Annotated in this window: 94 protein-coding genes and 1 tRNA gene (2 of these 95 running past the window's edge); 48 read left to right on the forward strand and 47 right to left on the reverse strand. The window is 34.3% G+C overall.

Features of this window, described 5'->3' with window-relative positions; genetic code table 11:
• A protein-coding gene (locus ITJ86_RS04240; protein ID WP_195870366.1) for a DUF4861 family protein crosses the window boundary here: on the forward strand, window positions 1-879 show its 3' portion. Its footprint begins 297 nt before the window's first position; only the last 879 of its 1,176 coding nucleotides appear in the window; its start codon lies beyond the left edge, outside the window; it ends in the stop codon at window positions 877-879.
• A gap of 118 nt (window positions 880-997) precedes the next feature.
• Here the strand turns inward: ITJ86_RS04240 and ITJ86_RS04245 are convergent, their stop codons facing one another.
• Complete coding sequence (locus tag ITJ86_RS04245; RefSeq protein WP_195870367.1) at window positions 998-1,864, reverse strand: AraC family transcriptional regulator; 867 nt, start codon at window positions 1,862-1,864, stop codon at window positions 998-1,000.
• A gap of 213 nt (window positions 1,865-2,077) precedes the next feature.
• On the opposite strand from ITJ86_RS04245, the gene nqrF reads away from it, so the two are divergent.
• The 3 genes from nqrF to ITJ86_RS04260 are packed head-to-tail and all read left to right on the forward strand — an operon-like array spanning window position 2,078 to window position 6,113.
• Entirely contained in the window at window positions 2,078-4,411 is a 2,334-nt protein-coding gene (nqrF, locus tag ITJ86_RS04250; protein ID WP_230080215.1) for an NADH:ubiquinone reductase (Na(+)-transporting) subunit F, read from the forward strand.
• 11 nt (window positions 4,412-4,422) lie between these two features.
• A complete protein-coding gene (locus ITJ86_RS04255; RefSeq protein ID WP_195870368.1) occupies window positions 4,423-5,154 on the forward strand; it encodes a creatininase family protein in 732 nt (243 codons plus the stop codon).
• Window positions 5,151-6,113 (forward strand): aldo/keto reductase, encoded by a 963-nt coding sequence (locus ITJ86_RS04260; RefSeq protein WP_195870369.1) that lies wholly within the window; start codon window positions 5,151-5,153, stop codon window positions 6,111-6,113. The genes ITJ86_RS04255 and ITJ86_RS04260 overlap by 4 nt, the downstream gene beginning before the upstream one ends.
• A gap of 155 nt (window positions 6,114-6,268) precedes the next feature.
• Here ITJ86_RS04260 and ITJ86_RS04265 read toward each other — a convergent pair whose 3' ends face one another.
• The 19 genes from ITJ86_RS04265 to ITJ86_RS04355 form a co-directional block, all read right to left on the reverse strand.
• Window positions 6,269-7,996 carry a hypothetical protein gene (locus ITJ86_RS04265; protein ID WP_195870370.1) on the reverse strand — a complete coding sequence of 576 codons (1,728 nt, stop codon included), beginning with the start codon at window positions 7,994-7,996 and terminating at the stop codon, window positions 6,269-6,271.
• A gap of 11 nt (window positions 7,997-8,007) precedes the next feature.
• Window positions 8,008-9,672: a SusD/RagB family nutrient-binding outer membrane lipoprotein gene (locus ITJ86_RS04270; RefSeq protein WP_195870371.1), complete on the reverse strand. Its 1,665-nt coding sequence runs from the start codon at window positions 9,670-9,672 to the stop codon at window positions 8,008-8,010.
• 3 nt (window positions 9,673-9,675) lie between these two features.
• Window positions 9,676-12,861, reverse strand: coding sequence for a SusC/RagA family TonB-linked outer membrane protein (locus ITJ86_RS04275; protein WP_195870372.1), 3,186 nt, complete (start codon window positions 12,859-12,861; stop codon window positions 9,676-9,678).
• A gap of 219 nt (window positions 12,862-13,080) precedes the next feature.
• Window positions 13,081-14,307: a glycoside hydrolase family protein gene (locus ITJ86_RS04280; protein ID WP_195870373.1), complete on the reverse strand. Its 1,227-nt coding sequence runs from the start codon at window positions 14,305-14,307 to the stop codon at window positions 13,081-13,083.
• Between the two features lie 23 nt (window positions 14,308-14,330).
• Window positions 14,331-15,989 (reverse strand): MFS transporter, encoded by a 1,659-nt coding sequence (locus ITJ86_RS04285; protein ID WP_195870374.1) that lies wholly within the window; start codon window positions 15,987-15,989, stop codon window positions 14,331-14,333.
• Entirely contained in the window at window positions 15,990-18,296 is a 2,307-nt protein-coding gene (locus tag ITJ86_RS04290) for a GH36-type glycosyl hydrolase domain-containing protein (RefSeq protein ID WP_195870375.1), read from the reverse strand.
• A 19-nt stretch (window positions 18,297-18,315) separates the two neighbouring features.
• The gene (locus ITJ86_RS04295; protein WP_195870376.1) at window positions 18,316-20,694 is read right to left on the reverse strand and encodes an alpha-L-rhamnosidase-related protein; all 2,379 of its coding nucleotides are present in this window, start codon (window positions 20,692-20,694) and stop codon (window positions 18,316-18,318) included.
• A 50-nt stretch (window positions 20,695-20,744) separates the two neighbouring features.
• Window positions 20,745-22,166, reverse strand: coding sequence for a sialate O-acetylesterase (locus ITJ86_RS04300; protein ID WP_195870377.1), 1,422 nt, complete (start codon window positions 22,164-22,166; stop codon window positions 20,745-20,747).
• Between the two features lie 100 nt (window positions 22,167-22,266).
• Window positions 22,267-23,118, reverse strand: a complete 852-nt coding sequence (locus ITJ86_RS04305) for a polysaccharide lyase (RefSeq protein ID WP_195870378.1) — start codon at window positions 23,116-23,118, stop codon at window positions 22,267-22,269.
• A gap of 7 nt (window positions 23,119-23,125) precedes the next feature.
• Entirely contained in the window at window positions 23,126-24,160 is a 1,035-nt protein-coding gene (locus ITJ86_RS04310; RefSeq protein WP_195870379.1) for an alpha/beta hydrolase, read from the reverse strand.
• Between the two features lie 19 nt (window positions 24,161-24,179).
• Entirely contained in the window at window positions 24,180-30,356 is a 6,177-nt protein-coding gene (locus ITJ86_RS04315) for a choice-of-anchor Q domain-containing protein (RefSeq protein ID WP_195870380.1), read from the reverse strand.
• Between the two features lie 327 nt (window positions 30,357-30,683).
• Window positions 30,684-32,324: a T9SS type A sorting domain-containing protein gene (locus ITJ86_RS04320; RefSeq protein WP_195870381.1), complete on the reverse strand. Its 1,641-nt coding sequence runs from the start codon at window positions 32,322-32,324 to the stop codon at window positions 30,684-30,686.
• A 33-nt stretch (window positions 32,325-32,357) separates the two neighbouring features.
• Complete coding sequence (locus tag ITJ86_RS04325; protein ID WP_195870382.1) at window positions 32,358-34,646, reverse strand: T9SS type A sorting domain-containing protein; 2,289 nt, start codon at window positions 34,644-34,646, stop codon at window positions 32,358-32,360.
• Window positions 34,647-35,001: 355 nt separating this feature from the next.
• Window positions 35,002-37,125 (reverse strand): right-handed parallel beta-helix repeat-containing protein, encoded by a 2,124-nt coding sequence (locus tag ITJ86_RS04330; protein WP_195870383.1) that lies wholly within the window; start codon window positions 37,123-37,125, stop codon window positions 35,002-35,004.
• A 12-nt stretch (window positions 37,126-37,137) separates the two neighbouring features.
• Window positions 37,138-38,289 carry an alpha-hydroxy acid oxidase gene (locus tag ITJ86_RS04335; protein ID WP_195870384.1) on the reverse strand — a complete coding sequence of 384 codons (1,152 nt, stop codon included), beginning with the start codon at window positions 38,287-38,289 and terminating at the stop codon, window positions 37,138-37,140.
• A gap of 6 nt (window positions 38,290-38,295) precedes the next feature.
• Window positions 38,296-39,675: an FGGY-family carbohydrate kinase gene (locus tag ITJ86_RS04340; protein WP_230080216.1), complete on the reverse strand. Its 1,380-nt coding sequence runs from the start codon at window positions 39,673-39,675 to the stop codon at window positions 38,296-38,298.
• 7 nt (window positions 39,676-39,682) lie between these two features.
• Window positions 39,683-40,954, reverse strand: a complete 1,272-nt coding sequence (locus ITJ86_RS04345) for a sugar isomerase (RefSeq protein ID WP_195870385.1) — start codon at window positions 40,952-40,954, stop codon at window positions 39,683-39,685.
• A gap of 21 nt (window positions 40,955-40,975) precedes the next feature.
• Window positions 40,976-43,075 carry a bifunctional aldolase/short-chain dehydrogenase gene (locus ITJ86_RS04350; protein WP_195870386.1) on the reverse strand — a complete coding sequence of 700 codons (2,100 nt, stop codon included), beginning with the start codon at window positions 43,073-43,075 and terminating at the stop codon, window positions 40,976-40,978.
• A gap of 296 nt (window positions 43,076-43,371) precedes the next feature.
• Window positions 43,372-44,694, reverse strand: a complete 1,323-nt coding sequence (locus ITJ86_RS04355; protein WP_195870387.1) for a sugar MFS transporter — start codon at window positions 44,692-44,694, stop codon at window positions 43,372-43,374.
• Between the two features lie 212 nt (window positions 44,695-44,906).
• Between ITJ86_RS04355 and ITJ86_RS04360 the strand changes: the two genes are divergently transcribed.
• From ITJ86_RS04360 to ITJ86_RS04375, 4 genes are all read left to right on the forward strand, one after another.
• Window positions 44,907-45,077, forward strand: coding sequence for a hypothetical protein (locus tag ITJ86_RS04360; RefSeq protein WP_195870388.1), 171 nt, complete (start codon window positions 44,907-44,909; stop codon window positions 45,075-45,077).
• Window positions 45,078-45,109: 32 nt separating this feature from the next.
• Window positions 45,110-46,255: an AbiH family protein gene (locus ITJ86_RS04365; RefSeq protein WP_195870389.1), complete on the forward strand. Its 1,146-nt coding sequence runs from the start codon at window positions 45,110-45,112 to the stop codon at window positions 46,253-46,255.
• A gap of 297 nt (window positions 46,256-46,552) precedes the next feature.
• A complete protein-coding gene (locus tag ITJ86_RS04370) occupies window positions 46,553-47,932 on the forward strand; it encodes a DUF2130 domain-containing protein (RefSeq protein WP_195870390.1) in 1,380 nt (459 codons plus the stop codon).
• A 189-nt stretch (window positions 47,933-48,121) separates the two neighbouring features.
• Entirely contained in the window at window positions 48,122-48,472 is a 351-nt protein-coding gene (locus tag ITJ86_RS04375) for a hypothetical protein (protein WP_195870391.1), read from the forward strand.
• A 43-nt stretch (window positions 48,473-48,515) separates the two neighbouring features.
• On the opposite strand, the gene ITJ86_RS04380 is transcribed toward ITJ86_RS04375, so the two are convergent.
• Window positions 48,516-49,262 (reverse strand): hypothetical protein, encoded by a 747-nt coding sequence (locus tag ITJ86_RS04380; RefSeq protein ID WP_195870392.1) that lies wholly within the window; start codon window positions 49,260-49,262, stop codon window positions 48,516-48,518.
• A gap of 515 nt (window positions 49,263-49,777) precedes the next feature.
• On the opposite strand from ITJ86_RS04380, the gene ITJ86_RS04385 reads away from it, so the two are divergent.
• From ITJ86_RS04385 to ITJ86_RS04410, 6 genes are all read left to right on the forward strand, one after another.
• Window positions 49,778-50,443 (forward strand): succinate dehydrogenase cytochrome b subunit, encoded by a 666-nt coding sequence (locus tag ITJ86_RS04385; RefSeq protein ID WP_195870393.1) that lies wholly within the window; start codon window positions 49,778-49,780, stop codon window positions 50,441-50,443.
• Between the two features lie 3 nt (window positions 50,444-50,446).
• Window positions 50,447-52,369 (forward strand): fumarate reductase/succinate dehydrogenase flavoprotein subunit, encoded by a 1,923-nt coding sequence (locus tag ITJ86_RS04390; protein WP_195870394.1) that lies wholly within the window; start codon window positions 50,447-50,449, stop codon window positions 52,367-52,369.
• A gap of 6 nt (window positions 52,370-52,375) precedes the next feature.
• Window positions 52,376-53,122, forward strand: coding sequence for a succinate dehydrogenase/fumarate reductase iron-sulfur subunit (locus ITJ86_RS04395; RefSeq protein WP_195870395.1), 747 nt, complete (start codon window positions 52,376-52,378; stop codon window positions 53,120-53,122).
• A gap of 493 nt (window positions 53,123-53,615) precedes the next feature.
• Window positions 53,616-54,125 carry an outer membrane protein gene (locus ITJ86_RS04400; protein WP_195870396.1) on the forward strand — a complete coding sequence of 170 codons (510 nt, stop codon included), beginning with the start codon at window positions 53,616-53,618 and terminating at the stop codon, window positions 54,123-54,125.
• A gap of 13 nt (window positions 54,126-54,138) precedes the next feature.
• Window positions 54,139-54,762 carry a hypothetical protein gene (locus ITJ86_RS04405; protein WP_195870397.1) on the forward strand — a complete coding sequence of 208 codons (624 nt, stop codon included), beginning with the start codon at window positions 54,139-54,141 and terminating at the stop codon, window positions 54,760-54,762.
• Between the two features lie 313 nt (window positions 54,763-55,075).
• Complete coding sequence (locus ITJ86_RS04410; RefSeq protein ID WP_195870398.1) at window positions 55,076-55,972, forward strand: 3-hydroxyacyl-CoA dehydrogenase; 897 nt, start codon at window positions 55,076-55,078, stop codon at window positions 55,970-55,972.
• 149 nt (window positions 55,973-56,121) lie between these two features.
• Here the strand turns inward: ITJ86_RS04410 and ITJ86_RS04415 are convergent, their stop codons facing one another.
• The 6 genes from ITJ86_RS04415 to ITJ86_RS04440 all read right to left on the reverse strand — a co-directional run bounded on the left by ITJ86_RS04415 (window position 56,122) and on the right by ITJ86_RS04440 (window position 60,617).
• Window positions 56,122-56,889, reverse strand: coding sequence for a patatin-like phospholipase family protein (locus ITJ86_RS04415; RefSeq protein ID WP_195870399.1), 768 nt, complete (start codon window positions 56,887-56,889; stop codon window positions 56,122-56,124).
• A gap of 345 nt (window positions 56,890-57,234) precedes the next feature.
• Entirely contained in the window at window positions 57,235-57,936 is a 702-nt protein-coding gene (locus tag ITJ86_RS04420) for a fibronectin type III domain-containing protein (protein WP_195870400.1), read from the reverse strand.
• 176 nt (window positions 57,937-58,112) lie between these two features.
• Window positions 58,113-59,327 (reverse strand): hypothetical protein, encoded by a 1,215-nt coding sequence (locus ITJ86_RS04425; RefSeq protein WP_195870401.1) that lies wholly within the window; start codon window positions 59,325-59,327, stop codon window positions 58,113-58,115.
• Window positions 59,328-59,421: 94 nt separating this feature from the next.
• Window positions 59,422-59,949: an outer membrane protein gene (locus tag ITJ86_RS04430; protein WP_195870402.1), complete on the reverse strand. Its 528-nt coding sequence runs from the start codon at window positions 59,947-59,949 to the stop codon at window positions 59,422-59,424.
• Window positions 59,950-60,005: 56 nt separating this feature from the next.
• Entirely contained in the window at window positions 60,006-60,209 is a 204-nt protein-coding gene (locus ITJ86_RS04435) for a T9SS type A sorting domain-containing protein (RefSeq protein WP_195870403.1), read from the reverse strand.
• A 24-nt stretch (window positions 60,210-60,233) separates the two neighbouring features.
• Window positions 60,234-60,617, reverse strand: coding sequence for a DUF4870 domain-containing protein (locus ITJ86_RS04440; protein WP_230080217.1), 384 nt, complete (start codon window positions 60,615-60,617; stop codon window positions 60,234-60,236).
• Between the two features lie 256 nt (window positions 60,618-60,873).
• On the opposite strand from ITJ86_RS04440, the gene ITJ86_RS04445 reads away from it, so the two are divergent.
• From ITJ86_RS04445 to ITJ86_RS17515, 3 genes are all read left to right on the forward strand, one after another.
• A complete protein-coding gene (locus tag ITJ86_RS04445) occupies window positions 60,874-61,596 on the forward strand; it encodes a LytR/AlgR family response regulator transcription factor (protein ID WP_195870404.1) in 723 nt (240 codons plus the stop codon).
• A gap of 5 nt (window positions 61,597-61,601) precedes the next feature.
• A complete protein-coding gene (locus tag ITJ86_RS04450; RefSeq protein ID WP_394370110.1) occupies window positions 61,602-63,074 on the forward strand; it encodes a sensor histidine kinase in 1,473 nt (490 codons plus the stop codon).
• A 339-nt stretch (window positions 63,075-63,413) separates the two neighbouring features.
• Entirely contained in the window at window positions 63,414-65,378 is a 1,965-nt protein-coding gene (locus ITJ86_RS17515) for a histidine kinase (protein WP_195870406.1), read from the forward strand.
• 175 nt (window positions 65,379-65,553) lie between these two features.
• On the opposite strand, the gene ITJ86_RS04460 is transcribed toward ITJ86_RS17515, so the two are convergent.
• Window positions 65,554-67,515, reverse strand: coding sequence for a thiol-activated cytolysin family protein (locus ITJ86_RS04460; RefSeq protein ID WP_195870407.1), 1,962 nt, complete (start codon window positions 67,513-67,515; stop codon window positions 65,554-65,556).
• A gap of 419 nt (window positions 67,516-67,934) precedes the next feature.
• Window positions 67,935-68,426: a hypothetical protein gene (locus ITJ86_RS04465; RefSeq protein WP_195870408.1), complete on the reverse strand. Its 492-nt coding sequence runs from the start codon at window positions 68,424-68,426 to the stop codon at window positions 67,935-67,937.
• Window positions 68,427-68,790: 364 nt separating this feature from the next.
• Between ITJ86_RS04465 and ITJ86_RS04470 the strand changes: the two genes are divergently transcribed.
• A complete protein-coding gene (locus ITJ86_RS04470; RefSeq protein WP_195870409.1) occupies window positions 68,791-69,645 on the forward strand; it encodes an EcsC family protein in 855 nt (284 codons plus the stop codon).
• Window positions 69,646-69,759: 114 nt separating this feature from the next.
• Here the strand turns inward: ITJ86_RS04470 and ITJ86_RS04475 are convergent, their stop codons facing one another.
• The 3 genes from ITJ86_RS04475 to ITJ86_RS04485 form a co-directional block, all read right to left on the reverse strand.
• A complete protein-coding gene (locus ITJ86_RS04475) occupies window positions 69,760-70,233 on the reverse strand; it encodes a hypothetical protein (RefSeq protein ID WP_195870410.1) in 474 nt (157 codons plus the stop codon).
• 25 nt (window positions 70,234-70,258) lie between these two features.
• A complete protein-coding gene (locus tag ITJ86_RS04480; RefSeq protein WP_195870411.1) occupies window positions 70,259-71,335 on the reverse strand; it encodes a hypothetical protein in 1,077 nt (358 codons plus the stop codon).
• Between the two features lie 110 nt (window positions 71,336-71,445).
• Entirely contained in the window at window positions 71,446-71,682 is a 237-nt protein-coding gene (locus tag ITJ86_RS04485) for a hypothetical protein (RefSeq protein ID WP_195870412.1), read from the reverse strand.
• Window positions 71,683-71,909: 227 nt separating this feature from the next.
• On the opposite strand from ITJ86_RS04485, the gene ITJ86_RS04490 reads away from it, so the two are divergent.
• The 4 genes from ITJ86_RS04490 (at window position 71,910) to ITJ86_RS04505 (ending at window position 76,283) form a co-directional block, all read left to right on the forward strand.
• A complete protein-coding gene (locus tag ITJ86_RS04490; protein ID WP_317190617.1) occupies window positions 71,910-72,392 on the forward strand; it encodes an RNA polymerase sigma factor in 483 nt (160 codons plus the stop codon).
• 55 nt (window positions 72,393-72,447) lie between these two features.
• The gene (locus tag ITJ86_RS04495) at window positions 72,448-73,353 is read left to right on the forward strand and encodes a FecR family protein (protein ID WP_195870414.1); all 906 of its coding nucleotides are present in this window, start codon (window positions 72,448-72,450) and stop codon (window positions 73,351-73,353) included.
• Window positions 73,340-75,841 carry a TonB-dependent receptor gene (locus ITJ86_RS04500; RefSeq protein WP_195870415.1) on the forward strand — a complete coding sequence of 834 codons (2,502 nt, stop codon included), beginning with the start codon at window positions 73,340-73,342 and terminating at the stop codon, window positions 75,839-75,841. The genes ITJ86_RS04495 and ITJ86_RS04500 overlap by 14 nt, the downstream gene beginning before the upstream one ends.
• Before the next feature lie 232 nt (window positions 75,842-76,073).
• Window positions 76,074-76,283, forward strand: coding sequence for a hypothetical protein (locus ITJ86_RS04505; protein WP_230080218.1), 210 nt, complete (start codon window positions 76,074-76,076; stop codon window positions 76,281-76,283).
• On the opposite strand, the gene ITJ86_RS04510 is transcribed toward ITJ86_RS04505, so the two are convergent.
• On the reverse strand, window positions 76,280-76,870 hold the full coding sequence (locus tag ITJ86_RS04510; RefSeq protein WP_195870416.1) for a riboflavin synthase: 591 nt from the start codon (window positions 76,868-76,870) through the stop codon (window positions 76,280-76,282). The two genes, ITJ86_RS04505 and ITJ86_RS04510, sit on opposite strands and share 4 nt — an antisense overlap.
• A 51-nt stretch (window positions 76,871-76,921) precedes the next feature.
• Between ITJ86_RS04510 and pdxA the strand changes: the two genes are divergently transcribed.
• The 10 genes from pdxA to ITJ86_RS04560 all read left to right on the forward strand — a co-directional run bounded on the left by pdxA (window position 76,922) and on the right by ITJ86_RS04560 (window position 87,050).
• Window positions 76,922-77,962, forward strand: coding sequence for a 4-hydroxythreonine-4-phosphate dehydrogenase PdxA (pdxA, locus tag ITJ86_RS04515; RefSeq protein ID WP_195870417.1), 1,041 nt, complete (start codon window positions 76,922-76,924; stop codon window positions 77,960-77,962).
• 79 nt (window positions 77,963-78,041) lie between these two features.
• Window positions 78,042-78,581 (forward strand): YceD family protein, encoded by a 540-nt coding sequence (locus ITJ86_RS04520; protein WP_195870418.1) that lies wholly within the window; start codon window positions 78,042-78,044, stop codon window positions 78,579-78,581.
• Between the two features lie 8 nt (window positions 78,582-78,589).
• On the forward strand, window positions 78,590-78,793 hold the full coding sequence (rpmF, locus tag ITJ86_RS04525; RefSeq protein WP_115815437.1) for a 50S ribosomal protein L32: 204 nt from the start codon (window positions 78,590-78,592) through the stop codon (window positions 78,791-78,793).
• A 179-nt stretch (window positions 78,794-78,972) separates the two neighbouring features.
• Window positions 78,973-79,968 carry a beta-ketoacyl-ACP synthase III gene (locus tag ITJ86_RS04530; RefSeq protein WP_195870419.1) on the forward strand — a complete coding sequence of 332 codons (996 nt, stop codon included), beginning with the start codon at window positions 78,973-78,975 and terminating at the stop codon, window positions 79,966-79,968.
• Window positions 79,969-80,002: 34 nt separating this feature from the next.
• Window positions 80,003-80,488 carry an acetyl-CoA carboxylase biotin carboxyl carrier protein gene (gene accB / locus ITJ86_RS04535; protein ID WP_195870420.1) on the forward strand — a complete coding sequence of 162 codons (486 nt, stop codon included), beginning with the start codon at window positions 80,003-80,005 and terminating at the stop codon, window positions 80,486-80,488.
• Window positions 80,489-80,564: 76 nt separating this feature from the next.
• On the forward strand, window positions 80,565-81,917 hold the full coding sequence (gene accC, locus ITJ86_RS04540; RefSeq protein WP_195870421.1) for an acetyl-CoA carboxylase biotin carboxylase subunit: 1,353 nt from the start codon (window positions 80,565-80,567) through the stop codon (window positions 81,915-81,917).
• A gap of 128 nt (window positions 81,918-82,045) precedes the next feature.
• Window positions 82,046-84,751, forward strand: coding sequence for a zinc-dependent metalloprotease (locus tag ITJ86_RS04545; RefSeq protein ID WP_195870422.1), 2,706 nt, complete (start codon window positions 82,046-82,048; stop codon window positions 84,749-84,751).
• Window positions 84,752-84,801: 50 nt separating this feature from the next.
• Window positions 84,802-85,917: an NAD(P)/FAD-dependent oxidoreductase gene (locus ITJ86_RS04550; RefSeq protein ID WP_195870423.1), complete on the forward strand. Its 1,116-nt coding sequence runs from the start codon at window positions 84,802-84,804 to the stop codon at window positions 85,915-85,917.
• Window positions 85,918-85,920: 3 nt separating this feature from the next.
• A complete protein-coding gene (gene mtgA / locus ITJ86_RS04555) occupies window positions 85,921-86,604 on the forward strand; it encodes a monofunctional biosynthetic peptidoglycan transglycosylase (RefSeq protein WP_195870424.1) in 684 nt (227 codons plus the stop codon).
• Complete coding sequence (locus ITJ86_RS04560) at window positions 86,601-87,050, forward strand: GreA/GreB family elongation factor (RefSeq protein WP_195870425.1); 450 nt, start codon at window positions 86,601-86,603, stop codon at window positions 87,048-87,050. Before mtgA ends, ITJ86_RS04560 begins: the two co-directional genes overlap by 4 nt.
• Window positions 87,051-87,130: 80 nt before the next feature.
• Here the strand turns inward: ITJ86_RS04560 and ITJ86_RS04565 are convergent, their stop codons facing one another.
• The gene (locus ITJ86_RS04565) at window positions 87,131-87,739 is read right to left on the reverse strand and encodes a superoxide dismutase (protein ID WP_195870426.1); all 609 of its coding nucleotides are present in this window, start codon (window positions 87,737-87,739) and stop codon (window positions 87,131-87,133) included.
• 115 nt (window positions 87,740-87,854) lie between these two features.
• On the opposite strand from ITJ86_RS04565, the gene ITJ86_RS04570 reads away from it, so the two are divergent.
• The 5 genes from ITJ86_RS04570 (at window position 87,855) to ITJ86_RS04590 (ending at window position 97,641) form a co-directional block, all read left to right on the forward strand.
• Complete coding sequence (locus tag ITJ86_RS04570; RefSeq protein WP_195870427.1) at window positions 87,855-90,986, forward strand: UvrD-helicase domain-containing protein; 3,132 nt, start codon at window positions 87,855-87,857, stop codon at window positions 90,984-90,986.
• A 270-nt stretch (window positions 90,987-91,256) separates the two neighbouring features.
• Window positions 91,257-92,450, forward strand: a complete 1,194-nt coding sequence (kbl, locus tag ITJ86_RS04575; protein ID WP_195870428.1) for a glycine C-acetyltransferase — start codon at window positions 91,257-91,259, stop codon at window positions 92,448-92,450.
• Window positions 92,451-92,583: 133 nt separating this feature from the next.
• Complete coding sequence (locus ITJ86_RS04580; RefSeq protein WP_195870429.1) at window positions 92,584-93,981, forward strand: OmpA family protein; 1,398 nt, start codon at window positions 92,584-92,586, stop codon at window positions 93,979-93,981.
• Between the two features lie 61 nt (window positions 93,982-94,042).
• On the forward strand, window positions 94,043-96,805 hold the full coding sequence (locus tag ITJ86_RS04585; RefSeq protein ID WP_195870430.1) for a PD-(D/E)XK nuclease family protein: 2,763 nt from the start codon (window positions 94,043-94,045) through the stop codon (window positions 96,803-96,805).
• Window positions 96,802-97,641 (forward strand): alpha/beta hydrolase family protein, encoded by an 840-nt coding sequence (locus ITJ86_RS04590; protein WP_195870431.1) that lies wholly within the window; start codon window positions 96,802-96,804, stop codon window positions 97,639-97,641. Before ITJ86_RS04585 ends, ITJ86_RS04590 begins: the two co-directional genes overlap by 4 nt.
• 27 nt (window positions 97,642-97,668) lie before the next feature.
• On the opposite strand, the gene ITJ86_RS04595 is transcribed toward ITJ86_RS04590, so the two are convergent.
• Window positions 97,669-97,742, reverse strand: a tRNA-Ala gene (locus tag ITJ86_RS04595).
• Window positions 97,743-97,805: 63 nt separating this feature from the next.
• Between ITJ86_RS04595 and ITJ86_RS04600 the strand changes: the two genes are divergently transcribed.
• The 3 genes from ITJ86_RS04600 to ITJ86_RS04610 are packed head-to-tail and all read left to right on the forward strand — an operon-like array spanning window position 97,806 to window position 99,841.
• A complete protein-coding gene (locus tag ITJ86_RS04600) occupies window positions 97,806-98,306 on the forward strand; it encodes a GNAT family N-acetyltransferase (protein ID WP_195870432.1) in 501 nt (166 codons plus the stop codon).
• Complete coding sequence (locus ITJ86_RS04605) at window positions 98,303-99,637, forward strand: MATE family efflux transporter (protein WP_195870433.1); 1,335 nt, start codon at window positions 98,303-98,305, stop codon at window positions 99,635-99,637. The genes ITJ86_RS04600 and ITJ86_RS04605 overlap by 4 nt, the downstream gene beginning before the upstream one ends.
• 27 nt (window positions 99,638-99,664) lie before the next feature.
• On the forward strand, window positions 99,665-99,841 hold the full coding sequence (locus tag ITJ86_RS04610; RefSeq protein WP_195870434.1) for a hypothetical protein: 177 nt from the start codon (window positions 99,665-99,667) through the stop codon (window positions 99,839-99,841).
• Window positions 99,842-99,925: 84 nt separating this feature from the next.
• Here ITJ86_RS04610 and ITJ86_RS04615 read toward each other — a convergent pair whose 3' ends face one another.
• Window positions 99,926-100,312 (reverse strand): 2OG-Fe(II) oxygenase, encoded by a 387-nt coding sequence (locus ITJ86_RS04615; protein ID WP_195870435.1) that lies wholly within the window; start codon window positions 100,310-100,312, stop codon window positions 99,926-99,928.
• Window positions 100,313-100,437: 125 nt separating this feature from the next.
• Here ITJ86_RS04615 and ITJ86_RS04620 point away from each other — a divergent pair, with 125 nt between their 5' ends.
• Entirely contained in the window at window positions 100,438-100,890 is a 453-nt protein-coding gene (locus tag ITJ86_RS04620) for a 6-pyruvoyl trahydropterin synthase family protein (RefSeq protein ID WP_195870436.1), read from the forward strand.
• Between the two features lie 10 nt (window positions 100,891-100,900).
• Window positions 100,901-101,653 carry a UDP-2,3-diacylglucosamine diphosphatase gene (locus ITJ86_RS04625; RefSeq protein ID WP_195870531.1) on the forward strand — a complete coding sequence of 251 codons (753 nt, stop codon included), beginning with the start codon at window positions 100,901-100,903 and terminating at the stop codon, window positions 101,651-101,653.
• On the opposite strand, the gene nrtS is transcribed toward ITJ86_RS04625, so the two are convergent.
• The 5 genes from nrtS to ITJ86_RS04650 all read right to left on the reverse strand — a co-directional run bounded on the left by nrtS (window position 101,650) and on the right by ITJ86_RS04650 (window position 106,787).
• Window positions 101,650-101,874 (reverse strand): nitrate/nitrite transporter NrtS, encoded by a 225-nt coding sequence (gene nrtS, locus ITJ86_RS04630; RefSeq protein WP_195870437.1) that lies wholly within the window; start codon window positions 101,872-101,874, stop codon window positions 101,650-101,652. The two genes, ITJ86_RS04625 and nrtS, sit on opposite strands and share 4 nt — an antisense overlap.
• Window positions 101,875-101,940: 66 nt before the next feature.
• On the reverse strand, window positions 101,941-103,212 hold the full coding sequence (locus ITJ86_RS04635; RefSeq protein ID WP_195870438.1) for an MFS transporter: 1,272 nt from the start codon (window positions 103,210-103,212) through the stop codon (window positions 101,941-101,943).
• 190 nt (window positions 103,213-103,402) lie between these two features.
• On the reverse strand, window positions 103,403-104,506 hold the full coding sequence (locus ITJ86_RS04640) for an OmpA family protein (RefSeq protein WP_195870439.1): 1,104 nt from the start codon (window positions 104,504-104,506) through the stop codon (window positions 103,403-103,405).
• A 79-nt stretch (window positions 104,507-104,585) separates the two neighbouring features.
• The gene (gene recJ, locus ITJ86_RS04645; RefSeq protein ID WP_195870440.1) at window positions 104,586-106,277 is read right to left on the reverse strand and encodes a single-stranded-DNA-specific exonuclease RecJ; all 1,692 of its coding nucleotides are present in this window, start codon (window positions 106,275-106,277) and stop codon (window positions 104,586-104,588) included.
• A gap of 87 nt (window positions 106,278-106,364) precedes the next feature.
• A complete protein-coding gene (locus tag ITJ86_RS04650; protein WP_195870441.1) occupies window positions 106,365-106,787 on the reverse strand; it encodes an OsmC family protein in 423 nt (140 codons plus the stop codon).
• A gap of 62 nt (window positions 106,788-106,849) precedes the next feature.
• Here ITJ86_RS04650 and ITJ86_RS04655 point away from each other — a divergent pair, with 62 nt between their 5' ends.
• Both ITJ86_RS04655 and ITJ86_RS04660 read left to right on the forward strand, forming a co-directional pair.
• Window positions 106,850-107,452 carry a carboxymuconolactone decarboxylase family protein gene (locus tag ITJ86_RS04655; protein ID WP_195870442.1) on the forward strand — a complete coding sequence of 201 codons (603 nt, stop codon included), beginning with the start codon at window positions 106,850-106,852 and terminating at the stop codon, window positions 107,450-107,452.
• Window positions 107,453-107,470: 18 nt separating this feature from the next.
• Window positions 107,471-108,241 (forward strand): toxin-antitoxin system YwqK family antitoxin, encoded by a 771-nt coding sequence (locus ITJ86_RS04660; RefSeq protein ID WP_195870443.1) that lies wholly within the window; start codon window positions 107,471-107,473, stop codon window positions 108,239-108,241.
• Window positions 108,242-108,268: 27 nt separating this feature from the next.
• Here the strand turns inward: ITJ86_RS04660 and ITJ86_RS04665 are convergent, their stop codons facing one another.
• Genes ITJ86_RS04665 through ITJ86_RS04690 form a run of 6 tightly spaced genes read right to left on the reverse strand, consistent with a single transcriptional unit; the run spans window position 108,269 to window position 112,488 of the window.
• Entirely contained in the window at window positions 108,269-108,838 is a 570-nt protein-coding gene (locus ITJ86_RS04665) for a uracil-DNA glycosylase family protein (protein WP_195870444.1), read from the reverse strand.
• Window positions 108,839-108,841: 3 nt separating this feature from the next.
• Complete coding sequence (locus ITJ86_RS04670) at window positions 108,842-110,257, reverse strand: dihydrolipoyl dehydrogenase family protein (protein WP_262897285.1); 1,416 nt, start codon at window positions 110,255-110,257, stop codon at window positions 108,842-108,844.
• 35 nt (window positions 110,258-110,292) lie between these two features.
• Window positions 110,293-110,637, reverse strand: a complete 345-nt coding sequence (locus ITJ86_RS04675) for a HopJ type III effector protein (RefSeq protein WP_195870446.1) — start codon at window positions 110,635-110,637, stop codon at window positions 110,293-110,295.
• Window positions 110,638-110,641: 4 nt separating this feature from the next.
• Window positions 110,642-111,316, reverse strand: coding sequence for a 16S rRNA (cytidine(1402)-2'-O)-methyltransferase (gene rsmI / locus ITJ86_RS04680; RefSeq protein ID WP_195870447.1), 675 nt, complete (start codon window positions 111,314-111,316; stop codon window positions 110,642-110,644).
• A gap of 42 nt (window positions 111,317-111,358) precedes the next feature.
• Entirely contained in the window at window positions 111,359-111,715 is a 357-nt protein-coding gene (locus ITJ86_RS04685) for a DoxX family protein (protein ID WP_195870448.1), read from the reverse strand.
• Window positions 111,715-112,488, reverse strand: coding sequence for a hypothetical protein (locus tag ITJ86_RS04690; protein ID WP_195870449.1), 774 nt, complete (start codon window positions 112,486-112,488; stop codon window positions 111,715-111,717). The genes ITJ86_RS04685 and ITJ86_RS04690 overlap by 1 nt, the downstream gene beginning before the upstream one ends.
• 188 nt (window positions 112,489-112,676) lie before the next feature.
• On the opposite strand from ITJ86_RS04690, the gene ITJ86_RS04695 reads away from it, so the two are divergent.
• The 4 genes from ITJ86_RS04695 to ITJ86_RS04710 form a co-directional block, all read left to right on the forward strand.
• A complete protein-coding gene (locus ITJ86_RS04695) occupies window positions 112,677-113,324 on the forward strand; it encodes a thymidine kinase (protein ID WP_195870450.1) in 648 nt (215 codons plus the stop codon).
• Window positions 113,317-114,423: an alanine racemase gene (gene alr / locus ITJ86_RS04700; protein WP_195870451.1), complete on the forward strand. Its 1,107-nt coding sequence runs from the start codon at window positions 113,317-113,319 to the stop codon at window positions 114,421-114,423. The genes ITJ86_RS04695 and alr overlap by 8 nt, the downstream gene beginning before the upstream one ends.
• A 78-nt stretch (window positions 114,424-114,501) precedes the next feature.
• Complete coding sequence (mscL, locus tag ITJ86_RS04705; protein WP_195870452.1) at window positions 114,502-114,903, forward strand: large conductance mechanosensitive channel protein MscL; 402 nt, start codon at window positions 114,502-114,504, stop codon at window positions 114,901-114,903.
• Between the two features lie 182 nt (window positions 114,904-115,085).
• Window positions 115,086-115,343 carry the start of an aspartate-semialdehyde dehydrogenase gene (locus ITJ86_RS04710; protein ID WP_195870453.1) on the forward strand. Its footprint extends 732 nt past the window's final position, so 258 of the gene's 990 nt are visible here — the first part of the coding sequence; it begins with the start codon at window positions 115,086-115,088; the stop codon falls past the right edge of the window.

The raw sequence follows: 115,343 nt of genomic DNA on the forward strand, positions 1-115,343 counted from the left end.
GAGGTGGTGACAATTACCGAAGCAGAACAACCTAAAGCAGCAGATTTGTGTTATTCGCGTTTTGTACCAGAACGTACAGATGACTATACGTGGGAAAATGATAAAGTTGCGTTTCGGGTATATGGGCCAACGGCACAAAAAATGATTGAAGATAGTATTCCTGGTGGTACACTTTCTAGTGGTGTTGACGCTTGGTTAAAACGTGTAGAATATCCAATTATTAATAAATGGTACAAAAAGGAAACTGAAACAGACGGAAGTTATCATATCGATACAGGAGAAGGATTAGATGATTTTCATGTTGGTGCTAGTCGTGGAGTAGGAGGTATTGCTGTAAAAGTGGATGCGACGTATTATACCGCTAAAAACTTTACCAATTGGCGTACAATAACAACGGGCCCTCTTAGAACTAGTTTTTATTTGGAATATGAAAATTGGGATGCAGGCGGAAACACCATTATAGAATCAAAAGTAATCAGTTTAGATTTAGGTCAGAATTTTTCGAAATTTAATGTGTCATTAGAAGGTGTCAAAAACATTTCTGCTGGTTTAACATTGCATGAAAAAGATGGTGAGGTTTCTGGTCATAAAGAAGAAGGCTGGGTGAGTTATTGGCAGCCTCATGCCGATTCAGAATTAGGAACTGCTATTATTGCGTCTAAAGATTATTTTAATGATTTTGAGACTTATAATAGTGACATAAAAGACCTGAGTAATGCCTATGCACATCTTAATGTCATCGACAATATGGTTGTTTATTACGCTGGTTTTGGGTGGAAAAAAAGTGGTCATTTTGCTTCTGAGAAAGCATGGGAAGACTATATAGTTACATTTTCAAAATGTGTAAACAACCCTTTAGAAATTAGCTTGAATAAGTAGACTGTAAATCAGATGTCATTAGGAGTTTAAACTTGTTTCAATAAAGATAATTTCTTGAAGTATGGTTTAATTTCAGAACATTAAAATAACTTAAAGCCATAGTTTCACGACGTTAAAGCTATGGCTTTCTTCTAATTTGCCCTGGAGAATACCCCATTTTATTTTTAAATACTTTTGAAAAATAGAATAGCGAATTAAACCCTGTTTTAGCTGAAATTTCCTTTAAAGAAAGCGTGGTATTCACCATAAGTCGTTTCGCATGTTCTAGCCGTTCTTGAATAAGATATTGCTGTAAGGAAATACCAGTATTATTTTTAAAAACCGTTCTAAACCTGTTGTAACTTAAGTGATGCTCACTAGCCAGTTTTTTGAAGTCTACATCTGTATTAAGATTCTCTCTAATAAAATCAATAATTTTTTTGCAAAGCTCTTCTTCTCGATTACCTGTTTCTTGGTTTTCATAAGAAATAACATAGGCAACCAACTGTAAAACGATGCCTGCTAAAATTTTTCTAAATCCTGGGCTATTTCTTTTAACTAATTTTATAGATTGATTAAATAAAAATATCAGCTCATCCTGATATCCCATTTGTTTCACATAGGACGTATTATTAGGAAACAAATCTTTAAGTATTTTATTAGATAAAACCTCACCTCGTATGCCCATCCAATACTCTTCCCATCCTGTGTCTTCATCTGGTTTGTACTTATGCCATTCTCCTGGGTATAATAACATAATATCTCCTGAGTTCACTTCCCATTTACCAGATTTTGTCTCTAACGTACCCTTTCCTGTAGGTACATACACAAGATAGCATCCAGGTAACGTTCTGCCCATGACTTGTTGAAAGTCATGGGTGTCTGGGTGACCTTCTAATGGGTATTGAGCTCCAGGGTAAATATGCTGATAGCCACATGTAGGTACATAAACACCCCAAACCTCGGCTTCAGGGTCGTCAGCTAAATAGTGAAAAAAACTGTCCATATCTAATCAAATGTAGACATTTTGAACAACAAAACCAACAAAACGTCTATTGTTTGGAATAGGTGATTCCGCTAAGTTTGTAAATCACCCATATTGAATAAAGTGTTTCTCATGGCGCTATAATCAATTTTCATCACGTCAATTTATAAGAGCAAAAATTAACCGTTTGCAAATTTGACATAACACAGGGTATGAAAACAGTAAAAAATTAAAATGATAGATCTAGAACCAAAGGTTGTAATACAAAAAACACATAAAGAAAAGACTTTGGCTCATGAAACGTCTATGCCGAACTCTCAAATTGAATTAGACTATGCACTAACAGGAAAAAACGCTGCTAGAGCTATAGAATTAGGACTTGCTGAGGCAGATTGGTATCAAACTCCTGTGCCTCGCAAAACAATGCGAAAATTACTGGTAAGAAAAGATGGACCAGCCATTGTAGATACTTTGCTTTTGGTTGCTATTTTAGTCAGTACAGCAGTAGCTACCATTTTACTTTGGGGAACTTGGTGGGTTGTCATTCCTTATCTTATTTATGCTGTCTTTTATAGTACAAGTTCAGACTCTAGATGGCATGAATGTAGCCATGGAACAGCATTTAAAACTGATTGGATGAATAATGTTGTTTATGAAGTAGCATCGTTTATGGTGATGAGAGAATCTGTAGTTTGGCGCTGGAGTCATACACGTCATCATAGTGATACTATTATTGTAGGACGCGATCCAGAAATTCAAATACCACGTCCACCAAACATCAAGAATCTTATTTTATCTCTATTTAATTGGGGAGGTTACAAAACATTCTTTCCAAGTTTAATTCGGCATGCATTTGGAAAAATTACGGATTCGGAAAAAACGTATATTCCAGAAACTGAATTTGGTAAAATTTTTACAATAGCACGTATTTACCTAGCAATTTATATTGCTGTTATTAGTTTGTCTATTATTTTGAGTAGTTGGATTCCCATATTTCTATTTGTATTACCTCAATTTTTTGGGACTTGGCTGATGATTGTGCATAACACTACACAACATGCTGGTTTAGCAGAAAATGTTTTAGATCACCGTTTAAATTGCCGTACCGTTTATATGAATCCAATAAGCAGGTTTATATATTGGAATATGAACTACCACACAGAACATCATATGTTTCCACTTGTGCCTTACCATGCACTTCCTAAATTACACGAACTTATAAAAGACGATTGTCCTCCAGTTTACACGTCTATTTACAGTGCTTGGAGTGAAATACTACCTGCCATAAAAAGACAAGTTAAAGAACCTGGTTATTACGTTAAACGTAAATTACCAGAAGGAAAAAACGTAGCACCAGAAGGTTTAGTAAAGTCTAATGTATTACCTGATTCTGAAGGCTGGTTAGAAGTTTGTGCTGACAAAGATTTAGAGGTTGAAGATATTATTAGATTTGATCATGTAAAGAAAACCTTTGCCCTTTTTCGTGATAGTCAAGGCTGTCTTCATGCTACAGATGGTATTTGCACACATGGAAATACACACTTAAGTGAAGGTTTAATAAAAGGTAAAATCATAGAATGCCCAAAACATAATGGACGTTTTAATATTGAAGATGGTTCTCCTGCTCGTGCTCCTATTTGTCAAGGATTGGCAACTTATCCTATTGAAAACCGAAACAATAAAATCTGGCTAAATATTGAAAAGGCAGGTGGAGCAGGTTCTCGAAAGAAAAAGCGCTATGATTTAAAAGTAATTAGTAACCAAAATGTTTCAACATTTATAAAGGAACTTATTCTTGAACCTATAAATACGAATGAAAAAATAGAATTTGTGCCTGGAGATTATATGCAAATTAACATTCCAGAGTATAATGAAATACCATTCAATCAATTTGATATTCCAGAGCCTTATGCTGCCGTTTGGAATCATCAAAGAATTTTTGATTTAAGTAGTAGTAATACAGAAGTTGGTCGCGTTAATAATTATTCATTAGCCAGTAACGGACTTAAAGAACACACACTTAAATTTAATGTTCGTATAGCGACTCCACCACCTGGTCAAGATTGTCCTCCAGGCATTGGTTCTAGTTATATTTTTAATCTAAAACCAGGTGATCGTGTAACTGCTATTGGTAGTTTTGGAGATTTTCATATAAAACCGACACAGAGAGAAATGGTTTATATTGGAGGTGGAGCTGGTATGGCGCCAATACGTTCTCATATTGCGCATCTATTCGAAAATGAGTCTACCCATAGAAAAGTGAGTTACTGGTATGGAGCACGCTCTAAACAAGAAATATTTTATGATGATTATTTTGAAAGTATTGAAGATGCACATGCTAATTTCAATTTTCAAATAGCACTTTCTGAACCGTTAGAAGATGATAAATGGGAAGGTCAAACGGGTTTTATTCATCAAGTCGTTTTTGACAATTATTTAAAAACGCATCCCAACCCTAAAGCCATAGAATTTTATCTATGCGGTCCACCAAAGATGATTAAGGCCTGTACCAAAATGTTGACTCAACTGGGAGTAACAAGTCCTCAAATTGCTTTTGATGAGTTTTAATGCAGAATGATATGAATATTGTTAATGACACTACAAACACAGCTTCTACTTGGGGACTATACGACCAAATGCGACCTCAGGAAATTGAAGCAATTCAAAAAAAAACACCTATTGCATATTTGCCTTGGGGAGCCATTGAATATCATGGAAGTCATAATCCTACTGGTCTTGATAGTATAAAAGCGTTTAGCTTGTGTAAAGACTTAGCAGAAAAAAATGGAGGTCTTGTTTTTCCTGTAATTAGTTTGGCGGCTAACTTAATTAAGTCTTATCCAGGTGTCAACTTCCCTAAGCATTCTATTGAATTCTCAGAGAAGCTCATTAGGCTTGCTTGTGAAGAGTATTTGGAACAACTAGTTGTGCAAGGTTTTAAAATTATTGTTTTATTATCTGGTCATGCCGGAGAACCTCATCTCACCATTTTAAAAACTGTAGCCGAAGCGTTTAATAGTAAATATCCGGATAGGAGATTTTGGGCATTAGCAGAATTTGATATACTACCTGATGATTTATTGGTCGCTAACCATTCTGCTATAGGTGAAACGTCCTTACAATTATACTACGCACCTGAAACGGTAGATTTAGAGACCTTACCAAAGGACAGATCAATTACGCTAGAACTAGATGCTGTTTCTGGTGACGATCCAAGATTAGCGACCAAAGCATTAGGTGAAAAGATTGTAAAATTATTTCTAAGAAATGCATCATTAATTATAGAAGAGTTAAAACAAAAATTTTTATGAAGTATAGAAAATTAGGAAGAACAGGTATAGAAATTAGCGAAATTAGTCTAGGTACTTGGGCTTTTGGTAATAAAGTTTATGGAGGTGTTGATGAGAAGGATGGGATAAATACCATTCATGCCGGTATTGATATGGGTGTAAATATTTTTGATACAGCACCACAATACGGAACTCCAGAACAAGATGGTGTTGCCGAAATAGTTTTAGGAAAGGCACTAAAAGGCAAACGTGATAAGGTACATATCTCTACAAAATTTGGACGAAATCCGACGATTAAAAATGGAGCGTCTCAATTCTATAAGTCGCGAGTAATTGACTCTGTAGAAGAGAGTTTAAAACGGTTACAAACCGATTATATAGATGTATTGTTCTTTCATTCCCCTTTTTCACCTGAAGAAATCGATGATGATGTCTGGGAAGGAATTGAACAAGTAAAAAGACAAGGTAAAGTACGCTTTATTGGGCATTCTATTTCCATGTTTCAACAGACCGAAAATATGGCACGTCAATGGGCAAAAGAAGGTAAAATAGACGTTATTCAAGTGGTGTTGAGTTTAATGAATAAAGAATCTCAGGAATTAATCGAAGAATTACAAGAATATCCAATAGGTGTCTTTGGACGAGAGTGTTTGGCAAACGGGTTTTTATCAGGAGCTATTACAAAAGATACAAATTTTGTAGCAGGCACATTGAATGCACGTTATTCGCGTGAAGACATTGCAGAGCGTGTTGACCAAGTAGAAGCTTTTAAGTTTTTACTGAGGGATGACGTTAAAAATATGCCACAAGCAGCCTTACGTTGGGTATTGGATCAGAAAGGGGTTTCAACGGTTTTATCAGGAGCTAAAAATATCAGCGAGTTAAAGGGAGCGGTCTCTGCTTCAGAAGCAAGGTCTTTTACTGAATCAGAATTAAAATTGGCTAAGCAACTATTAAAAAAAGATTTTGAGCCGGCTTAAACCTTATATGAGATTTGTTGCGTAACATAATTATAAGGTAATACGATAGTATTAAATATAAAAAACCTCCAGTACAACTTTATACATTGTACTGGAGGTTTCTATTTTTAGTAAGTTTTAAATACTATATTATTTTGAGCTTAGATACCCACTTTTTACTCATCTTCCAAAGTTACTGTTAAGATAGGAGCTGTAGCCGCTGATTCTGCACTATCAAACTGTAAATGTGCCCAAAGTGGCATGTCATTTCGGTTAGCACCAATTCTAAGAAACATAAATTCTCCGGCACTTGCTCCATTATCATATTGGTCATTCATAAAAGTCGCCAAGTCTATACTAGATGGGTCATCCATAACAAATTCTCCAAGAGCACCTCCATCTGTAATAAAACCTTGTTGAATTGCAGTAGCATTGGCATCGGTATCATAGTCTCCAGTGAAATAGTCTGTAGATAGGACCTCTGAAGTTGATCTGGAAGCTATAGCGTACACATCAAACTCTACAGGAACCCAAGAGTTGTTATTAACGACATTGACCTTTAAAACGGCTGATTTCACCCTTTTACCTTCAGGAATTTCTGGTAAAGCAAATGGCATCACACTAACGACTTGATCATCACCTCCAACACCTGTGGCTACATGCCCACCAAATAGTTGAGTCCATGTTGCATCCACAGAGCCTCCACTCCAAATAGTAGCATCTCCTGCATCCGCAGTTACATCGAAGGCCGCGTTTGGATCAACAATATCAATAGTAAAAGTTAACTCAGAGGACTCTACACCATTGGTAGCAACGATGGTAATATCATAGGTACCTAAATCGCATCCTCCACAATCGGAATATGGGTCAAAAGTTATGGCTCCAGATCCAAAGCCGTTATCTACAAAATTTGCGAATTGCGGTAAATCATTTGCTTCCATAGTAATATTGCCACCTAAAGGATCTACGGCTTCAATTTCTACTTCTAAAACAGCTCCTTCCGCTAATACAACATCATCTACAGGTAGAAAAACAGGCGCTTGATTTTGTGTTAGTGTCGTGATTTCCATATTTAACACTCTATGCGTTCCAGGATCATCCAAATTAAAATTACCAGCGACCATAGACCAATAATCTTGGTGTGTAATTTTACGTCTAAATTTATAATTTTCTCCAATTTGAACAACGTCTCCACCTTGCTCATTGGCGTATATGTCATAAGTCATAGTAACAGCATCGATATCCATTCTTACATGATACGTTAAACCAGCATGATATTCTAGCTCGTTATCTGCTGCATACCCAGTATCATCATAAGCATCTATTTTTCCTGAAGGATTTAATCTTACAATGCATGAGTTATCAGAATACGTTGTTGCGATACCATCTAAAATACCAACAACACCATCCATGATGTCTTTACTAGGAATCATATCAAACTCAACAGTAAATGTACCTGTTTGAGTGCCTTGCGGAATTGGAATAGATTGCCATTCGTTAATTCTACTCGTGTAACCATCGAGATTACCTCTAAAATTAAAGACCACTGTTTTTTCATATCCAGAAGGTCGGGTCGCAATAAAATTAACTCTTTTGGTCTCTTCTTCGGTTGGAGCGTAAGTATAGTTTAAGTCGTTACTTAATATTTCACCAGTTTCATCGTCTACCCATTGTACTGTGGTGTCTTCACTTGGTGATACTTGTAGGTTTAGGTCTAATGTTTCTCCTATTAAAACATCATAACCTTCCCATGCAATGCCGGTTATATTATCTCCTTCACCCCAAAAATAAACGGTTAAATCCGTGTCAGATAGTGTTGGATTTTTTACATCGTCTTGACTGCAAGATGACGTAAGAAGTAATAAAAGACTAAAAATATAGGCACTATAATTCTTTATTTTCATAATGTGTTTTTTTATAAATCAACTCCTCTTGTTAAACTATTATCCCACCAAACAGGTGCTCCCCAAAAATTAACTCCGTTATCTAAATGGGGCTCTAAATTGTCTCTGTTAAAATTCATTTCACTATTAGGATATGGTAATTTTCTAGGAATTAAACCATTTAGTGTTTGGTCCGTATAAGGGTTGTCAGTTGTTGGTTTAAGTACAGGGAAACCTGATCTTCTCCAATTTGCAAAGCCTTCTATACCATTGTAAAAATTATTAACATAATGTTGCATGTTTATAGCCTCCATTTTATCTACAGTATTATTCCATAAATTTTCAGCGTAAACATCTGAATTAATATCTAAATTAGGTTCAGCACCTAATATTATAACCAGTTCATCAATGTTAGCAAAAATGGCATTTTTATAATGGGTTTTAGCATCACCACCAAAATTACTCCAACCTCTTAGAGCTGCCTCCGCTAACCAAAGTTCTACCTCAGAATAAGATTGATATATTGAAGGTAAGTCAATCCGTGTTAAATGTCTTCTTATCTGAAGGGGTTTAAAATATTTATCAATTTGAACGGTTCTTCCATTTTTTTCAACGAAACGTGGTGACCAAATATCAGCTGGTGCATCTTCTGGTGATTCAAATAAAAAGTATCCTGGTGCATAGCCTTCAAGAACTCCATAGGTAGCTAAATATTCATTTGTAATTTCCACACTGGTTTCGGTAGAAGATTTTGAGTTGTATCGCGATGTTGCATCTTCTTGGTAAGCGGCATACATTCCAAACATCATTAAGAGTCTTGGGTCATCGTTGTCTCGTAAATAAGATACATACGTTTCACAGGCCACCATTATTTCTTCTGAAAAATTTTGAACTTGTGAGAAACCATTTCCTCTAATTTCTGAGGCTCCACTTGTGCTTACTGTAAAATCACCATGTTCTACTTTGGCAGCGTCATCAATACTTTCCATCACACCATCTTCAATAGCCAATACAGCTTCTGTTTCGGCTTTAGACAAATTAACATTGACTAATCTCATCGCATATCTTAACCTTAAAGAATTTGCAAATTTTCTCCATCTTTCTACATCTCCATTATACATTAAATCACCTTCTAAAGCTTTAGAGTCATCTAATTGAGCGGCAGCTTCTTTTAATTCCTTAAAGAAATCATTATAAATGTCTTCCTGATTGTCGTAAGCCGGATGTAAATTATCGTCCTCTGCTTGTGCACCTGCTTCAAAATATGGTAAATCTCCATAAGTGTCTGTAAGTTGAGCAAAGATCATAACTTTTAATATCCTGGCTACAGCTTCGTAATTTACAAGTTCTGGATTTTGTTCAGCTTCTTGAATAGCGTAAGTTAAATCACTGATTTCACGATAAGAACTTTTCCACATATACTCCATATAACTTATATCGAGTTTATAGGCTTGCCCATGCGATACAGTCCACCCATCTGAAATCATTTGCGTAATTGACATGTGATACGCAGCTAAAGACCTCCATTGTGTTTCTCTATCTCCAGAGTAGCTTGTTTGTACTTTAGAAATTAAGGTTTTAGGGTTGGCAATTGTTGAGGTTGTGGGATCAACATTTAAGTCGTTAAAATCCTCACAACTTGTAGTTAGTGTTAGAGTAGACACTAGTAATATCAATATCTTTATACTTGTCTTCATTTTTTAAAATTTTGCAGTTAAGTTAAATCCGTAACTTCGTCTTTGTGGTAAAGAACCATATTCATAGCCTTGTCCGTTACTAATATTGTAAGTTGATTCTGGATCGACATTAGGTACATTTGAATGAATTAACCATAAATTTCTACCGATAATAGAAAAGGTTAAACCATTCAGGAATTTAATGTTTTTCAATTGTTCTGGGCCTAAAGAATAAGACAAAGAAACTTCTCTTAATTTTACGTACGAAGCATCGTAAATGAAAGGTTTTATAATGTGCGAATTTGCAATACTACCCCAATAATCTTTAGGATTTACATAAACGTCATTAGCTCTATAATTTGGATTTCCGTCTACTCCAACACCATCTTCAATAACCCCTTGTGCTAGGTAACCACCTGTGGCAACCCAACTGCTTGGAAGTTCGCCTGCACTTTCCCTTTCTGATTCGGATAGTGCCCATCCTTCACGTCCTTCTAGGGTTCCGATATGTGCTCCTTGTTGATATAATTTTTGATTGGTCATAGATAATATATCTGCTCCAGATTTAATTTGAATTAAAGCTCTTAACCTAAATCCTTTATATTGGATACCATTGGTAATACCCCCAGTAAATTTATATTGTCCATTACCTAAAGAGACTTGTTCATCAGATCTTAAAGGTAGTCCATTAGCACCTAATATAGGGGTACCGTCTTCAGTACGTTTAAAGTCGTAACCGACAATATCTCCATAAGAACCACCTTCTTCTGCAGTAATTAATGAGCTAATCCAATCTGCTCTTGCAATGGTTTGAGTCTTTGCTTCCTCATGTAATTTTACAATTTCGTTCTCATTATTGGCAAAATTGAATGTTAAATCCCAACGAAGATCATCTGTTTTGATAGGTACAAAATTTACCATCACTTCCCATCCTTTATTATTGATTTCACCTGCATTAATACTAGCCGATTCAAAGCCGTTTGAATTAGAAATAGGAATATTCATTATTTCATCATAGGTGGTTTGATTGTAATATGTGACGTCTAAACCAACTCTCCAGTTAAAAAGTTTGGCGTCTAAACCAAATTCATATCCTTTGGTTCTTGAAGGGTTAATATTGGTAAAATATGTAATATCATTTACGGTTGAAAAATTTGCTCCGTTTGAAGAATATGGGTAATCGAAAAAGGTATTATAAGCATAAGGATCTGTATCGCCACCAACTTCAGCATAAGAAGCTCTTAATTTTGCATAAGGTATCGTTTTAGATTTTAGATTTTCGATAGCCTTGGTTAAGACTAAGGCACCTGTAAATGATGGATAAAAATAGCCGTTATTTCCTTTTTTTAATGTAGATGACCAATCTTGTCTTCCTGTGACATCTAAAAAGGCATAATCTTTAAAACTAACATTTGCAAATCCGTAAAACGACCTGACTGATTTTCTAGGATTTTGTCGTCCTACAATGAATTCATTATAGTTATTTATAGAGATGACATCTTCTGACCCTTGGTTTTTACCAAGTATAGTATTTGTTGAACTTTCATAATTCATAATGTTTCCACCAAGACTTGCTCCAACGGTCCAATTATCGTTAAGCTGTTTATTCGCAGAAAGTAGAAATTCAGTATTAATTTCAGTAGTTCTTGAGTCTATTTTTGTTAGTTCTCCCCATTCAGCTAAAGGGGTTGTTCTTGGTGAGTAATTATAATAATCATATGTAAATGTATCTATACCAGATTTGAATTTGAAATCTAACCAATCTGTGATATTATAGTTTAAAGAGGCATATCCTAAAACTCTATTCTTATTAGATTCATTTTTCATGTTATATAATGAATAGTAAGGGTTGATAATTCGTGTTGCAGAATTCCAAAACACATAATCACCGTTAGCATCCGTTGCACTATCTTGTAACCATTGCTGATCAATATTTCCTGGTAACCCCAGAAGTGCTAATGCCGTATTTGCTCCTGAATAACCCAAATATGGTCTATTATCTACATCTTCTAGAGTAAAATTAACTTTTGCATCTAAAGTTAACTTCTCCCACATTTTCAAGTGCCCTTTTAAAGTGAAGTTATTTCTATGTAAACCGCTATTTGGAACAATATCTTCCATTTTTACATCTGATGCAGAAAATAATAGGTTGGCAGATTCATTACCACCTGATAAAGAGATTGTATTTTGAATGGTATAGCCTGTTCTAAAAAAAGACTCAATATTATCTTTTTTTACACCATAATCTCTATACTCTCCATCGAAAGAGATGAATTGTAAATTAGGATCCATTTTACCTCCCCAACTCCACATACCTGTAGCGTCACCGATATCTCTTGGAGGTGTTCCAATACCTTGACCATACACATGTTGAACATCTTCATATCCACTTATGACTTCATCAAACGTAGAGTTTGTTGAAAAATTAATATTAAATTTAGATTTCGAGTTCTTTTTAAAGGATTTTGTAGTAATTAAAATAACACCGTTACCACCTCTAGAACCATATAATGCTGCTGCTGCAGGACCTTTTAAAACAGATATGGTTTCTATGTCATCTGAGTTTACAGAAGAAATACCATCTCCTAAATCTTGGCCACCGTATTGTCCGGCTTGTCCGAAAGAGTTGTTATCCATTGGAACCCCATCAACAACGTATAGCGGTTGATTAGAACCATTAAATTTTGTGTTTCCACGAATAATAATTTTAGATGAACCACCTGACCCTGTATTTGGTTGTGCAATATCTACTCCGGCAACCTTACCAGCTAATGAGTTGACAGCATTAATACTCTTTATTTCAGCGAGTTCTTCACCATCAACTTTAGATATAGCATAGCCTAAAGCTTGTTCCTTACGTGAAATTCCTAGGGCAGTAACCACGACTTCGTTAAGTACTTCAACCGACTCAACCAATTGAATATTAATAACGGTGTTATCTCCTATAGTTACTTTCTGTTCAGAGAAACCAATATAACTAAAGCGAAGTACGTCTCCTTTTTCTGCGTCAATTGAATAAACGCCATTAAAATCGGTATTCGTCCCCTTGTTCTTTCCTACAACAATAATCGACACACCTGGCATAGGCATCTCATCTTCTAATGAAGTGATTTTTCCCGTTATTTGAATTTCTTGAGCATGTAAAATTGAAAATGATGAAATTATAAAAACACAGAGAAACGTAGAGAGTTTAAAATGTTTAATTCCCATAAAAAATTGAATTTAGAATTATAAGGCTTTTAAAGAAACGTCAAAAAAGTGCCCTAAAAAGTTAGTTGTTAGTAATACAATAGCTTATTATTATAGTATTCTCAAATATATATATAAAAACTTCTAAATTCATAATATTATACGGCTCAGCAATGAATAAAAGACAAAACTTATAAAGGTTTGAGCAGTATGTATAAATTTCCGTTTTAAATGATACCGTTATATATTAGACCATCGAATTAAAGCCTCTAAATAGTAGTAATCTGCATAATTTAGTGGAGCATCGGTTTCATTATTTTCATGAAAATTGCCCACAGAATGTTTTAAGATAAAGCCTCCGTTTTCATTTTTTTGAGCTAAATAGTCATCAGATGAAAGTGTTCTTAAGATGGTTTCGGTGTAGTCTAAATATTCTTTTTTATTTGCTACATCAAATGCTTGTAATTCCAATAATGCCGATGCTACAATAGCTGCCGCTGAAGCATCTCTGGGAATCTCTTCAGTACTTTCGGCATCATAATCCCAATAAGGAATATTATCACCAGGAATTTTATTGTTATTCATAATATAATCGGCTATCTTCTTAGCTTGCTCTAGAAATATTTTATGTCCCGATTCTTTGTAAGCTTCTGTATAACCATATAATCCCCACGCCTGTCCACGCGCCCAAGCAGACTCGTCAGCGAAGCCTTGAAAATTTACTTTTTTACGTACGTCACCTGTAATATGGTCGTAGTCTATGATATGATAACAACTATAATCAGGTCTATACTGGTATTTAATCGTAGTGGTGGCGTGCGCATTTGCGATATTAGAGAAGGTTGAATCTGCCGTATGCTTGGTGGCTTGATATAGTAAATTCAGGTTCATCATATTATCAATAATAATAGGCATATCTAACCCTTTCCCTTGTATCCATGGTGCATCTGTATCCCAAGATTGGATGACTTTTGCAACAGGTCGGTAACGTGTACTTAATGATTTTGCAGCATCAACAACGGCTTGTTTATAAGTTTCATTTCCGGTAAGACGATAGCCTTGTCCAAACGAGTTTTGTATCATAAATCCAACATCGTGGTTCCATTTTACAAATTGAGCAGAGTCTAAGGCTTCTGTAAATTTTTCGGCCTCTATTTTCCACTTATTATCATTTGTTTGTTCGTATAAATACCATAGTGAACCTGGAAAAAATCCACAAGTCCAATCTTGTTTGTAGGCCATTCTAAGCGACCCATCCTTGTTTAAACTTCTAGGGTTCAATAATGGTGAAATGGTATCTATTTTATTTATTAAATAATTATATTGATATTCTGCTAATGAAAAAACCCGTTTCACGAGTTCTTGTTTAGTTTCCTCAGTGTGTTCTTTAACTTCAACCTTATTTTTACACGATGTTAAAACTAAAATCGAAATTGTGATCGCTATAAATCTTATTGACAATGTCATAGTCTTTTAATTTTTTACAAAATTTATTGTTTTTCTGCTAGGGCTCTTCTCGATTCCAATTCACCCTCAATTTTATCCATGGTTTTATTATCAAGCGGATAGAAACTCATAATACCAGCTACTAGAAAACTACCTGCAGCAGGAATTAAACTTACCATTAAAAGAATACCAAAAGCAGATTCCGTTGTTTGTACTGTATTAGCTTTAAATCCATAAAAAGCTAATATCCAACCGGCTAGCGCTGCTCCAATAGTAAGTCCAAATTTTTGAGCCATGGTAGAAGCCGACATAATTAGGCCCGTAGCACGTCTGTTATTTTTCCATTCAGAATAACTTGCCGTATCTGTATACATCGCAAATAAGATTGGTGCTGGTGGACCTGAAGCTAAACTGACAATGATATTAAGAGCGAATATCATCGTAATATTAGATTTATCGACAAAGAAGAATAGGGCTGTAAACGTACCAGCAATGAGTTGGCAGGCAATGACAACTTTCTTTTTACCAAATCGGTTACAGAGTTTCTCAGTAAAAGAAATGGCAATGATGGTGACTATAGTTCCTGAAACTAAAAATGAACTCACTAGCGATTCATCTTCGATGTAGTATTTAAAATAATACATAACCGATCCATATCTAATGGCAACATACGCCAAACTTATCACTCCAATAACTAAAAGCACCAACCAAGGCTTATTGCTAAACAAGTCTTTAAAATCATTTTTGATGTTTGTTTTCTGTTCTTTAGGAGGCGAAACACGCTCTTTGGTGGTATAAAATGTGGTTAGAAACATGATGATGGACATAATTCCAAATACAATCATGACCCCTTGAAACCCTTTAGCTTCATTAACCACCTGAACTGATAGTTTCTTCGATGAAATAGTTTCGTCAAAATAGGTTGAAGGATTTAAAGTATGTGTTCCAAAGCCTTCTTCGAGATATAAAATATCTGTTGTATCATCTATTTCATTTTTTAAATCATTTTTATAAACGATTACGGTAACGTTTTTAGTTAACAGGTTGTCTTCACCTAAATCTGCATTTAAAACTAATTTTGAAGCTCCAACACCATGTTCAGTAATCACAATTTGATTGGTATTTAATTCTGCTGAAAACACACTGGTATTATCTCCACCGATACTATTAACTAATGGAAGCGTTAAGGCTTGCACAAGCAATCCGCCTGTAAACGCAAACATAAATCTGTATTGTGAAAAACTAGCGCGCTGAGAAGGACTTGCAGAAACAACTCCCATCAATGAAGAATAAGGAATATTTATAGCCGTATATACCATCATCATTAGGGTATAGGTAACATAGGCGTATATAATTTTGCCTGTTAGGCTAAAATCTGGAGTTGTAAAAGTGAGTACACCTACCAGTGCAAATGGTAAGGCCAACCACAAAAGAAAAGGACGGAATTTTCCCCATTTTGTATTGGTACGATCTGCAATAAGTCCCATTACCGGATCGTTGATGGAATCCCATATTTTTGTGATTAAAAACATGGTTCCTACGACAGCTGCTGGTAAGCCAAAAATATCGGTATAAAAATACAGTTGAAAAATCATTAAGGTCTGCCACACCAGATTTGAAGCTGTATCTCCTAAACTAAAACCTATTTTTTCTTTTATCGATATATTTTCCTCTACACCAATATTTTGTTTGTCTAACTCCATTTAATTTGTTTTAGTTTTTCCTATTTGAAAATCTATAGAGATTTCCTTTTTGTTTAGTCCAAATTCAGGTACTTCAATAAAATTGTCTTTTTGTTCTTTTCCCTCAACCAACATTATTTGAACCTCACCTCGTTTTATGGTGATATTGAATGTAGTCCCTCTGAAAATGCGTGTATAGGATACATTATTCCAAAATGAAGGAATTTGCGGATTAATTGTAACCCCTTTTAGAGTTCGTTTAAAGCCTAAAAGATTATCAAAACAGTTGAGCATATTCCAAGCTACAGTACCTGTTCGCCATGGGTCGTCAGAAACGTGTCTATCTTTTCGTAATGCCGAAGGCCCTACATAACTATTGGGTTGTGCATAAGGTTCTGATTTCTCCTCAGAAGGTAGAATTCTTTTAAAGGTTTCAAAGGCTTTATCGTTTCTTCCTGCAGCATAATCTGCGGCAATCTTAAAGGATGCGGCATGACAATAGACGTTTCCGTTGGTAAAATTACCCTGTGGAATCCCAGTTATAGAGCCAATGTCTTTATTGTATTTTGTAAATGGTGGCCAATTATGAACAGGACCAACAGGTGTATCTACCATAGGTTCCACTTTTTTCATGATATCCTCATATTTTTCAGCATCAATAATGCCTGCAAGTACAGCCCATGACTGCGGATTTATAAAAACTTGCCCTTCTTCTGAAGCATTATCACCTACTTTATTTCCGGCATCTGTGTAAGCGTAAATAAAGTGATCTTCGTCCCAACCGTATTTTAAGATATTCGCTTTAATTTCATGATATCTTTCGGCACATTGTGCTTCTATTTTGGTATCACCTTTCCAGGCTGCAATTTCTTCAACCACTTTAAGCGCTTTAGCAAGAGCTATACTCATCCAAACTCCTTCTCCTTTTCCTTCAGCACCAACGCGATCCATTAGGTCATTCCAGTCACCATGTCTTATTAATGCTAAGCCATGTTCTCCTCTGTCATTCCAAAGAAAATCTAAAGCTTTTAAGTTGTGATTCCAGATGGTGTCTTCTCCGTTATCAGAATAGGAGACAACTTTATCTAACATGCTAAGATCTCCGGTTTCCCGAAGTATGGAATATGTGGCATGGCTAATCCAACTTGGTGAGTCAGAATAATGTTTATCTGCAGCTGCCACCTCCATAGAAGAGACTCTAAATGCTCTAGGACAAAATCCATTACTCTTTTGATTTTCTAACGCTTTTTCTAACATTTTTAAAGCACGGTCAGGATCTATAATGGCAACACCTGCGGCATCTTGAAGTGTATCGCGATAGCCCTTAAAATAAAACCTAGCCCAATCTGCCATAAGATGTAACTGATGTTTCATCCAAACGTTAAACAGATTATTAAAATCGGCATCTGGCGTATTTAATTCTGAAAGGCCTAATCTGGCTATATTTTGTTTTTTTATAGTTTCAAGTTCGGCATCAATACGAGTACTATTGGCATATAAAGCCGTAAAGTCATCGGCTTCAGCTTCATCAAATACAATACCCATAACAATATTGATACGTTGTTCCGATCCTTCATCTAGATTCAAATTATGCTGTAAAGCAGATACCATATATTCTGTTGAAGCATCACTATCACTTAATTGTCCTTTAACGATACAGTCTGGCATTTCAAAACTAAGGTTGTGACCTAAGAATACATCTTTACTAATATCAAAATGATCAAAAGGTACATCCGTATAGGTAAATGCGCGATACTTTTCCGTCATAACACTTACCGATCGGTTTCTAAAAAACAAGCGTTGTTTTTCTCTATCGTGATAACCATCAACGGCAGAATTATAACCATAGGTGAGATTTACTCCATCTAAAATCACTTTTGCTACGCTAAATACAGATATGTTTCGTGGTCTACCTGACTCATTAAATACCTTTACAGACCAAATTTCTCCGGCTTCCTTACGAGGTACAAATATTTGAAATGATACTTTGATGCCATTTTTTTTACTCTCTAAAACAGTGTATCCTAATCCGTGAGTACAACTATAGTCATCTAATTCAACACCAGTTGTATTTGGTGCAACGGACCATACGTCGTTCGTCTCATTATCTCTTAAGTAAATATGTCGTGGCGCACTTCTATCATCTTGCTTTCCAAATAGATTAGTTAGGACACCAGCTTCATTTTGATATAGCGAAAAGCCATTAAGGTTTTGTCCTACACTGGCTAAGTATTTTGGGTTCCACAACATGTTAAACCAATCGCGAGGCGGTTGTGAATTTGTTATTTTATATTCAAGTCCGTTATTTATATAACTACCGTATTTCATATTACTGTTTTCTAAATTTTTATAATGCTATGTTTTGTTTTCCCCCAACAAGCGAAACTGATTGTCCTTGCCATTTAAATTCACCTGTAAGATCTTCTGGCATTGAAATCTCTGCATTTATATTATTGTCATTTTTTGAATAGCGAATTGTGATCATACCTTGAGGATGCGGAAATTCGACATTAAGTGTTTTTAATTGTCCCAAATTTGGTTCTATTACAACCGACTTAAATGAGTGTTCTCCAGGATAAATTCCGGCAACAGTATGAAGAAAATCGAAGTTGGGACTCGAGCTCCACGCATGACATTCTGAACGCGGATTAATATCCGTTTCTCCATAGGTCGTCATGCCATCATCAATCATACCTCTCCAAGATCCTAATAAATCGAAATATAAATCTCCTAAACCTACCTTTTGAAGCGCTCTAAAGAGGTAAAATTTAAAATATATTGTAGCTTGAAAAAGCGTCTCGTCTTCAAGTACTTTTTTCATTATGTCAGATTGAACATCTTGTTTAAATGTATCGGTTAATATCCCTAAGATGTTCGTGTGCTGCGAGAATTCTTTTTTATCTGGTGTTTCGGCAATAAGTCCCTTTTTTGTATCAAAACAGTGTTCTAAAACGGACTTTTTAATACGTTTAGACAGTTTTTGATACGAATCGACTTCATGTTCTAAATTAAAATAACGGAATACGGCTTGCGCATGATCTAAGGTTTTTACAAACTGCAAGGCAATATTTGCTGAATAACCATCGTCTGCACCTTGCGGAATGCCACTTGGAAAATCAATTGTCCAATCGGTAAAATTCCACCATTTTAAATTGGTAAGCATACCTGTTTCATCAACACGAGAGGCAAACCAATCGATTACCGATTTAATTCCAGGTATGAATGGACGTAAAAATTCAGGATCATTTCTATACATGAAATAATCATAAATCATATCGACCCAAATCAATGAAAAAGGTGGTATAATTTGAATTATGTTTGATGGATATCGACTTTGGGTTAACCCTTCTGAAGTGCGCGAGTCGTCAAATTGTTGTATGGCTTTTCGCATTAACCGATCATCACCAGATACATAAATTGAGATGAGCGATGCAATTTTGGTGTCGCCTATATATTGTAAATTCTCATAATAAGAATCGTAATACATCTCGTCTGCAGAGTTTCGTAAGGTTCTCCAAGCCGCATCCCAAATCTTACTGAGTACTAGATCTCCTGTCTCCACTTTTGCTTTTTCTTCAAATGGATATCCTGTATAAACACCATAGTAATCTTCTAAAATTAAAGCCTCTTCTTTTGTGGTTATTTCTAGTTCTACAAAACGATACGTGCGTCGTGAAAGCGGTTTATAAAATCTATTTTTACCTCCATCGGGACAAATGATATCATAATACCCAAATATGGATTTGCCTTCAAACTCATTCCGATTCCCTTTTAAATCTACTAGATTTAAATTACCATCAGAAACTTTTTTATCTGGATTGACATCTTTTATTAATGCTTCAGCATAGGTTATTTTTAGTTCACTGTCCTTTCCATGGCTATAGGTTAATTCTGGATATCCTGTAGTGTGATATTTTTGATCGATTAGAATTTTTACTTTTGAATTTTCAGGGATTATAGTGGCTTTACCATTTAAAAACCCGTCGTTTTTTTCAATGCCATTCACCCGAATAATTTCAGGAAATCGTTCTACTTTTTCTTCCATAAAAGGAATGGTTCTCGGTACTAAATGCCAAGCTCCTCCATATAAAAAACCTCTACCAACCGCGAACTCCGTTGTTGTACTTTTAGGGTTTAGCCAATGGTTGTCATTAAACTGTAATTGGTTCCAACCCCAAGGATATTTTGAGTCATCAACATGGTCACGTGGTCCAGCTGCATAATAAGCATTCATCATCTCGCTCGTAATCTTAACTGGTGAAAACGCATGATTTTTAATCACTTTCCAATCGGCACTTCCAGTATTAATATCTAAGTTGAGGTTTCGGTCTGCTTGTAAAATAAAAGCCGTTTGGTAAGTCACTTGCGATACACTTCTGTACTCTCCAAAATTCACGACTTCAGCGGCAATAACATTTTTGCCAACGTTTAATTGATCGGCTATATTTAGTGTTTCATAACGTTGGTGTGCTGTATCTCCAATGGATGGTCCGTAACAAACCCGTTCTCCATTAACAAAAAGTCTATAACGGTTATCGGCAGATACAAAAATGATGAACTCACTTATTTTCTCTTTGAGAGTAAATACATGTCGAAAAAGAAAAATACCATAGTCTAGCGTTGATGCACTTGGGTGTGTAATCCATTGTGCTTTCCATGTATGTTTAAGCAAGTTAATATCTTTTCCGGACCCATTAACCGTTACTGTTGACTCTGGTCTACTCATATTTATATTAAAAATTATCTTTTATTAAAGTTCCTGACTGATGATTGTAATTAATCTATTTTCGTTCGAAAAGTTGATACAGGCAATCCATTATTTGAGGTTAAATTAGCTTCTGTATAGGGCTTCCAAGCGTATCTTATATACAATGGTTTTTTGTGTTTATTTGGTAAGCTAAACGTTATTGTTTTGCCTTCAATATGAGGTTCTAATTTTTCAAAATGAATGTTATCTGTACTTATTTCAAAACCAATTATAGCTTCTGATGATTTTGTTTTTAAACTACTAAACTCCCCATTAAAATGAATCGTATAAGTGTTGTTAGAATAGGTGATTTTATCAAACACAGGACTTTCATAATCCTTAACTGCTTTATAGGTGTCACCGAGTGCTAAGAATGCCAATCTGTCTCCAACAGGTTGTTTGTTTTTTGCATGTGTGTCTTGCCGATCTCCAACATCAGTTATAACGACCATTTTAGAATTAGGCACTTCATTTAATAATTCGCTTTGCGCAAATCTAAACTCTGGCCATGCATGTCTATCTTCTCTACTCGTTAATTGCGTAGAATAAAAAGGGAGATCGTCATTAAAATCTGAACGCCATAAAGCCACCATTTTTTTAAACATAGTTTTGTACAAAATAGGAGCTTCTGCATTGGACTCTCCTTGGTACCAAATAACACCTTTGATTGGTACGTTTTTTATTGGTAATATGCCATTCTCATAATTATAACTCGGCATCCAAGGGTGTTTCTGGTTGGGATTTTTACTTAATGATATTTGATGTTTTGCTACTGAAATCATCGCGTCCTTTTCTTCCGCTTTAGCTTTCCAGCGTTGTTTTACAAAACTGGCTATAGCAGAATCTTGTTCAATATCGTTTTTAGTCAACCAAGATTCAATGGGAGAACCCGGAACGGCATTGTGAATAATACCGATAGGAATATTCAATTCACTTTGTAGTTTTTCTGCAAAATAATACCCAACAGCAGAAAAATACAAAACCTCTTCAGGCGTTGCTTTTACCCAACCTTTAGTATTAAAATAGTGATTGTTTTGAATTTTTTTTAATTCTTCCAAGGTATGAACACCATCTTTACCCGTTGGGTAAGTGGGTTTCATATTGTAAATTCTTAAGTTAGGATTGTTAGCTTTTTTAGCAACACTATCTCCATTTAAAGTGCGTTTTAAATCAAGATGCATGTTTGACTGCCCTGAAGCCAACCAAACGTCACCGATTAAAATGTCTGTGAGTTGAATTGATTCATTTTTAGATTTAATATTTAATTGATATGGACCGCCTGCTTCTAATGGATTAAAATTAACGTTCCAGTGACCTTCACTATTAGCTATAGTATGAATTGTGGTGTCTTTTAAAGTTGCAACTACTTTGGTATCTGGCTTGGCTGTTCCCCAAACAGGGATGTTATGATGCCTTTGCAACACCATGTGACTAGAAAAAACAGGATCCACTTTCAAGTTGCTCTGCGCACTTAAAAAAATGGAGTAAAACGTTAGAAAAATGAAAAAAGAAACATTTTTAATTTTCATAAAATAGGGGAATATGTCTTACTTAAAATTCGGGTTTTAATTTTGTCACTTTTATCTTATCAAACAACGCAAAGGAATCGTTTTGTGGAGCCCAATCTTCTGTAGCGCCTCCGTGAAATGTTGAAAAGTAAAAAGAATCAATATCACCTTGATCCCATAAACGATAGCGGACTTCTGTATCATCAATTACTTTTACACCATCGATCCAAACCTGCATAATGCCGTTTGGTAAGTTGTTTTGATTTAATTTTATTCTTTGGGTTAAGCGGTACCATTTTCCGGTTTCAAAATATATTCCAGAATCGACAGAATCTCCATATTCTGAAGTCATATCCATATAATAAAAATAGACTATGGCTTCAACGCCAGCATTTCTATTGACCCACATGTATCGTGCGCTCCAGCCTTCACCATTGTCGGGATGATTTCCACCCGTATACGTAGAGCCACCACTGGTTAAACCTGGTAGTTTACCGCCTTCTTTAAAATCGAACCCTTCTTTGAAATATACATAATAGTCCAAATAATATTCATTTGAAGCCGGTAAGGTTTTTATAAATTGAACACCATTAGTTTCTGGTCCAACGGTGCCTTCAGGATAATCTACTTTTAAAACCTGTCCTTTTTCTCCTTCAGGATCATCAACAATATTGGCGTTATCACCAAGTAAAGACCAACGGATATCTCCACCTTCGCTTATTAAATTTTGTGTTGTATAGGTTCCTTGCGCTGCGGTTTCAAAATCTAATTCAAAAATTATATTTTCAGCAATAGGTGTTTGTGGGTCTTCATTACTATCCTCAACGCTTTCCTGAGCACAAGCATTCAGCATAATGCCATTAAAGAATACTATAAATAAGATTGTATTTTTCATAATTCTACTATTTGGTAATCCCTAAGTGTTTATAGATAAAGTTTTTTGTGTTTTTAACTGCTATTTTTGATTCTGGAATATCATAATGACCTTGCCAAACATGCCACATCCCTTCATAAATATCTAACTCTACATCTTTATTGTTTTCTTTTAGTTGTCGATACATTCTGAGGGAATTGCTTAAAAATATTTCTTTACTTCCCACTTGAATTAGAGTAGGGGGAAAGGCTTTTGAATAATCTCCATACACTGGTGAAACATACGGATTTTTCCATTCTTTTCTTGGTGCGTAAGCTTCAGCACAATTTTCTAAAAATCCTTTATAAATTAACGTAGGGTCTGTGTCTTTTAATGTATGATAGGAGTCTCCGATTTCATCTAAATCTAACCAAGCAGACCATAATACAACGGAACTTGGTAAATTTATTTTTAAATCTCGCATTTTTAAAATTGAAGCGACAGTAATTGTGCCTCCAGCGGAATCACCATATATGGCAATATGTTCTGCTTTATAAGTTTTTAATAATGCTTTATAAGCCGTAATGACTTCTTCTAATATTTGACTAAACTTGGCTTGTGGTGCTAAGGTATAATCAATGGCTATGATTCTTAAGTTGCTTGTTTCTGCTAACGGAACACTAGATAATAACGTGACATCGGCAGGATAGAAAACGAAACCTCCACCATGGATGTAAATAATGACTTTGTTAGATTCTTGATAATTCTTCGGCTTAATATCGATGGCTCTAATGCCATCTAGAAATATGGTTTCTACACTAGGTTGATATACTTCTAATAACTTAGCTAAAGGTTGTTCTGCTTCAATTTGAAACTCCCGTTGTCTCTCTTCCCACACCGAAATTGGAGCATCATGTTTTGGTAAATTTGCTCCAGCATTTCTACCTTCAATTGTCCAATTGCTTAACATCGTTTTAGCTTCTTCTGAAATTGTAGAAGGTATAGCTAATTCGTTTTCAGTCTTGTGGTTAATATTTCTCTCTTCTTGAGATGAAATTAAAGCGTTATTAGGGGTTTGTTTCATTTTTAAATATACTTCTTAATCAATTAACGATTAATTTTTGAGTAAATATTTTTGATGTATTTCTTAATTTTAGAATGTATACTCCAGAATTCAATTGTATATCGGCATGCATTGTATTAGATTGTGTTGGCTGCACATGCTGTTTAAATACTAAACGACCTGTTAATGAGTAAATTTCAAGAGTAGATTTCTGATTTAACATACGACTAGAAATAGTAACTTTACCTTCATTAATAGGGTTTGGGTAAACACTTACAGTTGAATTTTCTATTTCAAGTATTTCTTTTGTGTTATTGTTATAAGCTTTTCCTAGAGTTAAGGCTGTATCAAAATTTAAAACAGGTCTATAACTTGATGTTGTATGATCTTGAGATGCGATATCCCAATAGTTATAATTCCCTGATCCATTATAGTCTAAACTAAATCTGAAAAATATGAAGTCTCCTGTAACAGCTCCGTTATCTAATTGATTATTGATATAGTTAACAATATTTTGAGACGATGAACTTTGAAGATTCCCTTGTGGTGAATTTAAATCTAAAATATCATCTTCTATTGCCGTAGCTGTTAGGTCTGTATCGTAAACTCCTGCATAAAAATCGGTACTTAAAATAGTACTACTACTTCTATACGGCAACCCATAAAGATCGACTTTATGCGCTAGGTTTCCACCATTTTGTAATAGGTGAAAATTTAAGGTAGCAGAGGTAAGCCTTTCGTCTTGTGCTAACGTTGGAATCTGAAAAGGTATTATAGCGGATGTTTTATTGTTTGATCCTATTCTATGCGTATGATATCCTACCCATTGCATTCCTCCATTCTCATAAACCGTTTGGTCATCCATAACCGCCTCTACGATATAGTTATTTTGTTGAGGTAAAGCATTAACTTGGATATTTAAGATAGCGCTATCATTTAATTCCCCATCGTAAACTGTAACAGTTATGTTTGAAGTACCTTCATCTCCTGAAATAGGAGATAGTGTTATTGTTGCTGTTCTGTCTCCATTGTCAACAAAAGTAGCATAACTAGGTGCATTGTTGATTGCAAAAGTTAATGCATCAGCATCCGCATCTGTTGCAGATATATTTATGATTTTAACTTCATCAACATTTAGAGTTTGACTTACTAAAGTTGACAATACAGGTGCATTATTAGCCGTGGTTGAGTCATTATTAACTACAATATTTAAGGTTTCAGTATCAATTGTAGTACCATCGTTTACAGAAATAGAAATACTATTTGTTGAAGCATCTCCAATAGCTGGAGCAATAGTTAATGTAGCCGTATTATCGTTATTATCCATAAAGGTTACAAATGAAGGTAAATTGTTTGCTGTAAAACTTAATGTATCTCCATCGGTATCTGTAGCAGAAACAATTATATTTAAAGTGTCACCTTCAGTGATGGTTTGATTTCCAATTGGTACTAAAACAGGAGCGGTATTTGTTGGCGGTGTATACCCTGATGTATTAATAACAATTTCAGAATAATTATTCCACCCATTAACATCACTTCCTGAACCTACTATTCTAAAATATTTTGCTGAGACATCTACAAAATCAAAATGTTCCGCAGCTGTTGTAGTTCCGGTACTCGTATCTGAATGTACTTGAGTGAAATTACGTCCATCTGTTGAAACTTCAATTACAAAACTATAAGCTCTTTCATCACCTAAACCAAAGCTAATATCTACCGATTGAACCGTAACAATTTCGCAAAAGCTTTTTTGTATCCACTGATTACCCTCAGCAGCCCATTTTGTTTGGTTATCTCCATCAAAAGCATTTGATGGAGGGTTATATCCCCATTGGTCATCTTGATAAGTACTTGCCCAATTGGTATCGCATTCATAAATAAAAGTGGCAGAAGAATTAGAAGCTGTATTTCCAGCATAGTCTTCTACATTGTTGGCCGTAATTGTATAGGATGTATTCCCATTTAAAGCAGAACAGGTTAATGTTACCGTTTTATTATCTGCTGATAAAGAGGCTGAACTTATAGTTGCACCTCCGCTTAAAGTATAATTTCCTGGCAACTCTGAAGAAATGTTAGTCACACTTTCGCTAAAAACAATAACAAATTCATCATTAAAAAACGTATTATTTGCACTTACAATAACTGGCGAAGTTATATCTGCACTTGCTTGAAGTTCAAATGCGCCACAGTCCACTGCTGCACCAACAGATCTTGGGTCTCCGTTAATATCTAAAGTAGTAAGACTTGTATTTACACCAGCATCAATTGCGGAACTTCCGGCTTTTAGATTAAAGTCCCAATTATTAAAATCTTCATAAGTATTGATAGCGTCAATTGCAGATACTACAATATTATATTCTACTGTATTAGTTGTTTCATCATAAGTCCATGGTGTATATTTTGCGGCTATATTATTTCTTATAATATTCCCTGTACTTCCGTTACCTTGCTTATCATTTTTTATTTGTATCCAAGGAATGGCATCAGTTACAGGATTGTAGGACGTAGGGGTTTTAGAAACTGTGTTATTTTGAATTTTACAATTAATAGCTCCTGTAAGGGTAATGCCATGATAGTGATCGGAAACGACTAAATTATTTTCTACAATGACATTTTCGGTATGACCGTCGGTAATAATAATACCTTGCATGGAATACCCTATTAAATTATCATCAACCATCGCCTGAGTTATAGGGTCTGCAAAGTTGAATATTTTATTATTCCTAATAACGACATCGTCTATAATCCCTGCTGCAACATTATCCTTGTCGTACATCTGTATACCATCATCATGATTTATATTGTAATCTTCGATATAAGCATCTCTAATAATATTATTTTCGTAAATAGCGTGCGAACCTAATGCCCTAATAGCATCTGCGCCAAAATTATCAATTAAGTTATTTCTAATTTCAGCATAATCACCTTCTATTTGTAATGCAAAATACACATTTTTGATGGTGTTGTTATTAAAGATTATATTATCCCCACGAATAATAACAGCATCTTCAGAATTTGCATACCAATCGTTTTTAGACCAAGTTGAAGAATCATTTGCACTAGAGAACGTACAGTTTTCAATTTTTAAATAGGTGGCATCGTCTTTTGTTAAGAACATGTAATCTCTTACGAAATTACCGCCAGATCCATCAGTTGAAAATGTTAATCCATCAAATGCCCAATAAGATCCATTTTCAACTTGGACAGAGGCTAAAACTGGATGCTCTCCACTTAATGGCTTTATAGTTACATAATCTGAATGCGTACCTGTCATATAAGGGCTTCCGTGAGCCCCTGAGAGTAAGTAAATTACATCACCAGAATTAAACGTTTTTTGAGCAGTAAATACGTCTTGTAAGCTTTTCCATGGGCTAGCTAGTGTTCCAGGATTACTCATAGATCCATTAATTGGATCACAATAATAGGCTGTTCCGGTAACATTAGTTATTTCAGAAACACTAACAACAAAGTTCAATGTGGTAGTATCTATAGTGTCTGATGCTTGAACATCAATGTTGTAAGTCCCTGCATCACCTTCAGAAGGTGTAAATTCAAATAAAGCCGTACCATCACCATGATCTGTAAATGTTGCAAAATTTGGCAAGCTTGTAGATGTTATTGTTAAGGTATCATTATCGCTGTCGGTTACCGAAATATTTACATTAAGTATGTTATCTTCTTCGACAGTTTGGTTTGTTACATTAGCAATTATAGGAGCATTATTTAAGGGAGTCGTTCCCTCTGGGTTTATAGTTACTAGAATAATTTCTTCATTTGAATCTGTTCCATCGGTTACAGAAACGGTGATATTATAAGAATTAGCATCTCCTATTTGTGGAGATAAAGTTAATGAAGCAGTACCATCTCCATTATCAACAAACGTTGTAAAATTTGGTGCGTTTGTTATTGAGAAAGTTAAGGTGTCATTATCTAAATCAGTAGCAGAAATTGAGACTTCTAAGGTTTCAAGTTCGTTCATTGTTTTGCCTCCAATTGAAGCTAAAATAGGGGCATTATTTGCTGGTGGATTTACTGTGCCTGTATACTCGTAAGCTCCAGCATCTACATTGGTTCCCATAGATCTAGGATTGCCCTCTAAATCAGTTACAGCTAGGTCTGTATCAACACCTGCATCTATAGCAGGGCTCGTAGCTGATAAATGAAAATCATTAGTTACATAATCAACAAAATAATTACTATAGTTAGCATAATTACTACCATCTATGGTTATATTATGTTCTACTGTTGAGGTTGTGTCATACGTCCATGTTGTATATTTTGCTGAAATATTATTTCTAATGACATTATTAAAATTAGTCTGACCTGTTTTGGTTTGATCTGTTAACATGATCCACGGGACATGATCAGCATCAGAATATAGAGGTGATTGAACCACAGTATTATTCTGTACTTTACAATTACGCGCGCCGTATAATGATATACCATGATCTTGATTATTACTAACGATGTTATTCTCTACAATCCAACCATCAGCGTAACCATCGGTAATTATTATTCCTTGCATTAAATCTCCAATTAAGTTATTTGATTGAACAAAAGGAGTTACTGGATCTGCAAATAACATAAACACGTTGTTACGAAGTGTGACGTTTGAAATTTTCGGATCACTTTGTAAGTTATAAGCTTGAAAACCATCATCATGCTGAATAGCGTAATCGTTAATATAACAATCTCTAACAGTATTGTTTTCATATGTAGAATTACTACCTAAACCACGTATAGCGTCTCCAGCGAAATTATCAATTAAATTATTATGTACTTCTGTAAACTCACCTCTCACTTCTAAAGCGTGGTACGTATTTTTTATTACATTATTTTCTAGAAAAGCGTAGTCACTTCTTATTTGAATACCACTGGTCACATTATTGTACCAATCCGTTTTGGTCCAGGTTTCTATATTTTCTGCGGATGATATTGTTGAGTTTATGATTTTAGTATGATGCGAATTTACATCCGAAGAAAATAAAACTTGTTCTTTAGTTTTAGTATTGTTTGTACCATCAATCTTAATACCATCAAAAGCCCAATACGAGGAATTTACCAATTGAATTGACTTAATTATTGGAGCATTTCCGCTTAAAGCTTTTACCGTAACGTAGTCGTTAAAAGACATACTGTTAATATATGGATCTCCATGATCACCAGACATTAAGTAAATTATATCACCAGAATTAAGGGGCTTATTTGTATACACTACTGCAGCTAGCGTGCTCCATGGGTTTGCTTGTGAACCGTCATTGTTGATATTTCCGTTTATAGGGTCACAATAATAAACTCCAGCCACAGGTGTTTGGTATGTTGATACGACAATAGAAATAGTTTCAGTAACCATTTCAATACCATCACTAACAGTAATGGTTACTGAATATGTTGATGCGTCTCCAAGTTGTGGATTTAAAGACATGACAGCTGTACCGTCACCATTGTCGATTAAAGTTGCAAAACTTGGTAAGGTGCTAGACGTTATGGAAAGTGCATCACCATCCATATCACTTGCGCTAATGTTTACATTTAAAGTTGATTGTTCTTGAACATTTTGATTGCCAATAAAAGTAAGTGTGGGTGTTGTATTCGAGGTATTGGAAATAGCGATATCCAAAATAGGCCTATTACTAGTAGTTCCATTGTCTTGCGAAGCTAAATTCCATGTTTCTGAACTATTAGCGTCTGCACTAAAACGAATAAAAACAAAATCCCCTCCTACAGCACCAGCTGAGTATTGAGCATTTAAATATGAAACTAAATTTTGCTGAGTATTGGAGTCTAAATTTACCAATCCAGTGACATTATCTTCGAATATATTGTCTTGAATTAATGTTGCTGAAGTATCTAATACTCCCACAAAATAATCAGTATTTAAATCTACGGTAGATGTTGTTCTAAAGGGTAGACCGTACAAATCGATATTTGTATTACTTGGTTGGTTACTATATGAAATAACTTGAACTGCTAAATCTGCAGTTGTGATAGATTCTCCAGGTTGTAAAACAGGTAATTGAAATGGAATAATATAGGCTTGTGCATTATTATGGCCTAACCTTGCGGTTGTTTGACCAACCCATCCCCAAGAGGTGTTATCGTTTTTAATGGTAATATCGTCTGAATGCGCTGGAATAATTTGAGAATTTTGTGCCTCTGCAGATATAATTCCTATTAATATCATTATAAATGCATATTGAAATTTTATGATGTTCATAATAAACTATTTTTAGTTAGACAATCGATTGTATTATTGTGAAAATGTTTTTAAAAATTTGATAACACTTTGCTTGAGGCTACACTAAATTATCAATAGTAATATTTCTTAATCCCTTTTGTATTTTATGCCAATACTTCACTTAATTATAAGGTTAGATAAGTTTAATTAAGTCAATTTGTTTGCTCCATTTACTTTTTAATCCTTAAACGGTTATTTGAGAAGTTCCTATTTTAGAACATGGAAGTACTAGATTACTTAAATAATAATTATTAAATAGAAAACGAGGGCATATATTAATCCCTCGTTTTCAAAAATTGCTATTAATTACTGAATGATTAATTTTTGTGTTTTAGAACGCGTTCCATCTTGAAGTTTAACGATATACACACCTGATTTTAAATTTAATGTTGTGTTAAAAGAGTTTGCTGAATTTGCTTCAACTTTTTCAGAGTGGACTAACTGACCTGTTATTGAGAAAATAGTCAATTTGGAATCATTACTAAATCCGTTTGATGTAATTGTTAACTTACCATCAGTTACAGGGTTTGGATATAATTTTAAAGTTGATTTTTCTACACTATCTACAGATAATTCACCATCTATAGAAATTGATAACGTTGGCGCATTGGCAGTTGAACCATCGTCAACTCCAAAATAATGAGCACCAGTAGTTGCTGGGTCATCTACATTTAATCTTAAAAACACATAATCACCTTCAACTGCACCAGCATCATATTGCGCATTTAAATAGTCTACTAAAGCATTATCTCCATTAGCATTTGTTTCTTCAAAACGTGCAGTATCTAAAGATCCAGCATCTACATTTTTTGAAAAGTAATCATCCTGAATTGCTGTAACATCAGCTGTAGCATCTGGATACGCGCCATCATAATGGTCTGCAGGATAAATAGTGCTAGCCGCATTATAAGGAAGTCCATATAAATCGACATTAGAAGAGATCCATTCGCGACCATAATTGACATGTACTTTTAAATTCGCAGAAACTACCAACTGACCTGATGGACGCGCAGGTAATTTAAATGGAATAATACCACTTGTTGTAACTGGGCTTCCGTCTGCAGCACTTGCTCCTATTTTTAACGAATTTATTCCGCCTACATTATTTCCATTCAAATAAGGATTGTTAGCAGGCAAAGCAGTTATATCAGAAACAATACCATCAACGTGGAAAGCTTGATCTAATACCATCTCTGGCACTAAGTCATAATCTGTTGTTGGACTTGCCTCAGCATCTTCCACTTCTATAGTTAATGTTGGTGCGTTTGCAGTTGAACCATCATCAACTCCAAAATAATGAGCTCCAGTAGTCGCTGGGTCATCTACATTTAGTCTTAAAAACACATAATCGCCTGCAACAGCTCCAGCATCATATTGTGCATTTAAGTAGTCTACTAAAGCGGTATCTCCACCAGAATTTGTCTCTTCAAAACGTGCTGTATCTAAAGATCCAGGATCAACATTTTTTGAAAAGTAATCATCTTGAATTCCTGTAACATCAGGTGTAGCATCCGGGTAGGCATCATCAAAATGGTCTGCAGGATAAATAGTACTAGCCGCATTATAAGGAAGTCCATATAAATCGACATTGGAAGATATCCATTCGCGACCATAATTGACATGTACTTTTAAATTCGCATTAACTACTAATTTTCCTTCTGGGCGTACAGGCAGTTTAAAAGGTATGATGGCACTTGTTGTATTTGGGCTTCCGTCTGCAGCACTTGCTCCTATTTTTAACGAATTTATTCCGCCTACATTATTTCCATTTAAATAAGGGTTATTTGCAGGCATAGCAGTTATATCAGAAACAATACCATCGACATGATAGGATTGATCTGTAACAATTTCTGGTGTAACATCATAAGATGTTGTTTGGGCTTGTAATGCAAATGGTGTCACACCTAATGCAATTCCCAATAAAGAATTTAGTAGCGTTGTTTTCATATTTTATTGTTTTAAAGAATTAGTTTATTTAGTTTATTGTACGATTAGTTTTTGTGTTTTTAAGGTTATCCCATCCGATATCTTAAGAAGATATAGCCCAGCATTTAAATTCAAATTTGTTTCAAAATTTGAACTTGAATTGGTTGTAATCATTTCACTATGAACTAAACTACCTGTTAGAGAATAGATATTTAGTTTCGTGTTTTCTGATTTAAATCCTTTTAATACGATGGTTAATTTGCCTTCTGTTACTGGATTTGGATAAAGACTTACATTTGATTGATCGAAAGCATCAACGCTTAAAACATTTTCAATTTCTAACGTTAAAGTTGGTGCTTCTTCTGTAGATTCGTCACTTATACCGTAATAATGGGCACTTGTAGAACCTGTTGTAGCATCTACACTTAACCTTAAAAAAATGTAATCTCCTGCAACGGCACCTGCATCATATTGTGCATTTATGTATGCTGCTAGGTTAGTGTCACCTTCTGAATCCGTATCTACTTGTCGGTCTGTTAAAATCAAAGTGCCTACAGGTTCATTACCATCTACATCTCTAACAACAAATCCATCTTGTAGTCCTGTTGCTGTACCTTGAACGTTAGCAAAAGCGCCATCATAAAAATCATTTGGAGATATAGCGTTTGAGGCATTATATGGTAATCCGTATAAATCGATATCAGAAGAAATCCAGTGTCTTATATAGGCAATGTTCACATTTAAATTTGCAGCCGTCACTAATTTACCTGGTGGACGTACTGGTAATTGAAAAGGAATAATTGCATTAGTTGTAAATCCACCACCAGTTGATGCACTAGCTCCAACTTTTAAGACTTTGGTGCCATCGATATCATTACCATTTAACCAAGGATTTGTACTACCCTCTTCTAAATTAAGAACATCAGATATGATACCATCTCCTGTAGGAGTAATTATATATTCTGTCGTTGGTTCTCCACCAGAATCAGGACTAACCGTTAAGTTAAAAGACTGTGATGTGATACTTCTTCCATTATCTGCAATAACTGTAATATTTTGATAATCGCCAGCATTTAAAAGTGAAGGTGAAAATACAATGTTTCCTGTATTGTCTCCATTGTCAGTTAAGACTCCAAAATTAGGCAGGTTAGATGTTGTAAAAGAAATGGCATCATTACCAATAGTAGCTGCTGAAAAATCTATTTGTAACGTAGTTTCTTCAACCATAGATTGATTTGCTAAGGATGGAGAAATTATTGCTGGGTCAGAATCTGCAACACCTGCTATTGTAACTTGACCTGCGTCTGGTACAGTTTTTACTAGCGTATATTTTTTACCATTATGTGTTATTATTTCAGAATCTACAGGCTCTCCATTCTGAATGGCGGTAACACTTACCCAACTATTGTCAATTCTTATTTTAACGGTTAGGGGAAAATAGAAAGCGGAGTCTAACATGTCATCTGTTAGTGTGTATTTTATTTCACTTTCTGAAACATTATCTATGGTTAAATTATGCGTTGCAAAGGATTGAGAGTATTGAGTGACCTCTGTGAATCCGGCTACCCACAATTCTGGTTTGTCTGCTAAGTATTGTAAAAATTCGTTAGTGGTAGTTTCACCCGCTTCATCTAAGCCGTGAAAATGTGTACTTCCCCAACCACGATAGTAATTGGTGCCATATAATGTATTGACATTGTCTAATAGTGGTAAAATATATTGATCCCTGTCCGTATCATTACCATAAATATGAACATTGGAAACGCTATTAACATCTAAATAATTGACGGTGTTGGATTGATTTAGAATTCCTTGGGTGCCTCTAATTCCTATAAATTGTGTTCTAGCAATGGTTTCGTTACCTTCACCATAAGGATAGGCATAGGTTAAACATTTATTAGATCCAGAGGTTACTTCTGTGTCAATAGTTGTAACTGTGGCTTGCAATCTTGCGAGATAATCCGCATCAGAAAGGTTGGTTTCACCTTCTGCTGGGTTAGTATACCAATTTCTATCATCGTGCCCATCTATTTGACTACCTAAAGCCGCAAGATTATTATAAAGGCTCCAATCCTGAACATTATATGCCGGATCTGCCTCAGTAATTACAAACCACGAAAAATGGAAACCATATTCAGCAATCATCGATGTCCAAAAAGGGATATCCTGTTCGTTATTATCATCAATGGTTATTGTGAATGCGGCTAATTTGTCATCATTCCATAAGCAGACATCTCCTTCTCCTACGACTTCTGGCCAAACTTTATCTGTTACTGTAAACCTTGTTCCGACAGCCGGATCAAGATTAAAAGTGTTTTGTCCAATCGATTGTATGAAAATCATTAAGAAGACGAAAAGGGTAGTACTTTTTTTAAACATTTGATTTTTATTGGGATTTGTTATTTGTTTCTGTATTTGATACAGATAAGGCTGAAAAATAGAAAGCGCTATTCTCAAATATAAATACAAATAGCTGACTAATCCTAGTGTTTTCAGTGCTTAGCTCAATAAAACAGACAAAACTAACAAACAATTAAACAGATAGTATAAACTTCAATTGCGCTTTTTGAGAATAATGGGTAAAATTAAGGTGATTATTGTGAGAAATTTAAATTTTATGAATTCAGTTATCAATTTAATAACTTTAAAGTGTGATTAACTGTAATTTGTTAAAAACTGATGGTGTAAAATAATCCAATTACCAAACGAAGAAAATTTGCTTTTTTGTTTCACCTTCAGTAGTATATTCTAATAAATATTTCCCAGTAGGTAGTTTTGAATTTTCACTTCGAAAAACATGATCTGATAAGTCAGAAGGATTTATAGTCTGTTCAAAAACCTGCTCACCTGAAAAATTCAGTAATTTAAGTTGTACAGTTTTACCTTGTTTAAAACCTAAGAAGTACACGTTAAATTCTCCATTATGCATAGAGTTTGGTGCAATAATAATATTGTTTTTAATAGATTCTATGTTACTAATATTACCTTCATTAAGTTCAGGATATCCAACAGTAATTTCAAGCGTTGGTTGGTTTTCTTTTTTCTTACCATTGGCACTTACAAAGTTCCATCTATTATAATCTGAAACATCTTTAGAGTTTGGGTTCATTCTTAAAAAGATATAATTCGCAGAGTTTGTTTCTGTTTCAAAAATGGTGTTCAAGTAATCTTTGAGTCCTTTTTGTCCAATGTTATTTGTTTTAATGTCTCCGGAATACATATTAGGGTCTACAAAATTATTCTGAATGGGTCTTGCCGAAACATCTTGTCCAAAAGTTCCTTGATAATAAAGGTCTTCAGTGACCCAAAAGTTCGATTTTGGAGGCAACGCATATAAATCAATGCCTCCTTCGGGTTGATTATCTACTTTAGATAAATACACTTTAAAATTAGCAGATAGAATTTTTTTGCCTCCAGGGATTTCTGGAAGCTTAAATGGAAAGACTCCAGCACCGTCAATATTTTCGCCAACACCTCCAATACGAATTTGTGGTTGACCATCCCAGTCTCCTTTACCTTTGGAGTGAATCTGTCTATCTGAAGCTTCCGAAGGTATTTCAAAAACCTGATTAGCCTCGTCAATTTTAGTATATTCAAAGGCTCCAATATTAACAAAGTTACCTAAGGACCGTTTGTTTTGACTTGCGTCTAAATTTGGTGCCATATCCGATGTTCCACTGTTCAGAGCTTTTGAGTTAGGGCCTAAAGAGAAATCAAACAGAGCCCAATTATTAAAGCATTTGTCATAATCATGTACGGAGACAGGAAGCGTTAGATTATAATCTGCAATCCCTTTTATGTTCTTAAATAGGACATCATTAGACAGGTTATTTCTTATAAACAGATTTGAAGAATCATTTTCGCCAATGATCTGTATGGCAAGTGGTGCATTTGTTTCGCTTTTATCGGTGAAATTTAAACCAAAATAGGGATTTACAACTGTATTATTAACAATTTTTAGATTGTTCAATTGACCAGTAAGAGATATCCCTTTTTTACCATTTGTAATAACAATATTGTTTTCAAAAATACTCTCAGAAATAATGGTTTTCAACCCGTAAATACCATTTAATACTCCTATTTGCGCTCTATTTGATTTGGTGAAATTGATAATTGTATTACCTCTAAAAATGTTACCTTTTGTTTCTTTCTCGGTAAAATATATACCAGAATTTACTTCAGCATCTGTGGCTATACTTTCTTTAATTAAGTTGTATTCTAATAAATTAGAATCTGCTAAAATAGTAATGGCATTATGGCTAAAAAAATTGATACGATTATTCCTGATTTGAGTTTTTTCACCAGAAACTATAATACCGTTTTTGTAATGAGAAATGACATTACTTTCTATTTTACATTGCGTTCCTTTGACATCGATTGCAGTATCATCCTTAGTATTTGAAATAAAATTATTTTCCGTTAATCTGATTTTAGAACTATTTTGATGTATAAAAACAGTATTTGAATTGAAGGCTCCATTAAAAGTAATATTACTGAATATCCACTTGGATGCAGGCGATTCTTCAGTTCCAAATATTATAGAGTTTATCGTAGGATTTTGGTCTGTAAGTCCAGAAATAGTAATGTATTTTTCGTTTTGGCCTATAACTTTGACGTTTCCATGATTTCCGGAAAGTAAGAATATCACATCACCTGCTTTAAATTCTATTCCTTTTTCAAAAACACTTTCTAAGCTTCCCCATGGATTAGCTTTACTTCCGTCGTTATTTGTATTCCCGTTTATTGGGTCACAATAGAAATCAGTTGCGTAGATCGCTTGTGCGAATAAGAAAAAGAGAAAGAAGTAGCCGTAAGTTTTCATAGTAATTAAACGTTATTGGTTGATTAAAAAATTCGGAAAATCTTCTGTTTTTTCACAGTTCAATTGTTCCATGACTTGTTGTAATTCCGTTTTTAATAAAGATATAGTATGGTCTCCTCCCTTTTTTCCTAATGCCGAAACACCATACATAAATGAACGTCCTAAAAACGTAAATTTGGCTCCCGATGCTAAAGACCTAGCCACATCTGGACCAGAACGAAGTCCACTGTCCATCATAACCTCAATCTTATCTCCATATTTTTGAGCAATGGTTTTTAGCGGTTTTATAGTGGATTGTCCTGCGTCTAATTGGCGTCCACCATGATTGGAGACTATAATGCCATCTAAGCCTAAGCGTATGGCCTCTTCAGTGTCATGCTCAGAGGCGACACCTTTTAAAACGAGTTTTCCTTTCCACATATCTCTAATAGGCTTGATTTTTTCTTCATTTAATCGTCCACTAAAGGTTTGATCCATAAACTTGCCAAGTTGCCTTAAATCTAAGCCTTTTGGCATGTAAGGTTTTAACGTTTCAAAATTGGGTTGTCCATATTTTAAAGTTTCTAATGCCCAATGCGGTTTACCTAAAATTTGCAAAATATTTTTAACAGACATTTTCGGTGGCATAGCTAAGCCATTTCTGATATCACGAGGTCTAAAACCAAAGGTTGGAACATCACATAAAATAACAAGCACTGGGCAATGTGCAGCTTCCGCGCGTTTAATAATATCATCTCGCAATCGATCTTCTGTTGGGTGATACAATTGAAACCATGCTTTGCCTTCCGTAAGTTCACTTGCACGCTCAATACTTGTTGTGGTAACTGTACTGAGAATAAACGGGATGTTGTGGTTAAATGCCGCTTTTGCTAATATTTCAGGGGAATTTGGCCACATTAAGCCTTGAAGGCCAACAGGTGCAATGCCGAAAGGAGCGCTATATTCTATTCCAAAGAGATTTGTTTTTAAAGACGCGCCAGAATGATTTTTTAAATAATTAGGTTTTAATTGTACGTCTCTAAGCTCAGCGGTATTCCGATGTAAGTTAACATCTTCATTGCAGCCACCATCTAAATACTCAAAAGCAAATTTTGGTATTTTTTTTTGCGCCCTTGATCTTAAATCAGTAACCGACGGATATTTTGTGTTTATCTTCAAAGTCATTAGGTTTTACTTTAGAATAAAGGGTATATGTTTTTTCAAGCCATAATTCTTTTTTAAAAAATTAGAAGCCAATTTTCCATCCATAATTACTATAGCAGCTCCTAACGCCGAACCTAATGAAGAACTGGTCGACCTCACTTTCAGGTTACGTAAACGATGAGTCAATAATTTTATAAAGACGTCATTATCGCTAAACCCTCCATCAATATACAATCGTTTTATTGAACTGTTAGTGCCTAATGTGGTTTTTATACTTTGTAGTTGTACATCAATAAGCTCTATCATTAATTGATGATAAGCGTCTTGATAATTGTTAAGTTTGAGGTTCGTTTTCTCTGGTGTTTCTGTGTTGGCCAAATATTTCCACCTAAAACATGGACTGAAATTGTATGATAATCTGTTGAAAATTTGACTATTAAATGTTACTGATTTGTGTCGGTCTAATGGCACGTCAAAATATTGACTTAATTGTGTAATTTGATGTATGTATTCTTTTCCTAGTAATAATTTTGCCGATTTCACAGGCTTGCCATTAACTTTCATGTAATTAATGGTGTCATTTTGAAGATCTTCGTTAGTTAAGGATACGTCGGAATACGGATTTAGTGACACACTCCAAGTGCCTGTTGAAACCAACACAAAAGGTTTTTTAGAACCCTTTAAATAGGGTATGAGTGCTGAAGAACTATCATGAATACCTACTCCAATTTTTATGCGTTTTCCATTATAATATTTAGAAATACATGTTTCTGTTGAAACAATCGGAGGAAGTATTTGGTCAATGTCTTCGTTATAAACCCAACTGTGATAATCTTTTTTACCATAATCCCAAAGTGATGTGTGGCAACCTATACTGGTAAATTCACTAAGCGGAACACCTGTAAACATATAACTAAGATATTGTGGCAGGTGCAAGGAATACGAAATGTTTTTGAATACGTCTGGTTGCTTATATTTTAACCAATATAACTGCATTCCAGAATTTAGCATACCAGATTGCGGTGATCCCGTTTCAGTAGAAATATCTCCATGCGTGTTATTAAACTGTTCTAAAATATCTGATGGAATAGGCTTTAAATAATTATAAAGCGGTGTTAGTAGATCTCCGTTTTTATCTAAATGAACAAGACTTGCTCCATATGTAGAAAAATTAACAGCTGTAATAGTGTAGGTGTTGGAATCTAAAATATTTTTAAATACTAATTGTATCCATTTTTGAAGCGCATGAATATCTTCCGTTGGAAACCCATCTTCATCAACAATTTCTTCTAAGGTCGTGTACTCTTTATAGACTTCGTTATAGTTAGTATCGAATAGGAAAAACTTTTTATTAGTCTTTCCTATATCGAATATTGCTATAACCTCTTGTTTTATTGGAGTACTCATAGTGTTTTTACAAACCTGTTGCTTTAGAATTCATTCCCCTTTCTTTAATCAATACATTTCTAACATCAAGCGACCTATATGCTGAAATAGGATCGATGGCTCCGTCATTTCTTAATCGGGCTTCGGCTAAAATTGTTTTTACATCCGTGTTAAAAGCGTCTTGTAAAATGCGTTGTGCCGTTACTACATCATTTTTCAATTGTGCTTCTTCAAGTGCTTTTTGGTCAATTAATAAAGCTTTTGCATAAGCTGTTTCAATGGCTTCAATAGACTGAATTAAATCCTCTAAAGGATCTTTTAAATTATGACTTGCATCAATCATCCACGCAGGAATTGGGTTATTTGCAGGATTGTTTTCCATTCCAAAAACCAATTCATTGAATATTAGAAATAATTGATAGGGTTTCATGACGCCAACACTTAAATCATCATCGCCATATTTACTATCATTAAAATGAAAACCACCTAACATGCCTCTTGTCATTAATGTGGCAACAATATGCTCAATATTTGTGTTTGGTAAATGATGTCCTAAGTCCACTAAAGTATAGGCTTGTTCACCTAAATCTTTAGCCAACATATGAGACGTTCCCCAGTCTTGAATCACCATAGAATAGAAATTTGGCTCGTAAGGCTTGTATTCTATAAACAGTTTCCAATCTGCTGGTAAATGGGCATAAATTTCTTTTAAACTTGCTAAGGTATTTTCAAAAGCACGTCTAAAATTGAGCTGACCAGGAAAATTAGATCCATCTGCCAACCATACCGTCAAAGATTTTGACCCTAAGGCAATTCCATAATCTATAACGGCTTTATTGTGTGCCACAGCTTGATCTCTCACGTTTTTGTCTGTATGACATAAAGATCCAAACTTATAACTATATTCTTGGTTGTCTTGATCTTGAAACGTGTTGGAATTCATGGCGTCAAAATGAAGCCCTAAATGTGTTGCTTTTTCTTTAATGGCATTAGTATTTTTAGGAATATCCCAAGGAATATGTAAAGACACTGCATTTGCAGATTTGGTTAAAGCATTAATAACACTAATGTCTTCAAGTTTTTGTTCTAAAGTACTGGGTTCTCCGCCAAATCCGAATTTTCCAAATCGTGTGCCTCCAGCTCCTAATGCCCAACTTGGTATGGCAATATTATAGTTTGAAATGGTATCTATAATATCTTCTAAGTTGCTATGTTTTCTAGATAATTGGGTTAGCTTTTCCTTATGTTCAACTAATAAATCTTTATTTAAGGCTACTATTTCTTCTTGATGTATTTGCATAGTTATAGTTTCAAAGATTGATTATCGTACAAAGGCATTTGCCATGCCTCCGTCAACATTAATAATGTTTCCTGTGCTTTTATCTAAAATAGCAACTAAAGAAAATACGCCATTTGCAATATCAGCAGGATAAATTATTTCGTTTAACAAATTTCTTTTGGCATAATGTGCAGGCAATTCTTCAACTGTAATGCCATAGGCTTCAGCGCGTCCTTTTGCCCATTCGCCTTCCCATATTTTACTACCCACAATAACACCATCTGGGTTCACAACATTCACCCTTATTTTATCGGTTCCTAATTCAGCAGCTAATAATCTAGACATGTGTTGTTGTGCCGCTTTTGCTGTACCATAACCTACATTGTTAGGCCCTGAAACGAGACCGTTTTTGCTCGCTATATTTACAATATCGCCACCTAATTTTTGTTTTTTGAAAATTGTAACGGCTTGTTTTGCTAATTCAAATTGACCTTTAACCAATACATTTTGCAGAATATCCCAATCTTTATCCGTGGTTTCTTCTAATGGTTTTGAAATCGCTAAACCAGCACTGTGCACTACGATATCTACACCACCAAAGGCTAAACAAGCCTGCTTATAGGTGTTGGCGATAGATTTGCTGTCTGTGACATCTCCTTGAACATAAATTGCGGTATCGTTTTTATAGGTTGTGATGGCTTCTTTTAGTCGGTCTTCTGATAAATCTGTAAGTACAACATTGGCACCTTCTGCTGCTAACCTATCGGCAATAGCTTTACCAATACCTCCACCAGCACCTGTAATTAAGGCTACTTTTCTAGACAATGATTGCTCTTTTGGCATGCGTTGTAGTTTAGCTTCTTCCAATAACCAATATTCAATATCAAAGGCTTCTTGTCTAGGCAATGATGTGTATTCTGAAATGGCTTCAGCACCACGCATTACGTTAATGGCGTTTATATAAAATTCACTTGCGACACGAGCTGTTTGTTTATTTTTTGCAAAACTGAACATGCCAATGCCTGGATACAAAATAATGACTGGGTTTGCATCTCGTATTGCAGGACTTGTGTCGTTTTTACAAGTCTCGTAATAAGCTTCATATTCCTTCCTGTAGTTATCAAATGCCGGCTCTAATTTTTCAAAAATGAGTTCGGTGTTATTTACATCTTCAGAAGGACTTAAATTGAGTACTAATGGTTGAATTTTGGTTCTTAAGAAGTGGTCTGGACACGATGTGCCCATTGGAGCCAAACGCTGTAGGTCTTTACTATTTATAAAATCTAAAACTTTGTCGTCATCTGTGAAATGGCCAATCATTCTGTTTTCTGAGGCACATAAGCCTCTCAGTATTGGTGCCAATACAGCTGCTTTTTCTAGGCGTTCTTCTTTGGGAAGACTTTCAACTGTTTGGCCGCCAAAAACCTCTCCATTTTCAGAAATTTTGTTTTCGATATAAGCAGATGCCATCTCTATGACTTCTAAACTGTTGATATAGCATTCGTATGAGGTATCTCCCCAAGTGAATAAACCATGGGAACCTAAAACAATACCTCGAATGCCTGGGTTGTCTGCTAAACATTTTTCGAGCATTAAACCCAATTCAAAACCTGGTTTTTTCCAAGGCACCCAACCCATGGTGTCTCCCCAAATTTCTTTGGTTACTTTTTCACTGTCTTTTGCAGCAGCTACGGCAATTAAAGCATCAGGATGTAAATGATCAATATGTTTAAAGGGTAACAATCCATGAAGCGGAGTGTCAATTGATGGTGCTTTGCTATCCAAATCAAAAATACAGTGATTGAAAAGCGCCACCATTTCGTCTTCATAGGCAACACCTCTGTATACTTTTTTTAAATCTCTTAAGCGATCGGTGTACAAGCCTGCGATTCCGCTTCTTGTCAGAGTGCCAATATCTCCTCCAGATCCTTTTACCCACATAACTTCAACATCTTTATTTGTTAAAGGGTCTTTCTCAATAGTTTTGCAGCTTGTATTTCCTCCTCCGTAATTGGTAATTCTTAGATCACGACCTAAGATGTTAGAGCGATATAAGAATAGTGCGACTTCATCATTTTTTATCTTTTCTACTTTAGTGTCGTCCCATAGATAATCTACATAACGGTAATTTTTTATTGACATGTTAGTGGGTTTTATATGTTAAAAAAGTGTCGATTTATACGTGTATAATAAACTTCGACTCCTCTCAAAAATACATAAATAGCCCACTAAACCTAAGGTAAACAGACGCTGTCATATCATAAAAGACAAATAAAACAAGTAATTAATCAGATTGTATAAAATTTGATATCTTATAAAAAAGGGTAATGAGGAAGGGCTTATTATTCCTAAGTCAGATTAAATTCTCCTGCACCTTTAAAAAGTAGATAACCAAAGCTAAGCAATCACAGTTCTAAAACAAGCACACCAAACCAATCCTATTTCTTCTTCAGACCAAGCTTATGCCCATAAAAAGCATAATATAGAATAACGACATAACAAGGTAATAAGACCCAATAGCCAAAAGATGAAGCTTCAGCTAAAGCAGATGTTTCCAAAATTCCATTGGTTATAAGTTCCTCTTTTTTATGATCGACAATAGCGCCATATAAAGGAGGCAGAATAGCACCACCTGAAATAGCCATAATCAACAAGGCAGAAGCCGTTTCTGTAAACTTTCCTAAGCCTGTTAATGCTAACGGCCAAATGGCAGGCCAAACTAAAGCGTTGGCGATTCCAAGTGCCGAAACAAAAAGAACAGATGTAAATCCAGTGGTAAATACAATACAAAACGATAATACAATGCCTAATACAGCACTTAGTTTTAGTGCCAACGCCTGACTTATATATTTTGGGATTAAAAAGACACCCAGGGCGTATGTGCCTACCATAGCCATTAAGGTAAACAAGGTGAAAAATTTAGCAGTTTCAGCAGGAATATCTAAGGCTATCCCATAAGCTATAATAGTATCTCCAGCGATAACCTCAACACCAACATAAAGAAATAACGCTAATACCCCCAACCATAAATGCGGGAATTGAAAAATAGAGGTTTTAGATTTTTCACCATCTTTTGGAATCGCAATAGGTTCGGGTTCTACATTTGGTAACGGAGCTTTTCGTATTAAAATACCAAGTATAAATAACACAACAGCCATAATAATGTATGGTGTGATAACACTATCTGCCATGGTGTTTAAGATACTTGCTTTTTCGGCGACATCTACAGTGCTTAATTGGGCTTTCATATCGTCGATTCCCGACAATAAAATGGCACCAAAAATAACCGAACCAAGGGCGCCTGCGACTTTATTCGCAATACCCATAATAGCAATACGCTTTGCGGCACTTTCTATTGGGCCAAGTATCGTAATGTATGGGTTAGAGGCTGTTTGTAATAAGGTCATTCCCATCCCTTGAATAAAAATTCCAGCTAAAAACATCCAATAAGTTCTGGCATTTGCCGCAGGAATAAAAACCAAAGCACCAATAGCCATAATGGCTAAGCCTAAAGACATACCTTTTTTAAATCCTATTTTATTTATAATATAAGATGCTGGCAAGGCCATCACTACAAACGATATATAAGATGCCGATGCCACCAAATAAGACTGTGCATCTGTTAACTCGTTTATGGTTTTCATAAAAGGGATTAAAGCACCATTAATCCATGTGACAAAACCAAAAATAAAGAATAAGCCAGCAATAATTAGTATAGGAACTAAGGTGCTGTGTTTAGGTTGTGAAATAGTCGCTTTCATGTGTAGCTAGTGTTAATGTCATTTGTTTCTACTGCCAAGATATTATATTTTCTATCAAAACCTTTAAAACACAAAAAAACTCTTACACTAAAAAAGTGTAAAAGGCCTTTTTTCCATAAAAATAAAGTACCCCAAAAAGTAATTACGGAAATCAGTAATCAAATAACAATAGTTATTCCTATTTTTAAGATTTCAATAAACCAAAGTTACTAATGGCACTATATCAGGTATCTGTATTAAAACAGCAACTTAAACTGATAGTGAAACAATTTGCAGAAGCTGTCACTTCGAGCGCAGTCGAGAAGTCTCAACCAGTAGAAGTGCCAACCTTAACCAAATCGATGCAGCAATTGACCAAATGGTGTATGGGTTGTATGGGTTAACTGAGGATGAAATTGCAGAGAACAGTTAAAATATGGCAAGTATAAAAACTATAAATAAGTTATTTCTAGTAGGTAATGGTTTTGATAGAGCATTAGGTTTAAAAACTACATATGAAGATTTTTTATTTTGGTATTTCACAAACTTTATCGTTAAAGCTTTAGAAGTTCAAAATACTATAATAAATGATTCTGGCAATCATGAATATTATTATAACACCGATTTACTAATCACTTATTCTCACAGTGTAAAATCAATCGATAATAATAATCTTATTGAGAATTTTAAAAAGAACAATATCACTTATGAAAAAATAAGAAAGTTTATAAATAATAGCTCAAGCCAGTATAAATTGACAATTAAATCTGATTTACTTAAAGCAGTTTTAGAAGAATCCATAAAGGGTTGGGTTGACATAGAAGGAGTTTATTTTAAATTATTAAAAAAGGCGTTTAAAAGTAAAGACAAAGTATCGATAGATAGTCTTAATAAAGATATAGTTTGCTTAACTAAATTATTAAAAGACTATTTAAGTCAATTAGATATATCTAAAACAACAGAGAAAACTGTAAGTCAGAAATATATTGACCAATTTATAAGTCCAATTGTTCCTGGTGATGTTATTTATCCAATAAAAGAACACACAATTAAATCAAATAGATATTATTTTTTAAATTTTAATTATACCAAAACACTTTCAAATATTCTTTTAACCTTACCAGATGATTACTTTAAAAAATATGGTCATGAGATAGACGCTTTCATATCTCACATTCATGGCGATATAGATAGAGAAGAAATTGTATTCGGTTATGGTGATGAAATGGATAAAGATTACAAAGGCATTGAAGAATTAAATGATAATCGTTTTTTTGAAAATATAAAATCGTTTAAGTATAATAAAGCATACGAGTACCGTGACCTTTTAAGGTTTTTAAATACTGAAGAATATCAAGTTATTATTTATGGTCACTCATGTGGTTTGTCAGATAGATTATTACTTAACGAGGTTTTTGAGCATGACAACTGTAAATCAATAAAAATATATTATTATAATGAAGCAGAGTTTACCACTAAAACTATGGATATCTCTAGACATTTTAATAGCAATCAAGTAATGCGGCAAAAAATTGTTGAGTTTGATGAAGAAAATAGAATACCGCAAACAATGATATCATAAAATAAGAGGGTTAAGATATATTACTTTACACATCACGCTAGTCATATTCACAAATGTCCAAAGTGTACCCTTAACTTTACTATAATCTTTATGTTTTTCTCTATTATGTAAGAGCAGATTAATAATTATTGATATGTTAGTATACTATGTTTTGGCTGCAAAAGGCAAAGTATGAGCATCAAAAATAATACCAGAAGAAATGTAAAATAGAGGTATTAAATTGAATAAAATTTATTAATATGCAAAAGCATCACAAACCTAATACCCCCTTCAATAAGGAATTATAAAATAAACATTATGAGTAAAAACGCTGAGGTAAAATGTCCCAACTGTAAAGAAGTTTTCAAAGTAGACGATTCGGTGTATACAGACATTGTAAAACAAGTGCGCGACCAACAATTTCAAGAGGAGGTTAACAACCGTTTAGAAGTCGCTCAAAGAGAAAAGCAAGCAGCCATTCAATTAAAAGCTGCAGAACTAAAAAATGAGTTCCAAGGGCAATTAGCTCAAAAACAACGCGAAATAGAAGAGTTAACCCACAAAAGTAAGGCGCAATTAGTCGATGAGGTCTCTAAAAAAGAGAAATTCATTCAAGACTTACAATCTAAAATCCAAAATTCAGAAACTCAAAAATCATTAGAATTATCTAATGCAGTTAAGGATGCGGCCGAAGCATTATCTAAAAAAGAAGCCGAAATAAAAGCCTTAGAAGCTAAAATAGAAAACACCAACATCCAAAAAACATTAGAACTGTCTACAGCCGTTAGAGAGGTAGAAAAAGAAAGAGACCAGCTCAAAAACGATTTAAAGAGTAAAGACACCGAAAAAGAACTTTTAGAAAAGTCTTTAGTAGAACAGTTCAAAAATAAATTAGAACACAAAGACGAAGCCTTAAAACTAAAAGAAGAGGAAATAGAGCGCCTTAAAGATTACAAGCAGAAGCTATCCACCAAAATGATTGGCGAAACGCTAGAGCAGCACTGCGAAACCGAATTCAATAAATTACGAGCAACCGCCTTTCAAAATGCCTATTTCGAAAAAGATAACGATGCCTCTGGCGGTACCAAAGGCGATTATATTTACAAAGAACAAGATGTTAATGGCAACGAAGTCATTTCTATTATGTTCGAAATGAAAAACGAAAACGACCAAACCGCGACTAAAAAGAAAAACGAAGACTTCTTTGCCAAACTAGACAAAGACCGAAAAGCAAAAGGCTGCGAATATGCCGTATTGGTATCCTTATTAGAAGCCGATAACGAATTTTACAACACAGGGATTGTAGACGTCTCTTACAAATACGACAAAATGTACGTGGTACGTCCGCAGTTTTTTATCCCTATTATATCCTTGCTGCGTAATGCAGGCATGAAATCCTTACAGTACAAAGCCGAACTAACACTCATGCGGAATCAAAATGTGGACATCACTAATTTTGAAGAAAAAATAAACGATTTTAAAACCGGTTTTGCAAGAAACTACGATTTAGCCAGTCGTCAATTTGGGGAAGCTATCAAAGAGATTGATAAAACCATGAACCACCTGCAAAAAACCAAAGATAATTTACTATCCTCAGTAAATAACCTGCGTTTAGCAAACAACAAAGCCGAAGATTTAACTATTAAAAAATTGACGCGTGGCAACCCAACCATGAAACAAAAATTTGAAGACTTATAAATATCTCTAATTGTACTTCCCTTAAGGTAAATGTTTATGTACGCTTTTATGATTATTATTAGTGCCAATTAGTATCTATTTTTCTCTCTGCGAAACTCTATGTAATTTTGCAAGAAACTACGATTTGGCCAGTCGTCAATTTGTGGAAGCCATCAAAGAGATAGATAAAACCATGAAACACCTAAATAAATGAACACATTTCCAAACCTTAACAGAACAATAGTTTTAATTGAAGGAAAGCAACCATTTTACGATTGGATAAACTCAGTATTTCCATCCGACGAGCCACTAAAGCCAGAAGACACAGTAGAGCACAATAGCTACCTCTTAGAGTCAGAATTATATTTCGAAGAACCAAAAGAAGCATTACAAGACTACTGGAAAGACATTTTCGAAAACGAACTATTCGATATGTGTACAGATCCTAATGATTGGCCAAAAATCAGCTGGTCACTTTTCAATAAATATTTCCAATGTCATTTTAGCAGCATCGTTCATGATTTGGGCAAAGATTCCCTAAAACAAGAAACCTTTATATAACTTATCCCTAATCCCTAATTCCTAATTCCTAATTCCTAATCCCTCATACCTCACACCCCAAAACACAACATCCAATCCCACCATTCAACCCATAAACCTCACCATCCACCACCTCACAAAAACGGAGTCCCAAAATCGCAATCCCAGTATACTCCGTTGAGATCATGGTATCAGGGACAAGTGTAAATGAAGCAGAAGCCGTTCCAACCTCCAATAATTGAGTAGGTGAAACCGAAAGGGTTGACGATAAACCATCAAAATCAAAGTCCAAAACTCCTAACGTAACACCAATATGTGTTGCTGATTTAGGAGACTTAAAGACACCAAAATTAAAATCACTAACAGTGAATTGCTGTGAACTCCAGTCAAAAGTAGCACGATCAGACAACGCATCTAAGAGTTGATGCCGAGGTGTAAACACAAACCGCGACAATAAACGCTTGCCCTTTGCAGTCTGTAAACCATGTGTTACCCGACGTTGACCACGTTCAGAAACACCATCTAAAGCTTTAATACCTAAAAATAATTGCATCAATCTAGTGTGCAATGCCCGACCTTTAATGTCTGATAAAAATGGAGATAAAGCCAATCGAAATGCTTTTTTCACCTGACTGCAATGTCCAAATTCACTAGCATTCTCGCGTACACGTTGCATATTGGGCTGCGTTCGTATCGCGTTGCCATTAAAGCCACCACCAGCTTTACGAGCATAGCCAACACCCTTAACAACATAAAAATTAACAGCACCCAAAGTACCTGTTATTTTAAATAAACCTTTCTGCCGCGCCATAATACTACTAAAGTAGTCATTATTAGTCAAGTACGCAATAGGTATAGCGTATCTATAGCGTATTAAACCCGTGTTATATCCGTATATAGTTCGTGTATGCCCTATGGAATCCCCAACTCAAATAGGAGTCATCAAAGTAGCATTCCATTATTAGTTGGGTAAAAACGAAGCTTGTACCGCTAGGCCCAAAATATGGGTAATGAAAAGATGGTAACAGTTGGTCTTGTGCCGTGAGGTACAATATATAGGTAGATCTGTGCCGTTAGGTACAATATACGGGTAGCATAATAGGGGTAGCAAATCGGGTTATTCCAGCGTGCCTTTAGGTACGCCATGTGAAACGCTAAAGCCACAATATAGGCCTTAGGCTTTAAGGTGAATTCAGAATCTCTTTAAGGAAATATTATAACAGCCAAACAAGGAATTAAAAGGCATAATTCCCCCATTATTACCCTCGTTTTTATTATCTTAGACGTCCAGAGCAAAGCCATAGAAACATCATCAAAAATCGAAACATGTGGTACCTTAAAAATGCATTAACCCGAAAGAATTTAATGGCATTAACAGGCCTGTTTCTTTCTTTTTTCCTCATCATTCATTTAGTAGGGAACCTTCAACTCTTACTCCCTGAAGCCGAAGCACAATTACAATACAATTGGTACAGCCGTTTATTGGCAGATAATATCTTTATTAAGATCATCGCGATGGTGCTTTACCTCTGTATATTGTTACATACCATAGATGCCATTTACCTCACCATAAAAAGCAAAAAAGCCCAAGGTGCTGGCTATGCTAAAGATAAAAGAGGACGCGCCAGCAAATGGTATGCACGAAATATGATGTTCTTAGGAAGCATTGTCTTCCTCTTTTTAGTGATTCACTTTAAAGACTTTTGGTACCAATTTAAATTCGGGGAAATGCCCTTAGATGCCAACGGCAACAAAGACTTATACACGTTGGTGGTGGAAGCCTTTGACCAATTATGGTATGTAATATTGTATGTTATTGCCATCATTGCACTGGGTTACCATCTGTTGCATGGTGTCTTTAGTGCACACAGAACCTTAGGACTTTACCATCCTTTATATTCCAAAATTGTAAAGTACTTAGGAATCATTTACACGGTGATTATGACCATAGGTTACATTATCATTCCCATTTTTATTTATTTAAATCGCTAAACCATGGAACACGTTTTAAAATCCGAAATACCAGAAGGACCACTTAGCGAAAAGTGGAGTAACTATAAGAAATACGCCAAATTGGTAAGTCCAAATAACCGAAAAAAGCTCGAAGTTATTGTCGTTGGCACAGGTTTAGCAGGCGCTTCTGCAGCGGCTTCACTTGCAGAAATGGGATATAATGTGAAGAGCTTCTGCTTTCAAGATTCCCCTAGACGAGCACATTCCGTTGCAGCACAAGGTGGCGTTAATGCTGCAAAAAATTATAAAAACGATGGTGACAGTGTATATCGTATGTTTTATGATACGTTGAAAGGCGGTGATTTTCGCTCTCGCGAAGCTAATACCTATCGACTAGCAGAGTGTTCAGCTAATTTAATAGACCAAGCTACAGCACAAGGCGTCCCTTTTGCAAGGGAATACGGAGGCTATCTCAGAAACCGTTCTTTTGGTGGTGTACAAGTATCCCGAACATTTTACGCACGTGGGCAAACCGGACAACAATTATTATTAGGCTCTTATCAGGCTTTAATGCGGCAAGTCAACACCGGAAAAGTAAACTTATACGCCAGACACGAAATGCTAGATTTAGTACTTATTGATGGTAAAGCAAAAGGCATCATCGCCAGAAATTTAGATACTGGAAAGATAGAACGTCATGGAGCGCATGCCGTAGTGTTGGCTACAGGTGGTTTTGGAAAAATATATTACTTATCCACGTTAGCCATGGGTTGTAATGCTTCTGCTATTTGGCGCGCCCATAAAAAAGGAGCCTTTATGGCGAATCCAAGCTGGACACAAATTCACCCAACATGCCTACCACAAAGTGGTGCTTACCAATCGAAATTAACCTTAATGTCAGAATCCCTTCGGAATGATGGTAGAATCTGGGTACCAAAAGATAAAACCGACACTCGAAAAGCAAACGACATTCCTGAAGCGGATCGCGACTATTATTTAGAACGCAAATATCCTGCCTTTGGAAACCTCGCACCGCGTGATATCGCTTCGCGTTCTGCTAAAGAACAAATTGATTTAGGTAAAGGCGTTGGACCTTTAAAAAACGCCGTATATCTCGATTTTTCTAGAGCGATAAAAGAATATGGAAAGGATATTATTGCCGAACGTTACGGCAACTTATTCAAAATGTATAAAAAAATAACAGGAATTGATGCCTATTTAGAACCGATGAAAATTTCACCAGCAGCCCACTTTTCTATGGGTGGCCTCTGGGTCGATTATGAATTGATGACCACCATTCCCGGACTCTTTGCCATAGGCGAAGCTAATTTTTCAGACCATGGAGCCAATCGATTAGGCGCGAATTCCTTATTACAAGCCTGTGTGGATGGCTATTTTGTGCTGCCTTATACATTACAAAATTTCTTAGCAGACGAAATTAAAAATCCAAAAACAGACATCAATCATCCTGAGTTTGAAAAAGCTGAAGCAGCAGTAATAAAACAGATGGAAGGGTTTCTAAGCACCAAAGGTACTAGAACAGCGGAAGAATTCAATAAGTTATTAGGAGCTGAATTGTATGATAAATGTGGTTTGTCTCGGTCTAAAGCGGGCTTAGAACAAGCCATAAAAAATATTCAGAAATTACGAGAAGCATTTAAAACCGATTTAATTGTGCCAGGTAAGACTTCGGAAGTGAATAGTGAATTAGAAAAATCAGGACGTGTAGCAGATTATTTAGAATTAGCCGAACTCATGTGTGTGGATGCTTTACAACGCGAAGAATCCTGTGGTGCACATTTTAGAACAGAACACCAAACGGAAGAAGGTGAAGCCAAACGAGACGATACTAATTTTTGTTATTCCTCGGCTTGGGAGTGGAACCAGAATCCTTCAACCCCAATACTGAATAAAGAAAAGTTGACTTTTGAAACAGTTCAACCTTCCGTTAGAAGCTATAAATAAAAGAGAATGAAACTACACTTAAAAATATGGCGGCAAAAAGATAGCCAAAGCAAAGGGGAATTTAAGGCATATACCTTAGAGGATGTAGACCAAGAATTGTCTTTTTTAGAAATGTTAGATACCTTAAACTTAAAATTGGTTAAAAAGGGAGACTACCCTGTAGAATTTGACCATGATTGTCGCGAAGGTATTTGTGGACAATGCGGTATGATGATTAACGGAATTGCCCATGGTCCTATAAAAAACCTGACTACTTGCCAACTTCATATGCGTTCCTTTAAGGATGGTGATACCATTTATATTGAACCGTTTAGAGCTGCTGCCTTTCCTATTGTAAGAGATTTAAAAGTAAACCGTTCGTCTTTAGATCATATTATCACTTCAGGGGGTTATGTGTCCGTAGATACAGGTCAGGCACCAGAAGCAAACAGCATTCCTATAGCTCATGAAGTCGCTGAAGCAGCCTTTGATGCTGCCGCTTGTATTGGTTGTGGCGCTTGTGTGGCAAGTTGTAAAAATGCAAGTGCAGCCTTGTTTACCAGTGCTAAAATTACCCAATTAGAATTGTTACCACAAGGACAAACAGAAACTAGTAAGCGTGTGGTTGCCATAGTAAATCAAATGGAAGAAGAAGGCTTTGGACATTGTACCAATACTGAAGCTTGCCAAGTGGAATGCCCCGAAGATATTTCGGTTTTAAATATCCCACGTATGAATTATGAATACAATAAGGCGAAAATTTTAAATAAATAGTAAAGGAAATTAGAATGAATCTTAATTTTAGACAAGGAAGCCCTTTGCCTTTTTTATATCTAAAAAATCATCACTCACCAAATTATATTACCGGTAGGCATTAACGTTTTACGTTTGTATACACTGTGTAGAAACCAAAACATCTTCACTAAAGTTGGTAATATTCTATTCTAAACCGATAATGGACTTAGGGTTGTTGTCTGTAACAATCACATTCAATATAGGTGTTTATATTTTAATTGCTTAGGCATTGTATTGAGAGGTGTATTCCATTCGAATTGTAGAAAAATACATAGTATATCCAAAATACGACTATTAGTACACTATTTTAAGTCATTTATACAAAGGTTCTTTATAGGTACAGTTATAAATTAGATATTTGAACGTAAAACAAATATTAATTGGCGTTTATTATGAGTCTAAAAATTAGTTGTTTAACTGTATGTTAGTTCATGTTTATCGCTGTAAATCTTTTTAATTAAACTTTAAAATTATGACTTTAAAATCACTTTGTTTAGGAGTGTTTATTGCGGTTCTCGCTCCATTCGTTTCTAATGCACAAGACCAAACAAAACTCGGCGGATACTTAGCTTATGGTACTGAGATAGAGAATATTGGTATAGGTGTCAATGCAGAATTTCCTATTGCCGACCAATTAACTATAGCACCAAGCTTTACCTATTTTTTACCTAAAGATGAATTTGGAGTAAAAGTTAATTGGTTTGAACTAAACGGAAATGTCAATTATTACTTTGTAGACTCATCAAACATTAGTGTTTATGGTCTAGGCGGACTTAACTACTCAAGTGTTAAGGTGTCTTACGATGACGCTGTTGGATTTGGTGGTGATTTTTCGGCTTCTGATGGTCGCTTTGGGCTTAATTTAGGAGGAGGTGCTAACTTCGAAATTGGTAGTAATATCTTGCCATTTGCAGAGCTAAAGTATGTTATAATTGATGGCGGTCAACTAGTTATTGCTGCTGGTGTAAAATTTAATATTTAAAAAAAAAAAACCTATGATGAAAGTAAAAAATAATGTATTAAAAGTCCTATTTATAAGCCTAATGTTTTCGTTTGCAGCTTGTAGTAGTGATGATGATAATCCAAATGATGATAATGGTGGAACAATTGGAGGCAACCACACCTATGATATAGAGTTGGTGGGTGCTTCTGAAACTATTGAGCTTTCGGCATCTATACCTAACCCTCCTCAAGAAGGTGAAGAGGACGCTTTTAGTGTGTCGGCAGTATATGGATCAAATCCTGATGATAGTGATGGTGATGATAATATGGTGATATCGATGTCGATATTTAATAATGCCTCATCGGAAATGATTTATGGTTTGTTTAATTTAGGTGATAACCGACAGGCATTGTATCCTTTTGCTCACCCTGATGATAACGACGACGATAATGAGACAGGATTAGCTATAAGACCTGCCGGGTTGTCAACAGTATATGAATCTATTTCTGGTACTTTAAATTTTTCAAATGTTAAATTGTCAGGCACTACAATTGCTACTGGTGTATCTAGTTTTACACTCAATTTTTCAGGTGATTTTATAGATGAAGATGATAATATCTATCAAGGCTCTGGTACAATTGTTATCAGTCCTTTAGAAGGTCTTAATTATAATTAATCGTTTAAAGATTTGAAATAAGTAATTATAATACTAAAAGTTTCAAACCAATATAAAATCAATTAAAAATACTGAGTTAGTAATATTTTTTTTTTGAAAACTAAATATGAAATGGATACGTTCATTTCTTGTATAAAATTGCCCTTATCTAACCTATTAGATTAGGGCATTTTTTTTTGGGTAACTGACTTAAGTCATAACGCAACATTGTTGAGAGTCCTATTTTTGTGTCATCTATTGATATAATAACTCAAGAAATAGACATCGAAATCTATTTTCCGTAGAATCGAAATACACTAAAAACGATAAAAAAATGACCTATAAAAATGTAACCATAGCAGGAAGTGGGGTTTTAGGATATCAAATTGCATTTCAAACTGCATTTCATGGATTTAACGTCACCGTTTATGATATTAATGATGCTGTTTTAGGTAAAGCAAAAGCAAAATTCAGTAGCCTTGGTGAAGCATTTAAAAGAGACCTAAATGCAACTCAGCAACAATTAGATAAAACATTTCAAAACTTAAGTTACACATCAAATTTGCTAGAGGCAGTTAAAGATGCCGATTTACTTATCGAAGCTGTACCAGAAAATCCAGAAATTAAAATAGATTTTTATACCAAGCTAGCAAAAGTAGCACCTGATAAAACGGTTTTTGTAACCAATTCTTCAACACTATTGCCAAGTCATTTTGCAGAAGCCACAGGGAGACCTTCTAAATTTCTAGCGTTACACTTCGCGAATTCAATTTGGATTCATAATACAGCAGAAATTATGGGACACAACGGAACGGACCCTAAAGTTTTTGATGCTGTAGTTGACTTTGCAAAAGCGATTGGTATGCTCGCATTACCTTTACATAAAGAGCAACCTGGCTATATTCTAAACTCTTTATTGGTGCCATTGTTAAGTGCTGCTACAAGTTTATTGGTAAATGAAGTTGCTAAGCCAGAAACCATTGACAAAACTTGGATGAAAGCTACAGGAGCACCCGTTGGCCCATTTGGTATACTAGACATTGTAGGTATAACCACAGCATATAATATTGATAAAATAGCGGCAGAAAAAACGAAGGACGACTTAAAAATAAAAACCGTAGCCTACTTAAAAGAAAATTTTATTGATAAAAATAAATTAGGAGTTGCAACCAATGAGGGCTTTTATAACTATCCAAACCCAGCGTATAAGGATGTTGATTTTTTAAAATAATTTAAACTTGAGTTCAACTTATGATTTAATGTTTAGACCCCTAAAAAAAAAAGGCTATAATTCAGTTGAAATTATGAGGACATAAACCGTTTTAATACAGGAAATGTTCAAAGGTTTACTTTGAAAATAATAAGAGTGATTATCCTATTTTACGATATGAATAATTCTTTGTTTTTCTCAAGGGCAGATTGTGTTGCTGTATAGCCCAAGTTAAAAATGGCGTCCATATTATTCATTCCAAAAGTGCTGTAATTTACCAATTCTTGAGGATTGATAACTAAATCACAATTTGGAAATTTAGTTGAGGATTCTGCCGCCACTTTTATTTTATATGCACGTTCTATTACTGAGTAAGAATGTTTCAAATCTTTCATACTCACCGTTTTTAATGGGTTTACACAGACACCAATAATTTTATCGCATGTGTTTAATAATGGTTCTACCGGAAAATTATTTAGGGTACCTCCATCTACGTAAAACTTCCCGTTTATTTCAGTAGGTGTAAAAACACCAGGAAAAGAAGCGGATGCTATAATAGGTTTAATGAGTTGCCCTTTGCTAAAAATTTTTGATGTGCCATCAACGATATTTGCAGCAGTAATAAATAAGGGTTTTTTTAAAGCATCAAAACTATCCTCTGGCAAATAGGATTTAAGATCGTTATAGAAGTTGTCGGAATTTAAAAATCCGGGTTTTTTTCGAGCAAATCGTTTGGTATGAAAAAGCGGTGTTGTTTTAAAGAACGTCAATATTTCCGGCCATGGTACACCAGCGGCGTATAAAGCACCTACAATAGCCCCTGCACTTGCTCCAGCAATATGAGTGGGAAAAATACCGTGTTCTTCTAAAGCTTTAATCACTCCAATATGAGCGGCTCCTCGTGCACCACCACCCGAAAGTACTAATCCTATATTCATGTTACAAAGGTACAAGCTTACTAATAAATGTATAATGATTTTTATAATTATTAGTGTCCGACTAAAAATAATTAAGCTACTAAAGCCTTATTTAAATTTCTGGTTTCAAGAGTTTTGAGGCATAAGGCCAAACTACTGGAAAATTCAATTTAAAGCAGAAAAATTTTAATTTTAATAAAGCTTGCCACCAGTGTGTTAGAATTAGGTCTTGGTTCTTTTGTCTAACAGCAAAGCGGTCTTATGTCATTTATGTTTACAGAAAACGAGTTAGCATAAATAGAAATAAAGACTGTTGAATTAAAAAAGGCCATCCCAAATTTATAATTGAAACGGCCTCATTTTTTATTATGCCTTAATAAATGTTAATATTGTTCCATCAATATTTACTACCAGTTCGGTAGATGAAATGGACTGAATATCCCAAATGGTCGTAGTGCCATTTAGTGTCACTTCAAACTGAAACCTATCAATTACTTGGTAGGTACCATTTTCACTATTCATTAGCACACAATTTCCATTAGTATCTTCGTCATAGTTAGTTACTTGAAAGAATAGGTCTTCTGTGAAATTGATAAAGGCATTTTTTTTACATTCTGAGAATGGCGGTGCTCCAGCCTGACTTTCAAAATACCATTCTCCTATTAAGATCTCTCCAGTAGTCAGCTCTCTAGTTGTAAATGAATCGATGTTACTTTGGGTTGTATTTCCATTAGCATCTTTTGCTATAACGGTCCAGTAATATGTGGTTTCTGGTTGTAAATCCGTTTGTATGTTATAAGTAGTTGTATTCAAGTTATTAGCAATTTCCATTTGGGGTGGATTTTGAGTATCCAAATAAACTTGGTAACTAATTGCATCGCCTTCTGGATCTGTTGAGGCTTCCCAAGATAATTGAAGTTGTAAATCGGCAGCATTAGCCACATCCACAACATTAAAGTTGTTTGGGGCCTTGTTAGTTATGTTATCATCATCGCTGCTGCAGCTTGAAACTAACCCTATAAGCATTAATATAAGTAGGGTTCTTGATATATTTTGATATGTTTTCATTTTATATAATTTATTTATTGAATATTTTTAATTTTAAAAGTGAGCTAGAAGAACACCTTTATGATTTATGCACTCGTATTTTTTTGTATCAAAAAGGTGTTTTAAGCATGGTTTATTACCTGTTTTTGACTATTTTCATTAGGTATAAAACAAACCACTTTAAATGTGCTATTTAATTAGTTGGAGCACATATAATCACCACTTACATTTTCTAGCGTGTTGTTGTTTTCGGTAAGGTTTGGATTTGTAGGGTCATAGCGGTTATATAGAGCACAAGCACCAATATCCTTGAATGTTGTGTTTGTAACTGTTAAAACGGGATCTACCCACATTTCAATGGCACCGCCAGCTCCTGCACCACCTGCATATTCAATTAAAACGTTATCAAATTTATTTAAAACAGATGAAGAACGTTGAATAGAAAGTGTTTTCCAAGCACCTGGTGCTTTTGTTACACCTGTAAAGGTGATTGGGTTCGTTGGAGTTCCTACTGCAATTAATGCGCTACCCTCATTAAAAAGTTTATCTAATTCAAGTCCTTTGCTGTCTTCAAATTCCAAAATAACACCTGGCTCTAAAGTTAATTGTGCGCCATTTTTTATTACTATATCATCAGCAGTTCGGTATGGTACGCTTAATGTTTTCCATGTTTGAGTGGTTGTTATTGATCCATCTTGACCTGCACTTAAACGAATGACATCAATTGTATTTCCTGTAAAATCGCCTCCAGAAATATCACTAACAATATTGGTATCCGCATATAAGGGTATATTACAGTTGTTTATTATTGTATTATTAATTTCTACATCATAGTCAAATGCTGTGGCAGCAATACCATTATTTGAACTATTTTTAATGGTTACATTATTTAGTCTGAAATACGTGTCTCTAGTTAATATTAGGCTCGCCGGTTCACTATTACTGGTTAAGCCACCATCGCCAGCGTACTCCATAGTCACATAATCAAAACGGTTGCTTAAACTTTCACTAGAAACCATGATACCTTTCCATGCCCCTTTTGCTTTTGATCTACCCGAAAAAGAAATAGGATTGCTTTGAGAGCCTATCGCATTTATAGAACCACTTTCCGTAACTTTCATACCAGCGGCATCAGAAAACTCTATCACCACACCTGGTTCAATTTTTAAGTCTATTGAGACGGACATAACGCAATCTATAATGTAATCCACATCGTTATTTATATTTTCTAATACCAGAATAGCATCTGCATTATTGGTTTGAAAAGAATTACACTCTAATAAAACAGTAGGATTATTACCTTGAGGCGGCTCTTCAGTTAAGGGGCCATCGTCACTGCTACAACTGGTAAAAGCGAAGCCAATTAATAGTAAAAGCATTAAAGGTTTTAATGTATTTTTTAGATTTTTCATTTTTATTGTTTTTGATTAAATGTTTAATTGATATTGAAAGTTTTTTATTTTTTAGAATTCATTGTTATTCCAATAAAAAACATGCTGTGTTATTTTAAAGATTAAACCTTACTCCAGCTGCGAGCACAAGCTGTCCTCCGTCTATAATGACGTATTTGAGCTCTGCAAACGGCGTAATATTTCCATTGAGTTTAAGGTTGGCTCCACCACCAAGGTTGAGGCCAATTCTGCCATCGCTTCCGCTGGCGTTGCCACCAAATCCGCCGAAGGCATTAGTGTCAAATTTTACGTTGACATTGGTATAGTTTAAACCACCAAGACCATAGACATCAAACTGTTCATCTTGAATAAAATAGTAATTGACATTGGCATTAAACTCAAACCATGTCACCTTTACCGGACCTTCTTCTTTAGGCAGGTAATAAATAAAACTTGGTGAAATACTGATTTTATCGGCAATACCAAATTCTGCATTGGCACCAATACCAATGTTTTCAATTTCGGTACCATAAGCAAGCATACCTCCAATATTGGTATCTATGTCTTGGGCATTTGTGGTATTTGAAAAGAGGCAGGTCAGCACTAGGCTTAACGTGATAATAAATAGTTTTTGAGTTTTCATATTATTAATTTTAAGATTTGGTTAAGTATGTTGATTTTTAATTAGCGAAAAGAATGTTAATATAGGTGGCATGAATTCTTAACTACCCGTTTGATCATAGTTTGGTTATCACCTGTAGTGATTTTTACAAAATATATTTCGGCTGCAAATTGAGATAGATTGATTTCGGATTGTGCACCCCAACGTTTTAAAGATTGACCAGTGATAGAAAAGAGATTGATTTTTTGAATGTGTTTTGTTGTATCGTAGTTCTTTAACATGATTTTTTAAGGATTGCGTTGTTATTAATTATTCTTAAACCATTCTTCATATTTCGCTCCGAGAAAAGGTACTGGTTTTTGTTTTCCATTAATAGCATTGAGAAGCCCTACAACCCATAAATAAAGCATTATAAACATTCCCAAGAAGCTGACGATCCATCCTAAAATGGGGATCATTCCAACCACACCTAAGGCTAATCCGGTAAGGCCTAAACCCAAAGATTGTTTGATGTGATAACTAGGAAAAGCGTGCTTTTTATCATTGTTCATTACAAAAGCGATAATCAGACCTATTAAAGTGATGTAGGAGATGACTGCAATATTTTTTTCTTCACTGCTAAGGGATTCATTCATATCATTTGAAGTTTCTACAGAATGTGTTTGGGGTGTGTCTATGTTTGTGTCCATAATTGTTTTAAAAGCAAATGTTCATATATATGGCTGATATTCAAAGATGAATTGTGTCAATGGGGCTAAGAACTTTATAACCTACATGATTTTGAATGTAATTGGAAATACCGACTATTGGTCTAATTTGTACGATTACCAAACATCCGCGGATTTAAGCTAAATACAGTGTGTTTTATGCAAGCCATACAATTATATTTAGGTTCCTCTATTTTTTTAGTAACTTAGAAAACCATCCATTAAAAAATTCATCGAAATGATAAAAATAATTCTTGTTGACGACGAACCTAAGGCTATAAAAAGTTTAGAATGGGAGATTGCTAATTTTTGCCAAGGCGTGGAGGTTATGGCGACCTTTACAAAACCAAACGAAGCTATTGCTTATTTACAGAAGAATAATCCAGATTGTGTTTTTCTAGATGTAGAAATGCCAGAAATGGATGGATTTAAATTTTTAGATTACTTTAAAAATAGAACCTTTCGTGTGGTTTTTATAACGGCTTATAACCAGTATGCCATTAAGGCTATTAAAGAGAATGCTATGGATTATTTATTGAAGCCCATAGACTCTGATGATTTGGTATTAACGATTGAAAAGATCAAGGCTGATAAATTAAATACGCGTACTTATGACGCTCTGGAAGAACGCTTGAGTGCAAACACCAAAAAAAGAATTGCCATTCCTACAGAAGGCAAGTTAATTTTTGTAAATACAGAAAATATTCTTTATTGCAATAGTGATGGCAACTACTGCAAAATCCATATGGTAGATAAAAAACCTTTGTTTGTTTCCAAAAAATTAAAAGAAATTGTGTCCATTTTACCTGATGATGATTTTTTTCGGGTCCACAATAGCTATGTTATTAATCTAAAAAAGGTTAATGAATACTTAAAAACAGATGGCTATGTTATTTTAGACAATCATAAAAAAATTCCGGTTTCACGAAGTAGAAAATTAGCTTTTTTGGATAAAATATAATACGAATGGAGTTTGTACCCTCACTTTTCTTTTGGCAATTTACGGTATCCGCCTTAGCCATCCTTGGTGTAATGAGTCTAATTATTGGCTATAACTCAAAGGAGAAAAGTTTTTTGTTATATACAATCTACACATTTTTCTTATTATTTTATTTTATACTCATAAGTCCTTATGATATTGAATGGCGAGATCAACTTCTCGCTACACGCTTCAAATCGCTACGTTGGTACACCCAAGTGATTTATAATTGTTCTTATTTTCTGTTTTTCCTTTACTTTTTAGATGTTAAAAAGTACCTCTACGCATTTTACATATTTATCAGAAAAGTTGTTGGTATCGCCTTCTTAGCAGGTACCTCTATTTTTGTTTACGCTATGGTTACCAATAACTCTAGTTTATTTGATAATTTTTATATCTATGTGTTTGTGCCCATTCTGTTTTTATTTGCGATTTATGCGCTGTTTAGAGCCTGTTCTATTCCAGGTAAATTGAAATATTTTTTTATTATGGGCGGAGGATTTTTTATCGTTTTAGCAATGATCGCGCTTTTCTTCCCAATTATGGGATGGGAGCTTTTTGCTATTAATCCCTTTACGTTTTTCTATATAGGCATTTTTGTTGAGCAATTTGTGTTCGCTCTTGGTTTGGCCTATAAGGTTAAGGAAATCAATTTTACATTACTCCAAAAATCCATAGAAAACGAACAAATCAAAGAAGAGCAAAATAAAATTCTCGAAGAAAAATTAAAAGAAAAAGAAATTGAAAATATTAGCGTGATGGCTAAAGCGGAAGAAGAACGCGTTTCACGTTTAAAGTCTAAATTTGAAAATGAGATTCATCATCTGCATCTCACCTCTCTACAGAACCAAATGAATCCCCACTTTATTTTTAATGCACTTAACTCCATTAAGGTGTTTTTGATTGATAATGAAAAACAAAAAGCGGTTTATTTCCTTAACAAATTTTCAAAGCTTATTCGGAGTATTTTAGAAAGCAGTAACGTGGAAAAAATCAGTTTAGAAGAAGAATTGAGCATTCTGGCACTTTATGTCAGTATTGAGAATATTCGCTTTGAAGAAGACATAAATTTTACAATCAAAAATCCAGAAAATATAGACCTCCAAAGTATATGGCTTCCGTCAATGATTTTACAACCATTTGTAGAGAACGCTATATGGCACGGACTAATGTTGCGAAAAGGTAAAAAGCACATAGATCTAATTTTATCGCAATCAGAAAACGCCGTTATTTTACTAATTCGAGACAATGGTATTGGTCGTGAAGAATCAAAGCAAAACATTGTAAGAAAATCATTTGAAAAGAAGTCAATCGGGTTGAAGATAACCCAAGATCGACTTAATCATTTCAATCAAAAATATGGATGTAATTATTTCTTTAAAATCAATGACTTAGAAAATGAAAAAAACCTTGCCATTGGTACTGAAATTGAATTCGTATTCTGCTTTAAACAGCCATAAAACCAACTATTTAAATGAGATTTACCTATTGCTAAATACGTGATTTTTTATTGTTTCTTTTATTCTTTCCTAAAGAAGCGTTAATTTTAAAGATAATTTGGCTAAATTGAGAATTAGGCACTTTCAATTTAACTATAAAAACATAAGCTATTAAATGTTCTGCCTTTATTTATAAGAGATAAAACGAAGTATCAATTATTTCTTTATGCGTCCTAAACCTAAAACCATTTAATTTCCGAATTAATTTTGAACCTTTCCTCTTTTCTACATCTTGTTGAGCGTAAACAGTTAGAACTTATGTTAAGTACTCTGGTAGGTTTATTGCTACTAACATCTACTGTGAGTACAGCACAATCAATATCGAAACTCGATAGTATTAAATCATTGTACAATGAAACAACTAATGATTCGCTAAAAATAACCCTCGAAATTGAACTCTCAAGAGCACTCCATAAAAACCAGCATGACGAAGAGCAAGAATATGCTTATGCTAAAAGTGCTGTTGAACGCGCACTCCAATATAAAGACACGCTTTTATATGCTAGAGCTTTAGATAATCATGGACTTCTTTATCGGTTTCATCAACATTATGAAGAGGGATTGGGTTTGCACATTAAAGCTTTTGATCTTATAAAAAATAAAAATGTAAAACCTTATTATAAAATGAGGTTTTCAAATAATGCAGGAGTGGCTGCTAGATACCTTCAAAAGTATGCAATGTCTGTTTTGTATTTTATGAAGGCTCTAAAGATTGCGGATAAGGAGAACGACCTTAGGAATATTTCGATTTCTTGTAATGGCATAGGAAATGCGTTAATTAATATTTCTGGCCGTGAAGATGAAGCCTTACTTTATTTTGAACGTGCCTTGGAGACTGAAAAAACACGGGATAATTCTTTGGGAATGGCAATTAATTACCTTTCCATAAGTGATTACTACATTAGCAAGGAAAAATACAATACGGCTCGTAATTACTTAGATAAATTAGTCGTGCTCAATAAAAAAAGCGGGAATGATTTTGGTTTGGCCCTTACCTATCAATCAATGGGGTTAGCGTACCTAAAAGAATGTGAAGATTTAGGGAAATCAAAATCTTATTTTAATAATGCTCTTGGTCGTTTTAAAATCTTAAATGACAGGCATAGGCAATCAGATATATTGCTAAATCTAGCGAACATTGAGCTAAAATTAAACAATACTAAGCAAGCAGAAGGTTATTTTTTAGAATCACTAGCACTGGCCAAAGAACTTGGACAGAATGACCTTGCTAGTGCCAACTCTATGAGTCTATCTCAAATTTTTGAAAACAGGAACAATTACAAAAAATCGCTGTATTACTACAAACAATCTAAAGCCTTCGAAGATAGTATTAAGATTACTGATCAAAATATTAAAATTGAAGCACTTACAAGACAATACAACCTAGAGAAGAAAGAAAACCAAATCCAATTATTGGAAAAGGATAAAGCGCTGCGAATAACGGCAATGGAAAATCAAAAACAATTATCAGAACGGCGAAAGGTAACGTTGTTATTATTGATAGTTGCCTTTGTAATGTTGCTTATTGTTTTTTTACTGCAATATCGAAATTATCGTACCAAGAAAAAAACGACTGCACAAATTCAAAAAACCGAAAAGGAAATAATGAATGCTATTTACGAGCGTAATTTGGCCCAAGCGGAAATTTTGGTAACACGATTGCAAGTCAACCCTCATTTTTTATTTAATAGTCTTAATGCCATTATGTACCTCATTCAGAGTAAACAAAACCTGAGTGCTATAAAATACCTCAAGATTTTTAGCCGTTACACACGGATGGTGTTAGAAACCTCTACACAACATGTTATTTCGCTACAAGAAGAACTTAAATTATCTAGCTATTACTTAATGTTGGAAGAAAACCGTTTTGAAGAAGGGTTTATGTATGAAATAAAAGGTGACGACTGCCTAGAGGTTCAAGATGCGGTGATACCTCCCTTATTGTTGCAACCTTTTATAGAAAATGCGATTTGGCATGGTTTACTGCCTAGTACCTCAGATAACAAACTACTTCTTATAGAGATAGTTCCCGATTCAGAAAATTTACAAATAATTATTGAAGACAATGGGGTAGGAAGAAATAATAATGTAAAAAAGAGTATAAAAAAACCTCATAAAAGCATGGGTATGCAGATTATACAAGAGCGGGTAGAACTGTATAACCAAAGTTCCTCGGATAAAATAAATATTGAAATTGTTGATAAAACAGATAAAGACGGGCAGCCAGCAGGAACAAAAGTGATTATAAATTTATTGAGACATTAGATCTACTTTATTCTTTTAATTCAAAGTTAAAGGTCTTATCAATTTTGAATAAGACTTCACACCGTGTGATTTGACTTTTCGTAATTTTCTAATAAAAAAACAGCCATCAGGTTTTAAAATCTGATGGCTGTTTTAAGAAATAATTTATTGTTTTATTTATAGAAGTCTTATGACTTTAGTCTATGATTTCAAAACGCATCCAAACAAAGGCTTTTTGATTTAAATCTCCACCCTTGTTTCTAGCTCTAATAGCTCCTTCAAGAATATTATTACCAACTTTTCTCAGTGGCAGAGATACACCATCAAAATTGTAAAACTTCAAAGATTGATTTACTCCTCCATCAAAAAAAGAAGAAGTATTTGTATTATTTATATCTTTAATACCTTTCAGAATAGCGATGACATCATGGATGGCCACTGTGGTTTTTCTTGGGTCATAATTCATTACAACGTCTGAATTTGAATATTCCTTAACCCATGTATCAATTACAAACTCCGCTTGTTTATCATTGGCTTCTTCAGGAGTAATCTCAAACACAATAGAATTATTGATATTTGGATTTCGTCTCTTCGGTTTTTTTGATTCATTGACGTGAATTTGATTCCTAGAATTACCGCAGATTAACGCTGTTGAGCCTTCCCAATCTTTATTCATATCACCTGGGCGACAATTATTATTAAATTTATTAATAGTTGTTTGAATAGGAGCTTTCCAGTGACCACCATTAGCCCTATACCTTACGTGTTGCGTAATTCCAAAATCTCCTATTTTATCACTATCCCCTGAGGTGTCGCATTGAAGCTCTAAAAGAGTTACTTTTAGTTTCGTGTTTTTACTACTTGTGATACAGGTCTCAATCTCTTGTCGGTTTGTGCTGCTCATTCCTACAGGATCATTATTGAGGTTCTTCAACTTATAACTAATTGGGTAAGCCTCAGCTTCTGAAAACTTATGGCCTTCCATATACTTTTTTAAGGGTTTCCAATTCGCACTAGATCTATCAGCTGTTAAATCAGATATAGCGCTGTCTACTCTACCACCATAATAAAATGCTTTTACTTCAACATTTTCTGTTTGCGATATCTGATTGAGATTTGCTTCAATCTCAGCATTATGACCAAGATAGCTTGCAGAGGCGCTTGCGCTTACCCCTAATTCATTAAGACTAGTGTCGGTTATAAACATAAAATAGCCTTTCCTTCCATAACTAACCTGAGAAATATATACATAGTTACTAAGGTTAATGTCTGGGTTGTTTGGAAAAATATTTGTTGGATTCAATCCATCTACCTCAAGAGTAAAAAGTGTTTGCTGAAATTCAACGAGATAATAATGGTGCTCTTTTTCAGAGTTACTGGTCATTCCTAGTTGAACTGAAATATCAGCGAAAGAATTCGAATATCTTCCGTTAATCTTATAGTTAAGTTCATCTTTAGAACGAATTTCAGAATATGAGTACGTAATATTTGCAGCATGGAGTTGATCCCTGTCTGTGGATAGCAGATCAGAAATTGCCTGTGTAATTTGCGACTTACCTCTTGGATTTTCAACCACTGTGGATACCTTCTTAGCTGATGCTGCATTCGTTGCTATTGTAATTGGGCCACGATTATAGCGTTCCTCAATTTTTGCCGCACCATCGATAAAGGAAGGCACGTCTAAAATAATCCCTGGTTTCATCCAGTCTGGTGGTCCATTTGTTGTAAAATCTGAAAAATTTTGAGTATTTAATTTGGTATTTAAAGTAGTTGTAGAACAAAACTTACCATCTTTTTTAGTTTCTTTAGTTGTTGAAATGGTAGAATGATCACCTGTGTCAAAACCAGTTAAAGTAGTACGAAGTTTAAATCTTTTGGCTTGTTTAGCAAGACTTGCTGTATTAAAAACTTTACTAGGGTCTAGTTTACGTATTACAACCTTTGGTTTTTGCGAAATCTGGGTCATTACTTTGGGCGTGCTTGCGTTATTAACTTTTTTAGCCTTTTTTACCACAACGTTTCGGTTCTTTTGACTGCTTTTCTTTTCTACATTCTCATTCTTACTTATTTTCTGTTTTTTAGAAGTTTTTTGTGCATAAGACGGCATTGCCATAAGCAACAAGAATAGTGTTCCAACAAATAAAATTGCTTTTTTCATGTTAAATTGTTTTTTAGGTTCAAATTATATTTAGATGTTTTGTATCACTATTTAATTTTGCTTTGGGAGACTAGTATGGTTTTTTACTTTTTTCGGTATTTAAAAGACACACAGTGACAACAATTTTCTTTTAAACATGCTTATACATAGGTGTTTTTTAATGCAAGTCAAACCTATACTATTGGATTAGGTTTAACAAGAACTCTTTTATAAGTCGCAGATAGCATTGTATAATTGGTGTTTTTAAATGAGTTCTTGGTAATTCTCATTACTAAATAAACGAGTTCGTCTAGAATAATCAGAGCTAACGTTGTACCTAAGTCTTTTTATAGGTGTGTAAGAGACGCGTATATATCTGTTTAGGAGCTATATGTGATAATTAGTTGTTTACATTAATAGTACATATAGCTTCAATCTACTCATTCAAGCTTCTTAAAAATATAAGCCAACGCTTCATAACCAGATTTTGTATTATCCTTATTGCGCCAATCGGCATTAGGAATTTCTTCTAACTTTAAAGTAGTGGCATTAATTTGAATAATTCGGTATTCCGTGATAAGTGGAAATGGACTATCTTGATAAGGGTGACTATCTTCCAATTTAATCTTTAAGGTATTTTGCTCCACGTGGTATCTTCCAATTAGATATTCGTTTATAGTACAGGCTTCATCATACCAACGTAAATTCATTTTATGATCTGACGAAAAGCGCAATTGATCACTTTGACTACTACAAACATTGATATAGTCATAAAGACGTTGGTTAGAACCATTAATTATTGTTCCAGTTTGTTCAAAAGCCCAGCTTCCCCAAAGACTTTTAGGGAGTGGCTGCTGAAACGAGGCACAACTCATCAGTAAAGTACAAACAAGTAATAATAAAATGGCATTCTTTATTTTGAAGCTTTTCATGTGTTTAGATTTATTGTTTTTTTAATTGTCATTCCTATAGCTATCAGAACTGTTCGCTATTAATTAGCCCTTAAAAGGATAAATTGACTGAAATATCACTACATAAACAAGAACTATTTTATAATCAGTAGATGTCAATGTTTTGTTAGGGTTTTTTAATGGGTGAATGGTATTTTATTTGAGTGAAGGTCTGATTGTGAAAAAATTAAATTCAAATTCAGTTTTTTAAACATAGAACTTGTTTTGAAACACAGGGTTTAAACCATTAAGTTTTTCGCACTAAACATTTGGGATTCATCTTAAGTGTTTCTAAATTTTGTAACAATTATTAAATTTTCACGACACATCTTAATAAATAACACTATTGAATATCACAACAAACACCATAACATCAGACGATAAAGAAGCCTTAAAGCAAGCTAAATATAGCATGCATAATTTAGGTTGGGCTATTCGTAATGTCAATAAAATTGGAAGTACGGTAGAAACAGGTGTGAGTTATGTCCCAGAAAAAGTGTTAGTTAAAGTACAGAAGATTACAGAATCTGTATTATTAAAAATTATAAAGGCTAATTTATTAACGATTAAAAAGAATCAGTCGTTTAAGAAGCCTTCAAAAAACACCTATAAAAGCATTGTGACTGGCACCGGAGCGTTAAGTGGTTTTTTTGGAGCCTCAACAGGTTTGGGAACGGCTATTTTTGCGTCTGAAGTCACAATTACAACTAAATTCATTATGCGAACCATAATGGATATTGCACGCAGTGAAGGTGAGGATATCTATTCTTTGGAAGGCCAAATGGCATGCTTGCAAGTTTTTGCGCTTGGTGGAGATTCAGTAGATGATGATGGTATGGAAATGAGTTACTACACTACAAGGATGGCTCTAAATTCAGCATTAAATAATGTATCATCAGCTGGTATAAAGATGGGATTAGAAAGCCTAGTTAAAGGAGCAAGTGTTTTAGGTTCTAATGCGGTTAGTAATTTCTTATCTAAAATTGCAGCTAGATTAAGTCTTTTAATTAGTGAAAAATTTCTAGCACAAGCCGTAACTGTTGCAGGAGCGATTGGAGGAGGTGGCTTAAACTATGTATTTGTAGATCATTTTCAGAATATGGCAACGGCACATTTTACAATTAGACGACTAGAACGAAAGTATGGCGAAGCAGCGGTTAAATTGGCTTATGAGGCTATAAAAACAAACATTAAAAGGTAGTGATCTATGGTGTGACAACTAATTTCATACAAAAAAACCAACCATAAATGTCTTCATGGTTGGTTCAGCTATTAATCAAGTAAGATAGGTGATTTACTTAGGGATAACTCAAATTTAAAAGTCACAATTTTCGTTTTCAAACTCTAAATCATCATCACCAATTTCAAAGTCCACTTCAAACGCATCATCATCATCGTCGTCATCGTCATTATCGATGTCATCTAATCTCCAAGTGTCGTTTATGTCATCAAATCCTGGAATATCGAAAGTGACATAAATGCTATTGCCTGATTCCTCAACAGACCACGTGCCAGTCTCTGTATTGTTTCCCCAAGTAACTGTAACTCCATTGTCTATAGAGAAATTAAACCGGTAACCGATATAGTTGTTATCTAAGTTGTTGTTATTGCGTTCTAAGTCGTCAATATACCAATCTGAACACGCTGACAAAACAGTTTCTAAACGTTCTATTGAACAATTACCGCAATCATCATCAAAATCAAAGTCATCGTCGTCACTAGAACAAGTAGCAGACATCAGTGAGAAACCTAACATTAGCAATAAGCCGAAATACATTCCTTTTTTCATAATATTTATATTTTAAGTTTATTTTTTAATTACAATTATCGTTTTGAAATTCTAGCTCGTCATCGTCTCCAATTGCAAAATCAATTTCTACGTCATCATTATCATTATCGATTTCATCGAGATGCCAAGTTGTATTGATATCATCAAATCCTGGAATATCAAATGTTACTGTGATGTCGTTGCCTGTTCCGTTAATAATCCAAGTACCGCTTGCGCTGTTACCACTCCAAGCCACTGTTACGGTTTCATCTGCGAAGAAGTTAAAAAGGTAGCCATTATAGTTGTTTTCCAAATCATTATCATTGCGTTCTAGCTCGTCAATGTGCCAATCAGAACATGCCGTTAATACAGACTGTAATTGGCTTGGTGTACAATTATTACAATCGTCATCACCATAATCGAAATCATCATCTTCATCGCAATCATCATCAAACTCATCAATAGCATCATCTAGCTCATTAAAATTGTTAATTACAATTTCGGTACCATCAGCAATGACAATACTTATAGGGAATTCAAAACCTATTAAATCATCTTCATCTATATCGTCTATAAATTCGTAAAGGTCATAATCGTTAGTAAAGGTTAGTGTCTCAATGACTTCATTATTGGTGTTAAAAACTGAAGCTGAAATAGGATATACAAAATCTAAACATTCTATATCATCATCAAACTCATTTTCATCATTACAATCGTCTGCATAATCTTCTAGTTGGTCTAAACTATTGACTTGCGTTTCTGTATAGTCTGCAAAAATGATGGTGATAGGAAATTCAATATCTATAGTATCATCATCGTCATCGAATTCATCTAAAATGTCTTCAAGATCGTCATAATCATCAATATTGGTAATGGTTAATTCTACTCCATTAATCGTTACTGAGATAGGAAGTTGAATCGTAAAACAGTTGGCATTATAAACGATATTGTCTATAGAGCCATCGTTCATAGTGACTTGTTGAATTTGGCTTGCTAAAACCGAATTGGCTTGTAAGGTAGATTCTGTTGGTGGATCAATACTTAAATCGTCTTCAGTTCTACAAGACGTCATGGTTAGGAACAATCCAACTAAGGCAAAAAGTAAAGGTTTAATTGTTTTCATTTTGATTTTTATTATTATGGTTAAGTTTTTAATTTAAAAGGCTTTTTAATTACTGCCTTTATACTTAGAACAACTCAGTAATTAAATGTCCCAAGAAATTCTTATTTTTTTTATTTATGCAATTGTAACTCGAGTTGTTTTAGGCTTTTTATTGTGGTTTTTAGTTTCATAAGACGAGACTGAATAAGTTGATATTTATAGGAGTTAAGTTTATGGTTTGCGTTTGTTTCAATTTGTTTTTCTAATTCTAAAACCTTGTGATTATAATCTCGTAACTCCCTTTTTTTGATGATTGCTATAGTAGCAAGTAAACGGCTAGTTTTTTTACTTTCAATAGATGGATTCATATCTTTTTGAGGTTTTAAATTTGGGTTATAGTTTTAAAACAACTAAATAATAGAATCTCCCAAATTATATTATGGTAATTGTCATTTCTAACCTAAAATTTGAACTTGATGATTTAGTAACATTTACTTTTTTATGGTTTTTAAAAAAAAAGTATACTTTTGAAGATTCAATTTCAAACCTCACTTTTTAATTGCCTAAGTCGCTTCATAAAGATGTCTGTAATAAATTGCGCTTTTCTAAACTCTATGAAAAGTATGCACAGAGTATGAGTAACATTTTGTATTACAAATATGGCGACTTATTAAATCCATCAGATAAAGTACAAGATGCTTTTATTAAATTATGGGAAAATTGTGCAAAAGTAGCACCTGAAGCCGCAAAATCTTACTTATATACAGTTGCTAATAATATGATGTTAAATGAAGTGAAGCACCAAAAGGTAGTTTTTAAACATCAGGAAGTAAAACCACAAGATTATACCAACGAGACGCCAGAATTCATGATGCGTAAAAAGGAATTTTTAAAACGCTATGAAACCGCCTTGTCTACATTAAAGGAAGAAGAACGTGCGGCTTTTCTTTTATGTAAGGTTGATGGAAAAACTCACAAAGAAATTGCAGAGCTATTAAATGTGACCAAAAAAGTTGCTGAACATAGAATTTATGCCGCTTTAAATAAATTGAAAGACCAATTAGAAGAGCTTAATTGAAAATATTTTCGGGACAATTGAAAGTTAAGTTGTTTTATAAGTATAGCATCAAGTTATGGACAAAGAATATGTACTAAAAAAATGGTTGGAAAACGACTTGTCTGAAGCAGAGGCGGAAGCCTTTAAGGCTTTAGATGATGCCAAGCTGTATGAAGAAATAGCAGAAGAGGCACATCGCTTTAGTGGCAATCACCAAGCAAAAGTGCCAACGTTTGAAACCATAAATAATAAATTAAAGGAAAAGAATGTGGCATCTTATAACTGGATGCGTATTGCGACGCGTATCTCAGCTGTTATTGTTATTGCATTAACCGTGTTTTTATATTGGAATAGAGATGTTACTACTACAGTTTCAACCGAAATAGCACAAAAGGAAACCATTACACTTCCAGATCATTCTAGAGTAGAGCTTAATGAATTATCGCAATTGGATTATAGTGTTTCTAACTGGAACGAAGAAAGAACCCTAAGTTTAAAAGGGGAAGCATTCTTTGATGTCGAAAAAGGAAAACGCTTTGATGTGACCACTAAACTCGGAAAAGTAAGTGTTTTGGGGACTGAATTTAATGTCCTCTCTAAAGGTGATCTTTTTAAAGTCACTTGTTACGAAGGTTTGGTGCAAGTGCGTTATAATGATGAGGTCATTGAACTTCCAGCAGGTTCAGAATTTAGTTTAGATTCAGGAAATGCTCAAAAGTCTAACATTGTTATAGCGGAACCTCATTGGTTGAAAGACATGAGTGTATTTAAAAACACGCCAATAAAAGCGGTTCTTACAGAACTTGAACTTCAGTACAGTATCACCATTTCAGATTCTATTAGTACAAAGAACTTAAGATTTACAGGTGCGTTTGAGCATAATAACCTTAACAATGCTTTAAAATCCATAACACAGCCATTAGATTTGACCTATGAGATTATAAATAATAAAGAGGTCACCATACAGAATGCCAAAAATTAATTATATAATTTTTTTTATAAGTTTCCTATGTGGCTTTTCTAGTATTGGCGCACAAACTCATAACGAAAAAGTGTTAATGCTGCAGGCGCTAAATGAAATTTCTAAAGCGCATAATATTACGTTTAATTACAAAAGTGACCTTCTTAAAGGTGTTTATGTAGTTCCTGTTACCGAGAATCTCAGTGTTAATGCTAAAATTAAAAATTTAGAGCAACAAACGGATTTTGTATTTACAAGAATTAGCGATGTCGTAATTACCATATCTAAGCCCTTAAGCATTTGTGGTTATATACAAGATCCATTAGAAAACCCGCTTTATGGTGCAACAATCCATACAAAAGGTGACTATGCAGTTACCAATGAGGATGGTTATTTTGAAATTGAAGTTCCATCTTCTGATGCTGTTTTAACGATTCGGTTTATCGGTTTTAAAACCATAGAACGCCAAGCCAGGTATTTTAACTTAAATAGTTGCGAACCTATACTATTACTTGAAGAAATAGAAGTCTTTAGTTCTGTATTACTCAACGCTTATATTATTAAAGGTATCGATAAACGCCAAAATGGAAGCATCGCCATAGATTATAGTAAGTTCACACTGTTACCAGGACTTATTGAGTCTGATGTGCTCCACACGGTTCAAGCATTGCCAAGTGTACAAAGTGTTGACGAAACAGTTTCTAATATTAATATACGAGGCGGTTCTAACGATCAAAATCTATTACTTTGGGATGGGATTAAAATGTATCAATCTAGTCATTTTTTCGGACTGATTTCAAGTTTTAATCCGCAAATGACGCAAACCGCAACGGTCATTAATAATGGAACAGATGCGTCCTTCACAGACGGTGTGTCTGGAACTATTGATATGCATTCAAATACAACGATTGAAACTAATTTTAAAGGCTCTTTCGGTCTCAATCTTTTAAATGCTGATGTGTTTTTAAATGTTCCAGTGGGAAAAAAGTCTTCAGTTCAACTTGCAGGACGGAAATCTATTGATGAGTTAGTGCGCACACCAACCTACGACACCTATTTTGAACGCGTAACACAGCACACAGAAGTACAAGAAAACGAATCTAATGTCAATAACTCCAACCAATCTTTTGATTTTTATGACACCTCCATACGATGGCTTTACAACCCGACTGATAAGGATTTTATTCGCTTAAACGTTCTACTAGTTCATAACGATTTAACTTTTGATGAGTCTGCACTTTATAATGGAATACAAGAATCGCGAGAAAGCAGTATTTCCCAAAACAGTTTATCTGCTGGTTTCAATTACCGACGCCAGTGGAATGATAAATGGAGTACAGTTCTTAATGTATATAACACAGATTATAAGTTACAAGCCGTAAATGCGAATATTATGGCAGAGCAACGGTTTTTACAAGAAAATATAGTGTCTGAAACTTCAGCAAAACTAGAAGGCTTCTATACCCAAAACCAATGGCAGTTTAATTTAGGTTATAATTTTACTGAATCTAAGGTCACTAACTTAAATGATATTGATGTGCCACGATTTGTAAGACGAGATGAAGAAATTGTAAGAGAACAGGCTGTATTTGCACAAACTCAGTTTCAAAATGAAAATAAAGATGTCAATGTAAACATAGGAGCAAGAATTAATTATATCGAGAAGTTTGATGAACTAATTTTAGAACCGCGATTAAGTATTAGAAAAGCCTTAGGAAACCATTTTGAATTGGAAGCTTTGGGGGAATTTAAACATCAAAACACCTCGCAAATAGTCAACTTTCAAAATGATTTTTTAGGAGTTGAAAAGCGACGATGGCAACTTTCAGATAACGACAGTATTCCTATTCTTAAAAGTAAACAAGGGTCTATTGGGTTGCTTTATAGAAATAAAGGATGGTTGTTGGATGCCAAAGCATACTATAAAACCGTAGATGGTATTACAACGCAAAGTCAAAGTTTTACCACTAAGTATGAATTTGAAAAAGAAAAAGGCAGCTATGATGTTTTCGGTGCTGAAATATTAGTCCGAAAGAACTTTAACAATCTAAACACTTGGTTAAGTTATGCCTATATCAAAAACGATTATACCTTTCATACGCTCGAAGAAGTAGAATTTCCCAGTAATTTTGATATTACTCATGCCTTTACGTTAGGAACCACCTATAGTGATGACTCATGGAAAATATCTGCCGGACTTAATTACCGATTGGGTAAACCAACCTCCATACCAATACAGGGAAATGAAGTTGTAGAAAATACTATTAATTTCGATAGTGCAAATAACGAAAGATTACAAGATTATTTAAGAATAGACGCTTCTGCACTGTATAAATTTAAAATCAGTAAAGGGTTACGATCAGAAGTAGGTATTTCGGCATGGAACATTTCCGATGTTGAAAACCCAATAAATAATTATTATAGAATCGATGCAGAAAATCATGCGGTAAAATTCACCAGATATTCATTAGGTATTACAACTAATGCTGTTTTACGAGTTTATTTTTAGAAACCGTTGGTAGTTAAACGCTTATTTTGTGATTTGAGCGCGTTCATTATGGTGGTTATTTAATTTTAATATTATATTTGCATACATATTTAATTAGAAATGTAGGTAACTTCCCTAATTTAACCTTGTTTTGTACATTTTGTCGATGATATTTACCGTTTGAAGATGTTTTTTAGTGAATTTAATTTTGTTAACTCGTTTTTTTTTATACTTTTACACCATAATCAATAGAATGCACAAGAAGAATATGTTTGCCTCAATCTTAGTTTTTTTCGTTGGCTTTGCATCTATGGCTCAGAGTACTACTGGAGCACCACCACCACCACCACCAGGACCACCACCACCAGGTCTTCCGATTGATAATGGACTAATTGCTTTATTTATACTTGCGTTAGGCTATGGTGTTTATAAATCGTATAAATTGTCTCAAAAAAAAGCTTAATGTCTTAGTTCATTAAGACGTTTTACATACTTTCCGATAACATCAAATTCTAAGTTTATAGTATCTCCAACTTTTATAGTTTTAAAAGTAGTGTGATTATAGGTATATGGTATAATAGCGACTGAAAAACGATTGAATTTAGAATTTACAACCGTTAAACTCACTCCATTTACGGTAATGGACCCTTTTTCAATAGTAATGTTGTTAAGACTTTTGTCATATTCAAAAGTAAATATCCAACTACCGTCTTCTTCTTGAATGTTAACGCAGTTTGCAACCTGGTCTACATGACCTTGCACAATATGGCCATCTAAGCGATCACCAAGTTTCATAGCACGTTCAATATTTACGAGTTGGTTTTCTTTAAGCAGTCCTAAATTAGTTTTGTCTAGAGTTTCTTGTATGGCTGTAACCGTATATGAATCTCCCTTTATTCTAACCACAGTTAAACACACACCATTATGAGCAACACTTTGATCTATTTTTAGTTCATTAGTTATAGAGGTATGCACTGTTATGTGAAGGTTTCCTCCGTCTCTATTTAATTTTTTAATGGTGCCGAGATCTTCTATAATGCCTGTGAACATAATTTGTACTTTATTTAGTTAAATTTGCAGTTACAAAGTTAAAGACAAAAAATGAAAAAAGACGAAAAGATAATTGTAGGGATTTCTATAGGAGACTTAAATGGTATTGGTGCAGAAATAGTCATTAAATCTTATGAAGACCCAAGATCTTTAGAGTTAAATACTCCTGTAATTTTTGCTTCGGCTAAAACAATGCAATTCTTTAAGAATCACTTTAACAGTAAAATTAATTTTTTTAGCATTGATTCACCCGATAAAGTGGTTCATGGAAAAGTTAATGTAGTTAATGTATGGGATGAAGCTGTTAAAATTGATTTTGGTTCAGAAGATAAAAAAATAGGTGAATATGCTATTAAATCTCTCGAGGCGGCTACCAAAGCTTTAAAAGAAGGAGCCATTGATGTTTTGGTAACAGCACCAATTAACAAACATAATATTCAGTCTGAGAAGTTTAACTTCCCAGGTCATACAGATTATTTAGCCAAAGCTTTAAATGGAAAAAGTTTAATGTTTATGGTCTCAGATGATTTGCGTGTAGGGCTTTTAACAGACCATGTGCCGCTTAAGGATGCGAGTAATACCATTACAAAAGACCTTATTAAAGAGAAGATAGCAACGGTTACTAAATCTTTAAAACATGACTTTGGAATTAGAAAACCAAAAATTGCTGTTTTAGCCATTAATCCACATGCAGGTGATAATGGAGTTATAGGCAATGAAGATGATACAGTTTTAAAACCCACCTTAGAAAAAATAAAATCTGAAGGCACTTTAGTTTACGGACCATATTCTGCAGATAGCTTTTTTGGTTCGAGTACATATAAAAACTTTGACGCTATAATTGCTTCTTATCACGACCAAGGCTTAATTCCCTTTAAAACTATTGCCTTTGGAAAAGGTGTCAATTATACAGCAGGTTTAGACAAAGTGAGAACGTCTCCAGATCATGGAACAGCCTATGAAATAGCAGGAAAAGGTATTGCAGATGAAAGCTCAATGAAACAAGCCATTGTTACAGCAATCGAAATTTTTAGGCATAGAGAAGAGCATAATTACTATAGTAAAAACCCTTTAAAAAAAGCATCTCGTTAGTTATAAACAAAATTTGTTGATATCTACGCATTAAATTAGGAAAAAGTTATATATTTGCACGCTCAAAATGAATGTGATAATGAAGGCATTAAAATCTTATACTATCCCTTTTGTAGGTTTAAAGGTAGGAGATCATCATTTTGATTATCAAATAGATAATACGTTCTTTGAGCATTTTGAATACGATGAATTCAATGCAGTTGATGTTAAAATCGACCTGAAATTAGAGAAAAAAACAACCCTTTTAGAGTTGCTATTTTCTGCAGAAGGGTGTGTAAATGTAAACTGTGATATATCAAACGAACCTTATAACCAGGACATTAAAGACGAGTTTAAACTCGTAGTTAAATTTGGAAATGAGTTTAATGATGATAATGAAGATATATTAATTATACCACATGGCGAATACGAAATTAATGTGGCACAATATATATATGAACTTATTATTTTAGCAGTTCCTATTAAAAGAGTTCATCCTGGTATTGAAGATGGCACGTTGCAATCGGATATACTTTCAAAATTAGAAGAATTAAGTCCACAACAGGACGATAAAGAAAAATCATCTGAGGATATTGATCCTCGTTGGAATAATTTAAAAAAACTATTAACGGATAAATAACATTTAAAATGGCACATCCAAAGCGTAAAATATCGAAAACAAGAAGAGATAAAAGAAGAACACATTACAAAGCTTCTGTACCTCAAATAGCAACTTGCCCAACAACTGGTGAGCCACACTTATACCATAGAGCTCATTGGCACGAAGGTAAATTATATTATAGAGGTCAAGTGCTTATTGACAACTCTGTTGAAGAAGAAAACGCAGCATAAGTATTATGCATGCATACAAGAAAACGCTCCTATGTGAGCGTTTTTTTTGTTATTATTTTTTGAATAGAGCAAAAACCACTTACTTTGCGTTACTATTTGCCAAAAAACGCGGAAAATTGAATAAAACACACTGTTTTTCTATCTATTTTTCATACTTTTAATTAATCTAAAAGCTAATAATGAGTAAAATCACAGCGGCAATTACAGCTGTCGGAGGCTATGTTCCTGAATATGTTTTAACGAACAAAATCCTCGAAACAATGGTTGAAACCAATGACGAGTGGATCACCTCAAGAACAGGTATAAAAGAACGTCGAATTCTTAAAGAGGAAGGAAAAGGTACCTCGTTTTTAGCCATTAAAGCGGCAGAGGATTTAATCCAAAAAAAGGGATTAGACCCTAAAGAAATTGACCTAGTTATTGTTTGTACGGCATCACCAGATATGAAAGCCGCATCAACCGCAGCGTATACAGCAACAGAAATTGGAGCCGTGAATGCATTTTCATACGATTTGGAAGCAGCATGTTCTAGTTTTCTTTTCGGAATGTCTACGGCAACAGCTTATATAGAAGCCGGTCGCTATAAAAAAATTCTTTTAATAGGAGCCGATAAAAATTCATCATTTATAAACTATAAAGACAGAGCAACGTGTATTATCTTTGGAGATGGTGCAGGTGCTGTACTTTTTGAACCTAATGAAGAAGGTTTAGGTTTGCAAGATGAATTACTTCGAAGTAATGGTGAAGGAAGAGAGTTTTTACAAGCCACTTACGGAGGGTCGTCTTATCCTATAACCAAAGATACTTTTAACGAAGGAAAACATTATGTCTTTCAAGACGGAAAAACAGTATTCAAAAATGCTGTTTTTAATATGGCAGATGTATCAGAAAGGATTATGAAAAGAAATAATCTTACAAACGATGATATTGCATGGTTAGCAGCGCACCAAGCCAATAAACGTATTATTGATGCTACAGCTAATAGAATTGAATTAGAAGAAGATAAAGTAATGATAAATATTCAGAGGTATGGAAATACGACTTCCGCTACCTTACCATTACTATTGTTTGATTACGAATCACAACTTAAAAAAGGTGATAAAATTATATTTGCTGCCTTTGGTGGCGGATTTACTTGGGGCTCAATTTATCTTAAGTGGGCTTACAATTCCTAATTAAAAACTAACTAATCAAAAAATATCTAAAATTATGGATATCAAAGAAATTCAGAACTTAATTAAATTTGTTGCCAAATCTGGAGCAAGCGAAGTTAAGTTAGAAATGGATGATATTAAAATCACCATTAGAACCGGTTCAGAAAGCGAGACTACAATTGTACAACAAGTACCAATGCAAGCGGCTCCTGTAATGCAACAACCAGCGCCAGTAGCACAAGCTGCAGCACCAGCGCCAGAAGCTGCAGCTACACCAACACCTGCCGCAGAAGATTCAAAATATATCACCATAAAGTCACCAATAATTGGTACATTTTATCGCAAGCCTGCTCCAGACAAACCAGTTTTTGTAGAAGTAGGTACAGATATTAAAGAAGGTGATGTGCTTTGTGTTATCGAAGCGATGAAGTTATTTAACGAAATTGAGTCAGAGGTTTCTGGTAAAATTGTAAAAGTACTAGTTGACGATGCGTCTCCAGTAGAGTTCGATCAGCCATTATTCTTGGTAGATCCATCATAACCCAATTTAAAATTCCAAAGTATAATTTCTGAATACATAGAAATTTGGAATTTGAAATTTTAAATACCTAAAAGTTATGTTTAAAAAAATACTAATTGCCAATAGAGGTGAAATAGCGCTTAGAGTTATTAGAACCTGTAAAGAAATGGGCATACGAACGGTAGCTGTATACTCTACAGTAGATGCAGAAAGTCTACATGTAAAGTTTGCAGATGAAGCTGTTTGTATAGGACCTCCTCCAAGTAGCGAATCGTACTTAAAAATATCAAATATTATTGCTGCTGCAGAAATTACAAATGCAGATGCCATTCATCCTGGCTACGGTTTCTTATCAGAAAATGCAAAATTTTCAAAAATATGTGAAGAGCATGGCATTAAGTTTATAGGTGCGTCTGAAGATATGATTAATAGAATGGGAGATAAGGCAAATGCTAAAGCGACCATGAAAGCAGCAGGAGTACCTTGTGTACCAGGAAGTGAAGGTGTCATTGAAACGTTTGAAGACTGTAAAAAATTAGCTAAAGAAACAGGTTATCCTGTAATGCTTAAAGCTTCTGCAGGTGGAGGTGGAAAAGGGATGCGTGCCGTTTGGAAAGCAGAAGACCTTCAAAATGCATGGGAATCTGCACGTTCAGAATCTAAAGCGGCTTTTGGAAATGATGATATGTATATGGAAAAGCTTATTGAAGAGCCACGCCATATTGAAATACAAATCGTTGGTGACTCTCGTGGAAAAGCTTGTCATTTATCAGAACGCGACTGCTCTATACAGAGACGTCATCAAAAGTTAACAGAAGAAGTGCCTTCTCCGTTTATGACTGATAAACTGAGAACTAAAATGGGTAAAGCTGCAGTAAAAGCTGCAGAGTTTATTAAGTATGAAGGAGCTGGAACGGTTGAGTTTTTAGTGGATAAGCACAGAAACTTCTACTTTATGGAAATGAATACACGTATTCAAGTAGAGCACCCAATCACAGAACAAGTTATTGATTTCGATTTAATTCGTGAGCAAATACTAGTCGCTGCAGGAGTACCAATTTCTGGTAAAAACTATACACCAAATTTACATTCTATAGAGTGTAGAATTAATGCAGAAGATCCGTTCAATGATTTTAGACCGTCACCAGGTAGAATTACAACACTTCATGCTCCAGGTGGACACGGAGTGCGTTTAGATACGCATGTTTATGCTGGTTATATTATTCCTCCAAACTACGACTCTATGATTGCTAAGTTAATTACTACTGCGCAAACCAGAGAAGAAGCGATTAATAAAATGAAACGTGCCCTAGACGAATTCGTCATTGAAGGTATTAAAACAACAATTCCTTTTCATAGACAATTAATGGATCATCCAGACTATTTAGCCGGTAATTATACCACTAAATTTATGGAAGATTTTAAATTAGAAAAAGAGATCGAAGAATAGAAAAAAAACCCAAATGTAAGTTTGGGTTTTTTTTATTTAATGACGTTTCTCCAAGTATTCTACTCCACATGATTTATTATTAATAAAATAATTAGCTTAACTTTAAGGATTATAAAAAAAGAAGAATTATGTATCAAAATTACGTAGTAAAAAGTATTGCCATAATAATGGTATGCTTTTCTATTTCAGCGACTTCACAATCCTCAAGTGAGTTGTGGACAAGTATTAGCGAATCAAAGGCAAAACAGTCCGAACAAGTTTTAAGAAAAGTAAACCTTAAATCCGAAAAATTCTTTCAACTAAACCTTGAACGATTAAAAGTTAAAGTTCAAAGTGTTGGGAATAGAGAAAACCCAGGTCATACTATTATTTCTTTTCCAAATTCAGAAGGAAAACTAAATGATTTTAAGGTGTTTGAAGTGGCAATGATGGAGTCAGAGCTAGAAGCTCAGTTTCCAAATATGAAAACATATGCAGGCCAAGGAATCGATAACCCTAATGAAATAATTAGGTTCAGTATTACACCAAAAGGATTTCATGGCATGACTTTAGGATCATCTTATGGTACTCAATTTATTGATCCGTTTTCTAAGGAAGGTAACATCTATGCGGTTTATTCTAAAAGAAATTTAGTTGATCGAGATTTTGACTTTGAATGTGGTGTAATAGATGATCCCTTATTAGAAACCACTAATTTTGAAGCACCTCTGGCAAGAAATGCAAATGATGGCACCTTAAGAGATTACCGTCTTGCAGTAGCTTGTACAGGAGAATATGCTCAATTTCATGGAGGAACTGTTGCTGATGCAATGGCTGCAATAGTTGTAACGATAAATAGAGTTAATAGTGTTTACGAGCGCGATTTATCAATTACCTTAACTTTAGTGGCAAATAACGCGAGTATCATATATACAGATGAAGATGATGATCCTTTTGATAATAATAATGAATCTATACTGATAAGTCAAAGTCAGAGTATTATCAATTCAGTTATTGGATCTAGTAACTATGATGTTGGTCATACCTTTAGTACAGGAGCAGGTGGATTAGCGTCTCCAGGTGTAACTTGTAATACTAATTTTAAAGCACGAGGAGTTACGGGAGTGGCACAACCAATCGGTGATGCTTTTGATATAGATTTTGTTGCACATGAATTGGGGCATCAATTCGGTGCACCACATACTTTTAATGGAATAGTGGGCAATTGTGGACAAGGAAATAGATCTGCTTCAAATGCTTATGAGCCTGGAAGTGGTTCTACAATTATGGCTTATGCAGGTATCTGTGGTTCTGATAATATTCAAGTTGGTAGTGATGCTTATTTTCATCAGAATAGTATAAATAGAATTTGGAATCATGTGACAAGTACAGGTGCGTGTCCTGTAAGCAGAACAACTACTGGAAATACAGAACCAGATGCAAATGCAGGAGCTAATTATACCATACCTCAAGGAACACCTTATAAATTAAATGGAGATGGATCTACAGACGTTGATGGATTGGAAACATTAACTTATACTTGGGAACAATATGATTTAGGCTCAGCAGGATCTCCAAGTGAAACTAATTTTTCAGGACCGTTAGTACGATCTTTTGAAGGTACCGAAAACCCAGTTAGATATGTACCAAGACTTTCAGATGTTTTATTTAATGGAGGCACATCAACAGCATGGGAAAAGTTAGCAAGTGTTGATAGAGCTATTAATTTTGTATTAACCGTAAGAGATAATGATGCTCGAGGAGGTCAGACAGATTCGGACCAAATGTTTATTACTAATGTCTCAGCAGCTGGCCCATTTACAGTAACATCACAAAATACAAATGAAATAGTTTGGACACCAGGTGAAACAGAAACCATAACTTGGAATGTGGCTGGTACAACAGGTAACGGAGTTAATACCGCAAATGTTAACATATTACTTTCAACAGACGAAGGCTTAACTTACGATACTGTTTTGGCTTCTAATGTACCAAATGATGGCTCGCATTCAATTACTGTACCTAATGTAAGCGCACCTAAATGTAGAATTATGGTAGAAGGTGCTGGAAATATATTTTATAACCTAAATACGTCCTTTTTTGCAATTGGTAATTATGCTTATGAAACTGTAGAGGTATGTGAAAGTTATGTATATAATTTTGGAGGTGCACCAGTTCCAGAAAATGCTTCGTCTTACAGTGCTTTTTCGTTAGAAATGCCTGCTTCTTTTATAATGACAGATGCAAATATTTCCGTAGATATAACACATCCTAACAGTGGTGATTTATTTTATGGCTTTAGACATCCAGCTTATGCTGGTTCATTTCTTATAAGATTAGCATCTCAAGAGTGCTCAGGTAGTGCTAATCCAAATTTAGTTTTTGACGATGAAGGTGGTGCTATTAATTGTTCAACTCTAAGTAATGGAAATACTGTGGCGCCAGAAGATGCATTATCCGTTGTAAATGGTACAAACTCCGAAGGAAATTGGGTGTTTTATATTTTTGACAGCACAGTAAATAATACGAATAGCGCCATTAATTCTGTGACCATAGAAGTATGTAAAAACTCTTTTGAAGCGGTTTTATCAGTTGAAGAAAACGAATTAGATCAATTAAGCATTTATCCTAACCCAAATACAGGTGAGTTTAATATTCAGTTTAACCCAAGATCTGGTGAAGATGTTTCAGTTGTGGTTCATGATATTAGAGGACGATCTATCTATTCAAAAAACTATAATAATATCAGTAGATTCGAAGAAACCGTTCAGCTTAATAATGCACAATCTGGTGTGTATTTGCTAACCATTACAGATGGAGAGCAAAAAGTAACGAAGAAAATTATAGTAGATTAAACACGTAATTTATCACTTTAAAAGCTCCTAATTTAGGAGCTTTTTTTACTATGAATTTATCATATTGGGAAATAAAAAACTGGTTATCTAACATTGATTTTACTATTGTTGGTAGCGGAATTGTAGGTCTTAATTGCGCACTTCAATTGCATCGGCGATTTCCTAAGTCAAAGATTGTAATTCTTGAAAAAGGGATTCTTCCGCAAGGAGCTAGTACAAAAAATGCAGGTTTTGCATGCTTTGGAAGTTTAAGTGAAATAATGGATGACTTAAAACACCATTCCGAACCTGAAGTTTTAGACTTAGTTAAACAACGCCTAGCTGGCCTTAAATTACTTCGCGAAACATTAGGTGATGACGCTATAGATTATCAAAATTTAGGTGGTTATGAATTATTTTTAGATTCTGATGAGCACTTGTATCAGTTATGTATTGAAAAGCAAAAAGAGATCAATACATTACTCCATCCAATATTTAATTCAGATGTGTTTTCGTTTAAACCGAATAATTTTGGTTTCAAAAACATAAAATCAACATACGGTTTTAATCCTTTTGAAAGTCAAATTGATACCGGAAAAATGATGGATGCGCTGTTACACAAAGTACAGTCCTTAGGCATAAAAATATTGAACAATTGTGCTGTAGCATCATTTTCAGAAGATTCAGATGCTGTGAAATTAAAAACTAACCATTTTTCATTATCAACCAAGAAACTTTTTATAGCTACCAACGGATTTGCAAAACAATTAAATATTCCAAAAGTTAAACCAGCAAGAGCACAAGTTTTAATTACAAAACCCATTACGGATTTACACATTAAAGGCACATTTCACTTAGATGAAGGCTATTACTATTTCAGAAATATTGATAATCGAATTTTGTTAGGTGGTGGTCGTAACCTCGATTTTAAAACCGAAGAAACCACGGAGTTTGGACAAACAGAAATTATACAACAAAAGTTAGAAGACCTTTTGAAAACAACCATTTTACCCAATACCAATTTTGAAATAGAACATAGTTGGTCTGGAATTATGGGAGTTGGTCAACAAAAACAACCCATAGTAAAACAACTAAGTAATAATGTGTTTTGTGGTGTACGTTTAGGTGGAATGGGTGTTGCAATTGGCAGCACTATTGGAAAACAATTAGCAGATTTAATAGAGTAACTGATGAAACGAATACTTCGACTTTTTATTAAACTCTTTCTATGGTTTATTGTGCTTTCTGTCGGTTTGGTGGTTGTGTTTAAGTATGTGCCAGTTCCGTTTACCCCATTAATGGTTATGCGCTATGTTGAAAATACTGATGAAACCAAAACATGGAAACACAATTGGGTGCCTATAAACGACATTTCAAAAAACATACAGCTCGCTGTTATTTGTAGTGAAGATCAAAAGTTTTTAACGCATAATGGTTTTGATATTGAAGCTATAGAAAAAGCTTATGAATATAATAAACAAGGAAAACGTATTAGAGGTGGAAGTACTATAAGTCAGCAAACAGCTAAAAATGTATTTCTATGGCCAGATCGAAGTTGGTTGCGAAAAGGTTTAGAGGCTTATTTCACGTTTTTAATTGAAACCATTTGGAGTAAAGAACGTATTTTAGAAGTGTATTTAAATAGTATTGAAATGGGAAATGGTATTTATGGAGTTGAAGCCGCATCACAATATTGGTTTAAAACATCGAGTGCTAATTTATCGACTTATCAAGCTGCTGCTATCGTTTCAATTTTACCTAATCCACGGCAATATCGTGCAAATCCTGCCTCTGCTTATATTCAAAAGCGAAAAGAATGGATTGTAAGACAGATGAAATTCTATGGACCGTTTGATTTAAAACCCCAAAAATGACAGTAAAAGAAGAACTATATAAGGCTTGCTTAACTTTTATTGATAACCGATTAACTACGGTTAATAATACAATTTTAGACCTTCAAAATTCATTACAGTCAGAAACCAAAAGTAGTGCAGGAGATAAGCACGAAACAGGCAGAGCCATGTTGCAATTAGAGCGCGAAAAAGCAGGTCATCAATTATCTGAAATTGAAAAGCAACAACAAATTATTCGGAAAGTAAATTTTGAGTCAAAACATAGTAAAGTCGCCTTAGGAAGTGTTGTAAAAACAACGCAATCTAATTACTTTATAAGTATAAGCGCTGGTGAAATTACCATTGACAATATTACTTATTTTGCCATTTCGGCCGCAACACCGATTGCGCAATTATTACTATCTAAAACGGTAGGCGACGAGATTGTGTTTAGGAACAATACTTTTAAGATTGTTGCGGTTATATAAAAATACCAAAACCATCTATAAAACAAAAAATCTAAGCCTCTTACAAGACTTAGATTCTTTTATATATATAAAGCTTTTAATTACTTACCTTCAGCGTAACGTCTTTCAACTTCATTCCAGTTAATAACATTAAAAAATGCTTCAATGTAATCTGGTCTTCTGTTTTGGTAATTTAAATAATACGCGTGCTCCCAAACATCTAATCCTAAAATTGGAGTACCTTCACAGCCAACACCAGGCATTAATGGGTTGTCTTGGTTTGGAGTTGAGCATACTTCAACTTTTCCTCCTTCATGTACACACAACCAAGCCCAACCAGAGCCAAATTGCGTTGCAGCAGCTTTAGAGAATTCATCTTTAAATGCTTCAAAAGAACCATACTTAGATTCAATAGCATCTTTTAAATCTCCAGATAAACGTCCTTTTCCTTCAGGATTCATAACCTCCCAGAACAATGAGTGATTGTAAAAACCTCCACCATTATTTCTAACAGCTTTATTATCCATATCTAGGTTAATAAGAATATTATCTATAGTTTTTCCTTCTAAATCTGTACCTTCAATAGCAGCATTTAGTTTATTTGTGTAGCCTTGGTGATGTTTAGTATGGTGAATCTCCATTGTGCGAGCATCAATATTTGGTTCTAAAGCATCGTAAGCATATTTTAATTTCGGTAATTCGAAAGCCATAATTGTATTGTTTTTAATTGGTTAAAATTTTGTTTGAACTCAAATTTACAATATTGTCTCTGATTTTCTCTTAATAAACTATTAAGATTCCCTATTTTGGTATAAAAATTATCTCTTGCAAAATTCAGCTTTCAAAATATACAATGCTTCTGCTGGTAGTGGAAAAACCTTCACGCTGGCAAAAGCGTATCTCAAAATACTGGTTCAGTCTCAACGCTACGATCAGTTTAAATCCATTTTAGCCATTACGTTTACCAACAAGGCAGTTGGCGAAATGAAGGAACGTATTATAGACATGTTAAAATCGTTTTCTTCGGAAAAAAGCTTAACAGAACCGCATCCTATGTTTGTGGCGATTTGTGACGAATTAGACATTAAACCCGAAATGCTTCACAACAAATCAAAACACATCTTAAAATATATTATCCACAACTATGGAGCCTTTGATATTTCTACTATAGATGGTTTTACACACAGAGTAATTAGAACTTTTGCTCACGATTTAAAATTACCTGTAAATTTCGAAGTAGAACTAGATCAAGAACGGCTTTTGAATGAAGCAGTAGATAGTTTGATTGCAAAAGCAGGAGCTGATAAATCCTTAACTAAAGTGCTTGTGGATTTTGCGATAGAAAAAGCAGACGACGATAAGAGTTGGGATATTAGTTTTGATTTTAATAAGATTTCTAAATTGCTGGTGAATGAAAATGATCTTTTTGCCATAAATAGTTTAAAGACTAAAACACTTGACGATTTTAAAAACCTAAAACAACAATTAGCTCAGGAGGTTCTTCAACTTGAAGAGCAGATTGTAACCATTGGAAATAAAGCTTTGACTTTATTAGAAGAAACGGGTTTACAATTCAATGATTTTAGCAGAGGGTCACTTCCTAAGCATTTTGAGAAATTAAAAAACAAACAATTTTCTGTAAGTTTTGATACGGCTTGGCAAAATGATTTGGTTTTCGGAAACACATTATTTCCTAAACGTGTAACGGACGTTGTTGCTTCAACTATAGAAAGTATTCAATCACAGTTAGCAGAGGATTTTCTTAAAAGCAAAGGATTAATTTTTGACTTAAAACTTAAAAAAGGATTTTATAGAAACATCACACCACTTTCGGTATTAAATGCTATTAAAATCGAATTAGAGATTTTAAAAGCAGACCAGAATAAAATGTTGATTTCAGAATTTAATACCATTATTGGTAAAGAAATTAAGAATCAACCAACACCTTTTATATATGAACGCTTAGGCGAAAAATTCAAACATTATTTTATAGATGAGTTTCAAGACACGTCTAAAATGCAATGGGAAAATTTAGTGCCATTATTAGAAAATGCACTTTCAACAACAGATGGTTCTGCTATGTTGGTTGGTGATGCTAAGCAGGCAATTTATAGATGGAGAGGAGGAGAAGCGGAGCAGTTTATAAAACTTTATAATGAGATTGATAATCCCTTTCAGCTAGAAGCTGAGGTTTTGCCATTAGATACCAACTATAGAAGTGCCAAAGCGGTTATTGAGTTTAACAATTTGTTTTTTAATTATTTAAGTGAAACGGCTTTCAGTGAATCTGCTTATGCCGATCTTTATAAAAAAGCGACTCAAAATACGCATAATACATCCGAAGGTTACGTCAATCTTAATTTTTTAGATGTTCAGAAAGATGATGATATCCATGAGATGTATGCCACTCAAGTACTTGAAACAATACAAGAATGTCAAGCCAATGGTTTTCCATTAGATGATATTTGTGTTTTAGTCAGAAAACGAAAAGAAGGTGTTGCCATCGCTAATTACCTCAATGAAAAAGGTATTAAAATCACCTCTTCCGAAACCTTACTTTTAAAGAATTCTGATAAGGTTAATTTTATCAATTCGTTCTTAAAACTATTGGTTCAGCCATCAAATGATAGTTTAAAAGTTGAGGTGCTTTCTTATATTGCAGAGCAGCATCAGGTTGAAGATAAACATCAGTTTTTTATCACTTATCTCAAGAAAAATCTTGATGACATGTTTTCCGAATTAAATCAACTGGATATCTATATTGATAAAAACCAATGTCTTCAATTACCGCTCTACGAGTTGGTAGAACATATTGTTAGACAATTCAATCTTAATCAAACTTCCGATGCTTATCTTCAGTTCTTTTTAGATGTCGTTTTAGAATTCACGCAAAAACAAAATGCAGATGTTGCTGCTTTTGTTACTTATTTTGAAAAGAAAGCTGATAAATTAAGTGTCGTTACGCCAGAAAATATGGAAGCGGTTCAGATTATGACCATTCATAAATCTAAAGGCTTAGAGTTTCCGATAGTGATTTTCCCGTATGCCGATCTCGATATATATAAAGAAATTGAACCTAAGGTGTGGTTTCCTGTTGAGGCCGAAAACAACCACGGGTTTGGGACCTTATTATTAAATTATAATAAAGATGTTGAACATTTTGGCCAAGCAGGAAGCTTAATTTATAATACACATCAATCGCAATTAGAATTAGACAATATTAATTTGTTGTACGTGGTTTTAACAAGAGCCGTAGAACAATTACATATTATTTCGAAAAAAGATATTAATACTAAAGGAGAAGCCAACAGGAAATCTTATGCAGGCTTGTTTATTAATTTCTTGATGAACGACAACAAGTGGAACGACAATCAGCTTAGTTACAGCTACGGAACACTGAAAACTAATGAAAACGTTTCAGAAAAAGACAACACTTCTAGTCCTATACAATTGATTTCGGTACCAAAGGAAGCACATAGTTTAAGTATTGTCACTAAATCTGGATTACTTTGGGATACTGAACAAGAAGCAGCAATAGAACGTGGTAATTTGGTGCATTTAATTCTTTCAAAAATTGAAACGATTGAAGATGTCGATTTTGCCTTTAATGAACTGTTACTGTCAGGAGACGTTACAACAGACCACAGTGAGGTTTTAAAATCGTTGGTTTTAGAGGTTTTAAATCATCCTAAATTAGCAACATATTTTCACGAGGGTTTCAAAATTTATAATGAGCGAGATATTATTACAAGTTCTGGTCAGATTATGCGTCCAGACCGCTTAAATATAAATTCTAAAAATGAAGCCATACTTATAGATTATAAAACTGGAGATGCCAAAGAATCTCACGCTTCACAACTTAATAATTACGAAGCTGTTTTAAACGAAATGAACTTAAATGTAATCCACAAATTACTAGTTTATATAAATGACGCTGTTGAAGTCTTAGAAGTCTAATTATTCCTATTATCTTTGTTTTAATTATTAGAGTCTGATTAAAAAATAAGAATTAAACTTTTATATAAACAGAAGGTTTTTACTCATTTTTTAATAGTGAGGCCTTGCTTTTTTGTTAATTGTTGTGAGAGAAATTAAATATAGTTTTTTTTTAAAAACACTAATATTTATCAGTTAGTTAGAGTTAAGTCTAACGTCTTATTTCTAACAGCGAAGCGGTTTAAACTCTATTATCAGACAACACTATTTTAATTTATAAAAAAACAAATCATGTACGGAGACATAAAACAACATTTACAACAAGAAATAGAATCTATAAAAGACGCAGGCCTTTTTAAAGAAGAGCGTATTATAACATCGCCTCAAGGAGCTGAAATTACACTTAATACTGGTAAAAAAGTTTTAAATTTCTGCGCTAATAATTATTTAGGTTTGTCGGCACATCCAGATGTTATTCAAGCTGCCAAAGACACCATGGATACGCATGGTTTTGGTATGTCTTCAGTACGCTTCATTTGTGGAACTCAAGATATCCATAAAGAACTAGAGCAAAAAATCGCAGATTTCTACGGTACAGAAGATACTATATTATATGCAGCCGCTTTTGATGCTAATGGAGGAGTTTTTGAACCTTTGTTAACTAAGGAAGATGCTATTATTTCAGATTCTTTAAATCACGCTTCAATTATTGATGGTGTTAGATTATGTAAAGCAGCAAGATACCGTTACCAAAATAACGACATGGCAGATTTAGAAACACAATTAATTGAAGCCAATGCTAATGGTGCACGTTTCAAAATTATTGTAACGGATGGTGTGTTTTCTATGGACGGTTTGGTAGCTCCTTTAGATAAGATTTGTGATTTAGCAGATAAATATGACGCTATGGTTATGATTGATGAGTGCCATGCGACTGGATTTATTGGTGAAACTGGTATTGGAACCTTAGAAGAAAAAGGTGTTTTAGGAAGAATAGATATTATCACCGGAACCTTAGGAAAAGCTATGGGAGGAGCCATGGGAGGTTATACTACAGCTAAAAAGGAAATTGTTGAGTTGTTACGTCAACGCTCAAGACCATATTTGTTTTCAAATTCTTTAGCACCTGCAATTGTTGGGGCATCAATTAAAGTATTTGATATGCTTAAAAACGATACATCACTTAGAGATAAAGTAGATTGGAATACAAAATACTTCAAAAAAGGGATGAAAGAAGCAGGTTTTGATATTGTAGATGGAGATTCAGCCATTGTACCAGTAATGTTATATGATGCCAAATTATCTCAGAATATGGCCAATATGTTATTAGAAGAAGGGATTTATGTTATAGGTTTCTTTTATCCTGTAGTACCTAAAGAAAAAGCCAGAATAAGAGTACAACTTTCGGCAGCTCACAACCAAGAACAGCTTGATAAAGCAATATCAGCCTTCACAAAAGTGGGAAGAGAATTAAATGTTATCTGAAATGATTCAAATTTTAACACAAACGCTGTATTATAGAGCAATATCCCAATAATTTTATATATTTGTCTTTGTTAATATAATTTAACATCCTATTTTTGCCACAATTAACACTTAAAATTAAATTAATTAGAATATGAAAAATCTTAGCAGATTATTTTTTGTCGCAGTGCTTATCGCAAGTTTTAGCACCTCTAATGCTCAAGATAAGAACAATCCATGGGCCATAACTTTTGGAACCAACGCAGTTGACTTTTACCCTGTAGGAGAAGACACACCTCAAGGAGAATATTTTGACGAATACTTCAATGCAACTGATCATTGGAATATCCTTCCATCAATTTCAACACTTTCTGTGTCTAAATACCTTAGTGATGGTTTTACATTTACTGCCAATGGTTCTATAAACAGAATTGATAAATTTGGTTCTAATTTTGATCCTATTACAGGTGAAGAATCAACTAATAAAGTTGATGATTTAACTTACTATGCTTTAGATGGTAGAGTATCATATAGCTTTATGGATGTAATTAACTCTAATACTGTTGAGCCTTATTTAGGTGTTGGTGGTGGTTACACTTGGGTTGATGAAATCGGTGCTGGAACTGTAAATGGAACTTTAGGTTTTAAATTTTGGTTATCTGAAAAGCTAGGTTTAGATGTTCAATCTACTTATAAGCATTCTTTCGAAGATTACTTATCAAAACATTTCCAACATTCAGTTGGTCTTACGTTTAAGTTTGGTGGTACTGACACTGATGGTGATGGTATATACGATCAAGATGATGCTTGTCCTGAAGAAGCTGGTTTAGAGATCTTTAATGGTTGTCCAGATTCTGATAACGATGGTATCCAAGATTCTAAAGATGATTGTCCAAATACTGCTGGTTTAGCTGAATTTAACGGTTGTCCTGATTCTGACGGTGACGGTGTAATGGATAAAGATGATAACTGTCCTGAGGTTGCTGGTTTAAAAAGTTTAGCTGGTTGTCCAGATGCTGATGGTGACGGTGTTGCTGATGCTGATGATAACTGTCCTAACGAAGCAGGTCCTGCTGCAAACAGTGGATGTCCTTGGCCAGATACTGATGGTGACGGTGTATTAGACAAAGACGATAAGTGTCCTAACGAAGCTGGTACAGTGGCAAACAATGGTTGTCCTGAAGTTAAGCCAACTGAAGAAGTAATGGATACATTAAACGAATATTCTAGATCTATCTTGTTTAACTCTGGTAAGGCAACTTTCCAAAAACAAACTGACCAAGTATTACAGTCAATGGTGGCTATCTTTAAAGAATACCCACAAGCTAACTTCTCATTAGAAGGTCATACTGATAGTGATGGTTCTAAATCTATGAACCAAGCGTTATCTGAAAGAAGAGCAAATGCAGTTAGAGATTATTTAATCGCTAATGGTATTGATTCTGAAAGATTAACTGCTGCTGGTTTCGGTGAAGAGAATCCTATCGCTAGCAACAGTACAAGAGCTGGTAAGAAAGAAAACAGACGTGTAGAGGTGAAGTTGAAAAACTAATCACATCTAAAATATATATTAAAAACGCTCCGAATCTCGGAGCGTTTTTTATTTTTATAGAATGATAAGTTTTATAAAATCGGTTCTCATAGATCTTCAAAAGAAAGACTTCAAATTAGAGGATCTTCATTTCATTCTACCGAGTAAGCGTGCAGGTGTTTTTCTTAAACACCACCTTTCTTCATTAATAGAACAACCTATTTTTACGCCTCAAATACTCAGTAGTGAAGAATTTGTTGAAGAACTTTCTGGTTTACAAAACCTACCTAATACAGATTTACTATTTAGGCTATACGAATCGTATTTGGTACTGACAGCTAAAGAGGAACAAGAGTCTTTTGATTCCTTTTCTAAGTGGGCTCAAATCTTATTACAAGACTTCAATGAGATTGATCGCTATCTCATACCTCAAGATCATATTTTCGATTACCTAAATGCTATAAAAGAGCTTAATCATTGGTCTTTGGAACCAAAGCAAACCGATCTTGTTAAAAACCATTTAAAGTTCTGGAAACAGCTTAAAAATTACTACACAACCTTTACAGGTAATCTACTTCAATCAAAGCAAGGGTATCAAGGCTTAATTTATAGAGAGTCGGTAGATAATTTAGAGTCTTATATAGAAAATGCTAATGGAAAAACGCATATATTTTTAGGTTTTAATGCCCTAAATACGGCTGAGTCTCAAATTATTCAAGGCTTATTAAAAAATGACTTAGCACATATTTATTGGGACATCGATAAGGCGTTTATTGATGATAACATACATGACGCAGGTTGGTTTACAAGACAACATAGAAAACAATGGAATTACTTTAAAACAGAACCCTTCAATTGGGTTTCTAACCATTATAGCGAACCAAAACATATTGAGGCTATCGGTATTCCTAAGTTGGTGGGCCAGGCCAAATATATTGGACAACTGCTAGACGAGTTAACAGAGAACGACACTAATTTGTCTAACATCGCAGTAGTTTTAGGTGAAGAACAGTTGCTGCTTCCCGTGTTAAATTCTATTCCTAAGCACATAACAAAACTCAATGTGACGATGGGTTTACCGTTACAATTTGTACCTTTGGCGTCATTTTTTGAACAGCTGTTTAATATTCATAAAAACAACCCTCAGCACTTTTATTACAAGGATGTCATTGGTGTATTGTCACATCCTTCGGTTTACCCTTTGTTTGAAACCGATGATGGTAATGTTTCAAACGATATTGTTACTCATATTCAAAAAAATAATACGGTTTATATCAATGTTAATGAGCTTAAGCAACGCACCAGTTCACATAAAGAACTTATAGAGTTACTTTTTAACTCATGGAATAATAATCCTAAAGTGGCTTTAAAACTATGTTCTGAGCTCATTTTAAGAATGAAGTCGAATTTTGATAGTAACAAGCAAGACCACAGTTTAGAATTAGAATATTTATACCGATTTAACACCTTATTTAATCAATTAGTGGAATTAAATACTAGTTATAAATACCTAAATTCAATAGTAGGATTGCAGTCTATTTATAAAGAATTACTGAGTTCTGAAACCTTGGATTTTAAGGGCGAACCATTAGAAGGACTTCAAATTATGGGTATGTTAGAATCGCGTGTCTTAGATTTTGAAACCGTTATTATAAGCTCGGTAAACGAAGGTATTTTGCCTTCAGGAAAAACAAACAATTCCTATATTCCATTCGATGTAAAAATTGAAAACAACTTACCAACCTTTAAAGAAAAGGATGCCGTCTATACTTATCACTTTTATAGACTTTTACAACGTGCTAAAAACGTTTACATATTGTACAATACTGAAATCGATGCTTTAAAAGGAGGTGAAAAAAGTCGGTTTTTAACTCAGTTGGAGGTTGAAGACATTCATAAAGTAAAAACAAGTATTGTTTCACCAGATGTTCCCATAATAGATCAAAATTTAACTGAAATAATTAAAACACGTTTGGTTATAGAAAAGGTAAAACAATTGTCTGCTAAAGGCTACTCACCTTCCTCTTTAACCAATTATATTAGAAATCCTATTGATTTTTATTACGAAAAAATACTTGGTATAAAAGAGTTTGAAGACGTTGAAGAAAACATTGCTGCCAATACATTAGGTTCAGTTATTCACAATTCTCTTGAAGATTTTTACAAGCCATTAGTTGGTCACTTTTTAACAATAGAACATTTAAAAGCCTTTAAAAGTGAGACTAAAGCTATGGTAACTAAACACTTTGAAGAGTTATATAATACAGGCGGTTTTTCAAGTGGAAAAAACCTTATCATTTTTGAAATTGCACAACGTTACATTACAAACTTTTTAAATTTAGAAATAGAAAGTCTTAAGGACGGTAATGACATAAAAATCCTTTCTATTGAAGCAGATGAAATAATAGACATCGCTATTGAAGGTTTAGATTTTCCTATTAAATTAAAAGGAAAAGTAGATAGAATCGATAGTTTTAATGGTGTTACACGCGTTGTCGATTACAAATCCGGAAAGGTGGATAAAGGCAAAGTAGAAATTGTTGACTGGGAAGAATTAACCACAGATTACGATAAGTACAGTAAATCATTTCAGGTGTTGTGTTATGCGTATATGATGCGACAAAATAAAAAGATTGAGTTACCCATTGAAGCAGGAATAATTTCATTTAAAAATTTAGGTGAAGGCTTTTTGAAATTTGGTAAAAAACCTTCATCTCATGCTAGAACTAGAGATCAATTAATTACGAATGAAACTTTAGATAATTTTGAAATAGAACTTAAAAAACTCATCGTAGAAATCTGTAATCCAAAAGTGAATTTCGTAGAAAAAGAATTAGACAAATGAAAATTGATAAGAATATAATTTTACAACGAAACGGTAAAAAACCGCTCTTAATTGATGCGTTTTATACAGAGTCTAATAAACATCAACCCATCGTAATTTTTTGTCATGGATACAAAGGGTTTAAAGATTGGGGAGCATGGCATCTAATGGCAGAAGCTTTTTCGGAATCCGGATTTTGTTTTATAAAATTCAATTTTTCGCATAATGGTGGCACTATGGATAACCCAATCGATTTTCCAGATTTGGAAGCTTTTGGGAATAATAACTTCACCAAAGAATTAGATGATTTAGACGATATCATTACCTGGACTGAAAACTATTTCAAGAACAATCCTAACATCAACACCAACGAAATTTCATTAATAGGTCATAGTCGAGGAGGTGGCATAACATTACTTAAAGCTGCGGAAGATACAAGAGTCACTAAACTTATAAGTTTAGCAAGTGTAAGCGATTTTGGTGTTAGATTTGGTTCTGATTCTGAAATAGAAGCATGGAAAAATAAAGGTGTTAAATACATTGTGAATGGTAGAACCAAACAGCAAATGCCACATTATTATCAGTTTTTTGAAGATTTTAAAGTCAATGAAAATAGACTTCATATTGAAACTGCAGCAAAACAATTACCTATGCCGCAGTTAATAATTCACGGATCAAATGATTCAGCTGTAGATATTAGTGAAGCCAAAAAATTACACCAGTGGAATCCCGATAGTCAGCTTAAAATTGTTGAAGGAGCAAATCACGTTTTTAATACTAGGCATCCTTGGGAAAAGAATGAACTTTCTGAGGAATTAAAGACGGTTATAAATCATAGTATTAATTTTTTAAAATAAAAAAGCGTGCTAAAAACACGCTTTCTGTGGAGAAGATGGGATTCGAACCCACGACCTCTTGACTGCCAGTCAAGCGCTCTAGCCAACTGAGCTACATCCCCAAAATTGTAATGTAAATATAGACTTATTATAAATGGGTTTATTGAAAAATTGAAACTTTGTAAATGATTCGCTTAGCAAAAGAAAAAGATATTCAAGCCATTTTAGAGATCACCAAAGCCTGTGCTATTTCTATGATTTCCCAAGGTATTTATCAATGGAACGAACAGTATCCTAATCTGCCTGCGTTTCAAAAGGATATTGAGCGTAACGAGTTATATGTTTTAGAAAAAGACGCTATTATTTGTGGTTGTGTGGTGGTTTCTACGCTTATGGATTCCGAATATAAACCTGTACAATGGTTGACAAAAAATGAAAATAACATGTATATTCATCGCTTGGCCATTCATCCTAATATGCAAGGCAAAGGTTATGCGCAACAGCTTATGGATTTTGCAGAGCAATTCGCCATAGAAAATAATTATACCTCTATTCGATTAGATACCTTTTCAAAGAACAAAAGAAACCAAAAGTTTTACGAACTTCGCGGTTATAAACGATTAGGCGATATTTACTTTCCGAACCAAAGTGAATTTCCTTTTTATTGTTACGAATTGGTACTGTGAGCACATCAATAACTTTAAAACAAATTAATAAATTGGCCATTCCAGCATTAATCGCTGGTGTGTCAGAGCCTATTTTGTCCTTAACTGATGCGGCAATTATCGGAAATATGGAACAGAATGCTACGACGTCTTTAGCGGCAGTTGGTATTGTAACCACTTTTATATCCATGTTAATTTGGGTTTTAGGCCAAACCCGAAGTGCTATTTCTTCAATTATTTCGCAATATTTAGGGGCTGGAAATATTGAGGCTGTTAAAAACCTACCTGCCCAAGCAATACTTGTGATCACCACACTGAGCCTTATTATAATCGCTGTAACCTATCCGTTAGCTTCACAAATTTTCAAACTTTATAATGCCGATGGAACCATCTTAAATTACAGTGTTGATTATTACAGAATCCGCGTGTTTGGCTTTCCGTTTACCTTATTCACAATAGCGGTATTCGGAACGTTTAGAGGACTTCAGAATACTTATTTCCCCATGCTAATTGCCATTTCTGGTGCTGCGGCAAATATTGTCTTAGACTTTATTTTTGTTTATGGTGTAGAAGGCCTTATTCCTGCAATGCATATAGAAGGAGCAGCCTATGCCAGTGTTTTGGCGCAATTAATTATGGCTTCGCTCTCTGCGTTTTATTTGCTCAAAAAAACCGATGTGCCATTGCTCGCTACATTACCATTTAATCCTGAGATGAAACGGTTTGCAGTCATGATACTCAATTTATTTATCCGAACTCTGGCCTTAAATATTGCACTATATTTTGGAACTAGCTTTGCTACAAAATATGGTGCTAACTACATTGCAGCTTACACTATTGCTATTAATTTATGGTTTCTCGGAGCCTTTCTTATTGATGGCTATGCGAGTGCAGGAAATATTTTATCAGGAAAATTATTTGGTGCTAAGGATTATAAAAACCTTATTGAATTAAGTAACAAACTGATAAAGTATGGAATTATTGCTGGTGGTATTATCGCTTTAATTGGTGCGGTTTTTTACTTTCCAATTGGACGCATCTTTAGTAATGATGAAGCCGTATTAACTGAATTTTACAATATCTTCTGGATTATTTTATCCATGCAACCACTTTGCGCATTAGCTTTTATTTTCGATGGTGTTTTTAAAGGTCTTGGTAAAATGAAATACCTCAGAAATGTACTATTGTTTTCTACGCTCGCTGTTTTTGTTCCTGTTGTATTTTGGACAGATCACTTAGACTATAAACTTTATGGCATTTTTATAGCGTTTACATTATGGATGGTTGCTCGTGGCTTACCTTTAATCATAAATTTCCGTAAAACGTTTAAAACCCTTGCTCAAAAGACGTAAATTTGGTTCATAAATGAATGGCAGTTAATGAACCTAATTATAACAATACTTCAAGACGTTAATATAGACGAAAAAATAAAAAATGCACCAGATAGTAGCTATGGCATTGGTGTTGTTATCGGCACACTTTTGCCTTTTGTAGTTTTAGTTGGGATTGCCTATGCGATTTATAAGTATAATAAAAACAAAATGAACGACAATTAAAATGGGAAATTATCTTTTTTTAATATTAGCGATAGGTATTATTGTAGTGTATTTCTACAACCGAAATAAAAGACGTTAAACCATCTATCGTGTTTTTAACCAACCTGTAATACTAAGTCTCGGTGTATTTACGGGTTTTACTTCGTGCTCTAATTCCTGACTTTTAAAAATGACAACTTTGCCAGGAAATGGATAAATGGCATAATGAAACTCCTTCTGATTGATGCCAAGGAAACAGGTGCGATTTAAATAATCCTTTAAATCCTTAATCTTATTAAAGAATAATTGTTCGGCTGATTTTTTGAAAGCATCTTCTTCATACTTTAAAAGCAGAGAATGCCGCAAGGCAATAACTTCATCTTCCGAAAAAAAATCATCAACAATACTATATTTTTGAGATGAAATGTCTGAAATAATACGCTCATAAAGCGAGTTTTCAATAAACGGAATGTTCTCAAAAAGACTACTCACTGTAGCTTTTGTAAAGATTTAATTCTTTCATAGGTGTTCAAGATTTTAAAAAAAGTGCGCAAATTTAATCTAAAAAGCCATTCCTTTTACATTTATAATATCTTTGCATTATAATTTACAATCATATGAGCAAAATTCGTATTACAAAACAGTTTTCTTTTGAAACAGGTCACGCACTTTATGGCTACGACGGTAAGTGTAAAAACGTACATGGTCATAGTTATAATTTATACGTTACTGTTATTGGAACACCAATAGCAGATACCACAAATGTGAAATACGGAATGGTCATTGATTTTGGTGATTTAAAGAAAATCGTGAAAGAAGAGATTGTGGATGTTTTTGATCATGCCACTGTTTTTAATAGGAATACACCTCACGTTGAACTCGCGAAAGAATTAGAAGACAGAGACCACAACGTTTTGTTAGTCGATTACCAACCAACAAGTGAAATGATGGTGATTGATTTTGCTAAAAAAATTAAACTACGATTACCAAATAATATAAAATTACATTCCTTAAGACTTTCGGAAACAGCGTCTTCTTTTGCAGAATGGTTTGCTAGTGATAATGACTAAAACGAACCGCATACAAATAGCCGAAGGAAAAAAAATCTACTTTTCATCAGATAATCATTTAGGTGCACCAACATCTGAAGATTCTCGACCTCGCGAAAAGAAATTCGTGGCCTGGTTAGATGAGGTAAAACACGATGCAGCTGCAATTTTTTTGTTAGGCGATTTGTTCGACTTTTGGTTTGAATATAAAACCGTTGTCCCAAAAGGATTCACAAGAACCTTAGGGAAATTAGCCGAAATTGCAGATTCTGGAATACCGATTTACTTCTTTGTTGGTAATCATGATTTATGGATGAAGGATTATTTTAAAACCGAATTGGGCATACCTGTTTACCACGAACCGAAAGAATTTATTTTTAACGACACCACGGTATTTATAGGTCATGGTGATGGTTTAGGACCTGGAGATAAAGGTTATAAACGCATGAAAAAAGTGTTTACGAGTCCATTTTTTCAATGGTTATTCAAATGGATGCATCCTGATATTGGAGTTAAAATCGGACAATATATGTCTGTAAAAAACAAAATGATTTCAGGCGATGATGATGCAAAATTTTTGGGGGAAGACAATGAGTGGTTAGTGGCATATTGCAAACGTAAACTCGAAGATAAACATCGCGATTATTTTGTATTTGGTCATAGACATTTGCCTTTAGAAATTGACTTAAATGAAACGTCTAAGTACATTAATTTAGGCGACTGGATTCAGTATTATACCTACGGAGTTTTTGACGGTGAAAATTTTGAACTGAAAACCTATTAATGTCGTCCTGTTTTTACTTTAACAGAAGCGTAAGTAGACACAGAATAAGGCACTACAAAGCATAGGCTAAGCTTTAACCAATTTACCTTATCAAAATTCAAATGATATAAAAGGTCTCCTTGATTGATAATATTTAAAATACAACCAACTACTATAGCGACTTTAATCGAAGAGATGACGATGTCTTTTTCTAAAGCTATTTTAAGCAGTTTTAGAATCATGCTAAATGAAATGTTTAAATATTTTGTAGGCAAAAGTAATAAAAATGATAAGGCTTAAAAGTGATTTTATACTCCATCTTTTTCGTGTGCTTCAATATCTTTAGTGAGATCTAGTTCACGTAATGATGTGTTTTTAAAATGCATTGTTGTCACCGTAATAAGTGTAACAGTTCCGCCAAGTATTACAGCCAATGGTGCTCCAAATAGTTTTGCAGCGACTCCACTTTCAAGCGCCCCAAGCTCATTAGAGGATCCAACAAACATAGAGTTTACAGCACCAACCCGTCCTCGCATGTCATCAGGTGTCTTAAGCTGAAGAATGGTTTGACGAATCACCATCGACACTCCATCAAAGACTCCAGATAAAAATAAAGCGATAATACTCAGCCATAGAAGTTGAGATGCTCCAAAAATTATCATACAGACTCCAAAGCCAAAAACAGAGACTAATAGCTTTTTTCCTGTGTTTTTTGTAATCGGAAGGTATGTTGTTGCTACCATAGTAATAATACTTCCCGAAGAAAGTGCAGCATTTAAATACCCAAAACCTCTTGGTCCAGCGTCTAATACATCTTTTGCAAATACGGCAAATATGGCAACTGCACCACCAAAGAGAACAGCAATCATATCTAATGTTAAGGCTCCTAAAACAACCTTATCGCTAAACACAAATTTTAGTCCAACTTTTAGACTGTTCATCACAGATTCATTTGTTTTTTTATTTAGAATAGGTTTCTTTTTTATTCCAAATACGAATATAAATGATAGCATCACTAATAAGAATATAATACCAAGCGTATGGTGAACACCAATCCATGCTATTAAAAATCCGCCACAAAGTGCACCAAATACACTGGCACCTTTCCATGTGCTACTGCTCCATGTAGCAGCATTTGGGTATATTTTTTTAGGAACAATGAGTGCGATAAGAGAAAATATTGTAGGACCAAAAAAAGCTCTTAATACACCGCCAAAAAACACCAAACCATAAATACTGTATAATATGTAGTTAGCCTCCCAAGTGTTTTCGATAATTTCTGAAGTTAGCCAATACAACCCAAAACTAATTAATGAGAATAAGGCAATACATAGTGTAAATAGGTTTCGTTTTTCTTTTTGGTCAACAATATGACCAGCAAATGGCGCGAATAAAAAAGCAGGTAAAAATTCACAAAGCCCAATAATTCCTAAACTAAGCTCATCATTAGTTAAAGAATACACCTGCCACTCTATAACAATAAATTGCATAGACCATCCAAAGATTAATGCAAAACGCACCATCAAAAAAATGTTGAATTCTTTGATTCTTAATGCTGCATATGGATCGTTTTTTGCCAATGTAGTTCGGGTTTACAAGACCTGTCAGGTTTTTTGATATCTGACAGGTCTGTCAATTGATTGGGTACAAAAGTAAAATATGATTAGGTCATATTTCAGTTTTTGGTTCATTTCTAAAATAAGCCTGTTTTTTTAGGATTTATACCTGTCAGGTTTTTGAAACCTTACAGGATAATAAGCTAGTAGATATTTAATTTTCAATCAACTTAAAAGCAACACGTCTATTTAATTGTTGTCCTTCTTCACTGTCGTTATCTGCAATTGGTTGTGTACTTCCAAAACCAAAGGATGTAATGCGTGTAACATCTAATCCTTTTGTAATTAAATAATTTGAAACTGCTTTGGCACGTTGTTCTGATAAGTCTTGATTTCTAGTTTCTAAGCCAATGGCATCGGTATGACCATAGATTTCAATATTTAATGTAAGGTTAGCTTCTAAATGTTTGTAAAGTTGATTGAGTTCTTCTTTTGAAACCTCTAACAAGTCCGCTTTATCAAAATCGAATAATACATTTTTGAAAGTGTGAATCTCGTTGGTTTTAATGGTTGGTTCTTCAATTGTTTTGATAGTTTCTATAACGACTTCTTTTTCTAAAGGTTCTATGGATACGTCGTCTATGTAGTAGTATGAAAAGAAGTATGGACTATTAGAAACGACCTGTTGTTTTTTAGTTTTTGGGTTTCTATAAAAATTCCCGATTGAAAAATAATTTTCATAACCTTCTGCTGTAAATTCAAAGGAATATTCCGTCCATATTTCCTTATTAGAAAAATAAACTTCCTCAGTATTGGAATATAGCTTAAACTTCTTTTTTGTGACTTTTGAAGGCTTAATCACTTTTTCGCAGCTGTTAGAATCATAACAAGGCTTTAGTTTTTCTTCAGTAATTAATACTTCAATATCCTTTAAAGCATAAGACGATTTATCTGCTAAACTCAAATAAAAAGTCATTTTGTATTTCTTTCCTTCTACTAATGTTTTAGAGAGTTCTCCTTGCACATATTCTCTATAGTTTTTATCCGTATAAAAGTACATACCTGCATATGATGAACCAGTTTTTGGGTTTTGAATTCCATTGTAATTGTTTGCACCCATGTCTTCACTACATGTGTCAAAAAAATCCGTGGAACCATGATTCGGAATAGACCAATCTAAAACTCCATTATTGAATCCTCCTAAATTAACAATACATTTATATGTTGAGTGATCTTCAAAACTTGGATTTAAAACTAAATTCTGACTCGTTGAAATAAAACTATAAAAAATGAATAAGAATAAGATTGGTGGTTTCATATAGTATCAACGATAACTTAATCAATTATATTTTATACCTACAAGGTTTTGGAAACCTTGCAGGATTAGATAACATAAATTATGCTTTAATATCCTTCAATTTTAACTGTAGACTGACGTTGCCATTCCAATGGTTTTCATCAATAGCATAAGCCGCACTAAATGGTCTTTTGCTTTTGATAATATCTATTTTATCGCCTAAGCCAAAACCAATACAGACAATTTTATCATTGAAGGATTGAGTTACAGTTAACCGAATATGCTTATCATCTTCACCCACACATTTTCCCCAACCGGTATCTTTTAGATTTTGCGACATAAAGGTTGGTGACATATTCCCAGGGCCAAATGGTGCAAATTGTTTTAAGATACGCATGAGTTTATCATTGATTTCACCGAGTTCTATTTCTAAATCTATTTTAAGCTCTGGTGTTAATAGTTTTGGGTCAATAGTTTCCTTAACTACGCTTTCAAACTTGGCTTTAAAGGCATCATAGTTTTCTGGTAATAACGTTAAACCTGCAGCATATTTATGACCTCCAAATTGTTCAATGTGTTCTGAACAAGCTTCTAATGCATTATACACGTCGAATCCTTTTATAGAACGTGCCGATGCGGCTAATTTATCTCCACTTTTGGTAAACACTAACGTGGGTCTGTAGTAGGTTTCTATTAAACGTGACGCCACAATACCAATCACTCCTTTATGCCATGATTTGTCATAAACAACTGTGGTAAACCCCTCTTGCTCGTTATGAGCTTCAATTTGAACTAATGCCTCTTGTGTAATGCGTTTATCGGTTTCGCGACGATCTGTATTAAACTCGTCAATATCTACGGCGTATTTGGCTGCGAGATTGAAATCGGTTTCCGTTAAAAGCGTTACGGCGTGATTACCGTGTTTCATGCGTCCTGCGGCATTAATTCGTGGTGCGATAATAAAAACGACATCTGTTATGGTAAGTATGTCCTTTTTAACCTCAGCGATAATCGCTTTCATGCCTGGTCTTGGGTTGGTATTTATAATGTTTAAACCCATATATGCCAAAGCCCTATTTTCATCTACAATGGGTACAATATCTGCACCAATGGCAGTCGCTACCAAATCGAGATATTCGGTTAAATCTTCAACGGTTTGTCCTTGGCGTGAAGCTAAAGCTGTAATGAGTTTAAACCCTACACCACAGCCACAGAGTTCTTTAAAAGGGTAATCGCAATCGTCGCGCTTAGGATCTAAAACAGCTACCGCATCTGGAATTTCCGTTCCTGGTCTATGGTGGTCGCAAATTATAAAATCAACCCCTTTTTCTTTAGCATAAGCCACTTTATCTATGGCTTTTATACCACAATCTAATGCAATTATTAAGGAAATATCATTGTCGTGCGCAAAATCAATGCCTTTGTAAGACACGCCATAACCTTCATCATAACGATCTGGAATGTAAGTCGCCACAGATTCAGTTCGTGTTCTTAAATACGAAGACATTAAAGCGACAGAGGTTGTACCATCCACATCATAATCGCCATACACCATAATATTTTCACCTTGTTCAATCGCTGTTTCGATTCTAGCAACTGCTTTATCCATATCTTTCATGAGGTATGGATCATGAAGGTCTTTAAAACTAGGTCTAAAAAATGTTTTAGCAGCATCGTAAGTATCGATGCCGCGTTGCAATAATAATGTGGCAACAATATCGTCTACTTGAAGAGCTTCTTTCATTAATGCCACTTGAGTGGCTTTTGGTTTTGGTTTAAGTGTCCAACGCATAATGAATGTCTTCTCGAGCGCAGTCGAGAGGTTGCTTTAATGTGAATTTTGAGGTCTCAACTGCGCTGGACCTGACATAATTATTTCTTACTTATTATGAAAATAGATATTAGTTTCAACAGTAGCAAAACGACGAAACATTTCCATGACTCCACAGTATTTATCTACGGATAAATTTACAGCACGTTCGCATTTCTTTTCGTTTAAGTCTGAGCCATAGAAATGGTAATCTACAACTACAGTGTGGTAATATTTAGGATGCTCATCCGTTAGTTCGCCCGTAACGTCCATTTTAAAATCATCGATTTCTACTTTCATTTTATCTAAAGTAGAAATAACATCTAGACCAGAACAGCCAGCTAAAGAAGATAACATCATAGCCTTTGGTGACAGCCCGTTTCTATGGTCAGTACCTTCAATATTAGTATCCATTATTACGGTTTTTCCGCTTGGGTTATCAGATTCAAAGGTTAAACCTTCTTTCCAATGGGTTGTGATTTTATTTTTCATTTTTTAAGTTTAAAAGTTATGTACTATCTTGTTCATTCAAAAATACTACTAAAAAAATAACTATGGCATTAGTAACACCTTTGTCTGCAGAACACAATTTAGAAACTAAGAAATTAGCAGAATTTTTTAATGAAACCCTTGGATTTTGTCCAAATTCGGTTCTCACCATGCAACGTAGACCAGCAATTAGTAAAGCGTTTATTAATTTAAATAAAGCCGTTATGGCCAATGAAGGCAGAGTCACCTCAGCTTTAAAACGTATGATTGCTTGGGTGAGTAGTAATGCTACAGGTTGTCGCTATTGTCAGGCGCACGCCATTAGAGCCGCAGAGCGTTACGGCGCAGAACAAGAACAGTTAGATAATATTTGGGAATACCGAACACATCCCGCTTTTTCTGAAGCAGAACGTGCTGCTTTAGATTTTAGTTTGGCAGCTTCACAAGTACCAAATGCTGTGAATGCAGACATTAAAAAACGACTATATGAATATTGGGATGAAGGTGAAATTGTGGAAATGTTAGGTGTGATATCTTTGTTTGGTTATTTAAACCGCTGGAATGATTCTATGGGAACCGATATGGAAGACGGTGCTGTTGAAAGTGGTAATCAATATCTTGGAAAACATGGTTTTGAAGTTGGTAAGCATGATGGATCGCAATATTAATTCAACTATATTTTTACAATGAAATTATTAAAACTCAGCTTTCTAATCTTTGTCTTTTTAATAGTATTAGGATGTAAATCTTCAGAAGAAGATAAGCGTGATGATGCTTTCACTTTTATCGAAAGAAACGCGTATACTATTAATAGCTATAACGGATTGGCGTACTATAAATTAAACAAAACTCAAAAGTTTATGGATGGCTATTATGTCGTTGGAAATAAAATGTCTAAATGGGAAGAGTTTGAGTTTAAAGATGGTTTATTACATGGCGATTATATTGTTTTTCATCCTAATGGCGAGGTATCTTCTCACGGACAATACTCAAATGGAAAAAAGCATGGGGATGAGTTAATGTACTATCAAGATGGTGTATTAAATTCTAAACAAACATTTAAAAACGATGTATTAGTGGGCAGTAAGTACTCCTATTTCCAAAATGGAAAAGTTCGTTCTGAATCTATAATTGAAGATGGAAAAGCTATAGAAACTCAAAATTTTGATTTATTAGGTAATATAGTATCTCAACAATTTATAAGAGATAGTAGAACGATTACCCAGCAAATTGTAGAAGGAAAGATTTATTCTGAAATGGTATCGTCTAATTATGATAGTTATGAGACCGTAAAGTTTTATAATGAAGATGGAAGCACTAAAATATACCTACAAAAAGAAGAAGAAAACGGAACGTTTTATATCCTAGAACTCGATGAAAATGGAGATGAAATTGTGCGTGTTGACGTTAAGGCTAATTCGGATGCTGCAATGAAATATTTTCAGTATTTTAATTAAGATTGATATAGGATTTGCGAAAGATTTTTACAAAATCTCTTCAACTTTTTTCCTTAGCTCTGGCACCACCAATTCCTCAAACCAAGGATTCTTACTTCTCCAAAACCGATTGGTTGGCGAAGGATGCGGAATGGGGAAATACATAGGTAAATAATCTTTATAATCTCCAACCGTTTCGGTTAACGTTCGTTTGGCGCTGTCTTTTAAATAGTATTTTTGGGCATAAGCGCCAATTAAAATAATCAACTTTACATTAGGCATTTTTTCTAATAATTGCTCATGCCATTGTGGTGCACATTCTGGTCGTGGTGGTAAATCTCCTGTTTTTGCTTTTCCTGGATAACAGAATCCCATGGGTATTATCGCAAAATTTTCAGTGTTGTAGAATTGCTCGTCGGTGACATTGAGCCACTGTCTTAAGCGTTTTCCACTTTGGTCGTCCCAAGGTATTCCAGAATCATGAACTTTTGTTCCTGGAGCTTGTCCTATGATTACAATTTTAGATTTTATGTTTGCAGTGACAACTGGCCTTGGTCCTAAAGGCAAATGTGCTTTGCAAATTGTACATTGGCTAATATGGTGTAATAAGTCTTCCATAATTTAATCCTCATCCTTCAACATGCTCTTTAAATCATTGGTGTAAGATGGATATGTAAATATCTGCTTTTTAAATTCGTTAGTGGTCAAGCCTTCATTGATTGCCATCGCAAATATATTAATAGTTTCATTGGCTTGTGAGCTCAATAAATGTGCTCCAACAATCTTATCAGTACGTTCGTTAACTATTATTTTATACGCATAAGCTTCGGCATTTTCTTTTTTGGCGTTATACCAATCTGAAGTATCTCCTTTGTAGACCTGTACATTTTTGTATCTGCTTTTCGCTTCTTCTTCAGAATAACCAACACTTGCTAATTGTGGTTGCGTGAATACAACGGAAGGTACTAATGGATTTTCGAATTCTTTCTTATTTCCATTCACAATATTATGACCTGCAATATAACCTTGTATACCTGAAAGTGGTGTCAAAGGCAAAGATTTGCTAGACACATCTCCACAAGCATACACATTTTCATTACTAGTACTTTGCATAAAATCATTGACTAAAACACCTGTTTCGTCAGCTTTTATGTTCGCGTTTTCTATATCTAACTTTTCAATTGCTGGCACACGACCTGCCGTATTGAAAATTTTTCGCGCTTTTATCGATTTTGTTTTTCCATCTTTTTCGTACGTCAGCTTCAAGTTTTTCTTCAACTTTTCTATCTCAATCGGCTTCGTGTTAAACATGAAATTCACTCCATTCTTTTCTAAAACTTTGGTTAATTTTTTAACTAAAAACGAATCAAATTGGTTGAGTGCTTTATCAGAAACTTCAACCATAGTTACTTTACACCCCATTGTAGAAAGCATATAACAGAATTCCATACCAACATATCCCGAACCAATAAATATCGCTGATTTCGGAATTTTTTTCAATTTCAAAATAGCATCACTTGTTTTTAATAGTTCAGCACCTTCAAACTCTAAAGTTCTAGGGATATAACCTGTAGCAATTATAAATTTATCTGCCGTCACCGTTTTTCCTTCTACAAGTATTTCGTTTTTACTTATAAATTGTGGTGATTGATGATATAAGTCAATACCTAAATCATTTAGATTTTTTTCGGTATCTAAGGGTATCGATTTAGTGAATGATTTTTTAAATTTCTGAACAGCTTTCCATTTAATTTTAGGTGGTTGTTTAATCCCTAAACCTTCAAGTTGTTTGGCATTTTGCATTAAGTCTGCAAATTGAATCAATACTTTTTTAGGGTCGCAACCTCTGGTGGCACAAGTGCCTCCAAATTCGCGTTTATCAGAAATTGCGACTGTTAATCCTGCTTGCTTACAGGTTTTTGCTGCCGTCTGACCTGCAATTCCGCTTCCAATAACAAATACGTCGTAATGTTTAGTTCCCATAATTTTAGTTTGAATTAGAAAATTATGGAAATTAAATGATACTGACTGATGCAGTGGCTATAAAGGTTAACTCAATTACGAAACGTTTATTATCTTTTCTGTAATGGGAAGGTTTCAAAATGTAAACCTTCGAAACCTGTTTTTATAAAATTCCGGATGTTTTGATGGCCCGTTCCATTAGGATTTATTAAAACATCTTCAAAATAATAGGTGCCAAAACATGCTAAGGTCTCCGCTTTGGTAAAATCTTGATCTACAGCAAAAGCTAACAATTTACAGGATCCTAAATTTTGGTCTTCAGCATTTTCTAAAAGTCCATTCGTAAATGTCGTTGGTGTAAATAAATAATTACTATCTATTACTGCTATGGTTTCAGAAAAATCAATCTGCTTTGGGCTCGATTTTAGTTTGGCTAAAAATTCGTCTAGAGTCATTATTCTATTTATGTTTTCCTTCTACCACAATGACAATTTCTCCTTTGGGTGGTTTGTTGGTGTAGTGCTCTAAAACTTCTTTGGCTGTGCCTCTAATGGTTTCTTCGTAGAGTTTGGTGATTTCTCGTGAAACAGAAACTAATCTGTCCTCACCAAAATATTCACAGAAATGACCAAGTGTTTTTATAAGTTTATGTGGGCTTTCATAGAAAATGATGGTTCTGGTTTCTTCGGCTAAGAGTAATAATCGGGTTTGTCGTCCTTTTTTTACAGGTAAAAAGCCTTCAAACACAAATTTATCATTGGGTAATCCACTATTAACTAAAGCAGGGACAAATGCTGTTGCTCCGGGTAAACAATCCACTTCAATATTATTCTCTACGCAAGCTCTTACCAATAAAAATCCTGGGTCTGAAATCGCTGGAGTACCCGCATCACTAATGACTGCAATGGTTAATCCAGATTTTAATTTTTCAATTAAACCATCAACCGTTTTATGCTCGTTGTGCATATGGTGGCTTTGCATTTGTGTGGTAATTTCAAAATGCTTTAATAATTTTCCTGACGTTCTAGTGTCTTCAGCCAAAATTAAATCGGCTTCTTTTAAAACGTCGACAGCTCTAAAAGTGATATCTTTTAAATTGCCAATTGGTGTTGGTACTAAGTAGAGTTTACCCATAGTTATTTCTCAAAAAAAGTGAGAATATTTTAAAATTATTATCTAGTCTCTTAAATATTTACCTAAAAAATAGGACGGAAAAAGAACTAATAAGCCGTAGAATGAAAAGCCGAAAATACCATGGCCAGCATAATGGTGAGCTGCGGTTGCTAAAACTAAATCAAAGAAAAAACCAGCATAAGCCCATTCTGTTAACCATTTGCTTTTTCGCCATAAAATAATGGCAATACCAAGAAGTTTTAAAATAGCGAGCGGTAGTACTAAATAGCTAGGGTAATTAAGGTTTTCAAAATAGTCTTTTACCATTTCGGTATTTAACAAATACATTTGTGCCGAATACAGAAAAATCAGACATAACACAACGGTACAAAACCAATAAATAATTTGTTTGACTTTCATTAATTAAATTTTCCTTCGATTAATTGAAGAAAGCGTTCTTCATATTCTTCTTTTCCTACCCAATTGTTATAATCTGGTTTTACCATTTCTAAAATTAATGTTTTAGCTTCAGGTAAAGATCCTGTGGTGTTAATTTGAGAAATAACACGATCATAATCTTCATTTTCGCCTTCAAACAAATGTTTAATAAAAGCCAATTTATCGTTTAATCCTATTTTTAGATTTTGACCCTTTAATTTGTCATTTAGAGATTTATTAGCAATTTCTACCTCACGTTTTTGTGCAACTTCAATAGGTTCGAATTCGGGTATTTCATTAAAGCCAGAAGTAATGTCTTCAAATTCAATAGACGATTGTTTTAATTCGGTTTCTTTTGGTAAGATTTTTTCTGAGGTAAGTGTTTCCTCTATTACCCGTTTTTCTTCAACTTCGTCATCAGGCATATGTGATACTAAATCTTTAATTTTAGACATTACCGGTTCCATGATGCCATCATCTTCAGTTTCATCTAAATCAATGTAAGTTTTATCTTCAATCTCTATGTTGTCACTATATTTGTTATTGAAGGCCGTGTCTAACATGTCAAAAAATGATGAGTCATGACCGATTTTAGGAATTCTGTCTTCAAAATTTTCTTGTGCAAATTTTAAAACAGTTAGTTTTTCATAGAGTACAGCGACTTCTTCATGAAGTTTATTAATATCTTCTCTACCTGTCAGTTTCAGAATCCTATGCGCAATACTAACTAATTCTGATTCTAATTTCTTTTTCATAATTCTAAGTGTTTTATATTGAAGTGTTTTAAAGTGCTTCAAGATTTTAAAATCAATTTTTAATGCTAATTAAAAAGGAATAAAATTTCTTTATCTTCTTTTCGTAAGTTTTACTTTTGATTTTTAATAAATTTGCGTGACCTTTATAAAAACGGAGACTAACTCCGATTTAGTGCTAAAATTACAAAATGTTTCTCGAAAATACAGTAAATCAGAAAGAACAATTTGGGTGGATTGAAGTCATTTGTGGATCCATGTTCTCAGGCAAGACTGAAGAATTAATCCGACGACTAAAACGTGCGCAATTTGCAAAACAAAAGGTAGAAATTTTTAAACCTGCTGTAGATGTGCGCTACGATGAAGATATGGTTGTTTCTCACGATGCTAATGAAATTCGTTCAACGCCTGTACCTGCTGCGGCTAATATTCCAATTTTAGCAGATGGTTGTGATGTGGTTGGTATTGATGAAGCTCAATTTTTTGATGATGAAATTGTACGTGTTTGTAATGATTTGGCCAATAAGGGCATTCGTGTTATTGTTGCTGGTTTAGATATGGATTTTAAAGGTAATCCCTTTGGGCCAATGCCATATCTTATGGCCACAGCAGAGTACGTTACTAAAGTACATGCTGTTTGTACAAAAACCGGAAATTTAGCCCAATACAGTTATAGAAAAGCATTGAGTGATGATTTGGTTTTATTAGGAGAAGTTGACGAATATGAACCCTTGAGTAGAGCAGCGTATTTTAAAAGTATGCAAAGAGATAAAGTTAGACAATTGAACGTGAATGATGCGGAAGAAATAAATTCTAAAGATGAAAATCCGAATGTCTAAAGCTAAAGAAACTGTTCTCGAAATTGATTTTAATGCTTTGACGCATAATTTCAATTATTTAAAATCGAAATTACAACCGCAAACAAAATTTTTGGCTGTAGTTAAAGCTTTTGCTTATGGTAGTGATGCAGTAGAAATTGCGAAACACCTTCAGAAAATAGGCATCGATTATTTTGCTGTAGCTTATGTGCGTGAAGGTGTGGCGTTAAGAGACGCTGGGATAACAACGCCAATTTTAGTGCTACATCCGCAGTCTATAAATTTTAAAACTCTTATAGAGCGCTGTTTAGAGCCTAGTTTATATAGTGCTCACGTCTTAGATGAATTCATAAAAACGGCTGAAGACCTATCTCAAAAGAACTACCCAGTTCATATAAAATTTAATACAGGTTTAAATCGATTAGGTTTTGATCAAAAAGATAGAGAGACTATGGTTTCTAAATTAGGATCAACAACAGCAGTAAAAGTAAAATCTATATTCTCTCATTTAGCAGCTAGTGAAGATCTCAATGAAAACGATTTTACTGAACAACAGATTGAAACTTTTAAATCTATAGCTGAAACTTTTAAAACACAATCAGGAACAGCGCCTTGGTTGCATTTATGTAATACTTCTGGGATTCTTAATTATCCTGAAGCGCATTTTAATATGGTGCGAAGCGGAATTGGTTTATATGGGTTTGGAAATTCTGAAGAAGAAGATAAAAACTTTAAACCTATCGCAAGTTTAAAATCGGTTGTTTCTCAGATACATGAGATTGACAAAGGAAAATCTGTTGGTTATAACAGAGCTCACATCTCTGACCGTAATGAAAGGGTCGCAACAATACCCATAGGACATGCAGATGGTTTAAGTCGGGTTTATGGCAATAAAAAAGGCTTTGTTTTTATCAATGGTGAAAAAGCCTACATCATTGGAAATGTTTGTATGGATATGATTATGGTTGATGTTACAGATATCAATTGTAAAGAAGGGGATGAGGTAATCATCTTTGATAAGGTACATACAGCCAGTGAAATTGCGGAATCAGCAGGTTCAATTTCTTATGAAATTCTAACCGCATTATCTAAGCGAATAAAGCGTAACTTTTTACCTTAAAAAAAATATTTTAACATCTTGTGACTTTTTTAGTAACTTGGTGTCTAATTTAATAACCTAACTAAAAAACACTAGATTATGTTAAAAGAATTCAAAGAATTTGCAATGAAGGGTAACCTTATAGACATTGCTGTTGGTTTTGTAATGGGTGCTGCTTTTAAAGAAGTAGTTACTGCATTTACTGGAGGTATCGTATCTCCGTTAATTGGTATGATTTTCGATTCAGACTTTAAAGCATTGAGATACCAATTAAAAGAGGGAACTCTAAATGATGCTGGTGAAACGGTAGGAGCAGTTTTCTTAGAATACGGTACATTCTTAACTAACGTTATTGACTTCATTATTGTAGCATTTGTAATGTTCCTTGTAGTAAAAGGAGTTAATAATATGAAAAAGAAAGAAGAGCCTGCGCCTGCAGAACCTGCTGGGCCATCTGAGCTTGATATCTTAAAAGAAATTAGAGATTCTTTAAAAAAATAAAACACGTATAGCGTCATCGCTACACTATTATTTTAACTCAACCCAGACTGATAAAGTCTGGGTTTCTTTTTTAATTAGTAAATCAATAATTATAACCCTATATTTTTATCACATTTTTAAGGGTAAATTGAACAGTTTACTTAAAGAAATATCATAATTTTGAAGATTAAATTAAATATATTATGAAAGTAGCAATTGTTGGTGCAACAGGCATGGTAGGCAGCGTAATGCTTAAAGTTTTAGAGGAACGTAATTTTCCTTTAGACGAATTATTATTAGTAGCTTCAGAACGTTCTGTAGGTAATACATTAAAATTCAACGGCAAAGATATCGAAGTGATTAGTATTCCTTCTGCTATTGAAAAACGTCCAGATATTGCATTGTTTTCAGCAGGTGGAAACACATCGTTAGAATGGGCTCCAAAATTTGCAGAAGTTGGT

Source organism: Winogradskyella marina (assembly GCF_015645385.1).
GTDB classification, from domain to species: Bacteria; Bacteroidota; Bacteroidia; order Flavobacteriales; family Flavobacteriaceae; genus Winogradskyella; species Winogradskyella marina.

What these genes read in the sequence shown, in the direction of transcription:
- ITJ86_RS04310 (WP_195870379.1), bottom strand. Translation starts at nt 24,160, where the DNA reads ATGAAACAAACCCCTAATAACGCTTTAATTTCATCTCAAGAAGAGAGA.
- ITJ86_RS04260 (WP_195870369.1), top strand. Translation starts at nt 5,151, where the DNA reads ATGAAGTATAGAAAATTAGGAAGAACAGGTATAGAAATTAGCGAAATT.
- ITJ86_RS04305 (WP_195870378.1), bottom strand. Translation starts at nt 23,118, where the DNA reads ATGAAAAATACAATCTTATTTATAGTATTCTTTAATGGCATTATGCTG.
- ITJ86_RS04695 (WP_195870450.1), top strand. Translation starts at nt 112,677, where the DNA reads ATGTTTCTCGAAAATACAGTAAATCAGAAAGAACAATTTGGGTGGATT.
- mscL (WP_195870452.1), top strand. Translation starts at nt 114,502, where the DNA reads ATGTTAAAAGAATTCAAAGAATTTGCAATGAAGGGTAACCTTATAGAC.
- ITJ86_RS04505 (WP_230080218.1), top strand. Translation starts at nt 76,074, where the DNA reads ATGCACAAGAAGAATATGTTTGCCTCAATCTTAGTTTTTTTCGTTGGC.
- ITJ86_RS04430 (WP_195870402.1), bottom strand. Translation starts at nt 59,949, where the DNA reads ATGAAAACTCAAAAACTATTTATTATCACGTTAAGCCTAGTGCTGACC.
- ITJ86_RS04280 (WP_195870373.1), bottom strand. Translation starts at nt 14,307, where the DNA reads ATGACATTGTCAATAAGATTTATAGCGATCACAATTTCGATTTTAGTT.
- ITJ86_RS04545 (WP_195870422.1), top strand. Translation starts at nt 82,046, where the DNA reads ATGTATCAAAATTACGTAGTAAAAAGTATTGCCATAATAATGGTATGC.
- ITJ86_RS04550 (WP_195870423.1), top strand. Translation starts at nt 84,802, where the DNA reads ATGAATTTATCATATTGGGAAATAAAAAACTGGTTATCTAACATTGAT.
- ITJ86_RS04275 (WP_195870372.1), bottom strand. Translation starts at nt 12,861, where the DNA reads ATGGGAATTAAACATTTTAAACTCTCTACGTTTCTCTGTGTTTTTATA.
- ITJ86_RS04245 (WP_195870367.1), bottom strand. Translation starts at nt 1,864, where the DNA reads ATGGACAGTTTTTTTCACTATTTAGCTGACGACCCTGAAGCCGAGGTT.
- ITJ86_RS04445 (WP_195870404.1), top strand. Translation starts at nt 60,874, where the DNA reads ATGATAAAAATAATTCTTGTTGACGACGAACCTAAGGCTATAAAAAGT.
- ITJ86_RS04650 (WP_195870441.1), bottom strand. Translation starts at nt 106,787, where the DNA reads ATGAAAAATAAAATCACAACCCATTGGAAAGAAGGTTTAACCTTTGAA.
- ITJ86_RS04640 (WP_195870439.1), bottom strand. Translation starts at nt 104,506, where the DNA reads ATGAAACCACCAATCTTATTCTTATTCATTTTTTATAGTTTTATTTCA.
- ITJ86_RS04560 (WP_195870425.1), top strand. Translation starts at nt 86,601, where the DNA reads ATGACAGTAAAAGAAGAACTATATAAGGCTTGCTTAACTTTTATTGAT.
- ITJ86_RS04355 (WP_195870387.1), bottom strand. Translation starts at nt 44,694, where the DNA reads ATGAAAGCGACTATTTCACAACCTAAACACAGCACCTTAGTTCCTATA.
- ITJ86_RS04290 (WP_195870375.1), bottom strand. Translation starts at nt 18,296, where the DNA reads ATGAAATACGGTAGTTATATAAATAACGGACTTGAATATAAAATAACA.
- nrtS (WP_195870437.1), bottom strand. Translation starts at nt 101,874, where the DNA reads ATGATTCTAAAACTGCTTAAAATAGCTTTAGAAAAAGACATCGTCATC.
- recJ (WP_195870440.1), bottom strand. Translation starts at nt 106,277, where the DNA reads ATGCGTTGGACACTTAAACCAAAACCAAAAGCCACTCAAGTGGCATTA.
- alr (WP_195870451.1), top strand. Translation starts at nt 113,317, where the DNA reads ATGTCTAAAGCTAAAGAAACTGTTCTCGAAATTGATTTTAATGCTTTG.
- ITJ86_RS04380 (WP_195870392.1), bottom strand. Translation starts at nt 49,262, where the DNA reads ATGGCGCGGCAGAAAGGTTTATTTAAAATAACAGGTACTTTGGGTGCT.
- ITJ86_RS04315 (WP_195870380.1), bottom strand. Translation starts at nt 30,356, where the DNA reads ATGAACATCATAAAATTTCAATATGCATTTATAATGATATTAATAGGA.
- ITJ86_RS04440 (WP_230080217.1), bottom strand. Translation starts at nt 60,617, where the DNA reads ATGGACACAAACATAGACACACCCCAAACACATTCTGTAGAAACTTCA.
- rpmF (WP_115815437.1), top strand. Translation starts at nt 78,590, where the DNA reads ATGGCACATCCAAAGCGTAAAATATCGAAAACAAGAAGAGATAAAAGA.
- ITJ86_RS04285 (WP_195870374.1), bottom strand. Translation starts at nt 15,989, where the DNA reads ATGGAGTTAGACAAACAAAATATTGGTGTAGAGGAAAATATATCGATA.
- ITJ86_RS04610 (WP_195870434.1), top strand. Translation starts at nt 99,665, where the DNA reads ATGAACCTAATTATAACAATACTTCAAGACGTTAATATAGACGAAAAA.
- ITJ86_RS04415 (WP_195870399.1), bottom strand. Translation starts at nt 56,889, where the DNA reads ATGAATATAGGATTAGTACTTTCGGGTGGTGGTGCACGAGGAGCCGCT.
- ITJ86_RS04520 (WP_195870418.1), top strand. Translation starts at nt 78,042, where the DNA reads ATGAAGGCATTAAAATCTTATACTATCCCTTTTGTAGGTTTAAAGGTA.
- ITJ86_RS04385 (WP_195870393.1), top strand. Translation starts at nt 49,778, where the DNA reads ATGTGGTACCTTAAAAATGCATTAACCCGAAAGAATTTAATGGCATTA.
- ITJ86_RS04565 (WP_195870426.1), bottom strand. Translation starts at nt 87,739, where the DNA reads ATGGCTTTCGAATTACCGAAATTAAAATATGCTTACGATGCTTTAGAA.
- ITJ86_RS04450 (WP_394370110.1), top strand. Translation starts at nt 61,602, where the DNA reads ATGGAGTTTGTACCCTCACTTTTCTTTTGGCAATTTACGGTATCCGCC.
- ITJ86_RS04395 (WP_195870395.1), top strand. Translation starts at nt 52,376, where the DNA reads ATGAAACTACACTTAAAAATATGGCGGCAAAAAGATAGCCAAAGCAAA.
- ITJ86_RS04620 (WP_195870436.1), top strand. Translation starts at nt 100,438, where the DNA reads ATGAGCAAAATTCGTATTACAAAACAGTTTTCTTTTGAAACAGGTCAC.
- ITJ86_RS04580 (WP_195870429.1), top strand. Translation starts at nt 92,584, where the DNA reads ATGAAAAATCTTAGCAGATTATTTTTTGTCGCAGTGCTTATCGCAAGT.
- ITJ86_RS04465 (WP_195870408.1), bottom strand. Translation starts at nt 68,426, where the DNA reads ATGAAAAGCTTCAAAATAAAGAATGCCATTTTATTATTACTTGTTTGT.
- ITJ86_RS04340 (WP_230080216.1), bottom strand. Translation starts at nt 39,675, where the DNA reads ATGAGTACTCCAATAAAACAAGAGGTTATAGCAATATTCGATATAGGA.
- ITJ86_RS04435 (WP_195870403.1), bottom strand. Translation starts at nt 60,209, where the DNA reads ATGTTAAAGAACTACGATACAACAAAACACATTCAAAAAATCAATCTC.
- ITJ86_RS04400 (WP_195870396.1), top strand. Translation starts at nt 53,616, where the DNA reads ATGACTTTAAAATCACTTTGTTTAGGAGTGTTTATTGCGGTTCTCGCT.
- ITJ86_RS04685 (WP_195870448.1), bottom strand. Translation starts at nt 111,715, where the DNA reads ATGAAAGTCAAACAAATTATTTATTGGTTTTGTACCGTTGTGTTATGT.
- ITJ86_RS04530 (WP_195870419.1), top strand. Translation starts at nt 78,973, where the DNA reads ATGAGTAAAATCACAGCGGCAATTACAGCTGTCGGAGGCTATGTTCCT.
- ITJ86_RS04370 (WP_195870390.1), top strand. Translation starts at nt 46,553, where the DNA reads ATGAGTAAAAACGCTGAGGTAAAATGTCCCAACTGTAAAGAAGTTTTC.
- mtgA (WP_195870424.1), top strand. Translation starts at nt 85,921, where the DNA reads ATGAAACGAATACTTCGACTTTTTATTAAACTCTTTCTATGGTTTATT.
- ITJ86_RS04510 (WP_195870416.1), bottom strand. Translation starts at nt 76,870, where the DNA reads ATGTTCACAGGCATTATAGAAGATCTCGGCACCATTAAAAAATTAAAT.
- ITJ86_RS04420 (WP_195870400.1), bottom strand. Translation starts at nt 57,936, where the DNA reads ATGAAAACATATCAAAATATATCAAGAACCCTACTTATATTAATGCTT.
- kbl (WP_195870428.1), top strand. Translation starts at nt 91,257, where the DNA reads ATGTACGGAGACATAAAACAACATTTACAACAAGAAATAGAATCTATA.
- ITJ86_RS04675 (WP_195870446.1), bottom strand. Translation starts at nt 110,637, where the DNA reads ATGACTCTAGACGAATTTTTAGCCAAACTAAAATCGAGCCCAAAGCAG.
- ITJ86_RS04270 (WP_195870371.1), bottom strand. Translation starts at nt 9,672, where the DNA reads ATGAAGACAAGTATAAAGATATTGATATTACTAGTGTCTACTCTAACA.
- ITJ86_RS04265 (WP_195870370.1), bottom strand. Translation starts at nt 7,996, where the DNA reads ATGAAAATAAAGAATTATAGTGCCTATATTTTTAGTCTTTTATTACTT.
- ITJ86_RS04660 (WP_195870443.1), top strand. Translation starts at nt 107,471, where the DNA reads ATGAAATTATTAAAACTCAGCTTTCTAATCTTTGTCTTTTTAATAGTA.
- ITJ86_RS04410 (WP_195870398.1), top strand. Translation starts at nt 55,076, where the DNA reads ATGACCTATAAAAATGTAACCATAGCAGGAAGTGGGGTTTTAGGATAT.
- ITJ86_RS04495 (WP_195870414.1), top strand. Translation starts at nt 72,448, where the DNA reads ATGGACAAAGAATATGTACTAAAAAAATGGTTGGAAAACGACTTGTCT.
- ITJ86_RS04500 (WP_195870415.1), top strand. Translation starts at nt 73,340, where the DNA reads ATGCCAAAAATTAATTATATAATTTTTTTTATAAGTTTCCTATGTGGC.
- pdxA (WP_195870417.1), top strand. Translation starts at nt 76,922, where the DNA reads ATGAAAAAAGACGAAAAGATAATTGTAGGGATTTCTATAGGAGACTTA.
- accC (WP_195870421.1), top strand. Translation starts at nt 80,565, where the DNA reads ATGTTTAAAAAAATACTAATTGCCAATAGAGGTGAAATAGCGCTTAGA.
- ITJ86_RS04320 (WP_195870381.1), bottom strand. Translation starts at nt 32,324, where the DNA reads ATGAAAACAACGCTACTAAATTCTTTATTGGGAATTGCATTAGGTGTG.
- ITJ86_RS04475 (WP_195870410.1), bottom strand. Translation starts at nt 70,233, where the DNA reads ATGAAAAAAGGAATGTATTTCGGCTTATTGCTAATGTTAGGTTTCTCA.
- ITJ86_RS04390 (WP_195870394.1), top strand. Translation starts at nt 50,447, where the DNA reads ATGGAACACGTTTTAAAATCCGAAATACCAGAAGGACCACTTAGCGAA.
- ITJ86_RS04405 (WP_195870397.1), top strand. Translation starts at nt 54,139, where the DNA reads ATGATGAAAGTAAAAAATAATGTATTAAAAGTCCTATTTATAAGCCTA.
- ITJ86_RS04665 (WP_195870444.1), bottom strand. Translation starts at nt 108,838, where the DNA reads ATGGAAGACTTATTACACCATATTAGCCAATGTACAATTTGCAAAGCA.
- ITJ86_RS04690 (WP_195870449.1), bottom strand. Translation starts at nt 112,488, where the DNA reads ATGAAAAAGAAATTAGAATCAGAATTAGTTAGTATTGCGCATAGGATT.
- ITJ86_RS04375 (WP_195870391.1), top strand. Translation starts at nt 48,122, where the DNA reads ATGAACACATTTCCAAACCTTAACAGAACAATAGTTTTAATTGAAGGA.
- ITJ86_RS04655 (WP_195870442.1), top strand. Translation starts at nt 106,850, where the DNA reads ATGGCATTAGTAACACCTTTGTCTGCAGAACACAATTTAGAAACTAAG.
- accB (WP_195870420.1), top strand. Translation starts at nt 80,003, where the DNA reads ATGGATATCAAAGAAATTCAGAACTTAATTAAATTTGTTGCCAAATCT.
- rsmI (WP_195870447.1), bottom strand. Translation starts at nt 111,316, where the DNA reads ATGGGTAAACTCTACTTAGTACCAACACCAATTGGCAATTTAAAAGAT.
- ITJ86_RS04590 (WP_195870431.1), top strand. Translation starts at nt 96,802, where the DNA reads ATGAAAATTGATAAGAATATAATTTTACAACGAAACGGTAAAAAACCG.
- ITJ86_RS04485 (WP_195870412.1), bottom strand. Translation starts at nt 71,682, where the DNA reads ATGAATCCATCTATTGAAAGTAAAAAAACTAGCCGTTTACTTGCTACT.
- ITJ86_RS04325 (WP_195870382.1), bottom strand. Translation starts at nt 34,646, where the DNA reads ATGATTTTCATACAATCGATTGGACAAAACACTTTTAATCTTGATCCG.
- ITJ86_RS04255 (WP_195870368.1), top strand. Translation starts at nt 4,423, where the DNA reads ATGAATATTGTTAATGACACTACAAACACAGCTTCTACTTGGGGACTA.
- ITJ86_RS04480 (WP_195870411.1), bottom strand. Translation starts at nt 71,335, where the DNA reads ATGAAAACAATTAAACCTTTACTTTTTGCCTTAGTTGGATTGTTCCTA.
- nqrF (WP_230080215.1), top strand. Translation starts at nt 2,078, where the DNA reads ATGATAGATCTAGAACCAAAGGTTGTAATACAAAAAACACATAAAGAA.
- ITJ86_RS04460 (WP_195870407.1), bottom strand. Translation starts at nt 67,515, where the DNA reads ATGAAAAAAGCAATTTTATTTGTTGGAACACTATTCTTGTTGCTTATG.
- ITJ86_RS04585 (WP_195870430.1), top strand. Translation starts at nt 94,043, where the DNA reads ATGATAAGTTTTATAAAATCGGTTCTCATAGATCTTCAAAAGAAAGAC.
- ITJ86_RS04360 (WP_195870388.1), top strand. Translation starts at nt 44,907, where the DNA reads ATGGCACTATATCAGGTATCTGTATTAAAACAGCAACTTAAACTGATA.
- ITJ86_RS04345 (WP_195870385.1), bottom strand. Translation starts at nt 40,954, where the DNA reads ATGCAAATACATCAAGAAGAAATAGTAGCCTTAAATAAAGATTTATTA.
- ITJ86_RS04295 (WP_195870376.1), bottom strand. Translation starts at nt 20,694, where the DNA reads ATGAGTAGACCAGAGTCAACAGTAACGGTTAATGGGTCCGGAAAAGAT.
- ITJ86_RS04350 (WP_195870386.1), bottom strand. Translation starts at nt 43,075, where the DNA reads ATGTCAATAAAAAATTACCGTTATGTAGATTATCTATGGGACGACACT.
- ITJ86_RS04600 (WP_195870432.1), top strand. Translation starts at nt 97,806, where the DNA reads ATGATTCGCTTAGCAAAAGAAAAAGATATTCAAGCCATTTTAGAGATC.
- ITJ86_RS04365 (WP_195870389.1), top strand. Translation starts at nt 45,110, where the DNA reads ATGGCAAGTATAAAAACTATAAATAAGTTATTTCTAGTAGGTAATGGT.
- ITJ86_RS04330 (WP_195870383.1), bottom strand. Translation starts at nt 37,125, where the DNA reads ATGAAAACTTACGGCTACTTCTTTCTCTTTTTCTTATTCGCACAAGCG.
- ITJ86_RS04425 (WP_195870401.1), bottom strand. Translation starts at nt 59,327, where the DNA reads ATGAAAAATCTAAAAAATACATTAAAACCTTTAATGCTTTTACTATTA.
- ITJ86_RS04335 (WP_195870384.1), bottom strand. Translation starts at nt 38,289, where the DNA reads ATGACTTTGAAGATAAACACAAAATATCCGTCGGTTACTGATTTAAGA.